At 68.7% G+C, this 97080-nt stretch carries 97 protein-coding genes, 2 pseudogenes and 1 riboswitch (1 of these 100 running past the window's edge); of the genes and pseudogenes, 50 read left to right on the forward strand and 49 right to left on the reverse strand.

The features are described from left to right. From xylB to HGG74_RS21490, 5 genes and pseudogenes are all read left to right on the forward strand, one after another. Window positions 1-174, forward strand: the final stretch of a protein-coding gene (gene xylB, locus HGG74_RS07555) for a xylulokinase (protein WP_168485743.1). The gene continues 1359 nt to the left of window position 1, outside the view; 174 of the gene's 1533 nt are visible here — the last part of the coding sequence; the start codon falls outside the window, past its left edge; it ends in the stop codon at window positions 172-174. Continuing rightward, window positions 167-808 carry an HAD family hydrolase gene (locus HGG74_RS07560; RefSeq protein ID WP_168485744.1) on the forward strand — a complete coding sequence of 214 codons (642 nt, stop codon included), beginning with the start codon at window positions 167-169 and terminating at the stop codon, window positions 806-808. Before xylB ends, HGG74_RS07560 begins: the two co-directional genes overlap by 8 nt. A 25-nt stretch (window positions 809-833) precedes the next feature. Beyond that, window positions 834-1592 carry a ribose-5-phosphate isomerase RpiA gene (rpiA, locus tag HGG74_RS07565; protein ID WP_168485745.1) on the forward strand — a complete coding sequence of 253 codons (759 nt, stop codon included), beginning with the start codon at window positions 834-836 and terminating at the stop codon, window positions 1590-1592. A 49-nt stretch (window positions 1593-1641) separates the two neighbouring features. Beyond that, window positions 1642-3114: an aldehyde dehydrogenase (NADP(+)) gene (locus HGG74_RS07570; protein WP_168485746.1), complete on the forward strand. Its 1473-nt coding sequence runs from the start codon at window positions 1642-1644 to the stop codon at window positions 3112-3114. Between the two features lie 84 nt (window positions 3115-3198). Further along, window positions 3199-3416, forward strand: a pseudogene (locus HGG74_RS21490) (DNA alkylation repair protein); the annotation flags it as partial. 61 nt (window positions 3417-3477) lie between these two features. Here the strand turns inward: HGG74_RS21490 and HGG74_RS07580 are convergent. Further along, window positions 3478-4308: an MOSC domain-containing protein gene (locus HGG74_RS07580; RefSeq protein ID WP_168485747.1), complete on the reverse strand. Its 831-nt coding sequence runs from the start codon at window positions 4306-4308 to the stop codon at window positions 3478-3480. 286 nt (window positions 4309-4594) lie between these two features. Between HGG74_RS07580 and HGG74_RS07585 the strand changes: the two genes are divergently transcribed. Beyond that, window positions 4595-5368 (forward strand): maleylpyruvate isomerase family mycothiol-dependent enzyme, encoded by a 774-nt coding sequence (locus HGG74_RS07585; RefSeq protein ID WP_205761553.1) that lies wholly within the window; start codon window positions 4595-4597, stop codon window positions 5366-5368. Between the two features lie 33 nt (window positions 5369-5401). Here the strand turns inward: HGG74_RS07585 and HGG74_RS07590 are convergent, their stop codons facing one another. After that, window positions 5402-5665, reverse strand: a complete 264-nt coding sequence (locus HGG74_RS07590; protein ID WP_168485748.1) for a hypothetical protein — start codon at window positions 5663-5665, stop codon at window positions 5402-5404. A gap of 230 nt (window positions 5666-5895) precedes the next feature. Between HGG74_RS07590 and HGG74_RS07595 the strand changes: the two genes are divergently transcribed. The 6 genes from HGG74_RS07595 to HGG74_RS07620 all read left to right on the forward strand — a co-directional run bounded on the left by HGG74_RS07595 (window position 5896) and on the right by HGG74_RS07620 (window position 13064). Next, window positions 5896-7230 (forward strand): MFS transporter, encoded by a 1335-nt coding sequence (locus tag HGG74_RS07595; protein WP_168485749.1) that lies wholly within the window; start codon window positions 5896-5898, stop codon window positions 7228-7230. A 43-nt stretch (window positions 7231-7273) separates the two neighbouring features. Continuing rightward, entirely contained in the window at window positions 7274-8413 is a 1140-nt protein-coding gene (locus tag HGG74_RS07600) for a thiolase family protein (RefSeq protein WP_168485750.1), read from the forward strand. Next, complete coding sequence (locus HGG74_RS07605) at window positions 8410-8727, forward strand: zinc ribbon domain-containing protein (protein ID WP_168485751.1); 318 nt, start codon at window positions 8410-8412, stop codon at window positions 8725-8727. The genes HGG74_RS07600 and HGG74_RS07605 overlap by 4 nt, the downstream gene beginning before the upstream one ends. Further along, on the forward strand, window positions 8724-10322 hold the full coding sequence (locus tag HGG74_RS07610; RefSeq protein ID WP_246262731.1) for an ATP-dependent acyl-CoA ligase: 1599 nt from the start codon (window positions 8724-8726) through the stop codon (window positions 10320-10322). The genes HGG74_RS07605 and HGG74_RS07610 overlap by 4 nt, the downstream gene beginning before the upstream one ends. 85 nt (window positions 10323-10407) lie before the next feature. Then, a complete protein-coding gene (locus HGG74_RS07615; protein ID WP_168485752.1) occupies window positions 10408-11382 on the forward strand; it encodes a LysR substrate-binding domain-containing protein in 975 nt (324 codons plus the stop codon). Window positions 11383-11570: 188 nt separating this feature from the next. Then, window positions 11571-13064: an APC family permease gene (locus HGG74_RS07620; protein WP_168485753.1), complete on the forward strand. Its 1494-nt coding sequence runs from the start codon at window positions 11571-11573 to the stop codon at window positions 13062-13064. Window positions 13065-13235: 171 nt separating this feature from the next. On the opposite strand, the gene HGG74_RS07625 is transcribed toward HGG74_RS07620, so the two are convergent. The 9 genes from HGG74_RS07625 to HGG74_RS07665 form a co-directional block, all read right to left on the reverse strand. Then, a complete protein-coding gene (locus tag HGG74_RS07625) occupies window positions 13236-13526 on the reverse strand; it encodes a putative antibiotic biosynthesis monooxygenase (RefSeq protein ID WP_205761593.1) in 291 nt (96 codons plus the stop codon). A gap of 114 nt (window positions 13527-13640) precedes the next feature. Continuing rightward, window positions 13641-14414 (reverse strand): carboxymuconolactone decarboxylase family protein, encoded by a 774-nt coding sequence (locus tag HGG74_RS07630; RefSeq protein WP_168485754.1) that lies wholly within the window; start codon window positions 14412-14414, stop codon window positions 13641-13643. Window positions 14415-14440: 26 nt separating this feature from the next. After that, entirely contained in the window at window positions 14441-15358 is a 918-nt protein-coding gene (locus tag HGG74_RS07635) for an NAD(P)-dependent oxidoreductase (protein WP_168485755.1), read from the reverse strand. Continuing rightward, window positions 15351-15749 (reverse strand): carboxymuconolactone decarboxylase family protein, encoded by a 399-nt coding sequence (locus HGG74_RS21495; protein WP_168485756.1) that lies wholly within the window; start codon window positions 15747-15749, stop codon window positions 15351-15353. The genes HGG74_RS07635 and HGG74_RS21495 overlap by 8 nt, the downstream gene beginning before the upstream one ends. Then, window positions 15746-16153, reverse strand: a complete 408-nt coding sequence (locus HGG74_RS07645; protein WP_168485757.1) for a cupin domain-containing protein — start codon at window positions 16151-16153, stop codon at window positions 15746-15748. Before HGG74_RS07645 ends, HGG74_RS21495 begins: the two co-directional genes overlap by 4 nt. After that, the gene (locus HGG74_RS07650) at window positions 16150-17085 is read right to left on the reverse strand and encodes an NAD(P)-dependent oxidoreductase (RefSeq protein ID WP_168485758.1); all 936 of its coding nucleotides are present in this window, start codon (window positions 17083-17085) and stop codon (window positions 16150-16152) included. The genes HGG74_RS07645 and HGG74_RS07650 overlap by 4 nt, the downstream gene beginning before the upstream one ends. Beyond that, complete coding sequence (locus HGG74_RS07655) at window positions 17078-17950, reverse strand: SDR family NAD(P)-dependent oxidoreductase (protein WP_168485759.1); 873 nt, start codon at window positions 17948-17950, stop codon at window positions 17078-17080. The genes HGG74_RS07650 and HGG74_RS07655 overlap by 8 nt, the downstream gene beginning before the upstream one ends. A 13-nt stretch (window positions 17951-17963) precedes the next feature. Next, window positions 17964-18773, reverse strand: coding sequence for an N-acyl homoserine lactonase family protein (locus tag HGG74_RS07660; protein ID WP_168485760.1), 810 nt, complete (start codon window positions 18771-18773; stop codon window positions 17964-17966). 41 nt (window positions 18774-18814) lie between these two features. Next, window positions 18815-20140 carry an MFS transporter gene (locus tag HGG74_RS07665; RefSeq protein WP_168485761.1) on the reverse strand — a complete coding sequence of 442 codons (1326 nt, stop codon included), beginning with the start codon at window positions 20138-20140 and terminating at the stop codon, window positions 18815-18817. 270 nt (window positions 20141-20410) lie between these two features. On the opposite strand from HGG74_RS07665, the gene HGG74_RS07670 reads away from it, so the two are divergent. Next, window positions 20411-21088: a GntR family transcriptional regulator gene (locus HGG74_RS07670; RefSeq protein ID WP_168485762.1), complete on the forward strand. Its 678-nt coding sequence runs from the start codon at window positions 20411-20413 to the stop codon at window positions 21086-21088. 159 nt (window positions 21089-21247) lie between these two features. Here the strand turns inward: HGG74_RS07670 and HGG74_RS22305 are convergent. Continuing rightward, window positions 21248-21319, reverse strand: a pseudogene (locus HGG74_RS22305) (hypothetical protein); the annotation flags it as partial. A 102-nt stretch (window positions 21320-21421) separates the two neighbouring features. Between HGG74_RS22305 and HGG74_RS07675 the strand changes: the two are divergent. Next, entirely contained in the window at window positions 21422-21994 is a 573-nt protein-coding gene (locus tag HGG74_RS07675; RefSeq protein WP_168485763.1) for a GNAT family N-acetyltransferase, read from the forward strand. A 466-nt stretch (window positions 21995-22460) separates the two neighbouring features. On the opposite strand, the gene HGG74_RS07680 is transcribed toward HGG74_RS07675, so the two are convergent. Then, the gene (locus HGG74_RS07680; RefSeq protein ID WP_246262733.1) at window positions 22461-23123 is read right to left on the reverse strand and encodes a maleylpyruvate isomerase family mycothiol-dependent enzyme; all 663 of its coding nucleotides are present in this window, start codon (window positions 23121-23123) and stop codon (window positions 22461-22463) included. 54 nt (window positions 23124-23177) lie between these two features. Here HGG74_RS07680 and HGG74_RS07685 point away from each other — a divergent pair, with 54 nt between their 5' ends. The 4 genes from HGG74_RS07685 to HGG74_RS07700 all read left to right on the forward strand — a co-directional run bounded on the left by HGG74_RS07685 (window position 23178) and on the right by HGG74_RS07700 (window position 25014). Continuing rightward, window positions 23178-23606 carry a MarR family winged helix-turn-helix transcriptional regulator gene (locus HGG74_RS07685; RefSeq protein ID WP_168485764.1) on the forward strand — a complete coding sequence of 143 codons (429 nt, stop codon included), beginning with the start codon at window positions 23178-23180 and terminating at the stop codon, window positions 23604-23606. A 91-nt stretch (window positions 23607-23697) separates the two neighbouring features. Then, entirely contained in the window at window positions 23698-24045 is a 348-nt protein-coding gene (locus HGG74_RS07690) for a YqfO family protein (protein ID WP_376766124.1), read from the forward strand. 227 nt (window positions 24046-24272) lie between these two features. Beyond that, window positions 24273-24722, forward strand: coding sequence for a hypothetical protein (locus HGG74_RS07695; protein ID WP_168485765.1), 450 nt, complete (start codon window positions 24273-24275; stop codon window positions 24720-24722). Window positions 24723-24777: 55 nt separating this feature from the next. Next, window positions 24778-25014: a hypothetical protein gene (locus HGG74_RS07700; protein ID WP_246262734.1), complete on the forward strand. Its 237-nt coding sequence runs from the start codon at window positions 24778-24780 to the stop codon at window positions 25012-25014. 130 nt (window positions 25015-25144) lie between these two features. On the opposite strand, the gene HGG74_RS07705 is transcribed toward HGG74_RS07700, so the two are convergent. Genes HGG74_RS07705 through HGG74_RS07720 form a run of 4 tightly spaced genes read right to left on the reverse strand, consistent with a single transcriptional unit; the run spans window position 25145 to window position 29995 of the window. Continuing rightward, window positions 25145-26581, reverse strand: coding sequence for an ABC transporter ATP-binding protein (locus HGG74_RS07705; protein WP_168485767.1), 1437 nt, complete (start codon window positions 26579-26581; stop codon window positions 25145-25147). Then, window positions 26578-27450, reverse strand: a complete 873-nt coding sequence (locus HGG74_RS07710; protein ID WP_205761557.1) for an ABC transporter permease — start codon at window positions 27448-27450, stop codon at window positions 26578-26580. The genes HGG74_RS07705 and HGG74_RS07710 overlap by 4 nt, the downstream gene beginning before the upstream one ends. Continuing rightward, window positions 27447-28457, reverse strand: a complete 1011-nt coding sequence (locus tag HGG74_RS07715; RefSeq protein ID WP_205761559.1) for an ABC transporter permease — start codon at window positions 28455-28457, stop codon at window positions 27447-27449. Before HGG74_RS07715 ends, HGG74_RS07710 begins: the two co-directional genes overlap by 4 nt. Next, window positions 28442-29995 carry an ABC transporter substrate-binding protein gene (locus HGG74_RS07720; RefSeq protein WP_168485768.1) on the reverse strand — a complete coding sequence of 518 codons (1554 nt, stop codon included), beginning with the start codon at window positions 29993-29995 and terminating at the stop codon, window positions 28442-28444. The genes HGG74_RS07715 and HGG74_RS07720 overlap by 16 nt, the downstream gene beginning before the upstream one ends. A gap of 176 nt (window positions 29996-30171) precedes the next feature. Between HGG74_RS07720 and HGG74_RS07725 the strand changes: the two genes are divergently transcribed. Genes HGG74_RS07725 through HGG74_RS07740 form a run of 4 tightly spaced genes read left to right on the forward strand, consistent with a single transcriptional unit; the run spans window position 30172 to window position 33227 of the window. Then, complete coding sequence (locus HGG74_RS07725) at window positions 30172-31137, forward strand: metal ABC transporter substrate-binding protein (protein ID WP_168485769.1); 966 nt, start codon at window positions 30172-30174, stop codon at window positions 31135-31137. A gap of 5 nt (window positions 31138-31142) precedes the next feature. Next, window positions 31143-31922, forward strand: a complete 780-nt coding sequence (locus tag HGG74_RS07730; RefSeq protein ID WP_168485770.1) for a metal ABC transporter ATP-binding protein — start codon at window positions 31143-31145, stop codon at window positions 31920-31922. Next, a complete protein-coding gene (locus tag HGG74_RS07735; protein ID WP_168485771.1) occupies window positions 31922-32836 on the forward strand; it encodes a metal ABC transporter permease in 915 nt (304 codons plus the stop codon). The genes HGG74_RS07730 and HGG74_RS07735 overlap by 1 nt, the downstream gene beginning before the upstream one ends. A gap of 10 nt (window positions 32837-32846) precedes the next feature. After that, complete coding sequence (locus HGG74_RS07740; RefSeq protein WP_281356090.1) at window positions 32847-33227, forward strand: Fur family transcriptional regulator; 381 nt, start codon at window positions 32847-32849, stop codon at window positions 33225-33227. A 54-nt stretch (window positions 33228-33281) separates the two neighbouring features. On the opposite strand, the gene ykgO is transcribed toward HGG74_RS07740, so the two are convergent. Together ykgO and HGG74_RS07750 are read right to left on the reverse strand one after the other, a co-directional pair. Further along, entirely contained in the window at window positions 33282-33404 is a 123-nt protein-coding gene (gene ykgO, locus HGG74_RS21500; protein ID WP_021810741.1) for a type B 50S ribosomal protein L36, read from the reverse strand. 53 nt (window positions 33405-33457) lie between these two features. Beyond that, on the reverse strand, window positions 33458-34567 hold the full coding sequence (locus HGG74_RS07750; protein WP_168485773.1) for a GTP-binding protein: 1110 nt from the start codon (window positions 34565-34567) through the stop codon (window positions 33458-33460). Window positions 34568-34645: 78 nt separating this feature from the next. Between HGG74_RS07750 and HGG74_RS21505 the strand changes: the two genes are divergently transcribed. After that, window positions 34646-35272 (forward strand): metalloregulator ArsR/SmtB family transcription factor, encoded by a 627-nt coding sequence (locus HGG74_RS21505; protein ID WP_312856781.1) that lies wholly within the window; start codon window positions 34646-34648, stop codon window positions 35270-35272. 162 nt (window positions 35273-35434) lie between these two features. Beyond that, window positions 35435-35794: an NIPSNAP family protein gene (locus tag HGG74_RS07760; RefSeq protein WP_168485775.1), complete on the forward strand. Its 360-nt coding sequence runs from the start codon at window positions 35435-35437 to the stop codon at window positions 35792-35794. Window positions 35795-35840: 46 nt separating this feature from the next. Here HGG74_RS07760 and HGG74_RS07765 read toward each other — a convergent pair whose 3' ends face one another. The 3 genes from HGG74_RS07765 to HGG74_RS07775 all read right to left on the reverse strand — a co-directional run bounded on the left by HGG74_RS07765 (window position 35841) and on the right by HGG74_RS07775 (window position 39490). After that, complete coding sequence (locus HGG74_RS07765; protein ID WP_168485776.1) at window positions 35841-36194, reverse strand: ArsR/SmtB family transcription factor; 354 nt, start codon at window positions 36192-36194, stop codon at window positions 35841-35843. After that, window positions 36191-37435: an MFS transporter gene (locus HGG74_RS07770; RefSeq protein WP_168485777.1), complete on the reverse strand. Its 1245-nt coding sequence runs from the start codon at window positions 37433-37435 to the stop codon at window positions 36191-36193. The genes HGG74_RS07765 and HGG74_RS07770 overlap by 4 nt, the downstream gene beginning before the upstream one ends. 591 nt (window positions 37436-38026) lie before the next feature. Then, window positions 38027-39490 (reverse strand): alanine/glycine:cation symporter family protein, encoded by a 1464-nt coding sequence (locus HGG74_RS07775; RefSeq protein ID WP_168485778.1) that lies wholly within the window; start codon window positions 39488-39490, stop codon window positions 38027-38029. 210 nt (window positions 39491-39700) lie between these two features. On the opposite strand from HGG74_RS07775, the gene HGG74_RS07780 reads away from it, so the two are divergent. Both HGG74_RS07780 and HGG74_RS07785 read left to right on the forward strand, forming a co-directional pair. Continuing rightward, on the forward strand, window positions 39701-39925 hold the full coding sequence (locus tag HGG74_RS07780; RefSeq protein WP_168485779.1) for an antitoxin HicB: 225 nt from the start codon (window positions 39701-39703) through the stop codon (window positions 39923-39925). A 96-nt stretch (window positions 39926-40021) separates the two neighbouring features. Further along, window positions 40022-41230: a polysaccharide pyruvyl transferase family protein gene (locus HGG74_RS07785; RefSeq protein ID WP_168485780.1), complete on the forward strand. Its 1209-nt coding sequence runs from the start codon at window positions 40022-40024 to the stop codon at window positions 41228-41230. Between the two features lie 109 nt (window positions 41231-41339). Here the strand turns inward: HGG74_RS07785 and HGG74_RS07790 are convergent, their stop codons facing one another. Beyond that, window positions 41340-41612 (reverse strand): hypothetical protein, encoded by a 273-nt coding sequence (locus HGG74_RS07790; protein ID WP_168485781.1) that lies wholly within the window; start codon window positions 41610-41612, stop codon window positions 41340-41342. A 241-nt stretch (window positions 41613-41853) separates the two neighbouring features. Here HGG74_RS07790 and HGG74_RS07795 point away from each other — a divergent pair, with 241 nt between their 5' ends. Further along, on the forward strand, window positions 41854-43548 hold the full coding sequence (locus tag HGG74_RS07795) for an Rv1352/Rv1906c domain-containing protein (RefSeq protein WP_168485782.1): 1695 nt from the start codon (window positions 41854-41856) through the stop codon (window positions 43546-43548). 120 nt (window positions 43549-43668) lie between these two features. On the opposite strand, the gene HGG74_RS07800 is transcribed toward HGG74_RS07795, so the two are convergent. The 3 genes from HGG74_RS07800 to HGG74_RS07810 form a co-directional block, all read right to left on the reverse strand. Next, window positions 43669-44127 carry an SRPBCC family protein gene (locus tag HGG74_RS07800; RefSeq protein ID WP_168485783.1) on the reverse strand — a complete coding sequence of 153 codons (459 nt, stop codon included), beginning with the start codon at window positions 44125-44127 and terminating at the stop codon, window positions 43669-43671. Window positions 44128-44249: 122 nt separating this feature from the next. Then, window positions 44250-44825: a HutD/Ves family protein gene (locus tag HGG74_RS07805; RefSeq protein WP_168485784.1), complete on the reverse strand. Its 576-nt coding sequence runs from the start codon at window positions 44823-44825 to the stop codon at window positions 44250-44252. 74 nt (window positions 44826-44899) lie between these two features. Then, window positions 44900-46189 (reverse strand): ammonium transporter, encoded by a 1290-nt coding sequence (locus HGG74_RS07810; protein ID WP_168485785.1) that lies wholly within the window; start codon window positions 46187-46189, stop codon window positions 44900-44902. A gap of 222 nt (window positions 46190-46411) precedes the next feature. On the opposite strand from HGG74_RS07810, the gene glnT reads away from it, so the two are divergent. From glnT to HGG74_RS07850, 8 genes are all read left to right on the forward strand, one after another. Next, window positions 46412-47788: a type III glutamate--ammonia ligase gene (glnT, locus tag HGG74_RS07815; RefSeq protein WP_168485786.1), complete on the forward strand. Its 1377-nt coding sequence runs from the start codon at window positions 46412-46414 to the stop codon at window positions 47786-47788. Window positions 47789-47845: 57 nt separating this feature from the next. Further along, a complete protein-coding gene (locus HGG74_RS07820) occupies window positions 47846-48754 on the forward strand; it encodes a class II glutamine amidotransferase domain-containing protein (RefSeq protein ID WP_168485787.1) in 909 nt (302 codons plus the stop codon). Between the two features lie 44 nt (window positions 48755-48798). Then, on the forward strand, window positions 48799-49518 hold the full coding sequence (locus HGG74_RS07825; protein ID WP_168485788.1) for a GltB/FmdC/FwdC-like GXGXG domain-containing protein: 720 nt from the start codon (window positions 48799-48801) through the stop codon (window positions 49516-49518). Window positions 49519-49527: 9 nt separating this feature from the next. Further along, entirely contained in the window at window positions 49528-50913 is a 1386-nt protein-coding gene (locus tag HGG74_RS07830; protein ID WP_205761562.1) for an FMN-binding glutamate synthase family protein, read from the forward strand. Continuing rightward, window positions 50913-52070 carry an FAD-dependent oxidoreductase gene (locus HGG74_RS07835; RefSeq protein ID WP_168485789.1) on the forward strand — a complete coding sequence of 386 codons (1158 nt, stop codon included), beginning with the start codon at window positions 50913-50915 and terminating at the stop codon, window positions 52068-52070. Before HGG74_RS07830 ends, HGG74_RS07835 begins: the two co-directional genes overlap by 1 nt. Then, entirely contained in the window at window positions 52067-53320 is a 1254-nt protein-coding gene (locus HGG74_RS07840) for an allantoate amidohydrolase (protein WP_168485790.1), read from the forward strand. The genes HGG74_RS07835 and HGG74_RS07840 overlap by 4 nt, the downstream gene beginning before the upstream one ends. Window positions 53321-53370: 50 nt before the next feature. Then, window positions 53371-53988, forward strand: a complete 618-nt coding sequence (locus HGG74_RS07845) for a helix-turn-helix domain-containing protein (RefSeq protein WP_168485791.1) — start codon at window positions 53371-53373, stop codon at window positions 53986-53988. 94 nt (window positions 53989-54082) lie between these two features. Further along, window positions 54083-55078 carry a class I mannose-6-phosphate isomerase gene (locus tag HGG74_RS07850; RefSeq protein WP_168485792.1) on the forward strand — a complete coding sequence of 332 codons (996 nt, stop codon included), beginning with the start codon at window positions 54083-54085 and terminating at the stop codon, window positions 55076-55078. A 478-nt stretch (window positions 55079-55556) separates the two neighbouring features. Here the strand turns inward: HGG74_RS07850 and HGG74_RS07855 are convergent, their stop codons facing one another. After that, window positions 55557-56204: a TMEM175 family protein gene (locus HGG74_RS07855; protein WP_168485793.1), complete on the reverse strand. Its 648-nt coding sequence runs from the start codon at window positions 56202-56204 to the stop codon at window positions 55557-55559. Window positions 56205-56636: 432 nt separating this feature from the next. On the opposite strand from HGG74_RS07855, the gene HGG74_RS07860 reads away from it, so the two are divergent. Then, entirely contained in the window at window positions 56637-57569 is a 933-nt protein-coding gene (locus HGG74_RS07860) for a glycoside hydrolase family 43 protein (protein ID WP_168485794.1), read from the forward strand. A 142-nt stretch (window positions 57570-57711) separates the two neighbouring features. Here HGG74_RS07860 and HGG74_RS07865 read toward each other — a convergent pair whose 3' ends face one another. Beyond that, window positions 57712-58836, reverse strand: a complete 1125-nt coding sequence (locus HGG74_RS07865) for an AI-2E family transporter (protein ID WP_168485795.1) — start codon at window positions 58834-58836, stop codon at window positions 57712-57714. A gap of 129 nt (window positions 58837-58965) precedes the next feature. Here HGG74_RS07865 and HGG74_RS07870 point away from each other — a divergent pair, with 129 nt between their 5' ends. After that, window positions 58966-59724: a short-chain dehydrogenase/reductase gene (locus HGG74_RS07870; RefSeq protein ID WP_168485796.1), complete on the forward strand. Its 759-nt coding sequence runs from the start codon at window positions 58966-58968 to the stop codon at window positions 59722-59724. Here the strand turns inward: HGG74_RS07870 and HGG74_RS07875 are convergent. The 14 genes from HGG74_RS07875 to HGG74_RS07940 all read right to left on the reverse strand — a co-directional run bounded on the left by HGG74_RS07875 (window position 59721) and on the right by HGG74_RS07940 (window position 76685). After that, complete coding sequence (locus HGG74_RS07875; RefSeq protein WP_168485797.1) at window positions 59721-60959, reverse strand: acyl-CoA dehydrogenase family protein; 1239 nt, start codon at window positions 60957-60959, stop codon at window positions 59721-59723. The genes HGG74_RS07870 and HGG74_RS07875 overlap by 4 nt on opposite strands. A 32-nt stretch (window positions 60960-60991) precedes the next feature. Then, the gene (locus tag HGG74_RS07880) at window positions 60992-62413 is read right to left on the reverse strand and encodes an LLM class flavin-dependent oxidoreductase (RefSeq protein ID WP_168485798.1); all 1422 of its coding nucleotides are present in this window, start codon (window positions 62411-62413) and stop codon (window positions 60992-60994) included. 4 nt (window positions 62414-62417) lie between these two features. Beyond that, entirely contained in the window at window positions 62418-63467 is a 1050-nt protein-coding gene (locus HGG74_RS07885) for an ABC transporter permease (protein WP_168485799.1), read from the reverse strand. Beyond that, window positions 63464-64471 (reverse strand): ABC transporter permease, encoded by a 1008-nt coding sequence (locus HGG74_RS07890; RefSeq protein ID WP_168485800.1) that lies wholly within the window; start codon window positions 64469-64471, stop codon window positions 63464-63466. Before HGG74_RS07890 ends, HGG74_RS07885 begins: the two co-directional genes overlap by 4 nt. Further along, entirely contained in the window at window positions 64468-66060 is a 1593-nt protein-coding gene (locus HGG74_RS07895; protein ID WP_168485801.1) for a sugar ABC transporter ATP-binding protein, read from the reverse strand. Before HGG74_RS07895 ends, HGG74_RS07890 begins: the two co-directional genes overlap by 4 nt. Beyond that, on the reverse strand, window positions 66044-67102 hold the full coding sequence (locus HGG74_RS07900; RefSeq protein ID WP_168485802.1) for a substrate-binding domain-containing protein: 1059 nt from the start codon (window positions 67100-67102) through the stop codon (window positions 66044-66046). The genes HGG74_RS07895 and HGG74_RS07900 overlap by 17 nt, the downstream gene beginning before the upstream one ends. A 106-nt stretch (window positions 67103-67208) precedes the next feature. Further along, window positions 67209-67311, reverse strand: a riboswitch (SAM riboswitch). Window positions 67312-67448: 137 nt separating this feature from the next. Next, a complete protein-coding gene (locus tag HGG74_RS07905; protein WP_168485803.1) occupies window positions 67449-68312 on the reverse strand; it encodes a hypothetical protein in 864 nt (287 codons plus the stop codon). After that, window positions 68309-69382: a hypothetical protein gene (locus HGG74_RS07910; protein ID WP_168485662.1), complete on the reverse strand. Its 1074-nt coding sequence runs from the start codon at window positions 69380-69382 to the stop codon at window positions 68309-68311. The genes HGG74_RS07905 and HGG74_RS07910 overlap by 4 nt, the downstream gene beginning before the upstream one ends. A gap of 108 nt (window positions 69383-69490) precedes the next feature. Beyond that, on the reverse strand, window positions 69491-70357 hold the full coding sequence (locus HGG74_RS07915; protein ID WP_168485804.1) for an ABC transporter ATP-binding protein: 867 nt from the start codon (window positions 70355-70357) through the stop codon (window positions 69491-69493). Further along, window positions 70354-72093, reverse strand: coding sequence for a dipeptide/oligopeptide/nickel ABC transporter permease/ATP-binding protein (locus tag HGG74_RS07920; protein WP_168485805.1), 1740 nt, complete (start codon window positions 72091-72093; stop codon window positions 70354-70356). The genes HGG74_RS07915 and HGG74_RS07920 overlap by 4 nt, the downstream gene beginning before the upstream one ends. Next, the gene (locus HGG74_RS07925; RefSeq protein ID WP_168485806.1) at window positions 72086-73111 is read right to left on the reverse strand and encodes an ABC transporter permease; all 1026 of its coding nucleotides are present in this window, start codon (window positions 73109-73111) and stop codon (window positions 72086-72088) included. Before HGG74_RS07925 ends, HGG74_RS07920 begins: the two co-directional genes overlap by 8 nt. Window positions 73112-73142: 31 nt before the next feature. Continuing rightward, window positions 73143-74513 carry an amidase gene (locus HGG74_RS07930; protein WP_246262736.1) on the reverse strand — a complete coding sequence of 457 codons (1371 nt, stop codon included), beginning with the start codon at window positions 74511-74513 and terminating at the stop codon, window positions 73143-73145. A gap of 65 nt (window positions 74514-74578) precedes the next feature. After that, the gene (locus tag HGG74_RS07935; protein ID WP_168485808.1) at window positions 74579-76159 is read right to left on the reverse strand and encodes an ABC transporter substrate-binding protein; all 1581 of its coding nucleotides are present in this window, start codon (window positions 76157-76159) and stop codon (window positions 74579-74581) included. Window positions 76160-76205: 46 nt separating this feature from the next. Further along, window positions 76206-76685: a DUF3237 domain-containing protein gene (locus HGG74_RS07940; RefSeq protein WP_168485809.1), complete on the reverse strand. Its 480-nt coding sequence runs from the start codon at window positions 76683-76685 to the stop codon at window positions 76206-76208. Window positions 76686-76980: 295 nt separating this feature from the next. Here HGG74_RS07940 and HGG74_RS07945 point away from each other — a divergent pair, with 295 nt between their 5' ends. After that, window positions 76981-77682: a TetR/AcrR family transcriptional regulator gene (locus HGG74_RS07945; protein ID WP_205761564.1), complete on the forward strand. Its 702-nt coding sequence runs from the start codon at window positions 76981-76983 to the stop codon at window positions 77680-77682. 122 nt (window positions 77683-77804) lie between these two features. On the opposite strand, the gene HGG74_RS07950 is transcribed toward HGG74_RS07945, so the two are convergent. Genes HGG74_RS07950 through HGG74_RS07960 form a run of 3 tightly spaced genes read right to left on the reverse strand, consistent with a single transcriptional unit; the run spans window position 77805 to window position 80315 of the window. Next, window positions 77805-78605 (reverse strand): amino acid ABC transporter ATP-binding protein, encoded by an 801-nt coding sequence (locus HGG74_RS07950; RefSeq protein ID WP_281356091.1) that lies wholly within the window; start codon window positions 78603-78605, stop codon window positions 77805-77807. A gap of 10 nt (window positions 78606-78615) precedes the next feature. Then, window positions 78616-79422 (reverse strand): amino acid ABC transporter permease, encoded by an 807-nt coding sequence (locus tag HGG74_RS07955; RefSeq protein ID WP_168485810.1) that lies wholly within the window; start codon window positions 79420-79422, stop codon window positions 78616-78618. 17 nt (window positions 79423-79439) lie between these two features. Then, window positions 79440-80315: an ABC transporter substrate-binding protein gene (locus tag HGG74_RS07960; protein WP_168485811.1), complete on the reverse strand. Its 876-nt coding sequence runs from the start codon at window positions 80313-80315 to the stop codon at window positions 79440-79442. Between the two features lie 135 nt (window positions 80316-80450). Between HGG74_RS07960 and HGG74_RS07965 the strand changes: the two genes are divergently transcribed. From HGG74_RS07965 to HGG74_RS07985, 5 genes are all read left to right on the forward strand, one after another. After that, window positions 80451-81197: a FadR/GntR family transcriptional regulator gene (locus HGG74_RS07965; RefSeq protein ID WP_168485812.1), complete on the forward strand. Its 747-nt coding sequence runs from the start codon at window positions 80451-80453 to the stop codon at window positions 81195-81197. After that, a complete protein-coding gene (locus HGG74_RS07970) occupies window positions 81194-82774 on the forward strand; it encodes a gamma-glutamyltransferase family protein (protein WP_168485813.1) in 1581 nt (526 codons plus the stop codon). Before HGG74_RS07965 ends, HGG74_RS07970 begins: the two co-directional genes overlap by 4 nt. Beyond that, complete coding sequence (locus tag HGG74_RS07975) at window positions 82771-83583, forward strand: sulfite exporter TauE/SafE family protein (RefSeq protein ID WP_168485814.1); 813 nt, start codon at window positions 82771-82773, stop codon at window positions 83581-83583. Before HGG74_RS07970 ends, HGG74_RS07975 begins: the two co-directional genes overlap by 4 nt. A gap of 96 nt (window positions 83584-83679) precedes the next feature. Beyond that, on the forward strand, window positions 83680-85143 hold the full coding sequence (locus tag HGG74_RS07980) for a protein adenylyltransferase SelO (protein WP_168485815.1): 1464 nt from the start codon (window positions 83680-83682) through the stop codon (window positions 85141-85143). A 38-nt stretch (window positions 85144-85181) separates the two neighbouring features. Next, complete coding sequence (locus HGG74_RS07985) at window positions 85182-85811, forward strand: hypothetical protein (RefSeq protein WP_168485816.1); 630 nt, start codon at window positions 85182-85184, stop codon at window positions 85809-85811. A gap of 236 nt (window positions 85812-86047) precedes the next feature. Here the strand turns inward: HGG74_RS07985 and ftsH are convergent, their stop codons facing one another. After that, window positions 86048-88045 carry an ATP-dependent zinc metalloprotease FtsH gene (gene ftsH, locus HGG74_RS07990; protein ID WP_168485817.1) on the reverse strand — a complete coding sequence of 666 codons (1998 nt, stop codon included), beginning with the start codon at window positions 88043-88045 and terminating at the stop codon, window positions 86048-86050. Window positions 88046-88230: 185 nt separating this feature from the next. Next, window positions 88231-88704, reverse strand: a complete 474-nt coding sequence (locus tag HGG74_RS07995; protein WP_312856782.1) for an Hsp20/alpha crystallin family protein — start codon at window positions 88702-88704, stop codon at window positions 88231-88233. A 305-nt stretch (window positions 88705-89009) separates the two neighbouring features. Between HGG74_RS07995 and HGG74_RS21160 the strand changes: the two genes are divergently transcribed. From HGG74_RS21160 to HGG74_RS08010, 3 genes are all read left to right on the forward strand, one after another. Then, window positions 89010-89384, forward strand: coding sequence for a CBU_0592 family membrane protein (locus HGG74_RS21160; RefSeq protein ID WP_205761566.1), 375 nt, complete (start codon window positions 89010-89012; stop codon window positions 89382-89384). Window positions 89385-89565: 181 nt separating this feature from the next. After that, complete coding sequence (locus HGG74_RS08005; protein ID WP_168485819.1) at window positions 89566-91266, forward strand: ribonuclease J; 1701 nt, start codon at window positions 89566-89568, stop codon at window positions 91264-91266. A gap of 74 nt (window positions 91267-91340) precedes the next feature. Continuing rightward, the gene (locus HGG74_RS08010) at window positions 91341-92012 is read left to right on the forward strand and encodes an endonuclease/exonuclease/phosphatase family protein (RefSeq protein WP_168485820.1); all 672 of its coding nucleotides are present in this window, start codon (window positions 91341-91343) and stop codon (window positions 92010-92012) included. 38 nt (window positions 92013-92050) lie between these two features. Here the strand turns inward: HGG74_RS08010 and HGG74_RS08015 are convergent, their stop codons facing one another. Then, the gene (locus tag HGG74_RS08015) at window positions 92051-93271 is read right to left on the reverse strand and encodes an MFS transporter (RefSeq protein WP_312856783.1); all 1221 of its coding nucleotides are present in this window, start codon (window positions 93269-93271) and stop codon (window positions 92051-92053) included. A gap of 154 nt (window positions 93272-93425) precedes the next feature. Between HGG74_RS08015 and HGG74_RS08020 the strand changes: the two genes are divergently transcribed. The 4 genes from HGG74_RS08020 (at window position 93426) to HGG74_RS08035 (ending at window position 96069) form a co-directional block, all read left to right on the forward strand. Then, complete coding sequence (locus tag HGG74_RS08020; protein ID WP_312856784.1) at window positions 93426-93878, forward strand: SgcJ/EcaC family oxidoreductase; 453 nt, start codon at window positions 93426-93428, stop codon at window positions 93876-93878. A gap of 52 nt (window positions 93879-93930) precedes the next feature. Further along, a complete protein-coding gene (locus tag HGG74_RS08025) occupies window positions 93931-94575 on the forward strand; it encodes a hypothetical protein (RefSeq protein WP_168485822.1) in 645 nt (214 codons plus the stop codon). Window positions 94576-94672: 97 nt separating this feature from the next. Continuing rightward, complete coding sequence (locus HGG74_RS08030) at window positions 94673-95140, forward strand: SRPBCC family protein (protein ID WP_168485823.1); 468 nt, start codon at window positions 94673-94675, stop codon at window positions 95138-95140. A gap of 11 nt (window positions 95141-95151) precedes the next feature. Further along, complete coding sequence (locus HGG74_RS08035) at window positions 95152-96069, forward strand: ketopantoate reductase family protein (protein ID WP_168485824.1); 918 nt, start codon at window positions 95152-95154, stop codon at window positions 96067-96069. Window positions 96070-96141: 72 nt separating this feature from the next. Here HGG74_RS08035 and ppgK read toward each other — a convergent pair whose 3' ends face one another. Continuing rightward, entirely contained in the window at window positions 96142-96951 is an 810-nt protein-coding gene (gene ppgK / locus HGG74_RS08040) for a polyphosphate--glucose phosphotransferase (RefSeq protein WP_168485825.1), read from the reverse strand. Between the last annotated feature and the right edge of the window lie 129 nt (window positions 96952-97080).

Raw genomic sequence — 97080 nt, forward strand, 5'->3', positions numbered from 1 at the left:
GGAAACTGGGACTCCTTCGACGAGGCCTTCGCCAACCTCCGGGTGGATGCTTCCTACCAACCCGACCCCGCGAACCACCAGTTCTATCTCGGCGTTTTCGAGGGCCACCGCCGGCTGTTCCAGGACCTGACCGAGGTGTACAAAGATGTGGAGCTGGCGAGAAAAAATGGCTGATATCACCGCTGTCATTTTCGATCTCGACGGTACGCTCGTCGACGGCTCCGCAGACATCGCCGACGCCATGAATAAGGCTCTGATGAAAGCAGGCGCCGAGCCCGTCACTACCGAACAGGTCGCTTCCTACCTCGGGGGAGGCCCCCGGATTCTCGTGGAGAAGTGCCTTGGAACCCACCGGGCCCGCCTTTCGAAGGACGCCGTCCAGGAGGTTCTCGAGGACTACTCGGCTTACTACCGCGCAAAACCGGCATCCAAAACGCTGCTGCTCGATACCGCTGCCACGGCCATCCCGAAGCTCATTGACGCCGGGGTGAGGGTGGGCATCTGCACGAACAAGCGCACCGCGATCGCCCAGGAAGTGCTCGAAGCCTTCGGCCTCGACAAATTTATCGGCGCGATCATCGGATCAGATCTGGCTGAAGCACCCAAGCCCAGCCCCCGGCACCTGCTGAACACCGTCAGCGCGCTGCAGGTCGATCCCGCCGGCACGCTGTACGTCGGAGATACCCACATCGACAGCGCTGCAGCCTCAGCCGCCGGAATTGCCTACGCCCATGTCGGCTGGGGCGAAGATAACGTTCCGGCACGACACCGGCTCAAGACGTTCGACGACCTCTTTTCCATCATCTAAAACCGGATTCCTGAACAGGAGAATAATGTACGAGGACCTCAGCCCGCAGGACGCAGCGAAATATGCGGCAGGAAAAGCAGCCGTCGAGAGGTATGCCAAGGACGGCGCCCGGCTCGGTCTGGGATCAGGCACCACCTCCGGCTGGTTCGTCCGCGCCCTGGGTGAAAGGGTCGCTGAAGGGCTCGACATCGTAGGCGTTCCCACATCGAATTCCACCCGCGACCTCGCACTGTCCCTCAACATCAAGCTCATCGATCTGAACGACCTTTCCGAGCCCCTCGACGTGACCATCGACGGACCTGACGAAGTCGACAAGGACGGCGACATGATCAAGGGCGGCGGCGCCTGCCTGCTGTGGGAACGGCTGGTCGCCGAAGCTTCCCGCAAGATGGTCTGCATCGCAGACAATAGCAAGCTTGTGGACCACTTGGGCAACTTCCCGCTGCCGATCGAAGTCATCCCCTACGGCTGGAAAGCGACCCGCCGATCGATCGCGGCCCTGCTCAAGGACCTCGGCTATGAGGACAAAGAGATCATTCAGCGGCACAAGAACGGCGAACCCGTTATCACCGACAGCGGAAACTTCATTCTCGATGTGAAGCTGGACAAGATTACGGACAAAGCACTGCTCGACACGAACCTCAACTGGCTCGCCGGCGTCGTCGAAAACGGACTCTTCACCGGCATCGCGTCCGAGATCATCATGGCTTCGCCCGACGGGTCCTTCGAGATCATCGACCTTCCCAACCGTAAGCCTGCCCGCCGTCCGGAATGGCGTAGCTAGGGCGGCGCGCAGGTCCCTGAAACCACCACGAACCGCTAGGAGAAGCGCGATGACCGCATCCACGGCTACCGTCCCCGAAACCACCACCGCCAACCAACTCGAAGCCATCCTCGCCGCCGCGCACACCGCTTCGCGTATCTGGGGCGGCTGGCTGCCCGCCGAGCGTGCCACGGCGCTGGAGGCCGTCGCCGATGCCCTGGATGCCGCGGCCGGCGAACTGGTCCCCACCGCCATGGCCGAAACCAACCTGCCCGAGGCCCGGCTGGCCGGCGAACTGAAGCGGACCACCTTCCAGCTGCGGCTCTTCGCCGAGGTCCTGCGGGAGGGCGGCTACCTGGACGCACGCATCGACCATCCGGACCCCGAATGGCCCATGGGAGCACCCCGGCCGGACCTGCGCCGCGTGCTGGAACCGGTGGGCCCGGTGCTTGTCTTCGCCGCCAGCAATTTCCCGTTCGCCTTCTCGGTGGCCGGCGGCGACACCGCCTCGGCACTGGCCGCAGGCAATGCCGTTGTGCTCAAGGCCCACTCCGGCCACCTGCGGCTGTCGGCGCAGACCGGCGAAGTGGTCGCCGCCGCCCTGGCCGGTGCCGGCGCGCCGGAGGGGATCTTCGCCGTCGTCTTCGGCACCGACGCCGGGCGCGAGGCGCTGAAGGATCCGCGGGTGAAGGCTGCCGGTTTCACCGGCTCCATCCCCGGCGGCCGGGCGCTGTTCGATATCGCCAACGCACGCCCGGAACCGATCCCGTTCTACGGCGAGCTTGGCAGCAACAACCCGGTGTTCGTCACCCCGGCCGCCGCCGCGCAAAACGGGCCGGAGATCGTCAACGGCTTCGTGGCCTCGTTCACCGCCGGCGCCGGCCAGTTCTGCACCAAGCCCGGCACGCTCTTCGTGCCGGCAGCATCCGGACTCACCGACGCACTGCGCCAGGCGGCACTGCCCGCCGCGGCCAAACTGCTGAACTCCCGCATCCAGCAGGGCTACCAGGAGGTCCTGGGCAACCTGGGGGCCAACACCCGGTTCTCCGTCCTGGTCCAGGGACCCGGCCCGCTGGCCGATCCACCCGGTCCGACACTGCTGCTCACCACCGCGGCCGACATGCTCGCCTCGCCGCACGAGCTGCAGCAGGAATGCTTCGGCCCCGCCGCCGTGGTGGTGGAGTACGACGACGCGTCGCAGCTTCCCCAGCTGGCCGAAACCTTCGAGGGCCAGCTGACCGCGACGGTCTTCGGCACCGGGACGGACGACGTCGCCGACCTGGTCGCTGTGCTGGTCCGCAAGGCCGGGCGCGTGCTCTGGAACCAGTGGCCGACGGGCGTGTCCGTCACCTACGCCCAGCAGCACGGCGGGCCGTACCCAGCCACCACTGCTGCCGGTTCCACCTCCGTGGGCACGGCGGCCATCGGTCGTTTCCTCCGGCCCGTGGCCTACCAGAACTTCCCGCAGCACCTGCTGCCGGCGGCACTGAAGGAAGACAACCCGCTGGGCATCCCGCGCCTGGTCGACGGCCGGCGCGCCTAGCGTTTCTGCCGGACCGTGGCCTGCGGACCGTTGCGGTCCGCAGGCCACGGCCGTATGCCGCCTGAGCAAATCGACTAGGCGGACATGTCCGCAGGGTTGAAGGACGCGCCGGACCGCCTGCAGCGGGCGATGAACCACACCCTGGCCCAGACCGGGATCGAGCACGCCGAGCACCGCGCCCGCGCGATCGGCATCGCGAGTGGCTGGAAGTGCTCAAGGACTACCTGGCGCCGCCGAACTGCACCTCCCCGTTCGCGCCCATCTGGACCACCAAAATGGCGGGCCGGGGAATGCGGTCTTGAGGGGCAGTGAGCAGGCCGGAAGCGCAGTCTTAAACAAAAGGGAGGACGGGGTAGCCGGCGGTCAAACCCCGCGCGCGTGGACGGCGTGGCCCGTCGCGAGCCGGCCGCCGGCGGTGACGTACGCGTAGACGCCCATGTTCGAGTGGCCCAGGTGTGCGTACAGAAGGTTCAGCATGGGCAGATCGCGCTTGGCTGTGCCAAGGTTGACCTCGGTGGCGGCGCAGCGGGCAGTTTCCTGGAAGACTTCGAGCCGCACGTCGCCGCACTCCAGCACTGAGCCCGGCAGCGCACGTTCGGCGAAGGGCTCCAGTCCCTCAAGATGGATGTTTGCCCGGAAGCGCAGTGGGTCAACAGTGACGCCGGCGCGCTCGCCGAGCTCACGCACGGAGGCAAGGTTGATGATCGACACCGCCTGCATTTCACGTTCGCCGGTGCGCAGCAGGTCCGGGAAGCGCAGCCCGTCCTCCTCCGCGAATACCGGCAGCCGATCCGCGGGCAGCTCCAACAGTTCGGCGACGTAGCCAACCAAGGCCTGGCGTCCGGCGGCGGTGGACAGATCCGCTGTCAGCACCGCAGGCGCCCCGGCCACGGTCCCCGGGGCGGGCGCCGCCGGGAACAACTGAAGGACGTCGGTGTCCGGATCATAGACGCTGCGCACCGCGGCGAGCCGTTCATCCTTCATCAGCACGTGGAACTCACGTTTTCCCAACAGCTGCCTGGCCCCGGGCACGTACCGGCCGTCGCGGCGGGCGAGGGCGTAACGGCGGTCGTGCGGAAAAGCCCGTCCGGCTTCCAGCTGTACCTCGTCCAAGCGCTGCGGACTCAGTCCCTTGACCGGGTAGTAATACAGCGAGTCGATGGTTCCGGACAGAGCGGAGGAATTCTGCGGCACAGAGCCAGTGTAGAAGGGAACGGCCCGCCCCTCGTGCAGGACCACCCCCATCTGGGCGCCAAAAGGGGGACGACGACGGTGCGTGCGCGCCGCCGTCGTCCTCTGACTAACGGTGGAGCTCTTTGCGGGGCTCGACGCAGGATCTGAAGGAACAGGCCTGCACGTGGCTGTTGCCTTGGCCGTTCCAAACCGTCGGAGGGAGACGGTAGCTTGGGCGTTGTCCGGACACCGGGTGCCGCCCGGAGCCGGACTGCAGGTTCCACAGGCCCCATCCCGGGAGGGAAGAATGAGCCAGACAAGCCAGCGTGTGGAAACCCGCGTCGAGACGGAGCGCGCCAGGCTGCTCCAGGTGTTGGAAGGGCTGGACGAACAGCAGTGGTCCGTTCCCAGCCTGTGCGCCGGCTGGTCGGTGCGGGACCTCGCGGTGCATCTGCTGATGCCCTATGAGGTGGCCGTGCCCCGGTTCATGGTCATGATGCTGCGGGCGAGGTTTGACTTCAACCGCGCCGCGGACCGCTGGGCAACCTCGGACAGGCGCTCGCCGTCGGAAGTGCTGGCCGGTCTGCAGGACACCGGCCACCGCAGGTTCTCGGTGCCGGGGGCGCCGGCCGAGGCGCCCCTGAGCCACCTGGTCATCCATGCCCAGGACGTCTACCGGCCTCTGGGCCTGCCGTCCCCGACCGACCCGGAGAACGCCGGCATCGTCCTGGGGCAGCTGACCAGCCCGCGGGCCCGAGGCCTGGTGCCGCCGGGAATCCTCGGGGGTGGCGTTTTCGGCCACGGACACGGACTGGAGCTATGGCGAGGGACCCCAGGTTTCCGGGACGGCCGTGGCGCTCCTGACAACGCTGTCCGGGCGTACCGCGGCGTTATCCGATCTGACCGGGGAAGGGGTGGCCGGCGTGCGTTCACGCCTGGAGCCGGCCAGTGCTGGGAACGCCTGATCCCGGCAGTGCCGGCGGTTCAAGACTGGGGTGAATGGTGCGTCACAGGTCTGTGTTTAACCGGGCCCTGCCGTGTAGCGGTTGACACACGCTGGATCTTCTTGCGAGCGAGGTAAACGCGTCTTGTGCCAGGTCCGGCCGGCGCCGGGCTACGCTTCTGTGCCTGCAGCGGATTCGCCCCTGAGGAACCGCGTGATGTTCTTGGGAAAGTCGTCCGCCAGGTTCTTTGACAGGCCCGCATCACTGATGCCCACTGCGATGTTGATTTCCGGCAGCAGCCCGTCCAGCGGGGTGACCAGCAGTCCGCTTGCCGACGGGGCGGGGGCGGTTCCTAAAATCCCGGCAGGTACAACGGTGATGCATTCACATCGTGCGTCACCTCTGATCCGGATGACCCCTGCCCGGAATGTCACCTGCTCCCTTGGTGCCTGGGTTACCCGGATGGGCATAGCCCTTGGCGACATAGGCATTCGACGGCGTTCAGCCCTGGGTGCAAACTGATGTGTAGTCATTCGTGACGCTCGTCACAAGCGGTCCACTTCGGTGTTCAGAGCACATGCCCGGCCTTAAGGGGCAGGGCTCCGGACCGAAACCCGCGCCAGCCCTACGACCGCCACGGTCCTTGGCACCAAGGAGCAACAAAATGTCCCATCATGAACAGCATCAGTTGGCAGGACAACGTCCAGGGCCCCGCCAATACGTTGTGGCCTCGCTCGTGGGCAACGCGCTTGAGTGGTACGACTTCTTCCTATACGCCACAGCATCGGCAGTCGTCTTCGGACGCCTGTTCTTCCCTGCGGACACCGACCCGCTGGTGGGTACGTTGGCCGCGTTCGCAGGCTTCGCCGTCGGTTTCGCCGCCCGGCCCTTGGGCGGAATCATCTTCGGACACATCGGCGACAGGATGGGGCGCAAGCGTGCGCTGGTCCTGACCTTGACGATTATGGGCATCAGTACCGCGCTGATGGGTTTGCTGCCGACCTACGCCCAGATCGGGCTGCTGGCGCCTGCGTTGCTCATCGTGCTGCGCATCGTCCAAGGCATCGCCGCGGGCGGTGAATGGGGCGGAGGCGTGCTGCTGATCAGCGAAAACTCCACCGATTCACGCAGAGGCATGCTCGCCGCCTTCAGCCAGGGCGGAATCTCACTCGGCTTCGTGCTGTCGTCCCTGGCCTTCTTCCTGGTCCAGCTGATGCCCGAGCCGCAGTTCCTGGCCTGGGGCTGGCGCCTGCCCTTCCTCCTGAGCGTGGTGTTGCTCGCCGTGGGCGCGTATATCCGCTTCCGGCTGCCCGAATCCCAGGAGTTCACGGAAACCCGCCAGAACCATTCCCATCACCGCGTCCCGGCACTGCAGGCGCTGCGCACCCATCCCCGCGAGATCCTGGTGGCCATGGGCCTGCGTGTGGCCGAGAACGGCGGCTCCTACATCTTCCTGTCCTTCTCGATTGCCTACGGAGTCCACGTGGGCGTGGATAAGGGACTGCTGCTGATGGCCGTGGCTGTCTCAATGCTGGTGTCATTCGGCACCTACATCTTCTTCGGACACCTCTCCGACAGGATCGGCCGCCGGCCTGTCTACGCCTTCGGCGCCGTGGGCATGATCGCTATGGCCTTCCCGTTCTTCGCGATGATCGACGCCAACACCCCCGGCATCGTCATCCTGGCCTTCCTCATCGGCAACGGTCTCTGCCACGGTGCCATGATCGGGGTCCAGCCGGCGTTCTTCCACGAACTGTTCTCTGCCGAAGTCCGGTACTCCGCGATGGCGATTGCACACGAGCTGGCAGCCGTTTTCGCCGGCGGTCTGGCCCCTGTCATCGCCACCGCCTTGTTGCTGCGCTTCGGTTCCTCCGTGCCGGTATCGATCTATCTGATTGGCATGGCCCTGGTGACCCTTGTGGCTTTGGCAGCTTCCCGCCGCATGGCGGGCTCAACCCAGCACAGGAACGCGGACCGGGCACCGGAAACCGTCTCCTGAGCGGCAGTAATCCTGCTCTGCCCACTTCAATGAAAGGACCCTCGTGACGGTCTCCATCATCGGGACGGGACAGTCCCCGTACACCCGCCACCCCGCTCCAGGGACGGACACAGCCCAAGTCATTGCCCGGGCCGTCCGCAATGCCCTTGCCGACGCCGGCCTTGAGCCGGCTGACGTGGACGGGTTCGCTGTCTCCAGCTTCACCCTCGGGCCCGACCATGCCATCGACCTGGCTTGGCGGATGGGCCTGCGCCTGACCTGGCTGATGCAGGACACCAACGGCGGAGCCAGTGCCGGGGGCATGCTCCAGCACGCGGTCCGGGCGATCGAGGCCGGAGATGCCAGGGTCATCGTGCTCGCGGCGGGGGACCTGATGGACGCGGCCGCGTTCTCCCGGCTCGTGGCCCGCTACAACCGGGCTACCGAGGACCATCTTGCACCCCTGCCGATGAACGGACCGAACGCTCTGTTTGCGATGCTCACCACCCGGCAGATGGAGGCACTGGGGCTCAGCCGCGAGGATTACGGGCGCATCGCGGTCACCCAGCGCCAATGGGCCGCCGACAACCCCGCGGCCGTTTACCGGAAAGCCCTCACCTTGGAGGAATACCTCGACGCTCCCACTGTCGCCACGCCCCTGGGCCGCTATGACTGCGTGCCCCCGGTGACCGGCGGCGACGCCGTCGTCCTCGTCGCCGACCGGGGCAGCGGGACTCCGCGGGCCAGGGTGTTGTCCGTGCGTGCCTCGTACAACGCCGACCAGCAGGCCGGCGACGGACTGGCCACGGGACTGCGGGGATGCGCGCGGGCCGGCTGGGAGGACGCCGGAATCGGTCCGGCAGAGGTGGGCCTTGCCTGCGTCTACGACGACTACCCCGCCATGGTGGTGGCCCAGTTGGCAGACCTGGGCGTGCAGCCGCCCGATGAGGATCCGGCAGGTTTCATTGAACGCCGCATCGCCACCCGCAGTCTCCCGGTGAATACTTCCGGGGGCCAGCTTTCGGCGGGACAGGCGGGAGCCGCCGCCGGCATGCACGGTCTCGTTGAGGCGGCCCGCCAGCTCATGGGACGTGCAGGAGCCCGGCAGATCTCCGCCCGCCACGCCGTCGTCAGTGGATACGGCATGGTCCTGTACCGGTATGGCGCCTGCGCCACCATGTCGGTGCTGGAGGCGGCGGCATGAGCGCCATCATTCAGGCCTGCCTGGGCTGCGAAACCCTCCTGTTCCCGGCCCGCCTGTTTTGTCCACGCTGCGGGCAGGAAGACTTCGCGCCGTTTTCGGCTGAGCACGGGATCGTTGAGCAGACCACACGGCTGGCCGGCGGCACCGTTCTGGCGACCCTGGCCATCGAGGGCGGCCCCAGGGTCATCGCCCGCCTGACCGGCGGTGACGCAGCACCCGGCCAACGTCTGCCACTGACCAATGACCCGAACGCCGCATCCGGCGTCCACGCCTACATACCCGTCCACCCGAACGTGAATGAGGACAAGCCATGAAGCTTACGCCCACCGACCGGCACCTGCGTCCGCTGACCATCCCGCAGATGCTGCTGGAACGAGCCCGGAATGCTCCGTCTGCTCCCCTGTTCCGCTGCGGGGAGGTCCGCCGGGACAGCCAGGCGATGGCTGATGCGGCCGCCCGCGCCGGCGGGGTGCTGCGGAATGCCGGGATCGAGGCCGGCCAAACCGTCGCCCTGATGTCCTCGAACCGCACCGAGCTGCTGGACTTCATCCTTGGCTGCGCCTGGATTGGTGCCATCGCCGTTCCCGTGAACACAGCCAGCCGAGGCGAACAGCTCCGGCACGTGCTGGAGAATTCCGGAGCCACGCTGGCCGTCGCCGAATCCGGGCTGCTGCCGCACATCGCCGCCCTAGGCCCGCTGCCGGACCTTCGGCAGGCGTGGGTGCTGGACGGCCCGGTTCCCGCCCTGGACACCGCCTTTGATGTGCTTCCGGTCCCGGAACCGGCCGCTCCGGTCGAACCAGTGGACACGGCTCCGGCGGACACCGCTGCCATCCTCTACACCTCAGGTACCACCGGCGTCTCCAAAGGCGTGCTGTGCCCCCAAGGCCAGTTCTACTGGTGGGCCGTGAACATGGCGGACCAGCTAGAGCTCAGCTCCGACGACGTGCTGTACACGTGTTTGCCGCTGTTCCACACGAACGCGCTCAATGCATTCATGCAGGCGCTCGCCTGTGGAGGGGAGTACGTTCTCGGCCCGCGGTTCTCCGCTTCACGGTTCTGGGCTGACGCCTCCGCTGCAGGCGCCACGGTGACGTATCTTCTTGGGGCCATGGTCGGGATCCTCGCGGGCCGGGACCCCGGCCCCGGTGACCGGAACCACCGGATCCGCCTGGCCCTCTCTCCGGCCACGCCGGCCCGGCTCGTTGAGCCCTTCCGTGACCGGTTCGGCGTGCAGCTGCTGGACGGCTACGGCTCTACGGAGACGAACTCGGTGATCGGGTCCACCCCGCAGCAGTGGCGCCCGGGCTACATGGGGCGGGTGCGGCCAGGGTTCTCCATCCGTGTCGTCGACGCCGGCGGCGTGCCGGTTCCGTGCGGTGTTCCCGGAGAATTGCTGATCCGCAGCGACCAGCCGCACGCCCTGGCCACCGGATACTACGCAATGCCCGAAGCAACAACCAAGGCGTGGCAGGACCTGTGGTTCCACAGCGGAGACCGGGTTGTCGTCGAAGAGGACGGGTGGGTGCGGTTCGTTGACCGGATCAAGGACGTCATCCGCCGCCGCGGGGAGAACATCTCCTCCGTGGAGGTGGAGCAGGTGCTTCGCCAGCACCCGGCCGTCGAGGACGTTGCAGTATACGCAGTCGATTCGGAGCTGGGTGAGGACGAGGTGATGGCCGCGCTCGTCGTGCGCGGACCCGTTGATTTCGGTGAAGTGTGCGAGTTCTGCCGCCCCCGGCTGGCGTCCTTCGCCATCCCGCGCTTTCTGCGCGTCGTCGATGGACTGCCCCTGACAGAGAACGGCAAGGTACGCAAGCAGGTCCTCAAGGCCGCTGGCCGGGACGCCGCCCAGTGGGACCGCGAAATTGCGTATCCGAGACGCGCCGCTCCAGTGGGGGCGCGCTGACCCTGCGGAGCCTGCGTGTTTCGGGGCCCGGGGCAGGCACGCTCCGGGCCCCAAAACGCGGAGGCAGCGTCCGTAGGATGAAGACATGGACTTGCGGGGGCTGCTGGCCACTCACCTGAAGTTGCGTCATCTTGTACTGGTGCTCGCCATCGCAGAACAGGGCAGCCTGGTCCGGGCCGCCGAGGAACTGTACCTGACCCAGCCGGCGCTGAGCCGGGCCCTGCGGGAAGCCGAGCACGCCGTCGGTGCGCCCCTGTTCGAGCGGACCGGACGCGGTATGGTGCCTACGCCTGCCGGGCAGGCCTGCCTTGAGCATGCCAGGGCCATAATTGGGCATCTGAGTACACTTCAGCGGCGGGTCGACGAGCTGACCGATCCGGAAGTGGGGCTGGTGAGGGTTGGCGCGCACGTCACCGGGGCCAACCTCCTGCTGCCGCGCGCCGTCGCCCGACTCACGGTGGAAAGGCCCCGGGTCGAGGTCCGTCTGCGCGAGGCGCCGCCCGAAACCCTTATCCAGGAATTGGGCAGCGGAGATCTCGACCTGCTGGTGGGCCGGGTTACCGACCATCCCAGTACCGCACGCCTGCGGCTTGTCCCGCTCTACCGGGAGGAATTCCGCATTGTGGCCGCATCAGGGCACCCTGCACATGCCCTTCCGGAAGTCTCGTTGCAGGATCTGGTCAAGCACCGCTGGGTGGTGCCGCTGGCGAATACCCCGCTGCGTGATCAACTCGAACAGAACTTCCGCAACGCCGGACTGGCCCCTCCCGCACAGCAGGTCGAAGCCGCCGCCCCCGCGACCTTGCGCACGCTCGTGGCCGAGGCAGGCTTTCTCGCCCTCATGCCGGAGTCCATGGCGGTCGCAGAGCCCGGGCTGCAGATGCTCGGGCTGCACCTGACCGGTCTGGCCCAGCAGGTGGGCCTGATGCTCCATCCGGACAGACCGCTGACCCCCAGTGCCTTGCTGCTGGCGGAAATACTCCGGGACGTCGGCGACGAGATCGGCCGGGAACTCGAGGACACCACACCGACAGCGCCGGCTAAACGCAATGCCGTTTAGGCTGTCTCCGGGGCGGCCCCGGAGGCAGCCTGCTGCGGTGCAGCCGATGCCCAGCTGTCCCCGGAGCTGCGCGGTTCTGCGCATTGGTTGCCAAAGTGACCGGGGAGGGCGAAGGTGAAGTGATCACATCGCCGTCGGGAGTCCGGCGCGGTTCCCGGGGCGCCGTGTACCCGCTGTGGAGGTCGACCATGAGCACCACGTCCGACAAAGTCTTCGACGCAACTCCCGAAGGCGACGAACCCACGCTCAAGCGGGTCCTGGGACCGAAGCTCCTGCTCCTCTTCATCGTCGGTGACATCCTCGGCGCCGGCGTCTACGCCGTCACCGGGACAATGGCCGGCACGGTTGGCGGCATCGTCTGGCTGCCCTTCCTGCTCGCCTTCGTCGTCGCGACCCTGACCGCCTTCTCCTACCTTGAGCTGGTCACCCGGTACCCTCAGGCAGCGGGTGCGGCCCTCTACACGCACAAGGCGTTCGGGATCCACTTCGTCACCTTCCTCGTCGCGTTCGCCGTCGTCTGCTCCGGCATCACCAGCGCCTCGACCTCCGCCAACGTCCTTGCCCAGAACTTCTTTGGCGGCCTGGAGATCAACGGCTGGATGGACATGCCCGGACGGGGCGTGATCACCGCGGTTGCGCTGGGCTTCATGCTGCTGCTGGCGGCGATCAACCTGCGCGGGGTGGGGGAGAGCGTGAAGTTCAACGTGGTGCTCACCCTGGTCGAGATGATCGCCCTGTGCATCGTGATCGGCGTCGGCTTCTTCGTGATGGCCCAGGGGACCGGGAATGCAGGCGAGATCTTTGTCTTCAACGATTACCAGGACAAGGGATTGTTCCTGGCGGTCACCGCGGCCACCTCCATCGCCTTCTTTGCGATGGTCGGCTTCGAGGACTCGGTAAACATGGTCGAGGAGACCAGGAACCCCGAGCGGATCTTCCCGCGCACCATGCTGACCGGCCTCGGCGTCGCGGTGATCCTGTACATGCTGGTGGCCGTTTCCGTAGTCAGCGTGCTCTCGCCCACCGAACTGGAGCAGGTCAGGGAGGCCGAAGGGGCCGCGCTCCTGGAGGTGGTGCACAAGGGTTCGCCCGACTTCCCGATCGACACGGTCTTCCCGTTCCTCGCCGTCTTCGCGGTGGCCAACACCGCACTGATCAACATGCTGATGGCCAGCCGCCTGCTCTACGGCATGGCCCGCGCACACGTCCTGCCGCGGCCGCTCGGAAAGGTGCTGCCGGGACGCCGCACCCCGTGGGCCGGCATCGTGTTCTCCACGCTGCTGGCGCTGGGGCTGATCTGGTACGTCAGCAGCGACCCGGACAGCAACATCGTCGCCAACCTTTCCGGCACGACGGCGTTCCTGCTGCTGTGCGTGTTCACGGTAGTGAACGTGGCGTGCCTGGTGCTTCGGCGCAAGCGGGATCCCAACCGCGAGGTATTCTTCACCTCGCCGGGGCCGCTGCCGCTGGTGGCGGCCCTGCTGTGTGCCTTCCTCGCCGGCCCGTGGGTGGGCCGGAACCCGATCCAGTACCAGGTGGCCGGGGGCCTGATGGCCATCGGCGTGGTGCTGTGGTTCATTACCTGGCTGATCACCCGGAAGACCGGCACCGGACGGGGCGAACCGGCCGGCATGCAGAACATCGGGGACGACCAGGTCCCGCCGCAGCCACCGGGCCGCTGACCTCGTGCCGTAAGGCTGGCGGCATCTTCCCAAGGGTCCTGGTAGCCGTGGGCTGAATCCGGCACACGAGGTCCGAAGATGCGTGAAGTGAACGAAAGCGCGGCGACGACCACGGCGTGAACCTGGGCAAGCTGCGGGCGCCGGCGAAGCAGCCGGCGGGGCTGAGCGCATTCAGCTCGACCGGGACTTGGTCCAGCGGGTGTAGAGCTTGAGCAGGTTGGGCACCACCAGGTACACCGCCAGGGGGACGACGACCGCCGTGAGCACGAGCGAACGCAGTACCGGATGCCAGCCTTCGGCGAAGACGGACATGATGCTCATGCCAACCGCTACGATCGGGAAAATCGCCAGCCAGGTCACGAAGGCGCGCACATGCACCGAGGGAGCTGCCGAAGACGTATCCGGTGCGGCCCCGGAGACAATAGACGAGGTCCCGGGGGCGTCGGAAGTTTCGGCAATCATGTTGTTCCTGTCTTTGTGGAATTGGATCTCGGCTCCGTCGCGCCGGCCGCCAGCATTGCGCCGGCTGTGGCAGGCAGGGGCGGGACCTGCCGAACAGATCCCGCCGCCGTGCCGTCAGAGTGATGAGCCCTGCCGGGCGAACGCCTCGATTTCCTCGGCGATGATGGGGGCGCCGAGCATGGCACCGTGGATGCCGAGCGTGCTGGCGATCTCCATGACCTCGATGATCTCCTCCTTGGTGGCCCCGTAGCCGAGGGCGTTGCGGATGTGGAGCTTGAGGCCGGGGACGTACAGGTGCGTGGCTGCGACGTCGAAGGCGATGTAGATCATCTCCTTGATCTTCGGCTCCAGGACGCCCGTCTTCCAGGACACCGACGAGAAGTCGGTGTAGGCCTCGAACATCTCCGGATCCATTTCCAGGATTTCGTCCCAGAAGGAGTGCCAGTATCCCCGGTTGGCAGTGAACTCGGCCTTCAGCCGCTGCTGGTGCTCGTTGAGCTCGGCCGGTCCGTTCCTGAGGCCTTCTTCTTCGAGCACTTCGGCCAGGACAGGGATGCCGATGTTCATGGCATGGATGCCGAGGGTGCTGATTAGCTCCATGACCTCCATCAGCTCGCGGGGGGTGGCGCCGTATTCGAGGGCCTTCCGCACGTGCGGCCGGATGCCCGGCCCGAACATGTGGGTGGCATTGGCGTCGATGGCGATGAAGATGAATTCCTGCACCTTGGGTTCCAGGTGGCGCTTCTTCAGCGCCACGGAGGAGAACCGGCCATACTGCCGCAGAAACTCCGGGTTCAGTTTCAGCATGCTTTCCCACGTGTCATTCCACGTGCCGCGCGCCCGGATGAATTCATCCTTGATTTCCTGCTGGCTGGCTGTCAGTTCCATGTTCTTGTCCCCTCTTCAAGGTCTGTTTAAAGTTCTGCGGGCCGGGACGGCTGCTTTTCCCTGAGCCACCGGGCGATTTCGGTGTGGTCCGCCGTCGGCGGCAGGTCCTCGGCCGCCTGCTGCCAGCGTTCCACCGCGGCTTCGCTGAGCAGGCTGGGCACGCCCATTTCCGCGGCCAGCCCGGTGGCGATTTTCATGTCCTTGAGCATCAGGCGCAGTCCGAAGCCGGAATCGTAGGTGCCGGGGACGATGAAGTTCGGCCACTTGTTCTCGGTGGAGCCGCTCCGGCCGCTGGATCCGTTGACCGCCTCGAGCATGGCCGTGGCGTCGAGCCCGAAGGCTTCGCCAATCAGCATGGCCTCGGAAGTGACCCACAGATGGGCCGCGGACATGAGGTTGTTCAGGGCCTTCAGGGCATGGCCGGCACCGACGACGCTGCTGATATGCCGTGGCTTCCCGAGCACTTCCAGCAGCGGACGCACCTGCTCGAACTCCTCGTCCGGGCCGCCGGCCATGATGGTCAGGGTCCCGTTCTCGGCGCCCTTGACCCCGCCGGAGACCGGGGCATCGATCATGTTCAGGCCCTGCGCCTTCAGCTGTCCGGCCAGCTGCGCGGTCCGCATGGGTTCGGAGGAACTCATGTCCACCACGATGGTGCCGGGAGCCAGGGCCTCTTTCATCGCCGGGTCCGCCAGGACGGATTCGACGACGGCGGAGCTGGGCAGCATCAGGATCACGACGGCGGCGCCGCGGGCGGCGTCGGCGGCGCTTTCGACGGCGGTCCCGCCGGCATCGGTCAGCCTGGCCCGCGCACCGGGGTCCAGGTCGAACCCGGTGACCGGGTAGCCGGCGGCGGCCAGCCGGGCGGACATGGGCAAGCCCATGTTGCCCAGGCCGATGAACCCGACGGACGGCAGTGGTGCGCCGGGAGCTGGGTTACTCATTGCCCTTGAACTCCTTGATGACCTGCTCGGCAATGCGGAACGATTCGAGCGCAGCCGGCACGCCGACGTAGATGGCGGTCTGCAGCAGCACTTCCTGGATTTCCTCTTCCGTGACCCCGTTGGTCAGGGCGCCGCGGACGTGCACGCCGAGCTCGTGGCCGCGGTTCAGGGCGGTGAGCATGGCCAGGTTCAGCATGCTGCGGGTGGCCCGGGGCAGGCCCGGGCGGGTCCAGACTTCGCCCCAGCAGTATTCGGTGACCAGTTCCTGCACCGGGCGGGCGAACTCGCTGACCTGGCTCAGGGACTTGTCCACGTGGGCGTGGCCGAGCACCTCCCGGCGGGCGGTGAGCCCTTCCTCATAGCTCTGGCGGTGAGTCTTGTCGCTGGTCACTGGTTTTGGCCTTCCTGCGCGGGGGCGGTGCCGTACTGTTCGTCGCTGACTTCCTCGGCCCACTCGGTGGTGCCCAGGGAGATGGCGGTGTGGGTCATGAAGGCCCCGGGGGCGGCCCCGTGCCAGTGCCGCTCGCCCGGCGGGCACCAGACGGTGTCCCCGGCGTGCAGCACGCGCACGCCGTCGGCCTCGGTGCAGACCAGGCCTTCGCCGGCCAGGACCTGCAGGATCTGGCCGCGCTCGTGCCGGTGCCAGTAGGTCCTGGCACCGGGGGAGAAGTTGACGGTATTGATGGTCACCCCGTCGGTGGCGGGCAGGGTCAGGTAGTTGTTGACCGTGCCGGTGAACTGCGAGCCGGTCTTGCCGGCGGTGCCGGCCTGGTCGGTGCCGTGGATGAGTTTCATGCCTGTTCCCTTCCTGCTCTGTATGCGGCTGTGTCTGCGGCGCCGTCGTAAAGCCGGACCCCGCCGGAGATGTCGCCGATGGCGTCCACCACCGTGTTGCTGATTTCGTCCGAATAGCCCAGCTGCTGGGCCAGCCCGAAGGAGGCCAGCGGGGCGGAGGAGTTCGGGCTGGCCACGCCGAGTGAGGCGGCCAGGTCCACGTAGGCCAGCACGTCCTTCATCATCAGCGAGTTGGTCAGCCCACCCTTGAGGTAGTCGCCGTGGATGATCTTGGGGAACCGGTTCAAGGTGGCGAAGTTGACGCCGGAGCTGTTGTTGAGCACCTCCAGCAGCACCTCCAGGTCCAGGCCCGCCTTGCGCCCGGCGACCATGACCTCGGCCGTGGCGGAGAGGGAAATGGCGTTCAGGAAGTTGTTCAGCAGCTTCGCGGTGTGCCCGGCACCGACCTGGCCGCAGTGGAAGATGTGCTCGGCGAAGGCATCCAGGACCGGGCGCACCTGTTCCAGCGCCGCCGGGTCCCCGCCGGTCATCAGCGTCAGCGCGCCCTTCTCCGCCGCGGCCGCGCCGCCGGAGATGCCGGCGTCGATCAGGGTCATGCCCTTTTCCTGCAGCAGCGAGTGCAGCCGGATGGTCGAGGCCGGGGCGGAGGTGGACAGGTCCACCAGGACCTGGCCTTCCCGGGCATGGGCCAGGATGCCGTCCTCACCGAGCACCACTGCCTCGACGATTTTGCTTTCGGGCAGGGACAGCAGGACGGTATCGCAGGCATCCACCACCTCGGCCACCGAGGCGGCCGGGGCGGCGCCGGCCGCCTCGATGCTTTCGGCGCGGGTGTCGAACCCGAGCACCGGCCAGCCGGCATCCACCAGGCACCGGGCCATCCGCCCGCCCATGTTCCCCAGACCGATAAAGCCGACCTGTTGTTCACTCATGTGAAATTCCTGCCTTCTCTGCGGGGAAGTCCTTGCCGTACAGTGCGCGGTCGACGGATGCGGTGTCCCAGGCGCCGGCGCCGCCGGAGGGCCGGACGGTGTTGACGATGCTGGCTCCGCCGTCAGCCGGCAGGACCTGGCCGGTGATGTAGGAGGAATCATTGCTGAGCAGGAAGGCGACGCTGGCGGCGATTTCCTCGGCGCGCCCGGCCCTGCGCAGCGGAGTGGTGCTGGCCCGCTGTTCCATGTCGTTGGCCCCGCCGGGGGTGGTCGCCGCGGCGGCGAACAGATCGGTGGGGACGATCCCCGGAGCCAGCCCGTTGACCCGGATGCCCAGCGGGCCTCCGTACATGGCGGCGGCATGGACCAGCCCGACCACCGCGTGCTTGCTGGTGACGTACGGCAGCAGATCTGCGCTGCCGGTGAGGCTGGCGATGGAGGCAGTCAGGGCGATGTTCCCCCCTGATTCCTGCGCATGGAACTGGCGGAAGGCTGCCCGCAGTCCGAGGAACTGGCCGGTCACGTTGACGTTCATGACCCGCTCGAAGTCTGCCCGGGAAATGTCCGGAAGCGTGGCGAAGGTGCCGAAAATTCCTGCATTCAGGTGGTACAGGTCCACCCGGCCGAACTCTGCCACCGCCCGGTCCATGTACCGGGCAACGTGTTCCTCGTCGCTGACGTCAGCCTGCACCGCCAGCGCCGGCCCGGGAAGCGCGGCAGCTACGGCTTCAGCTGCCGTCCCGTCGATGTCGACTACGACCACCGAGGCGCCCTCGGAGGACAGCCGCTCGGCCGAGGCCTTGCCCAGGCCATTTCCGGCTCCTGTCACGATGGCGGTTTTGCCGGTGAATCTACCGTCAGTCACTGATTTCCTTTCCTTAGTCGTCTGCCAGGGAGCCGATGGTCGCAACCAGGCCCGCCAGCTCGCCGTCGTCCTGCCGCTTGAAGCGGTTCAGGGTATCCGGATCATGGCCCGGCACCAGGTGGCTTGCGCCATCGCTGAGCAGGCGGCGGATCAGGTCGAATCCCTGGTACATGCCCGGCAGGTCGCTGACGAAAAGGAACGGGAGGTCCTTCTCGTACTCTTCGTAGTAGTGGACGGCGTCCGAAGCCAGGATGGCCTTTCCTTCGTCCGTATCGACCACGACGATCAGCTGGCCCGGGGTATGGCCGCCGACCTCGATCAGTTCAATGCCCGGGGCCAGGGACATCCTGCCGGTGAAGGTGTGGATGTGCCCCTGGCCGTGGACCTCTTTCAGGTACTCGATCTCCGGAACCTCGGTGGAGTGGGCGAACTGTTTCCGCTCGGCCATCCTGCTGGTCCAGAAGTCGAATTCGGCCTGGCTGATGAAGACGTTGGAATCGGGAAAGAGGTCCAGGTTGCCAATGTGGTCATAGTGCGCGTGCGTGACGACCACGTCCGGATTGTCCTCGGCGCGGACCCCCAGGGTCGCGAATGCCTTGGCCGGCTCGATCAGGAAGGTGCGGTTGCGCACCTGCCCGCCCTGCTGCGAGAACCCGGTGTCGACCACCACCGTCCGCTCGGGATTGCGGATGACCCAGAAGAAATAGTCCATGTCGACCGGGTCATCCGGGTAGTCGTAGATGTGGTAGTTCAGGTACACGTCCGACTTGGTGGTGGACCGGGTGCCGAACTTGACGATACTGACCTGGTACTTATCGCTCATTGTTCTCCTCGCTGGCGCGGGCCGCTCCGGGCGTCTCCCGGCTACTTCCCGGAAGGGACAGGCTCGGAATTCTTGGCGTGCCAGTCCATGCTGTCGCTGTAGATGTTCTGCTTGCTGGACTCCGGCAGCCACTTGGCGAGCACGATCAGCGCCAGGGCGGCAACGAACACCTGGTAGAACGCCGGGGCAACCGCGCTGCCGGTCGACGCCGCCAGGAACGCACCCGCGTACGGTCCCGGGCCGGCAATGAAGGCCAGGGCGATGTTGAACCCGATGGCGCTGCTGGTGGCGCGGGTGCTGGCCGGGAAGAGCTCCACCAGCATCACCACGGTGGTCACGCTGACCAGGCACTGGGCCATGCCCAGCAGGATCAGCCCGAGGATGATCAGGGCGGGGTTTCCGGTGGCCATGATCATGAACACCGGGATGGGCAGGACGACGTAGCCGATGGTGCCGATGATGTTCAGCTTGCGGCGGCCGAACCGGTCCGAGAGCAGGCCGGCAACCGGGCACAGGCACATGTAGATGAACAGTCCGATGCCGCTGAGCAGCAGGGCATTGGCGCGGTCGAGCTCGAGGGTGACCTGCAGGTAGTTCACCACGTACGTGGCCAGGTAGTAGTAGCCCAGGCCCTGCACGGCAGCGAAGGCGATGCTGAGCAGAATCGGCTTGAGGTTCTTCTTGGCGCCGTGCTTCAGCGGGGCGGCATCGACGTGGTGCGTGGCCTGGAGCTGGTTGAAGACGGGGGTGTCGTCGAGCTTCATCCGGACGTAGAGCCCGATGGCGGCCAGCGGCAGGGCGGCCAGGAACGGGATGCGCCAGCCGTAATCCAAGATCTGCTGCTCGGTCATGATGGTGCTCAGCCACAGGGCGAAGCCGCTGCCGGCCATGCTGGCCAGCGCAGCAGTTGCCGAGATGACGCTGCCGAAGAGCGCGCGGCGGCGCTTGGGAGCCCCTTCAATGAGGAAGGCTGCCGAGCCGGTCCACTCACCGCCGGCAGACAGGCCCTGGACGCAGCGCATCAGGACCAGCAGCAGCGGGGCGGCAATGCCGATCGTCTCATAGGTGGGCAGGATGCCGATGATGGTGGTGGCCAGGCCCATGGCGAGCACCGAAATGGACAGCGCGGCCCGGCGGCCGTACCTGTCACCGATCGGGCCGAGGATGAGCCCGCCCAGGGGGCGCATGAAGAAGCCGACGGCGAACACTGCCAGCGCGGACAGGATGCCGACCGCCGGCGAATCGCCGGCGAAGAACAGTTGGCCGATGATCACGGCAAAGAAGCCGTAGACGGCAAAGTCATACCACTCCATGAAATTGCCGACGCCGACGGCAAATGTTGCCTGGCCCAATTTCTGGTGGTGCATGTCCGTTTCCTGACGAGACAAAGGACTACCTCCCGGTATACGCCCTGCGGCGTAAGACTGTATTACGGTAACAATGACCCTAGGTGCCAGTGTGATGTACGTCAACAAGATGTTGTCTATGAGTGCCATGAATAAAGCTGATGTGCGGGCCGTGGCAGGAGTAAGGGCCACTTCGGGCGTAATACGCTAATATCTTTGTTGGGCCGTCAGCGGCAGGCTCTGCACTGCGGCCACAAGCTGTAACATCGCGCTGGCAACAGAGGAGGCACCATGGATGCGACGCCGGTGAAGAGGATGGCTGCGCCGCTGCGCCAGGAAGTGACGGAAGCGCTCCGCCGTGCCATCGTAACCTCTGAGTTCAGTCCCGGGGAGCGGCTTGTTGAATCGACGCTCTGCGACAAGTTCGACGTCAGCAGGACCGTCATCAGGGAAGCGCTGAGGCAGCTGGAAACGGAAGGGCTGATCAGCATCGTCCCCAACCGGGGTCCGGAAGTGGCCACCCTGTCGATGAAGCAGGCCGAAGACCTCTATGAAGCCCGCCAGGCTCTGGAGTCGAAGGCGGGCGCCCTCTTTGCCGAACGAGCCACGGATGCGCAATGTACTGAGCTGCTTTCCGCGCTCAACGAGGTGAAGGCAGCGGTTGCCGACGGTGATCCGAACAGGAACCTTGCAGTCAAAGACCGCTTCTATGAAGTCCTCCTCGCAGGGTCCGGCAATGCCGAAATCCAGCGCATGCTGAAAATCGTGAACGCCCGCATCCAGATGCTGAGAATGTACTCCCTGGCCTCGCCCGACCGCGGCGCGCACACCGTCGCCGAACTGACGCGCATTACGGCTGCGGCGGCAGTTAACAGGGATCCTGACGAGGCAGCCCGGGCGTGTAATGACCACGTACGCAACGCGGCCGCGGCAGGCTTGGCGGAACTGCGCCGCATATTGGAAGGCTGACCGCCACTCGTTCCGGAGGTAGGACGGCATTAATTCTGCCGGGGATCGGTCAGTCCCGGCTGTGCAGATATTCGCGCAGTCCGGGCATGGCGAAGTCGACCTGCCGTACCCGGCCGGCTCGATGAGCCCGGCGTCGATGAGCCGGCTGCGGTAGTTGCTGGCCGCGCTGGGTCTGGAGCCCATGCGCTTGCCGATCCCACCGGAGGTGGATGGTCCGTCGCTGGCGGACATCGCCCTGAGGAATACCAGGTCCCGGGGCGAGGCCGTCGACAGGGCGGCCTCGATGACCACCTGGGCATTGCGGGGACCGGCCGTTGGTGCCAGTGTGGGCTCATGGCGCTCGAGGTACGTGCAGCTACCGAATTCGACGACGTGAAGACGATGCTGGGGCCGAAGCACCCCGATGCAAACGTGTGCTGGTGCCTTAGCTACCGCCTTTCGTCTAAGGAGAACGTCGAGTTGCGGGGGCCGGACCGCGGGGAGCGTGTGCGGCAATTGTGCCGGGAGGACCCGCCGCCGGGGGTGCTCGCCTACGACGGTGGCGAGGTGGTCGGCTGGGCAGCCGTGCACCCGCGCGCCGACACGAGCTTCGCGCGCAACCGCAAGATTCCGAAGGTGGACGACGCCGACGTTTGGTCGGTGTGGTGCATCCGGGTGCGCCCGGGGCACCGCGGCAAGGGCATCTCGCACCATCTGCTGGCAGGCGCCGTCAAATTCGCGCGTCGGTATGGGGCTCCCGCCATCGAGGGATACCCGGTCGACAACCATGGCCGGAAGGTCGATCCCACCATGGCGTACGTGGGCACCCGGAGACTCTTCGAACGGGCTGGATTTACCAAAGCGGCCGACACCGACTCAGTGGTGAACGGGTTCCCCCGCGTCCTGATGCGGCTCGACCTGCACTGACGGCCGGCCCCAACAGCAGGAGGACGACGGCGGCACGTGCGTGCCGCCGATCAGCGCGCCCGGAGTGTGGGTCGCCTGCGAACGAGCCGTGGGCATCATCGTCATCCCGGTCCTGGGATTGGCCGATGAATCCCGCAGGCCGCTGGGCTTACCGCCTCCTGAGGATGTTGCGGATTCTCCCGCCGATGCCTCCGTACCCAAGCCTGCCGGTCCCGCTCCCGCCGGCAGTGTTCAGCCCGCCGGTTCCCGTCCGGCCTCCGGTGGTGCCGGTGGTCCTGCCCGTGAATCGTTCAGCGGCATTCCTGAGGATGTTGCTAAGGCCCATGGTGATCTCCTTCAGTCGTCGATTCACCTGGTCATGTACGCCAGGCCACTTCAGACTCTACGCGCGTGACCGGGACGCGGCTACGGCGGGAAACCGTTTCTCCCGGCGAAGGGAATCGGACGCTCCTGTTCCTGTGCCGCGCTACGCCCGCGCCTGCAGGTCCGCGACGCCGGTCCCGGAGAGGCGGGGGAGGGCGGCGGCGGTGCGCCCGGTCATCAGCAGCAGGAGGGTGGCAAGGGTGCCGTGCACTTCGCGGCCGGTGCCGACTGCGACGTCCGCGTCCGTGGCCACCAGCCGCAGCCCGGCCAAGCGCCTGCGTGCGCGGAAGGGCCAGCCCATGTCCCACACCCGGTGGAAGGCCGCCTCGGCGGCGGCCGGCGGCATCGGCCGATCGATTCCCAGCGGTACGGCGATGTCCTGCCCGTGCACCAGGATGTCCATGTGCAAGTTCGCCACGTTGGTCAGCGGCGGAATGCCGCGGCTGGCCGCGTCCCGGCGCAACTGACCGACGATTTCGCCGGTGGGCCGCCGGGCGTAGTCGATGGCCAGGTCCCGCCCGTAGGCCCAGAGGTCGCCGCGGGCGCGCAGGACTCCTACGAGCACACTGCCGATGCCCGGGGTATGCGGGGCCATGGCCACGTGGGCCGCGACGTCGCGCACCCGCCACGCGCTGCACAGCGACTGCGCCTCCCACTGTTCCGGGCTCAGCCGTGCGAGCAGGTCGGCCAGGCTGAGCCGCTCGGATTCGATGACCGCCCACAGTGCCTCGTCGTCCACCGCTCCCGCCTCCTCTATAGTAGTCAAATGCATTGACTATTTTCCGCCGGTCCAGCCTGCGGGGCAAGGGGGTATTCGCCGATGGCCGATCCGAACCTGGGTGTGTTGCTGTTCATCCCGTACCGGCACATGGAGCAGCGCATCATTGCCGCCCTGAACCGGGCCGGCTACCCGGTGACCGCCGCGCAGGCGCACATCTTCCAGCGCATCAACGACGAAGGCTCCCGCCTGGTGGAGCTGGCCGAGGCCGCCTCCACCACCAAGCAGAACGCCGGGTTCCTGGTGGACCAGCTCGAGAAGCAGGGCTACGTGGAGCGGGTGCCGGACCCGCGGGACGCCCGGGCCCGGCTGGTCCGGATCACCGCGCGCGGCCGGGAGGCGGTCGCCGTCGCCGCCGGCGTCGAGGCCGCAATCGAGCGCGAGTGGCGCGAGCACCTGGGCGCGGACGAGACGGAACAGCTGCGCGCGGCGCTGCTGCGGCTGCGGCAGATCACTGACCCGTACGCGTAGCCGGCGGCCTGTTCCATATGGAGCGGGCATCGTCCGCCTTTGGCCCCGCCGTCACCGATGCTTCATGATGCTCCATGGCAGACTGTCTGCCATGGAGCCCATGGACTGCCTGGTCATCTACGTCCCCACCGAAGCAGCACCCGCTGTCCGCCAGGCCATCGGCGACGCCGGGGCGGGCCGGCTGGGCAATTACTCGCACTGCTCCTTCAGCCTCGAAGGCACCGGCCGCTTCACCCCGCTGCCCGGCGCGGCGCCCGCCATCGGCGCCGTCGGCACTCCCGAGGAAGTGGCGGAAACCCGGATCGAGGCGGTTTATCCGCGCTCGCGGCGCGACGCCGTCGTCGAGGCCGCACTGTCCGCGCACCCGTACGAGACGCCGGCGTTCATGACCTTCCCGGTCGACGCCAGCCGGCCGGGCACAGCAGGCTCCGTGGAGTAGCGCGGCCAGCTGGAAGTCCGGATCTATGTGACTCTGCCACTCCGGAACTTTGTGGGAGTTGCGGTCGCGTGATGAATGCTTCCTGGCGGGCTGGCGGCGTGCGGGCCTTCGGGGGAGCGCTGGTTGTGGCCAACACCGCGGGGAGGAAAAGCGGGACAAGACCTTGCGCGGCCGTCGTAGTTCAGCCGGTACGCAAAGCGGGGAGGCAGGGCGGCGTACCCTGAGGTATGGCGACTAATTACGTCCGGGGTGCTTCCATCACCTGTGCCGCATCCCGTGCCGAAATCCAGGACATGCTCACCAAATACGGGGCCACCGAGTTCCGCTCCGGAGGGGACGGCGGCAGGGCGGCCATCGCCTTCACCGCCGGTAACCGCCGGTACCGTCTGGTCCTGGCCCTCCCCGGTTCGGCGGGTGGTCCGCAGCAGCACGGGGGGACGGGCCCGGGCGCAAAGTCCAATGAGGACACTTCCCGCCGGTCCTGGCACAAGTTGTCGCTGCTGATCCGGGCCAAGCTGGAGGCCGTGGACTCGGGCATTGTCACCTTCGATGAGGAGTTCCTGGCCTACATGGTCCTACCCGGCGGGCGCACCGTTTTCCAGGACGTGGCGCCTGCCATTTCCGCTGCGTACGCCACCGGCGTCCGGACGGCACTTCTTGGCGGGACCGGCAGGTAGCCAGGCTCAAGGCCCACATTTCCGCAACGTCAACCAACCAGGCAGGGGCATGGGCATGAACGAGTCCGAGGCGTCACTGATCATCAAGGCCGGAGCAGAGCTGCTCTTGGCGGCATCCGCCGATCCCCGGTCGAATGAAGGCTACGTTGCGGTGAAAGCCAATATCGCGATGGCCCTGGACAACATAGCGCAGGCGCTTCACAACTTTGAGGCCGCCGTTGCCACAGCTGACCGCTCAACCGGCTGGGTCCAGGACCTGAACCGCGTGGCGGATGACTTAAGGGAGAGATAAAAAAGCATCCTGCGAGCTGCCCGCAGCCTGGCAAATCCCGGCGGCCCCGGAAACCCGGGACCGCCGCCTGTCCCGGCCCGGAGCACGTACGGGCATGCCTTCAATCCGCCCGGGACGTTCCCGACGCGGTTCAGGCCGGTGTCTTCGCCAGCCGGGAGGTGCTGGTGTCCTGTCCGAGCTGAAGCCGCCGGCCGGCGACCGCGTGGGCGAGGGACTCGTCGTGGGTGACCAGCACCAGGGCGCAGTCCTGGCGGTCCACCTGCTCCATCAGGGCGCAGATGGTTTCCTCCTGGGTGATGAGGTCCAGGCGCGAGGTGGGCTCATCGGCGAAGAGCAGGGCGGGCTCGAGCAGCATGGCGCGTATGACGGCGAGGCGCTGCAGTTCCCCTCCGGAGACCTGCCCGGGCAGCCGGCCGAGGAGTTCGGGCTGGAGGCGGAGGGCTGGGAGCAGCTCGTCGAGTCGGGCCGGGTCGAGCCGGTGGCGGCGCAGGAGGTCCCGGAAGCCGTCGCCGAGCGTTGCCCGGGGCGGGAAGGCAAGTGCCGGGTCCTGGTAGAGCTTTTGCAGCCGCCCTACGCCCAGCTCCGCGGCGTGGCTGACCTGGCCAACGTCCGGCGCGGTGAGGCGGAGCAGGATATTGCCCAGCGTCGTCTTCCCGCAGCCGCTGGGTCCGCTGATCGCGAGCCGCTCCCCGGCGCGGACGGCGACGGAGAGGTCGGAGAAGAGGGTGCGGCCGCCGAACGACTTGGCCAAGCCCCTTCCCGAGACGAGGCGGGGCGCCTCCGCAGCCGGTGCCGTCCTGTCCATCCACGGGTAGGTCCAGTGGGACGGCTCGGCGGCAATGAGCCGCTGGGTGTAGGAGTGGGACGGTTCGGCGAGGACCTGTCCGGCCGGGCCGTGTTCGACGACAGTGGCGTCTCTCATGACCAGGACCTCGCCGCCGAGCTGGCGCGCGAGCTCGAGGTCGTGCGTGATGGTCAGGAGGATCCCTCCGACCTCCACGTGCCGGCCCAGAAGGGCAGCCAGCTCGTCCCGCGCCCCCACATCGAGGCCCTTGGACGGTTCGTCGGCGATGAGCACCGAGGCCTGGCCGATGGTGGCTGCCGCGAATGCGGCCCGCTGCGCCATCCCGCCGGAGAGGGTGTGGGGGTACGCCTGGGCGGAGGCGCCGAGCCCGAGCGCCTTCAGCAGGGTGCCCGCGGCGGAGCGCGCCTCCCGGCGGCGGGCGGGGAAGCCGGGGAACCCTTCGGCCACCTGGCCTCCGACCCTCATGGTGGGATCGAGGGCGAGGACCGGCTCCTGCGGCAGCAGGGCCAGGGTCCTGCCCCACAGGCGGCGGCGGTTCGCCATGTCCGCGATGTCGAGGACCTGCCCGTCGATCAGCAGGCTTCCCCGGGCCGTGAGCTCCGGCGGCAAGGTGCCCATGATCGTGTGGGCGAGCAGGGACTTCCCCGAGCCGCTCTCGCCGACGATCGTGACGGGGCGCCGGGGTTGCAGTTCCAGCTCCGGGACGTCGACGAGGGTCCGGCCCCGGTGGGTGACGGTAAGGTCCTTCACGTGCAGGTTCACGGGGTCTCCTTGCTGCGCAGGCCCAGGAGCCCGGCGAGGGTGGCTGCGAGGACCAGGACGGGAGCCAGGGACATCCAAGGTGCCTCGGAGTAGAAGGGGAAGGCCTCGGTGATCATCAGGCCCAGCTCCGGGGTGGGCGGCTTGAGCCCCACCCCGACGAAGCCGAGAGTGGACAGGGCCAGGACCGACGATCCGATGCCGAAGGCGGCCATGGTCGCGAGCAGGGGCCGCAGCTCGGGCCAGAGGTGGCGCCGGACGATGTGGACGGTGCCGAGCCCGAGCAGGCCTGCGGCCTCGACTGCGGGCCCGGCGAGCACCAGGGCACTGCGGGCATGCACGAGGCGGAAGTACTCCACCCACTGGGCCAGCGCCAGTCCGAGGTAGAGCGTCCACAGGGCCCCGTCGGCCAGGGCCGAGAAAATCAGGACGATCAGGAGCGCCGGGATGGCGATGAGCGCCTCCGAGAGGCCGCGCAGCGCCACGTCGAGCCAGCCGCCGCGCCAGGCAGCGGCGATGCCCGCGACGGCTCCCGCCGTCAGCGCGGTGGCCACGCACAGGAGGGCCAGCAGCAGCGACAGTTGCGTGGCGTGGGCCAGCCGCGCGATGACACTGCGGCCGAGGTGGTCCCGGCCAAGCGGCTCGGCCAGGCTCGGGGTCTCGAGGAAGCGGGAGAGGTCCTGGACCGCGTGATCCGGCCAGACCAGGGGCCCGGCCAGAGCGAAGGCAGCGAGCAGGGCCAGGAGCGCCAGTGCCAGGCGCTGGCCGAGGCTCCGGGTGCTGTGCCAGGTGCGCCAGCGCCGGCCGGGTGCTGGGCTGGGGTGCGCAGTCGCCGGCCCCGTGGCGGTCGGGATTGCAGACAGCGAGGTCACTGGAAGGCCTTCCGGTTGCGGGGTCGGGGGTCGGCGGCGAGGCCGGCCAGATCGGCAGCGGTGTTGATGGCCACCACGAGGAGTGCCAGGGCCAGGGCGGAGGCCTGGATCATGGGCAGGTCCCGCCAGAAGACCGCGTGGACGAGCGCGTGCCCGAGCCCGGGCCAGCCGAAGAGGCTTTCGATGACGACGACCCCCTCGATGAGGATCAGCGCCTGCACGCCCAGGTACGCGATGAGCGTGACGCCGGCGTTCCTGAGGACGTGGCGGAGGTACACCAGCCGTGCTGACAGCCCTTTGGTGCGGGCGAAGCCGACGTAGTCGGAGGCCAGGATGCCGGCGATGGTGTCGCGGGAGACGCGGGCGAACAGGGCCGCGAGGCCGATCGCCAGAGTCAGCGCTGGCAGGATGATGCTGCCGCCATCGCCGTGCCCGGCGGCGGGCAGGACCCCGAGATGGACGGAGAAGACCAGGATCAAGGCCAGGCCCAGCAGGAACGGGGGGAAGGCCCTGGCTAGGGTGACGCCCGCGTCGGTGGCCCTGTCCACCAGCCCGCCGGGGTGGCGGGCGGCGAAGGCGCCGGCAGCGGTGCCGAAGGCGCAAGCCAGCAGCAGTGCGGCTGCGGCCAGCTGGAGGCTGGCAGCGAGGGAGAGCCCGAGCTCGTCGCCGACGTCGGCGTTCGTCACCAGGGACTTCCCCAGGTCCAGGCGGGCGACGTCGGCCCACCAGCCGAACAGCTGCTGCCAGGCCGGCTGGTCCAGGCCCAGATCGGCGCGGACGGCTGCCGCGGAGGAGGCCGTCACCGCGTCATAGCCGTACCGGCCGGCCGCGATGCGGAACGCGATGTCCCCGGGCAGGCTTTGCACGATGGCGAAGCATGCAGTGGAGACGAGCAGGACGACGCCCACGGCCTGCAGCGCGCGGCGGCGCAGCACGGCCGCCAGCGGAGCCAGACGAGCCTTCACCGGGGGAGCTGCGTCGAGTTGGGCGCTCACTTCTGTGCCCACGAGAGTTCCGAGATACGCCAGGAGCGCTCCAGCGGGTCCAGCTCGAGGCCCTCGACCCGGTCGTTGACGATGGCGCTCTGCCGGTACCAGGCCACGGGGATGACGGGCAGTTCCGTGTGCAGGATGCGGGCGGCGGTCTCGCGCCCGTCCTCGGCGGCCTGCCCGTCCGCGCCCCGGGCCAGGTCATTCAGGGCAGCGGTGAGTTCGGGGTTGTTCCAGCCCATGGCACCCCAGTCGGATCCCTCCGGAGCGAAGTCGCCGGCCAGGGTCACGAGCGGGTCCGGGACCAGGGCGAAGTTGCGCGTGAAGAGGGCGAGCTCGAGGGTGCCGTCCTGGTGTGCGGCCGGGATCTCACTGGAGTTGCCGATCCTGACGTCCACCACAATGCCCACCTCCCGCAGCGCCGCCTGCACGGCGGTGGCAAGCACGGGGAGCTCGGGCCGGTCCGGGAAGGTGCGGAGACTGACCTCGAAGCGCCGGCCGTCCCTGACCAGCACCCCGTCCGCACCCGGGGTCCATCCGGCTTCCGCCAGCAGGGCCTTGGCTGCTTCGGCGTCATGCGCCAGCGGATCGAGCGACTCCTGGTGCCAGTCCTGGAGCGAGGGCGGGAACAGCTGGGTGGCGGCCATCTCGGGATCGCGCAGGAGCGCCTCGGCCATCGACTTCCGGTCCAGGGCCGTGCTCAGCGCCTGGCGGACGTGGAGGTCGCCGAGGATCTCGTGCCCGGCGTTGGCCTTCAGCAGGATTGAGCGGGGGAGCGTGACGGCCTCGATCTCCACGCCCTCGTTCTGCTGGAGGCGCTGCAGGCTTACCGGGTCCATGCCGAAGGTCACATCGGCCTGTCCGCTCTCGGCCATCAGCGCCCGGCTTTCCGCACGCCCCACGGCCTGGTAGGTCACTTCCCGGATCACCGGCTTCTCTCCCTGCCATTGCTCGAAGGCGGTCAGTTCGATGCCGGAGGGCTGCTGGAGCCGCTCCACGCGGTACGGGCCGGAGCCGATGACCTCGGTGACAGCCCGGTCCGGTCCATACGAGGCCGGCGCCAGGATCTGGGTGCTCGTGTGCGCGAGCACTGCCGCCAGCGGGGCGAAAGGCTTGGTCAGTTCGACCGTGACCGTGCCGCCGTCGGCGGTGACTGCCTTCACCGGAACATCCGCCAGCGGGCTCTCCTTGCTCCGGGCGGTCTCCAGGGCGGCCTTGACCGCTTCGGCCGTCACGGCCGTGCCGTCGTGGAAGAGCGCATCGGGGCGGATTGTGAAGCGCCAGGTGAGCCGGTCCTCCGACGTCTCCCACCCGGTGGCCAGCCCCGGCTGCAGGGCGCCGTCCGTGCTGGCTTCGACCAGGGTTTCGGCGACCTGGAGCCGGGTGAAGAACCCTCCGCTGGTGGCCGGGTCGATGCTGTGCACCTCGAACGGCCCGACGACCTTCAACGGGCCGTCCGCGGCCTGCCCGCCCGTCCCGCCGTCGCCTGCGCATCCGGCCAGCAATCCCGCCACGAGCACGGACGCTCCCGCCGCCCTGAGCCGCTTCCACACCATTTCCAGTCCTTTCGGTAAATGAACCTGCGCCACACTAATGAAAATAAGTCTCATTAGCAATCTGGGTGCCGACAGCGGCGGTGCAGCATCCTGCAGGGCGGCCCTGTCCGGACGTGCCGGCGGCGGCCTGCCGACCCAAATTGACAACGGTTCTCACTTTATTGAGAATCGTTGTCATGACCATTCCCCTTCGCCTTGCCTCTGTCCTGCCCTTGCTTGGTGCCCTCGCGCTCTCCGGCTGTGCCTCCGGAGGCGCCGCGCAACCCTCCGGTTCCGCGGCGGAAGGGACCGGGGACGGGCTGAAGGTGATGGCCTCGTTTTATCCGCTGCAGTATGTGGCCGAGCGGGTGGGTGGGCCCCTGGTGGAGGTCGAGTCGCTGACCCCGCCGGGTGCCGAGCCCCATGACCTTGAGCTTTCGCCGGCCGCCGTTGCGGAGCTGGAACAGGCTGCGGCCGTGGTGTACCTGTCCGGCTTCCAGCCCGCCGTCGACGACGCCGTGGCCCAGGCCTCCCCGGAGCATGTCGTGGACGTGTCCGCGGAAGCCGACCTGGAGGCCGGCCACTCGGAGGAGGAGCATGCCGGGGAAAGCGCCGAGGAGCATGCAGAGCATGAGGGCGGGCAGGGCGGTAAGGACCTGCACTTCTGGCTGGACCCGGAGCGACTGGCCCATGCCGGCCAAGCGGTTGCCCGGGAATTTGGCGAGGCGGATCCGGCGAACGCGGCCGTTTACGAGGAGAACGCCGCCGCGCTGGCCAGGGAGCTGACGGCCCTGGATGCGGAATTCGCCAAGGGCCTGGCCACCTGCGAGCTCCGCACCGTCGTCGTCTCCCACGAGGCCTACGGCTACCTGACGGAAAAGTACGGCCTGGAGCAGGTGGGCATTGCCGGGCTGGAACCTGATACCGAGCCGTCGCCGGCGCGTCTGGCCGAAATCGGCAAGGTGGTCCGGGACGAGGGCGTCACGACGGTGTTTACCGAGACCCTGGTCAATCCCAAGGTCGCCGAAACCCTGGCCTCCGACCTGGACATCCGCACCGCCGTCCTGGACCCGCTGGAAGGCCTGGCCGACGACAGCTCGGACTACCAGCAGGTCATGCGGGCGAACCTGGAAGCACTGCGCAGCGCCCTGCGCTGCGGGTGATCCCAATGGCGCAGCCGGCCATCCGCACGCAGGGCCTCAGGGTTGACCTGGGGGCCGGACCCATTCTGCACGGCATTGACCTGACCGTCCCCGGCGGGGAGGCGGTGGCGCTGCTGGGCGCGAACGGCTCCGGCAAGTCAACCCTGGTCAAGGCCCTGATGGGCATTGTGCCCATCGCCTCGGGCCGGGCGGAAATCTACGGCGCCGACGTCGCGGCCTCCCGGCGCCTGGTGCCCTGGTCCAGGGTGGGCTATGTGCCCCAGCGGGTGGGCTCCACCGCGGGCGTGCCCGCCACGGCACTGGAGGTCGTGGCCTCGGGGCTGCTGGCGAACCGGCGGCTGCGCCCCGGCCGCGCGGCCCGGCAAAGATCGCTGGCGGCGCTCGAGCAGGTCGGGCTGCTGGAGCGCGCCCGGGAGAGCGTCCAGGTGTTTTCCGGGGGCCAGCAGCAGCGCGTGCTGATCGCCCGCGCCCTGGTCCGCCGGCCGGACCTGCTCATTCTGGACGAGCCGCTGGCCGGCATTGACAAGGCCTCCAAGGAAGCGCTGGCCGGCATCCTGGCCACGCTGCGCGCCCAGGGAACAACCCTGCTGGTGGTCCTGCACGAGCTCGGTGAACTGGCCGGTCTCATCGAGCGCGCCGTCGTGCTCCGCCACGGAAGCGTCCTGCATGACGGGCCGCCGCCGCCGGCGGCACCCGGACACGACCACCCCGGACACGACCACCTGCATGCCCATGAGGACAGGCCCCCCGGGCATACCGTCCCTGACCTGAGTTCGGAGTGGTAATGGGCTTTTTCGATACCCTGGCGGCGATGCTCGCCAGCCCGCTCATGCAGCGTGCCCTGATGATCGCCGTGCTGGTCGGTGTGTCCGCGCCCGTCATGGGCACCTACCTCGTGCAGCGGCGCCTGGCCCTGCTCGGGGACGGGATCGGGCACGTGGCCCTGACCGGGGTGGCCATGGGCTGGCTTGCCGGCGCCGCCGCCGGCCTGACCCCGCACGACGTGCTGGCCGTGCCCGGCGCCGTCGTCGCCGCCATCGCCGGGGCGGTACTGATCGAGATCGTGCGCGAGCAGGGCAAGACCAGCGGCGATGTGGCCCTGGCGCTGCTGTTCTACGGCGGGATCGCCGGCGGCGTGCTGCTGATCGGCGCGGCCGGGGGCACCTCGGCCAACCTCACCGGCTACCTCTTCGGCTCCATCTCCACCGTCACCGTGCTGGACGTGTGGCTGAGCGCGGGCCTGGCCGCGGTGATCCTGGGGATCGGGCTGGGCCTGAGGCCCGCGCTGTTTGCCCTGTGCCACGACGAGGAGTTCGCCCGGGCCGCCGGCCTGCCCGTGCGGGCGCTGAACATCCTGGTCGCCGTGCTGGCGGCGCTGACGGTGTCCGTGTCCATGCGCGTGGTCGGCGTCCTGCTCGTCTCGGCGCTGATGATCGTCCCGGTGGCCATTGCCCAGCTGACCGCGCGCTCGTTCGGCGCCACGATGGGCACCGCGATGGTCATCGGTGCGGTGGTCTGCGTGACCGGGCTGTCCGTGACCTACTTCCACCCGCTGTCCCCGGGGGCGACGATCGTCGTGCTGGCGGTCGGCCTCTACGCAGTGCTTGCGGTCCTCCGGCCGCTGCTGTCCCGGCCGAAGCCCGGCGGCGACCCGCATCCGGATACCGAGGACGATGTCCGCGTGGGGGAGGCGGCCTGAGGTGCTGCGGATGACCCGCCAGCGGTCCGCGCTGACCGCGCTGCTGGAGCAGACCCCGGATTTCCGCAGTGCGCAGCAGCTCCACGAGATGCTGCGCGGCCAGGGCGAAGCGATCTCCCTGGCCACCGTGTACCGCGCCCTGCAGGCCATGGCCGAGGAGGGGGAGGTGGACGTGCTGCGCGGGTCCGACAGCGAGCTGCGCTACCGCCGGTGCCGGCGCGGGGAACACCACCACCACCTGGTGTGCCGCAGCTGCGGACACACGGTGGAAGTCACCGAGACCGTGGTGGAACGCTGGGCCGCCCGGACCGCCCGGGAACACGGGTTCGCCGCAGTCTCCCACGCCGTCGAACTCTCCGGGCTGTGCGCATCCTGCCTGGACAAGACCTAGGACCCCGGACGCGGATCATCCCGGCCGCCCGGGCTGGCCGGCTGCCCGAAGGGTTCAGCCCTGGCGGGCCTTCATCCGCGGGTTCTTCTTGTTGATGACGAAGGTGCGGCCGCGGCGTCGGACAATCTGGGCTCCCGGTATTTTCTTCAGGGCCTTCAGGGAGTTGCGTACTTTCACAGGTATTCCTTCTTCCTCGCAGTTGGCTTTCCGGTGCATTCCCGAACCAAGCATCAGTGGGTGCTGCTTGGTTCGAACGGGCCGCTCATGGCCTCGGGGTCGGTTGCCATTTCCGCATCGGTCACTTCGCATCCGGCCAGCAGCGCCGCCGTGCCGGCGCCGTCGACATCCTCGCCGGTGATGGCCACTACGGTGCCGCGGTCCCCGAAGACCGGGTGCCAGTCCAGCGCGGCATCAACACTGTGGGGATTTCCGGCAGCCGGACCGCTGTCCCGGTCGGCCAGCCACGGTCCGGTGTTTTCCAGCCAGACCCGCGGCCCTACTCCGGAGACGGCAATCCGGCAGCGCGGGGCCGAGGCGATCCAGAGCCGCCCGCGCACCCAGCAGCAGCCTTCCGCCAGCTTGGGCAGGGCGTGCCGGAAACGCTCCGGGTGCAGCGGGCGCTCAAGGCGGTGGACGACGGTGGTGAAGGCCGAGTCCGACTCTGCCGCGGGGATGCGCACCGAGCCCGGCACTGCCCGTGCCGCGGCCTCGGCAGGATCATGCCCCGCCGGCCGGTAGCCGTCGGTTCCGCAGACGGCGGCGTGCGGGGCCAGTTCCCGGACCAGCTGCCCGCCGCGGGCCTGCCGGTCCTGGTCGACCGGAACCAGTTCGGGGTCGGCCAGCAGGACGGTGTCCGCGAAGGCGAACTCCCCGATGAGGAATTCGCCCGGGGTGCGGTTATCTTCGGGTTTGGCCGTAAACCCCGATTCGAAAAGGGTGTGCCGGTCCCAGATCTGATCCTCCACGGACCCCGGGTCGCAGGCGAGCACCACGGACTCAACGGACAAGGTACTGCCGATACCCTTCCGCAAGGCGTTCACGGCAGCGGAGGAGGGCACGGCAGGGGGCAGGCCGACAATGACATTCCCGGCGCCGTCCGCGAGCAGTGCCCGCACCGTCGGGACGACATCCAGGCGGACGGTGCATGCCAGGCAGCCGTGTTCGAGCGGCGTTTCCGTGCGCTCGGCCAAGGATCCGTCCCGGTAGATGCGGCGGATCACCACCCCGTTTCCCTGAAGATCATGAAGGACCACCACCGCACCGCTGCGGTCCGCCGCGACGGCCCGGCAGACCTGGCCCCGCGTCAGGGAATCGATGGAACTGACAACAGTAAGGCGCATGCCCCGAGTCTATATGAGAATGAGTCTCAGTATCCAATGAGGCTTGAACAATACCTAGACGGGTGCTTATGTGTTGATGTGGCTGATGAGCGGGACCTGCTGGAGGCGGCCGAACTGTTCAAGGCGCTTTCCGCGGCGTCGCGCCTGCGCATTCTGCGCGCCCTCTCGGCAGGACCCTCCACAGTCACTGCACTTGCCGGGGCAGCAGGCCTGTCCCAACCGCTGGTTTCCCAGCATCTGAAACTGCTGCGGGGAAACAACCTGGTCAGCGTCACCCGCCTGGGCAAGGAGGCACTCTATGCCCTAGCCGACGGCCACGTGTCGCACATGGTCGCTGACGCCCTCGCCCACATCCAGGAAACACGCCGCGGCAACCACATGGTTGGAGCATCAGGAAGAGCCATCATGACCGAGGAAAACAAAGCCGAACACACACTCGCAGAACACCGCCACGGCGCTGCGGACTGCACCCATGAGTCCGTCCAGCACGGGGACCATGTGGATTACCTGCATGATGGACACCGCCACGCAGAGCACGAGGACCACTACGACGAACACGATGACCCAGCGGAGCACACCCCCGGGGAGCACCGCCACGGCGGTGCGGACTGCACGCACGAGTCCGTTCAGCACGGGGACCATGTGGACTACGTGCATGCCGGGCACCGCCACGCAGAGCACGGGGACCACTACGACGAACACTGACAGACCGGGCACGGGCAGGGGCTTGCCGGTCCTTGCCCGTACCCCACACCCATCCCATCCAGGAGGGGGGACCGGCGTCGTTGGTTACTCTGTCCCATGTGCCGCAGCTTTCCTGCCGGCGGTGCCTAAGGCAGTCCGCGGGGCATCTAGGACTTTAACCTTGTGCCGCCGGAACTGGCACCTGAGGTCGACGTCGTGGTCCTGGCCCCGGTGCCGGTGACGACGGCGGACCTGGGCCAGCTGTGCATCTACCGGATCCGCAAGGGGCTGATGGAGATGTGGCTGGAGTACTTCCACCGCGTCATCGTGCCGCTGCATGAGGCGGTCGGCATTTCGGTATCCGGGCCGTGGCGGAACACCGCAGACGGGCACGAGTTCGTCTGGATCAGGTCCTTCAGCGCCGACCAGCCGGTGGCAGGGCAGGAGAACAGGTTCTTCACCTCCCCCGCCCGGGCGGCCCTGGGGGACGTGCGCGAGCGCTACGTCGAGGACCTGGCCGTGCGGGTGCTCCGCCCAGCCTGAGGCTGCGGGGACAAGGCGCGGCGCCGGCGCGGGGAGGCCCGTCGGTTCAGTCGTGGACCGGCTCGCCCGTGATCCGGTGGTCGGCGTGGTTCAGGGCTTCCAGGATCAGCCGGTTCAGGTGCCCGTCGTGGATGGAATAGACCACGTTGCGGCCCTCCTTGCGTCCGTCCACCAGGCCGCTGAGGCGCAGTTTGGCCAGGTGCTGGCTGACCACGGTCCGCGCAGCCCCGGTGGCCTCGACCAGTTGGCCCACATTGGCCGGCCCGGCGGTCAGTGTCCACAGCAGGTGCAGCCGGGTCGGTTCGGCGAGCATGCGCAGCGTGTCTGCGGCCGCATCGAGCCGTTTGCGGTCCGGCGCGGCCGGATGCCGGTAGCTCGGGGCCCGCACGGGTTCGGTCATGGGCCTGCTTTCGTTGACGGGACGACGACGGCGGCCTCCCGCGGGACCGGCCAGGCGGCCCGGGCTGCTGCCGAGGCCATTATCGCAAGCACGGCCAGCGCCGCGCACGCCCCCGCCAGCCCAACCCCGGCACCGGCCCAGCCGGCGAGGGGGTAGGTGAGGATGAAGCAGGCATGGGAAAGGGCGAACTGGGCGGTGAAGACATACGAACGGGTGGCGTCCGTGGACGCACGGCGCAGCAGCCGCGCCGATGGGGTCAGGATTGCCGAGTTGCCGGCACCCATGGCCAGCCACAGCCCCAGCAGCATCCACCAGGAGCCCGCGGCCGGCCCGAGGGCCGTCAGCCCGGCGCTCGCCGCCAGTCCCAGCGGCAGCACGGTGGCACCGGCCAGCATGACGCGGCGGTCGCCCACCCGGTCCAGCAGGCGCGGGGCCAGCAGCGCCACCAGCATGGAGCCGGCTCCGTAGGCGGCCAGTGCCAGGGCCAGGTCGGTCTCCGGGCGCTCGTACAGGTCCCGCACGTAGACCACCGAATTGACCAGCACCAGCGCGGTGGCGCACGCGACGACCAGGTTCAAAGCCAGCAGGCTGCGCAGTTCCGGGGTCCGCCAAAAGATCCTCGTTCCAAGCGTGGTGCGGTGCCAGAGCGTTCCTTGGGCCGGGACCGGGGCCGGGACCGGCAGGCTGCAGCCGGCGACCATCAGCGCCGAAAACGCGAACCCGGCCGCTGTTCCCAGGAAGAGGGAATGGTACGAAATGACGGTCAGCAGCAGGGCTGCCAGCGCCGGGCTGAGCAGGGACTCCAGGTCGTAGGCAAGCCGGGACAGCGACAGCGCCCGGGTATAGTCCTGCTCTCGCGGCAGCACCGACGGGATCAGGGACTGGAATGCCGGCGTGAAGGTCGCCGAGGCCGCCTGCAGCAGGAAGATCAGCACGTAGATCTGCCAGGTTTCGGTGATGAACGGCAGGCACAGCGCCATCGCACCCCGGACCGCATCCGCTCCCACAAGCACCGCTTTCTTCGGCAGCCGTTCGACCAGTGCAGCCACGACCGGGGCGACGCCCACATAGGCGAGCATCTTGATGGTCAGCGCGGTGCCGAGCACGGCTCCGGCCATATCCCCGGCCAGGTCGAATGCCAGCAGGCCCAGCGCCACGGTCAGCAGCCCTGTACCGGCCAGCGCCACAACCTGGGCGGCGAACAGCCGCCGGTACACCTGGTTACCCAGCACGGTCAACATGGCAGCCCCTTTCGAAAGGACAAAGAGATCATATGTGCGCTTATGTGCACCTAATGAATATATACCGGCCCATCCGGTGCCTCAAAGGGTGGTTCCCTGGTTATGGTTCCCGCGCCGCCGATCACGGCGCAGCCGGCCGGGTCAATCCTCGCTTGAGTTTTTGCCGAAACTTCCGGACTTCCTGACTCTGTTACTCAGGTGCTGCTGGATGGGAGAAGCGCAATATGGGTAGGCAGGGGTCAGCCAGATCGGCTGGAACGTCATCCTGCTGATCGCCGGCATCGGCACCCCATCTTGGCTGCCCCACTGCTGCCAGCAAAGCGGTAAGGGTCATGGGCTCCGTCATTGCCCCGTGCGTTGCCGCTTCCGCCATCGATTCCAGCCCGTTCTCCACCGGCTGAGCGTTGGTTGTGGCCAACACCGAGGAGGAAAAGCGGGACAAGACCTTCCGCGGCATGCTGAGCTGGGGGCTGTCCATGGTGATCGCCGCCCCGCCGCCGTTACCGCCGGAGGTCAGGGCCAGCCGAATCTGCGCGGACGAAGCGGAACAGGTGCCGGGCCGGTCGGTCCTCGGCCAGGTGTTCGGTCTGCTTAGTGCTTCTGCACCACCGGGACCCTGCGCGTATTCACATCTTCGGCGGTCCAGCACTCGATGCCGTGCAGTTCAGGCATCTGGTCGGCGGTGAACACCGGGTCCCGGCCCTGCCGGGCCTGCGCGGTGTAGTGCCTGAGCAGCCGGAACGCGACGCCGGAGAGCAGCGCGATGGCAATAAGATTGGTCAGCGCCATCAGGCCCATGATCCCGTCCGCGAAGTTCCAGATCACGCCGGCGGAGGCAATCGACCCGAGGAAGACCGCCGCCGTCGCCAGCGTCCGGTACATCATCAGCACCGTCTCGCGCTGGCTAATGAATTCGATATTCGATTCACCGTAATAGTAGTTGCCGATGATCGAGCTGAAGGCGAGCAGGAAGATGATGACCGCCAGCAGGATGCTCGCCCAGGAACCCAGCTGGGAGGTAATGGCGGTCTGGGTCAGCGCGATGCCCTGCGAGGCTCCCACCGGGTTGTCGACCGAACAGAGGATGATGAAGGCGGTAATGGAGCAGACCAGGAAGGTGTCGAAGTAGACGCCCAGGGTCTGGACCAGACCCTGCTTGACCGGATGGGTCACCGAAGCGGTCGCGCCTGCGTTTGGAGCCGAGCCGAGGCCGGCTTCATTGGAGAACATGCCGCGCTTGACGCCCTGCATGATGACGGCTCCCAAGCCGCCGCCGATCGCTGACTGGAAGTTGAAAGCCTCGGTGAAGATGGAGCCAAAGACTTCCGGAAGACGGTCCAGGTTCATGCCGACGATGACCAGGCCGAGGATGACGTACAGCAGGGCCATGGACGGGACCAGGGATTCGGTCACATGCGCGATGCGCCGGATCCCGCCGAAGACCACCAGCGCCGTCAGCACGGAGAGCACCAGGCCCACGGTCCAGCCGAAGATCGGCGTCACCGCATCGGCCCCAAAGGCGCCGGCCACCGACTGGGAGATGGTGTTGGCCTGCAGGGAGCTGAACGCGAAGGGAAAACAGACGATCAGGATGATGGCGAAGGTAACGCCCATCCAGCGTTTCCTCAGGCCGCGCTCCATGTAGTACGCCGGTCCGCCGCGGTAACCGTCCTTGGACCGCACCTTGTACAGCTGGGCCAGCGTGGACTCCACAAAACTGGACGCGCCGCCAATGAAAGCCATGGCCCACATCCAGAACACCGCCCCGGGGCCGCCGACGGCGATCGCCGTCGCCACACCGGCCACGTTGCCCACCCCGACACGCGAGGCAGCCGAGACGGTGAAGGCCTGGAACGAGGAGATGGATTTCTTGCTGCCGTCCTCGTTGACCAGCGCCTTGTCCGTGAGCGTCTTGAACATGGCAGGCAGCATCCGCAGCTGCACCGCGCCGGAGCGGGCGGTGAAATAAATGCCCAGCACGGCCAGCACCGGCAGCACCACCCACGTCCAGAGTTCATTGCCCCACGCGCCGAAAAGCTCTTCCAGTGTCTCCATGCGCTCAACCCTAGACTCAAGCCATGGCCTCCGAAACCCTCGTGGCTGCTCACAGCGCCGTCCCGGCACGGCCAGCCGACGTCGTCCAGATGACGGGTGATTGTGAGGATTGCCGTTACTGCCACGGCGGGTTCACCTCTGAAGTGTCAGTCCGGGTTCCTATCATGGGCCAGGGGGACCGTGATGAGCAGGACGAGCGGGAGGCAGACAATGTCCGATCCCTGTGGCCGGGAGGACCTGGCCGGCTTCAGATTCCATGTGGCCTGGTGTCCGGAGGACGAAACCTATGTCGCCACGGTGGCCGAATTGCCGTCCCTGTCGTGGGCGGACGGTGACCGCCGGGGAGCCTTGTGCGGGCTCGAACGCCTGGTGGAAAGGGAACTCGACAACATGCGGCAGAACGGCGAAGCGGTGCCCGGCCGGGCGGCTGACTGAGCGCAGCACAAAAGTTAGCGGCATTTTGGGCTACTTAAACGTCTAATTTGCCCGCGGGCCCGCAGGCTTTTGAGGTGCCGGGATTAGCCTGTGTGAATGAGGGAACTGGTCTATCTGGTTTCGGCAGCTGGCGTCCCCAATTTCGGTGACGAAGCGATCGCCGCCGGCTGGCTGCGGTTCCTGGCCGGTGCCCGTCCGGAAGCCGAGGTCCTGCTGGACTGCCCCAACCCCGGCCTTGCCCGGGACCTCTTCCGGAACCTGCACCCGCATCTGCTGGTTACCGACACCCTCTGGCAGGCCTGCAGGGACAGTCAGCGCAGGGATCCTGCCGGCGTCTGGGACCAGGTCGAAACGCTGGTCCTTGCCGGCGGCCGGCCGGGGAGCAGTGCCGCACCTGAGCGGCTGGCCGGTGCCACGTCCATCCACCTGCTCGGCGGCGGGTACGTCAACGCCGTCTGGCCACGGCGGGTCGGCCTGGTGGCCGGGATGGCAGCGGCGCGGCAAATTTCCGGGGCGCGGCTGTACGGCACCGGCCTGGGGCTGCTGCCGGCCTGCGACAACGTTCCACGGTTGGCGCAGGCTTTCCGGACCTTTGACCATGTGTCCTGCCGGGACCTGCCCAGCGCGCAGACCTTCGGCCTGCCGGAGGGACTGGACGACCTGTTCCTGGGTATCGGGACGGACCTGCCGCCGTTCCGCCCCGCCTCGGACAGGGCCTGGGACGTCATGGTCTGCTTCCAGAAGGACCTGACCGGTCCGGCAACCTTTTCGCGGGCAGTGCACCTGCTGGGAACGCGGCTCAGGGAATGCCTCGACGACGGAAAGTCGGTCGGGTACGTGGAAGCACTGCCGGGAGCGGACCGCCAGATGTTCGAGGCCCTCGACGGACTCATTCCCGAAGCCGGCTTGGTCCCTTTCCAGGACCTCTGGGCCGCCGGGCTGCCGGTCCGCGCCGGACAGGAATGGTACACCTCGCGCTTCCACCTGCACCTTGCCGCTGCTGCGGCGGGAGCGGCCGGCACCGCCATCGGGGTTGTGCCCGGATACTACGACATCAAACACCGGTCCCTGCAGGACCTGGGCACCGGCTGGCAGTACACGAAGCCGGAGGGCCTGGACTCGCTGCCTGAACCCGCTGCCAGCGGGTCATTTCCCGACCGGTGCCGGGAGTACGCTGCGGCAAAGCAGGCAGAAGCCGGATGCCTTTACCCGGCACCTCCCACGGGCCGGTATGCCGGTGACGCAGGAGGACAGACCGCCACGGATCCGGCCGCAGCACAGGGGGTCGTTCCGAAACCGGCGTGAGGGCCGCATCCGACAGGTGCGGGAACAGAAGCACTGTCATCGGCATCGCAGCAAGGTCTGGCACGGAATGTGGTGAACGGGCCATACCCCGTCCCCGGCGACGGTGCGTTCAGGCGATATTCACGTCCAGATTCAGGTAGATCCCCTCCCTGGAAACGAGCTGGTCCTCCAGGTAGGTCGCCAGGGCCTCGGGGCACTCCGGGCACTCTGCCAGCGGCATTTCGCCGCGCAGGGCCGCACTGACCGGGGTGACCTCGAGGATCGAGAACCGGACCCCGTCAACAGTCTCCCGGTCCGCCAGCTGACGAATGCACTTTTCGAAGACGTCCTCGGTGCCCGTCCGTGGAGTGGCAGCAGCGTAAAAAGTAGCCAAGGTTTCCATGACTATTCCTGTCTCCGAAAGCGGTGGAAGCTTTCTTCTAAAGGGTAGCCTCGGCGCCTGGCCGGTCAAGCCCGGAGGCCGCCTCAGCCCTTCGCGGGAGGGAATCTGCTGCCGGACGAATCCATCCCACTGCGGCATGGTGAAACGTTTATCATTGCATCTATAACTGCAGGTTCCTGTCCGCGCTGCGGCAGGCCTGGCTGAATAATACGAGCCGGAGACGGCAGAAATGTTGGGGGACATGAAAGAACATCCGGGCTGGCGAAAAGCCTGCCTGTCCGTAATCACTGCCTCGGTCCTGCTGGCGGGACTCGTCACCGCCCCGGCAGCCAGTGCCACAGTGCCGGTAGCCCCGGTCACCGTTACTGCACTTGAAGCCGCCGGCGATCCGGCGATCACGGGAACCATCGCGGCGGAGTCGACAGTAGCCATCGGCCTTGGACGCTTCGGCGGGGAATCCCGGATCACTGTCGACTGGCTCCTGGACGGTGTCCTGCAGGCAGACGGCATGCTCGTCGATGGCATGAGCCACGAGTACCAAATTCCGGCCAGCGCTGTGGGCAAGACACTCAGCGCCTACGTCGTGGTCGTCACGGCTGAGGATGAGGTCCTGGAATTCAACCTCTCCGGAGGCACCGTTGCACACGGAACGTTCACCGCAACGCCTGTGCCGACTATTTCCGGCACCGCCGTCGTGGACGGCAAACTGACCGCCAGGCCCGGCACCTGGTCCCCAGACGGCGCCACGTTCAGCTACCGGTGGCTGCGGGACGGCGTCAGCATTGCCGGGGCGACCAAGTCCACCTACTCGCCCGTTTCGGCCGACCGTGGCCAACCCATCTCGGTCACGGTGACGGCCTCCAGGACCGGGTATACCCCGGTCACCCAGACTTCGGCTGCCACGAAGATTGCTGCAGGCACCATCAGGCCGTCCCGGTCCATGAAGGTCACCGGGAGTGCCCGGTACGGCTCCACGCTCAAGGTCAGCACCGGATGGCCCTCCGGGGCCAAGGCCACCTACCAGTGGTACCGCGGCTCCAGCAGGATCAAGGGCGCGACCAAGTCCAGCTACAAGCTGGCCTCCCAGGACGTCGGCAACTACCTCACCGTCAAGGCCACGGTCACCAAGCCCGGCTATGCCGCCTACCGGGACAGCGCCAAGTCCGCGAAGGTGGGCAAGGCGGTCCTCTCCGTGAAATCGGCTCCGAGCATCTCCGGCACGAAGAAGGCCGGTTCCACCCTGACGGTGAGCAGGGGCAGCTACTCGGTGAGGCCCTCCTCCTACAGCTACAGCTGGTACCGCGGCACCAAGAGGATCGCCGGAGCCACCCGGTCCAGCTACCGGCTGACCTCCGCCGACGTCGGCAAGAAGATTACTGCCAAGGTGACCGTCAAGCGTGCCAACTACGGCACCAGGACTGTTGCCAGCGCCGCCGTCTCGATCCCGCGGCCCCCGCGCACCGTCATCAGCCGCGACGGCACCTACCGGGTCGGCTCCGACATCAAGCCCGGCCTCTACAAGTCCACCGGCGGAGACCTCTGCTACTGGGCCCGGCTGAGCGGCTTCTCCGGTTCGTTCGAGGATATCAACAGCAACCACCTGGCCTCCGGGAGTACCTACGTGCGCATCCTCCCCGGGGACAGGGGCTTCGAGACCAATCGGTGCGGCTCCTGGAAGACCGTTTCCAGTTCCGGCGCGAACGCGTCCCGGATCACCAGGGACGGCACCTACCGCGTCGGGGTCGACATCCAGCCCGGCACGTACATCGGCAGGGGCTCGGGCGATTCCTGCTACTGGGCGATCCTCAACGACTTCACCGGTGACCTAGGGGACCTCGAGGAGAACTACTTCGGGTCCGCCCGGACCGTGGTGGAAATTCCCCCAGGCGCCGCAGGGTTCGAAGTCAGCCGCTGCGGAACCTTGGTGCGCGACTAGCCGGACTGCCTGACGGCGTGAACCGAGGCGGCGGCCACCGGATCCTGCGTCCGGTGGCCGCCGCTTCGTCATCCAGCACCGGCCTGTCCAGGGGGCGGACATCGAGCGCGAAGCCGCGCCCTAAGCCCCGCCGTCCGCGCCCCGGGAGGCGAGCAGCTTCTCCATGGTGTCGAAAAAGCCCTGGTAGCTGGCCCGCATCTCCTCCATTTCCTCGTCGCTGAAGTCTCCGCGGGGCTGGGTCAGCCTCATTTCGGTGCCGCCGTCCATCTCCCTGAACTCGACGACGACGGGCTCGGGGTACGGCGGCGCTGCGGGGTCGTCGTTCATGGTGAAGGCCAGCCGGTGCGGCGGGTCGACCTCGGTGTACTCGCCGAACCAGTGGACGGTATCGCCGTCCGGCAGGTGCATCTCCGCGCTCCACGCACCGCCGGTCCGCACATCCAGCGAGACCGTGGCCGGCGGCACCTCGACCGCCTCGGTCCCAAACCAGGCAGCGAAGTCCTCCGGCCGGGTCCAGGCCGCCCAGACACGTTCACGGGGTGCCTTGAACCTCCGGGTGACGATCAACGGATCGGCCACGGTCCTTCTCCTCCCTGCAGCTGCCAGCTCTTGGGCGCACCCTACTCCGGGACCGCCCGGACCGTAAGGGGGAACAGGCGCGGCGGCCAGCCCAGCATGCGGGCGCGGCCGCCGGCCGGGCGCTAAGCGACGTCGATCAGTGCCAGCTGCCCGCGCCCGGTGACGGTTTCGACGCCCGGGCCGCCGATGACGGTGTCGAACTGCGCCAGCTGGTGGCCGGCCGCGGCGGCGCCGCCGTCGAGAAGCACGGCCAGCTGGAATCCGCGCAGCCCAACGGGCCGGGATTCCGTGAGCGGGATGATGGCCACCGAGCCTTGGGCCGAGGCCGGCCTGAGCATCAGGTTGAGGTTCCTGACCGGGCCGGCGGGAAGGCCCGGCACGGTCCGGGCTCCGCCGTCGAACGCGAACGGCCGGTGCCGTTCAACGCGGTGCCGCACGCCGCCAACGGTGAGGTCCAGCGGACCGCCGTCGACGACGGTCAGGATGCGGCGGATGCCGGGAAGGTGGGAGAACGGCGCTGGCCGGTCGACGTCGGCCAGGCTGAGCCGCCAGTCCCAGCCGCCGTCCCCGGGCGCCTGGCCGGCTGCGGCTCCACTGGCGCCGGAAGCGAGTTCGACCGTCCGTCCCCCGCCGTTGAGCCAGGGGGAGGGGCTGAGGTCGGCGAAGCGGATGATCGGGCCGGCGGGTAGGGCTGTCATGGGCCTCAAGAATAGTGAATGCGCAGGGGGGCGGGCCCGCCGGCGGCAGGCTCGCCCCCTGGTCCGGGCGTGGTCTAGGTGCGCGACGGCGAGCCCAGCTGCACCGGTGCTTCATCAGTCAGATAGGCCTCCTCGGCATGGGCCGCGATGTCGATGCCGCGCAGCTCGTCTTCGGGGTTGATGCGCAGGCCGACCGTGAGCTGGACGATCTTCGCGGTGATCCAGGTGACGGCGAAGGAGTACACCAGGACGGCCGCGGTGGCCAGGGCCTGGGTGCCGAGCAGCGCCGGGCCGCCGCCGTAGAAGAGCCCGTTGGCCGCGTTCGGTGCCGCATCCGTGGCGAAGAGTCCGATCAGCACGGTGCCGATGATGCCCCCGACGAGGTGGACGCCGACGACGTCGAGCGAGTCGTCGAAGCCGAGCCGGTACTTCCACTCGATGGCCAGCGAGCAGACCGCGCCGGCGATGGCGCCGATGGCGATGGCGCCCAGCGGGCTGACTGCGCCGCACGCCGGGGTGATGGCGACCAGGCCGGCGACGAGGCCGGAGGCGGCGCCGATGCTGCTGGCACGGCCGAGGCGGAGGCGTTCGACGGCGATCCAGCCCAGCAGGGCTGCGGCGCCGGCGACGGCGGTGTTGAGGAAGACGACGGCGGCGGAGTTGCCGGCGGCCAGCGCCGAGCCGGCGTTGAAGCCGAACCAGCCGGTCCACAGCAGGCCCGCCCCGACGAGGACCAGGGGGCGGGAATGGGGGCGGACGTGCTCGCTCTTCGGCCAGCCGGCACTGCGGCCCAGGACCAGGGAGAGGGCGAGGGCCGCGACTCCGGCGTTGATGTGGACGGCGGTGCCGCCGGCGAAATCGATGGCCTTGAGGCCATTGAGGATCCAGCCCCCGGTCACGCTGCCGTCCGCGGAGGACAGGGCGAAGACCCAGTGCGCCACCGGGAGGTACACGAGCGTCGACCAGAGGCCGGCGAAGAGCATCCACGCGCCGAACTTCATCCGGCCCGCGGCGGCGCCGGCGATGATCGCCGTGGTGATGCCGGCGAAGAAGAGTTGGAAGGCGGCGAAGAGGGCCGGCGGCAGTGCGGCGTCCGGGTCTTCGGCCAGCAGTTCGCCCAGGCCGAGGTACTGCGTCACGTCACCGACCAGGCCGAGTCCGCCGACGGAGTTGCCGAAGACCGCGGAGTAGCCAAACACAGCCCAGAGGACCGCGACGACGCTGACGCCGCCAAAACACATCATCATCATGTTCAGGATCCGGCGCGAGCCGACCATGCCTCCGTAGAAGAGGGCCAGGGCCGGGATCATGATGCAGACCAAGGCGGCAGCAGTCAGGATCCACGCGGTATGTCCAGTGTCCATGGAAGCTCCAATCGCAGGTGGCGGTAGGTAAGTCTCAAGAAACAAGAATCACTGCTAGTCAACAAAAACGGGTTTCGGCCCGGTTAAATGCAGGTTGCTCGTGCCGGGTGGCGGCGAAACATGGCTTTTACGTGGACGGCGCGGTCCGGAAACACATCATCGGTAACTTCGATTCAACATAGTTTCCTGACAGGGAACTCAGCTGGAAAGATTGGACGAACGATGACAGCACTCGTTTCAGAGCCTTCGGCAGGCCTCACCGGCTTCCCGGACGCGTCCCCGTCCCCGTTGGCGGAGCTGGCTGCCGCCCACGGCACCAAGTTCATCCTGGCCACCTTCGTGGACATGAACGGCAAGCCCTGCGCGAAGCTGGTGCCGGTCTCCGCACTGGCGGAACTCGAGGCAGGGAAGCTGGGCTTTGCCGGCTACGCGGCAGGCCTGATGGGGCAGAAGCCGCAGGACGGGGACCTGTGCGCCGTCCCCGATGCGGCCAGCTTCACCCCGCTCGATGCCGTCCGCCCGGGCCTTGCCCTGGTCCACTGCGACCCCTACGTGGACGGCAAGCCCTGGCCCTTTGCCCCGCGGGTGATCCTGAAGAACGCTCTGGCCCGGCTGGCCGGGAAGGGCATGACGGCGAAGGCCGGCGCCGAGGTGGAGTACTACCTCGTCACCATGGGCGAGGACGGGTCCCTCAGCACCGCGGATGCGAAGGACGACGGCCCGCACCCCTGCTACGACGCACGGGGCGTGACCCGCATGTACGAGCACCTGACCGAGGTCTCCGAGGCGATGAACGCCCTGGGCTGGGGCAACTATGCGAACGACCACGAGGACGGGGCGGGCCAGTTCGAGCAGAACTTCGACTACGACGACGCCCTGGTGACCGCGGACCGCGTGGTCACGCTCCGCTACCTGCTCAACGTCCTGGCCGGGCAGCGCGGCATGGTCGCCACGTTCATGCCCAAGCCGTTCACCAACCGCACCGGCAACGGCCTGCACTTCCATCTCTCGCTCTGGAACGACGGCGGGCAGGAGCTGTTCCCCGAAGCCGGGGACGACCGGCACGGACTCGGCTTCTCCGGCACGGCCTACGGCTTCGTGGCCGGGTTGCTCGCGCACGCCCCGGCCCTGCAGGCCTTCCTGGCTCCGACGGTGAACTCGTACAAGCGCACCGGGGCCACCACCACCGAGTCCGGCGCCACCTGGTCCACGAACAAGGCCTCCTACGGCGGGAACGACCGGACCCACATGATCCGCGTGCCGGACACCCACCGCATCGAGCTGCGCTCCGGCGACGGCTCGGCCAACCCGTACCTTGCCCTTGCCGCAGCGATCGCCGCCGGACTCGACGGGATCGAGCGGAAGCTGGACCCGGGGGCCCCGTGCGGGCCCGGCGAGCGCCGGCCCGAGGCCCACACGCTGCCGGCCACCCTGCTGCATGCCGTGCAGGCCCTCCGCGAGGACCCGGTCATGCTCTCCGCGCTGAGCGGCTCCGAGGAGGTGGGCCGCTACTACGCGGCCGCCAAGGAGGAGGAATTCCTTCAATGGCACAACCAGGTCAGCGACTGGGAAGTGCACCGCTACCTCACCGCCGTCTGACCCGCCGGCAAAAACCGTCCCGCCAGAACCACAGAACCACAGAAGAGGAACCACGCCATGTGCGGAATCGCCGCCCTGCAGCTGCGCAATCCGGAACTGCGCCCGAAGATGGGCTCCCTGCTCTCCACCATGCTCTGCGAGATCGTCGACCGCGGGCCGGACTCCGCCGGCCTGGCCGTCTACGACAACCCGGCCCTGGTCACCGAGGGCCAATCCACCCTCAGCCTGCTCGGCGGGGACCTGGGCCTCCGTCCGGCGGACATCGACGCGTTCCTGGCCGGACTGCTGCCGGAGGGGGTGGAGTCCCAGGTCAAGGTCGTCGGCGACACCACGCTGGTCTCCGCCGAGGTGCCCGCGGGGGAGTTGGCCGGCGCCGTGGCCCGGGCCTGCCCGGGCGCCGTCATCGCCGGCCGGGGCGGGCGCGTCACCGTAATGAAGAGCGTGGGCCATCCGATGGAGGTCGCCGAGCGGCACGGCCTGGGCGGGATGTACGGCACGCAGGCGGTGAGCCACACCCGCATGGCCACCGAATCGGCCGTGACCGCCGGCGGCTCCCACCCCTTCTCCGTGGCCGACGACCTCTGCCTGGTGCACAACGGCTCCTTCTCCAACCACGCCTCGGTCCGCCGCGAGCTGAAGCGGCTGGGCGTCGAGTTCGACTCCGAGAACGACACCGAGGTAGGGGCCCGGTACATCGCCCACCGGCTGGAACAGGGCGACGACCTCGAGACCGCCCTGGTGAACCTGGGCCAGGTCCTGGACGGCTTCTACACGCTCGTGGTCACCACCGCGGACAGCATGGCGGTGGTGCGCGACCCGATCGCCTGCAAGCCGGCCATCATCGCCGAGACGGAGGACTGGGTGGCCATGGCTTCCGAGTTCCGTGCCCTGGCCGAACTGCCCGGGATTGGGAACGCCCGCATTTTCGAGCCCGAGCCGGGCAGGGTCTATAGCTGGTCACTTTGACCATTGCTTGCTGGCGCTACTCCCTACTTTCCGAAGGATTTGAGATGACTACGACTGTTGACAGCATTCCCGTTTCTGCCGGGGCGGAGACAGAGGTCTTCGACCTCAAGATCGACGACGTCCGCACCCTGAACAGGGCAATCCACCAGGCCTCCGACGGCCAGTCCTTTACGGTCGACAACCCCGGAGGCAAGCACAGCCTCGCCGTTGGCATCAACGCCGGGATCGACGTCGAAATCAACGGGCATGCCGGTTACTACGCCGCCGGCATGAACCAGGGCGGCCGCGTCACCATCCTCGGCAACGCCGGCGTCGGCGTCGCCGAGAACATGATGTCCGGCACCGTGCACGTGACCGGGGACGCCTCCCAGTCGGCCGGTGCCACCGCGCACGGAGGGCTGCTGGTTATCGACGGCAATGCCTCCGCCCGCTGCGGCATCTCCATGAAGGGGGTGGACATTGTGGTCGGCGGCAGCATCGGCCACATGTCCGCGTTCATGGCCCAGGCCGGGCGGCTGGTGGTCTGCGGTGACGCCGGTGAGGCTCTGGGCGACTCGATCTATGAGGCCCGCATCTATGTCAAGGGCACGGTGGCCTCGCTCGGCGCGGACTGCATCGCCAAGGAGATGCGGCCCGAGCACCTGCTCGAGCTCCGCGGGCTCCTCCACGCCGCCGGCCGCGACGACGACCCGGCCGGCTTCACCCGCTACGGCTCCGCCCGCACCCTCTACAACTTCCACGTCGACAACTCCAGCGCCTACTAGGAGGCCGCCATGACCCTGACCGTCCCCGACCAGTCCCCGGCAGCCTCCGCGTGCTCCCTCGCAGCCCCTTCCCTCGCTGCGCTTGGACTGCGCGAATCCGCCACCTTCGACCGGGCCACCATCGCCGACATCCAGCGCGCCGCCGAAACCGGCATTTACGACATCCGCGGCTGGGGTGCCAAGCGGCACGTCCCGCACTTCGACGACCTGCTCTTCCTCGGGGCCTCGATGTCGCGCTACCCGCTGGAGGGCTACCGCGAGAAGTGCGGCACCGACGTCGTGCTCGGGGACCGCTACGCCTCCAGGCCGCTGCACCTGGATACGGTCGTGACCATCGCCGGCATGAGCTTCGGCGCGCTGTCCGCCAACGCCAAGGAGGCCCTGGGCCGCGGCGCCAGCGAGGTGGGCACCTCCACCACCACCGGCGACGGCGGCATGACGCCGGAGGAGCGCGGCCAGTCCAGGCACCTGGTCTACCAGTACCTGCCCTCGCGCTACGGGATGAACCCGGACGACCTGCGCAAGGCCGACGCCATCGAGGTGGTGCTCGGCCAGGGCGCCAAGCCCGGCGGCGGCGGGATGCTGCTGGGCCAGAAGATCACCGAGCGGGTGGCCGGCATGCGCACCCTGCCGGTGGGCATTGACCAGCGTTCGGCCTGCCGCCACCCGGACTGGACCGGCCCGGACGACCTGGAAATCAAGATTGCCGAACTGCGCGAGATCACCGACTGGGAAAAGCCGATTTACGTCAAGATCGGTGCCTCCCGCCCGTACTACGACACCGCGCTGGCGGTGAAGGCCGGCGCCGACGTCGTGGTGGTCGACGGCATGCAGGGCGGCACCGCCGCCACCCAGCAGGTGTTCATCGAAAACGTCGGCATCCCCACGCTGGCCGCCATCCCGCAGGCCGTGCAGGCCCTGCAGGAGCTGGGCATGCACCGCAAGGTGCAGCTGATCGTCTCCGGCGGCATCCGTACCGGTGCCGACGTCGCCAAGGCCATGGCCCTGGGGGCCGACGCCGTGGCCATCGGCACCGCGGCGCTGATCGCCCTGGGCGACAACAGCCCGCGCTATGCGGACGAGTATGCCCGGCTCGGTTCCGCCGCCGGCTTCTACGACGACTTCCAGGACGGCCGGGACCCGGCCGGCATCTCCACCCAGGACCCGGAACTGGCCAAGCGGCTGGACCCGGTGGCGGGCGGACGCCGGATCGCCAACTACCTGCGCGTGCTCACGATGGAGGCCCAGACCATCGCCCGGGCCTGCGGCAAGGCCCACCTGCGCAACCTGGAGCCGGAGGACCTGGTGGCGCTGACCGTCGAGTCCGCGGCCATGGCCCGCGTGCCGCTGGCCGGCACCTCCTGGATCCCCGGCACCGGCGGGGCCGGCTGCTGATGCCTGCGGACGCCTTCGACTATGTGGTGGTCGGCGCCGGCCTGGCCGGCGCCGCCACCGCCTGGCAGCTGGCCACGCGCGGCCATCAGGTCGCCGTCGTCGAGCGGTCCGTGCCGGCCAACGACGCCGGCAGCTCCCATGGCTCGGCCCGCATCTTCCGCTACGCCTACGCGGAGGCCGGGTACTCGGCACTGGTCAAGGAGTCGCTGGCCGGGTGGGAGGAGCTGGCCCGGCTCGCCGGGCAGCCCCTCATCACCCCCACCGGCTGCGTGGACTACGGCCAGGACCGCAGGCCGCGCGAGCTCGCCGGCGGACTGGAACGCCTTGGCATCGGGCACCAGCTGCTGTCCGCGGAGGAAGCCCGCGGCCGCTGGCCCCAGTTCGCGTTCGACACGGAGGTGCTCTGGCACCAGGGCGCAGGGGTCCTCGACGCCCGCGAAACGGTGCACACTATGCTGCGGGCCGCCGCCGGACACGGGGCACGCCTCTACGAGGACTGGGAGCTCGCCGGTGCCCGGCGCACCGGCACCGGCTACCTGCTCACCAACCGGCGCGGGGAGCAGCTCGAAGCCGGGCGCCTCGTGGTGGCCGCCGGCGGCTGGCTGCCCCGGCTCCTGGGCGGCCTCGACCTGCCCCCGGCGTTCCTGGCCGCGCTGCCGGCCTTCACGGTAATGCAGGAGACGGCCTTCCATTTCCCCTACCGCGAGCAGCCCGGGCCCGGAAAGTTCTGGCCCACGTTCATCCACAAACGGCCGGGCATCCAGACCTACGGGCTGCCGGGCGGCCGGGACGCGGACTTCAGGGGGCAGAAACTGGCCGAATTCAACGGCGGCAAGGCCATTCCCGACGCTTCCGCCCAGGACGGACTCATCGATCCCGCTCACCGCGCCCGGATTGTCGAGTACGTCAAACGGTACATTCCCGGCCTCGTCCCGGAACCCTACGCGGAAACCACCTGCCTGTTCACCAACACTCCCAACGAGGATTTTGTCATCGATACCGCCGACGGCGTCACCGTCCTCTCACCCTGCAGCGGCCACGGCGCCAAGTTCGCACCGCTGCTCGGCAGCCTCGCCGCCGACCTCGCCACGGGATCCGCGGGCGTGCCGGACCGGTTCCGCCCCTCGCTGGTGGCAGCGGGCGGGAAGCCGGCATGACCACTGACGCGCAAACACGGACGACGGCGGCGTCCGGTACCGTTGCCGGACTGATGGCCCAAATAGCGGACACCGGCCGGGACGCTGCCCGCGGCGGTTACAGCCGCCCGGTGTATTCGACGGCCGAGCAGGAGCTGCGTGAGTGGTTCCTTGACCAGGCCCGGCAACGCAGCCTGGACACGGAAACCGACCGCAACGGCGTGCTGTGGGCCTGGTGGGACGCAGGCCACGGAGCCCGGCAGGATGCCGTCGTCACCGGCAGCCACCTGGATTCGGTGCCAGGAGGCGGGGCCTTCGACGGGCCGCTCGGGGTTGCTTCGGCGCTCGCTGCCGTCGACCACCTCCGGCACCGCGGCCGTACCCCGCGCCGGCCGATCGCCCTGGCGGTCTTTCCCGAGGAGGAAGGGTCCCGCTTCGGCGTCGCGTGCCTGGGCTCGCGCCTGCTTACCGGTGCCATCGACCCGGACAGGGCCAGGAGCCTGCGCGACCCGGACGGCAACACCTTCGCCGATGTCGCCGCCGCCGCGGGTCTGGACCCGCGCTTCGTGGGCCCGGACCCGGAGGCCCTGGCCCGCATCGGTGCGTTCGTCGAGCTCCATGTGGAACAGGGCCGGGGGTTGATTGACCTGGACCGGCCCGTCGCCGCCGGTTCGTCCATCCTCGGCCACGGCCGCTGGCGGCTGACGGTGACCGGCCAGGGGAACCACGCCGGCACCACGCTCATGGAGGACCGGCGGGACCCGGTTCTCGCCGCGGCGTCCATTGTCCATGTGGTCCGGGACGCAGCCCTCCGGCATCCCGGGGCCCGGGCAACGGTGGGACGGATGGTGCCGGTACCGGGCGGAACCAACGTGATCGCGTCCTCGGTCAACCTGTGGCTCGACGTCCGCCACCCCGACGACGCGGTGACCGCCGCCGTCGTCGAACGCATCCATGCGGAGGCCATCCGCGCCGCCGCAGCCGAAGGCTGCACGGTGCGGCTGTGCGAGGAATCGCTGAGCCCCACCGTCCACTTCGATCCGGCGCTGCGGTCCCGGATCGGGGAGCTGCTGCCGGCGGCCCCGGTGCTCGACACCGGTGCGGGCCACGACGCCGGCGTGCTGGCGGCGGGCCTGCCGACGGCGATGCTGTTCGTGCGCAATCCCACCGGGGTGTCCCACTCGCCCGAAGAGCACGTGGAGGACGACGACGCCGAGGCCGGCGCGCTCGCCCTGGCTGACGTGCTGGAGGGGCTCGCCGGGTGGGAATGAGGCCGGGGATACTCCAGGGCGGCCCTTTGGTCCCTGCCTATACTCGAACCATGACAAGCGAGGAAGCCGGGGGTCTGCCGCGCGCCGAGGAGGGCCCGGCGGAAGCCCCCGGCTCGCTCGAAGCGGTCATCGCCGCGCAGGTGAAGCGCTACCGGGGCGAGGCCGGAATCCCGGCCGCCGAACTCGCCTCCCGCACGGGGCTGTCCAAGGCCATGATCTCCAAGATCGAATCGGCCAGCACGTCCTGCTCGCTCACTACGCTGCAGCGCCTTGCCCAGGGACTCAACGTGCCCGTCACCTCCCTCTTCCAGGGCGCCGACACCGAGCGCGAGGCCACGCTCACCAAAGCAGGTGAGGGCAGCGTCACCGTCCGGACCGGAACCCGCCACGGCCACGAGTACCGGTCGCTCGGCTCGCTCAAACGGCGGGAAAACGCCATCGAGCCCAGCCTGGTCACCCTGACCAGCGCCTCCGACGTTTTTCCGCTGTTCCAGCACCCCGGCACCGAATTCATCTACATGCTCGAGGGCCGCATGGTGTACGGGCACGGCTCCTACGAGTACGAACTCTCACCAGGCGACTCCCTGGTCTTCGAAGCGGAGGGCCCGCACGGCCCGCTGCGGCTGATCAAGCTGCCGATCCGCTTCCTGGCGGTCGCCGCGCGCTAGTTTCCTACGGGAGCGGGCAGCGGCCGTCGTGCAACCCGTGCTTTTCCGGGTTGGGCACGGCAGAATCGCTATGTCAGGAACCAGGAGGAATGCCATGGCCGAGCCCGTCTACCTGCGCAGCAACCAGCCGCCGGACCGTTTCTACCAAGGCGGCGCCAAGATCCGCGAGTTGCGGGGCGAGGCTGCGCCCGGAGACCGGGTGCCGGAGGACTGGATCGCCTCCACGACGACGCTGTTCGGCGAAGCGGAAACGGGCTTGAGCCGCCTGCCGGACGGCCGGCGGTTCGTTGACGTGGTCAACGCGGACCCGGAGGCATGGCTGGGCCCGGACCACGTCGCCGCCTACGGGCCGGACACCAAGCTGCTGGTCAAGCTGCTGGACGCCGGCCAGCGGCTGCCGGTCCACCTCCATCCCGGCCAGCCGTTCGCGCACGCGCATCTGGACCGCCGCCACGGCAAGGCCGAGGCCTGGTACATCCTGGACGGGGGACCGGTCCACCTCGGCTTCAACCGGGACGTGGACCGCGCCGAACTGGACGCATGGGTGGCCGGCCAGGACGTCGACGCCATGCTCGAGGCGATGCACACGGTCGACGTCGTCCCGGGGGACAGCGTCTATGTGCCGCCCGGGCTGCCGCATGCCATCGGGGCCGGGGTGTTCATCGTCGAGGTGCAGGAGCCGGAGGACCTCTCGATCCTCCTCGAATGGAAGGGCTTCGCCATCGACGGCGCGGCACAGGGCCACCTAGGACTGGGGTTCGCCACCGCGCTGGAGGCCACCGACCTGCGCGGCTGGCCGGCGGACGAAATCGGGCAGCTGGTGATCAGGCAGGGTCTCGGTGCCGGAACGCTGGCGGACCTGAGCAAAGAGTACTTCCGGGCCGAACGCCTGGACATTTCCGCAGCCGCTGAGCTGGACGCCGGATTCAGCATCCTTGTGGTCATTGACGGTGCCGGAACGCTCACACCGGCAAACTCTGCGGCCTCACCCCTGGCCAAGGGCGACACGGTAGCGGTGCCGTTTGCGGCCGGGAATCTAAAGGTGGGCGGCAGCCTGTCGCTGGTCCGCTGCCGGCCGCCGCAGCCCTGACGGTCCCCTCGTTCGGTTTGACGGCGGTTTGAGGCAGCCCGGACCCTGCCGAAGACGGCGCGGGGCCGGGTGCCGGCGCGGGCAGCGCGGAACGCGGGCTTCGGCACAAACGCGCAGGTTCGTGGGCAAGGCCGCCGCCTACCGTGCCTTTACCCCGGGGGAGGGGGCGTGGCAGGCGTTGGAGATGTCCGGGCCGGCACCATTGTCCGGAGCGCCCATACGCGGATTGGGTCCTTGGATAGGGGGAGCTCTTCGATCATCCCGGCGCACCCGTCGTGACGCAGGACGTCGGCCGGCACGGCTGGCAGCAGGCCTGGCCCGGGGGAGGAGGCCGTATGGTCGATGCCTGTCTGGGGCAGCCCAGTCAGCCTGGAATCCGACGCCTAAGCCTGGCCGCCGTCGTCGGCTAACGGCCGGGGTTGGGTTCGTCCAACTGCTTGTTGGCGATCCGGGTTATTCATTCCGACGCGATTGCAGCCTACCGAGCGGTGGGTGTTCCGGCGGTGGTGAGGAATTTGCCGGTGATGGGGTTGATGATGAACAGGGTTGCCCATACGAGCCGGCCGGGGACCGCGCCGGCGAGGAGCGTGACGGGAATGGAAGCCAGGAAGACGGCGGGCACAGGCAGGAAGAGGAGGAGCTGGCCGAGGCCGCGTTTTCCCTTATCCACTTCGGCCCGGGTGAGGCCGTGTTTCCTGGCGCTCAGGTAGATCGCGGTTTGTGACAGAGACGCCAGGGCGATGTTCAGTGCGTAGAGGGCGGTCGGGAGCCGGAGGTCGGCGGTGCTGGGGTCGCTGGTTCCCTGGGTGGTGAACGGGATCAGGATGATGAAGAAAGCTGCGACGAGGTTCCAGGTGATGAGCCGCTGGCTCATCAGCGCCATCGATCCGATAAGTCGGAAGTTCACGCGCCAGAAGATTGCGATGACCACGAAGCTGAGCAGGAATCCAAAAAGCTGGCCAGGGAAGTGGGAGTTCCACAACGCGGCGAGGCTTGTCCACGAACCCGCGGGCGGGAGGTCGATGTTGGTCACGAGCAGGGTGATGGCGAACCCGTAGATGACGTCGAAGAACGATATGCTTCGCCCGAACTCGATCGTGCTGCGATCAAAAGGCAGATTGCTCATCGGCTACCGAGGTCCCCAGTTTGTGCGGCACGGACCATTCCACGACTCGCCGGGCTTCCGTGCGCCTTGATCGACGAGACTTCTCCCGGAATACCGTGGCGAACCGTCCCAACCCACCTTTTGGGCCATACGGTTCCCGGCATAACCGGAAATTCCTTCAAGGCCAGCACGGTGGGTGTGGATCCGTCAAACTTCAGCCATCAGGAGATGGCCCGGCCCACAACGCATACCTGCCCGGGCCGGCTGCCGGTCAAGTAGCGGGCTTCGGCCCCGGCGGGGCGCCGGTAAAGGGGTGGCCAAAACATGCCTAGGTGCCCGCCGGTGTGCTGCAGCCGGCAGGCCCGGACCCGGTGAACGGCATAATATTGGCGGTAGGCGTACTGGTTTTCCTGACGCCACAGCCTGATCGCACATGAATGACGGTGAGCACCGGTGACATTCCTGCTGGATCGCGGGGAAGATCCATGGGTCATTTACTGGCAGGGGAACTTTTACTACTGCCACGAGCACAACGATTCAATAATCCTGGTCAACAGGTCCAGGACGCTGCACGGGATCAAAGACAACCCGGTCATCGTCTGGATGAACGGCGATGCCGCGCGTGAACTATGGGCACCGGAGCTGCACCGGATAGACGGGTGCTGGTACATCTACTACGCCGAAGGCCCGGGAGAGGACCACCGGATCCACGTCCTGCAGGGTCAAGGGCCGGACCCGCAAGACGCCTACCTCTATCGGGGCCGGATGAACACGGGGGACAGTTTTGCCATTGACGGCACCCCGTTTGAATGGCGGGGCCGGTGGTATTTTGTCTGGTCCGGCAGCGACAAGGGACATGCCACCCAGAAGCTGTTCATCGACCGCATGGAGAGCCCCTGGCTGCTTGCGGGCAGCCCGGTATGCATCTCCGCGCCGACGTTTGACTGGGAAAAGCAGGGCATGCCGGCATGGCCGGACATCAACGAAGCCCCGCAGGCGCTGCGGCACCCCACGGAGGAGAGGATGTTCATCGTCTACTCCGCCAGCCACAGCGCCACCGATGACTACTGCCTGGGCAGGCTGGACCTGACGGGGCCGGACCCGATGGATCCCGGCGCCTGGCGGAAGCACCCGTACCCGGTCTTCAGCAAGTACGTTGACGACCGCATCTACGGGCCCGGCCATGCCTCGTTCATCGACACCCCGGACGGCGTCAGCTGGATTATCTACCACTGTTCCCCGGTCAGCGGCGGCGGCTGGGACAGCAGGCAGCTGCGCGCGCAGCCGTTCTGCTGGCGCAGCGACGGCACCCCGGACTTCGGACATCCCGGACAGGGCAGGACGCAGATAACCCCTGATGCTGCCCCCACCGCCCCGGCGCCCTGACGGCTGCAGATCCTGCCGGTGGAGGAAGCGGGAGCGAACCCCTCGATGTGTATTGAGGGCGGGAATGCCGAACCCGTGCGGGCGTCGCAACGGCCCAAGGTGACTTAAGCTCCTGGCTTGGTTGCCCGTCACCCGTCCGCGGTCACGGGACGGGCTCGAGCTCCCCGGCGGGCTCCTCCGGGGCGGCCTCGTCCTCCGGCTCGGGCTGCGGCTCGCCCGCGTCCTCGCCGGTCCAGACCTTGATGATGGCCCAGGCGACGGCGGCCAGCGGCACGGCCAGGACGGCGCCGACGATGCCGGCCAGGATGGTGCCGGCGGTCAGGGCCAGCAGGATGACCAGGCCGTGGACCTTCAGGGCATTGCCCATCAGCACCGGCTGCAGGAAGTTGCCTTCGAGCTGGTTCACGCCGACGACGACGGCGAGGACGATCAGGGCCGCGGCCGGCCCGTTGGAGACCAGGGCGACCAGCACGGCCAGGGCGCCGGCGGCCGTGGCGCCGACCATGGGGATGAACCCGCCGATGAAGGTCACGACCGCCAGCGGCAGGGCCAGCGGCACCTGCATCACCAGCAGTGCCCCGCCGATGACCACAGCGTCGATGCCGGCGACGGCGGCGGTGCCGCGGACGTACCCGCCAAGCACCTGCAGGCTCCGGATGCCGGCCAGGTCCGCCTGGGCCCGGCGTCCGCGGGGAAAGACGCGCAGGAGGAACGCCCAGATCCTGCCGCCGTCCTTGAGGAAATAGAACAGCACCACGGCCATGAGCACGAAGCCGGTGGCGAATTCGGTGGCCGCGCCGAGGCCGGTGAGCGCTCCGGAGGTGAACGCACTGCTGCCGAGGAACTCCAGGGCCTTGTCGCGCGCGTCCTGGATGGCCGCATCGTTGACCGGGAACGGGCCGTTCTTCACGAAGGCGTACAGCTGGTCGAAGCCGGCGCCGGCCTTCTCCACCAGCGTGGGCCATTCGCTGCGCACGGCGAAGACGATCCCGGTGATGACCCCGCCGAACACGGCCAGCATGCCGAAGAAGGACACTCCGGTGGCAGCGGCTGCCGGCCAGCCGCGGCGCTTGAGCCGGGTTACCAGCGGGGCGATGGCGGCGGCCAGGATGAGCGCGATGAGCACCGGGATCACAATGAGTGTGACCCGGGTCAGGGCGTACACCAGTACATAGGCCAGGGCCAGGACCAGCAGCGTCTGGGCCGAGCGGACCGAGGCGAGGCCGAGGCCGTCGGACCAGGGGCTGCGCGGGGCAGGATCGGGCATTCGGGTTCCTTCGGGTCGACAGGTCAGTGCGTTCACCTCGACCGTAGCCGACTCCTTGCGGGCGCGTAGGATCGCGGTGACCGGTCGGGACGGTTTTGGACGAGATTTTCGATGAAAGGAAAGCACCGGATGGACCTGCAGCTGCGCGGCAAAAAGGCCCTGGTGACCGGGGCCTCGCAGGGGATCGGGCGGGAGACCGCCGTCGTCCTCGCCGAGGAAGGCTGCAGCCTGCTGCTGGCCAGCCGCAATGCCGAACGGCTGGAGGAAGCGGCCCACGCCATCCGCGCCGCGCACGGCGTGCCGGTGGAGACCGTGGCGGCGGATCTGTCCGTGGAGGCCGGACGGCAGCGGGTGGTCGCGGCGGCCGGGCAGCTCGACCTGCTGGTCAACAACGCCGGCGCCATTCCGTCCGGCAGCCTGCAGGAGATCGACAACGAAACGTGGCAGCGGGCCTGGGAGCTGAAGGTGTTCGGCTACATTAGCCTGTCCCGTTCGCTGTATGCGGGGCTGAAGGCGCGCTCCGGGGTGATCGTGAACGTGATCGGCTCGGCCGGGGAGGCCTTCCCGCCGGACTACATTGCCGGCACCACCGGCAACGCGGCCCTGATGGCCTTCACCCGGGCCCTGGGCAAGGAGGCGGCCCGCGACGGAATGCGCGTCGTCGGGATCAACCCGGGACCGGTGTCCACGCCGCGGCGCGAGCACAAGTCCCGCGCCCGGGCCGAGCGTGAGTTCGGCGACGCCGGACGGTGGCGGGAGTACGACGCCGCCCTGCCCTACGGCAGGGCGGCGTTGGCGCGGGAGATTGCCGGCGCGGTGGCGTTCCTGGCCTCGCCGCGCTCGGGCTACACCAACGGCACCATCCTGACCATCAACGGCGGTGCCTAGGTGTACAGGGTGATCGGCTGGACTTCGCCGAGCAGGTAGCTGGCGCCGACCTCGATCTTCTTGTAGTCCACCGGATCGTGCAGCGAGTGCGTCCGGATATTGCGCCAGAACAGGTCCAGGCCCACCTGGTTGCTGGTGGAGCTGGAACCGGTGACCTCGAAGATCCGGTTGGCGACCTCCACGCCGACTTCGGTGGAGACCACCTTCAGTTCGGCGATGCGCACGGCCAGTTCGGCACGGTCTTCGAGGGTGAAGTCCGCGCCCTTGGCGATGGCCTCGTCGTACCGGCGGTTGAGCACATCCGCCAGGGCCTCGACGGCGGCAATCCGGGAGGCGAACTCGCCGACGGTCCGCTGGAAGACCGGGTCCTGGGCGTAGGTCTCGGCGCTGCTGAGGATCCAGGCGTTGCGGCGGCCGAGCAGGATCTCGCGGCCCTTGGCCAGGGCGCCCTGGGCGACGCCGAGGTAGAAGTTGCCGAAGGCCAGCTGGATGCCCGGGGTGACCAGCGTGGAGAAGGGCTCCTCGCCGACCTCGCCCAGGATGTCCGTGGGATCGACCCGGACGTTGGTGTACCTGACCGAGCCGGACGCGGACAGGCGCTGGCCCAGGTGGTCCCAGTCGCCGAGCAGTTCCAGCCCCTCGCGGCCGCGGTCGAGCACGAAGGCCAGGATCTTGCCCTCGTCCGGCCCGCCGGTGATGGCGGCGTTGATGATGATGACGTCGCCCACGGAGGACCCGGTGGAGAAGCGCTTGAGGCCGTTCAGCCGGTACCCGTCCCCGTCCGGGGTCAGTTCCAGGGTCGGGTCCACGGGGTTGACCGAGTCGCCCCAGAGCCACTGGCCCTCGGCGGTGCGGCGGAACCAGTCCGCCTGCTGCTCCGGCGCCGCGTAGAACGCGATGGTGCCCTGGTTGATGTAGTGGTAGGCCGCCAGCTGGGCGATGGAGCCGTCCGCGGCGGCGAGGATGCGCACCACGTGCAGGGCGGACGCCCAGTGGGCGCCTTCGCCGCCGAACTCCCGGGGCACCAGCAGGTTGACCAGGCCGTGGCGGCGCAGCAGGTCCACCTCGCGGAACGGGTCCTGGTTGGCCCGGTCGCGCTCCAGGGCATCGGCGGCCAGTTCGTCCGCCGCCGCCTGCGCGGCGGCCTTCCAGCGGGCGAGTTCGTCGGGGCCGGCGCTGCCGGTCCAGGGGGAGCGGGGCGCCCGGGTGGTGGTGCCGGTGGTTGTCAGGCTCATGGCGTTTCCTTGATCGTTTCGGTGGTGGAGGTTCAGAGTGCGGCAGCGGCAGCCGCGGGGGTGTCCGCAGCGCTGGGCAGGCCGGCGTAGGCGCCGCGGTACCGGGCCGCCGGATGGGCGTCGTCGACCCGGCGGTTGCCCGGCCCGTCGAGGTATTCGCGCAGGGTGGAGCCTTCGTAGTCCTGCCAGACGCGGCCGCGCCGCTGCAGTTCGGGCACCACCAGTTCGACGAAGTCCTCGAAGGAGCCCGGGGTCACCGCATAGGCGAGGTTGATCCCGTCCAGGCCGGCCTCGTCCACCCAGCGCTCGATTTCGTCCGCCACGGTGGCCGGGCTGCCCACCAGCACCGGGCCGATGCCGCCGATGCCCAGGTAGTGTGCGATGTCGGCCGGCGTCCACTCCCGGGTGGGGTCCGCCGTCGTGAAGATCGACAGGGCCGAGCGCACGGCGTTCGTGTCGATGTACTTCAGCGGCGCGTCCGGGGCGTAGCCGGACAGGTCCAGCCCGGACCAGCCGCCGTAGAAGGTGAAGGCGCCCTCGGCGCTGGCGTAGGAGAGGTAGTCGCGGTGCTTGCGCTCGGCGGCGGCATCCGAATCCGCGACGACGACGGTCATCAGCGAGTAGATCTTCACGGCGTCCCGGGACCGGCCCGCCCGCTCGGCGCGGTCGCGGATATCGTCGGTCACCTTCCGGGTCAGGTCCGGGCGGATGCCGTTGATGAACACGCCCTCGCCGTGCCGGGCCGAGAACTCGCGGCCCCGGGGCGACGCACCGGCCTGGAAGATCACCGGCGTGCGCTGCGGGGACGGCTCGGACAGGTGGATCCCGGGGACCTGGAAGTGCTGTCCGTAATGGTTGATCGGGTGCACCTTGGCCGGGTCCGTGTAGATGCCGCGCTCGCGGTCCTTGATGACCGCGCCGTCTTCCCACGAGCCTTCCCACAGCTTGTAGGTGACGTCGAGGAACTCGTCCGCGATGTCGTAGCGCGTATCGTGGCTGATCTGTTCCTTCAGGCCCAGGTTCCGGGCGGCGCTGTCCAGGTAGGAGGTCACCACGTTCCAGCCGATGCGGCCGCGGGTCAGGTGGTCCAGCGTGGAGAACTTCCGGGCCAGGGCATAGGGCTGTTCGTAGGTCAGGGCGGCGGTGACCGCGAAGCCCAGGTGCTTGGTGACGGCGGCCATGGCCGGTATCTGGAAGAACGGGTCGTTCAGCGGCACCTGGTCCCCGTCCACCAGCGCCGGTGCCGAGGAGTTCCGGTAGACGTCGTAGATGCCCAGGACATCGGCCAGGAACAGCGCGTCGAACTTGCCGCGCTCCAGGGTCTGCGCCAGGTCCGTCCAGTACTCCAGCGTGTTGTAGGTATCCGCCCGGTTCTCCGGGTGCCGCCACAGGCCGGGGCTCTGGTGCGTGGGGCAGGTCATGTCGAAGGCGTTCAGGCTGATCCGTTTGGACATGGGCTTATCCTTTCCGTGCCGGGACGGCGGTGGTGGCGGTGGCGGGCGGGCGGACCCGGGAGGTGCGCTGGCGGGCCAGCACGACGCCGAGCAGGAGCACCAGCAGCAGGGCCAGGCCGCGGGCCAGTCCCTGCCAGAAGAAGGACAGGCCGGCCAGGTTCATGCCGTTGGCCAGCAGGGCGAAGATCAGCACGCCGACCATGGTGCCGGGCACCGAAACCCGCCCGTACTTGCTCAGCGTGGCGCCGATGAAGACCGCCCCGATCGCGTCCATGACGTACAGCTGCCCGCTGGCGGGAATGAACGCGTAGGTCCGGGAGGCCAGGACCACGCCGGCCAGGGCGGCCACCCCGGCGGCCAGCACGTAGGCGGAGGCGCCCAGGGCGCCCACGCGCTTGCCGGAGATCCGGCTGGCGCCGGGCTGCTCGCCGGTCACCGTGAGCTCGCGGCCCCAGCGGGTGCCGTCCAGCGCCAGGTACACCACGCCGGCCACCAGCACGGCGGCCACCACCGGGAAGGGCACGCCGAGCAGGTAGCCGTTGCCCCAGAGGGCGAAGCCCTCCGGAACCTGGGAACGCACCAGGTAGATGGGCGCCCCGCCGCCGGTGAGCAGTTGCTGGACGCTGGTGCCGATGAACCACACGCTCAGCGTGGCCAGGAACGGCGGGATGCGCAGCACCACAATCAGGAAGGCGTTGACCAGCCCGACGGCCAGGCCGAAGGCCAGGCCCACCACGACGGCCACCCAGGGCACGTAGCGCTCGGCGATCGCGGCGGCGGCGGCCAGGGCGGCCAGGTCCAAGGCGACCCCGACGGAGAGGTCGATGCCGCCGCTGCGGACGACCACTGTCATGCCCGCGGCCACCAGGGCCAGGATGGCCGTCTGGTTCAGGACCGCCAGCAGGTTATCGCCCGTCAGGAACGTGGGCGTGAGCACGGAGAAGGCCAGCATGATCGCGGCGAGCACCAGCGGGGCGATCAGCCGCGGCAGGATATCGGCCGCGCGCGGCGCCGGCCGGAGGCCCGGGCGGTTCCGGGTAGCTGTTGCGGTCATTTGGCATCACTCCGTCCTCGGATGGCCACTACGGCCAGCACCACCAGAATCAGCACGCCCTTGGCGGCTCCCACCCACTGGCTGGCCACACCCAGGAGGGTGAAGCCGTTGGTCAGGGCCGCAATGAAGAGCGCCGCCACCAGGGTGCCGGTGATGGTCACCACCAGGCGGCGGGAGAAGACCACCGACATGAAGGCCACCAGGATGATGTCCAGCAGGATCTGGTTGCCGACGCCGGGAACGGCCGCGGAGAGCCTGGCCGAGAGCAGCAGGCCGGCGATGCCGGCCAGCAGCGCCGAGATCAGGTAGCTGTTGAAGATGTACTTGCGCGGGTTGATCCCGGCGACCTTGGCCGCCGTCGGGTTCTGCCCGACGGCGTAGCTGCGCACGCCCCAGCTGGTGCTGCCCAGGCCCAGGCCGACGACGGCGAACAGCACGAGCATCACCACCACGGCCACGGGCAGCCCGGCGAGGGAGCCGTCGCGCAGCCATTCGAAGGCCGCGCCGGTGAAGGGGACCTTGACGTTGTTGCTGATCACCAGGGTCAGGCTGCCGGCGATGCCCATGGTGGCCAGCGTGGTCAGCAGCGGGCGCAGGCCCAGCACCACGGCCGCGCCGTTGACGGTACCGGCGGCGGCGGCCACGGCCAGCGCCCCGGCGATCGAGGCCACCGGCGGCAGGCCGGCCTGGGAGGCGACGGCGGCGACGGTGCCGGCCAGGCCGGCCACGGCACCCACGGACAGGTCGATGCCGCCGTCGACGACGTCATCCCCGCCGGTCACGATGACCACGGCCAGGCCGAAGCCGGCGATGGCGTAGACGGCTGCCTGGTTGAGCACCGCCGCCAGGTTCGCCGGCACCAGGAAGTTCGGCGACGACGCGGCCAGGGCCAGGACCACCGCCAGCACGGTGGCGTAGCCGGCCCAGGACAGCCAGGCGGGCGCGCCGCGGCGCGGCGCGCGCTGCGCGGCTCCGGTCTGCGGCGTTGCTGCTGCGGTACTCATGCGAACTCCAGTTCGGTGTCGGCGCCGGCGCTGCCGGACGCGTCGGCATAACCTGCCTGGCCCGCGCCCGAGGCGAGGGCCAGGATCCGGTCAGTGGTCGCTTCGCCCCGGCGCAGTTCGGCCACGATTTCGCCGCGGAAGAAGACCAGGATCCGGTCCGCCAGCCCCACCAGCTCCTCCAGGTCCACGGTGACCAGCAGGGCCGCGGCGCCGGCGTCCACCAGGTCGTTGATCCGGGCGTAGATCTGGGCGCGGCTGCCCACGTCCACGCCGGAGGTCGGCTGGTCCAGCACCAGGAATTTCGACTCCGCGGCCAGCCAGCGGGCCAGGACGGTCTTCTGCTGGTTGCCGCCGGAGAGCTGGCCGACCACGGCCTGGGGCCGGGCCGGGCGGATGTCCAGCCGGGAAATCTGGGCCTGGGCCAGGGCCTTCTCGGCCCGGCGGCGGATCAGCCCGCCCCAGGCCGTGACCTTGTCCAGGGCCACCAGGCTGATGTTTTCCTGGATGGTGTTGCGCACCAGCGCCCCGTCCCTGCGGCGGTCCGCGGGCACGTACGCGCCCGAGGCCTTCACGAAGGCCCGGGGGGAGCGGACCGGCCGGCCGCCGAGGCTGACCCGGCCGCCGTGCCGGCGGTTGCCGGTGACCGCGTCGGCCAGTTCGTCGACGCCGGACCCGACCAGGCCGGTCACCCCGACCACTTCGCCCGGCCGCACCGTGAAGCTGACATCCCGCAGTGCCCCGGGCACGGTCAGGGACATGACGGACAGGGCCTCGCCGGCAGGATCCGGGGTGCGGGCGGCCGTGCGGGTGCGGTCGAATTCCTCGACCTCGCGGCCGACCATCAGCTCCACCACCTGCTCGAGGGCGTCGTCCCGGCCGGCCAGGTCCACCTCGCCGGCGTTGGCCCCGTTGCGCAGCACCGTCACCGTGCCGCTGATCTGCCGCAGCTCCTGCAGGTAGTGCGAGATGTACACCACGGGCACGCCCGCTGCCTGCAGGGTCCTGATGGTGGCGAAGAGCTGGGCCACCTCGGCCGAGGCCAGCGGTGCCGTGGGTTCGTCCAGCACGAGCAGCTTCGGCCCGGCCAGCACCGCACGGGCGATCTGCACCAGCTGCTGCTCGGCCACGGTCAGCTCGTCCACCAGCAGGTCCGGCGCGACGCGCAGCCCCACCGTGCGCTCCAGGTCCGCGGCGGCCCGGCGGTTCAGCTGCCGGCGCGAGACCCAGCCGTAGCGGCCCTCGCTGCGGCCCAGGTACAGCTGCTCCGCCACCGTCAGCCGGCCGGCCAGGTGCCGGTCCTGGTGGATCACGTGGATGCCCAGCCGCTCGGCGTCGGCCGGCGAGGTAATGGACACCTTGGCGCCGCCGAACTCGATGGTTCCGGAGTCCGCCTGGTAGAGGCCGGTCAGGATCTTGATCAGCGTGGATTTGCCGGCGCCGTTTTCCCCGACCAAGCCGCGCACTTCCCCGGCATGGACTTCGAAGTGGACGTCGGTGAGCACCTGCGCGGCGCCGAAGGCCTTGTTGATGCCGCGCATGGACAGCAGCGGGGCGGATGCGGCCCCCGGGGTATCAGAGGCCGAGCTCACTGCGCACCTCGGTGACGTTCTCCTTGTTGATGAACACCGGATCCAGGTAGCTGGTGGTGGGCACCTTGTCCTGCTGGCCGCCGAGGAACAGGGCCACGTTGTCGGCCGACTGCGCGCCCATCGCCTTGGTCTGCTGGGCCACGGTGCCGGTGTAGGAGGATTCCGGATCCGCGATCAAATCCAGCGCGCCGGGCTCGGCGTCCACGCCGTAGACCTTGATTTCGTCCCGTCCGGCGGCGTCGATGGCCTGGGCGGCGCCGATCTGGGGGATGTCCCAGCAGGACCAGACCGCGTCGATCTGCCCCTTGGGCAGGCGGCGGAGCGCGTCGTTGACCTGCTGCTTGGCATCCTCGACGGTGCCCTCGTACTTGTCCTGCAGCTCGGGCTGGATCAGCTTGATGCTGGGGTAGTCCTCCAGCACCAGCTTGAGCTCGTTGTAGCGGATGCGGCAGGGAGCCACGCCCGGGAAGCCGTTGAACACCAGGACCTGGCCCTTGCCGCCGATGTCCTCGGCCAGCGTGCGGGCGACGGTGGAACCGATGGCCCAGTTGTCGCTGGTGACGTTGTTGGCGGAGAACTCGGACTGGAAGTCGATGGTGAACAGCGGGATGCCGGCGGCGTCCACCTTCTTCAGGGCCGGCGTCAGCGTGGTCTTGTCCCCGAGGATCACCACGATGGCGTCCGGCTTCTGCGAAATCAGGTTCTCGACATCGGAGACATGCTTATCGTCCTTGGCCTCGGCCTGGGTGGCGATGACCTTGCCGCCGAGCTCCTTCACGCGCGCCTGGACGGCGTCGTACACCACCCGGCTGAAGTCGTGGACGATGTCCTTGGCGGCAATGCCCACGGTCTTGCCCTCGAGCGAGGGGATGTCCTGGGCCGCGGCCGGGGCCGCCGCGGCACCGGAGGCCGGGGCGGCGTTGGAGGCGGCCTGCGGTTCCTTGAGCGAGCAGCCGGTCAGCACCAGGGCTGCTGCGGCCGACAGCGCCAGGGACTTGGCGGCGAGGGATCCGGCGGGGCGGACAAGGGGGGACTTCTTCACGTGCTGCTCCTTGGTCGTCGGCCCGAGGGAGCCGCGCGGCAGCTGCGGGTCGCCCCGCGGGCATGCACGCGGGCATGCCAAGGGCGGACCACGGTCAGCACATGCTTCTCCATCGGTCCTGGCAGTAGCACCGTTCCAGACGGAAGGCTCCGTCCGGAGGGTTGCTGCGGCGTCGTCGATCCAGGTCTCTCGGCCGCTCGGGATGGTTACGTGACCATACAAGCGGCTGGCGCCGTCGCATTCCAAGAGACGCAGTCACAAACGTCAACAGCGTTCATATTTGGACTCGAAATTGGCGGACCGATCCGGAAGCCCTATGGTTTCCCGTCCATGGGGGGCGCGGTGCTTAGTTTCCGAACTCGACGCGGATGGAGTTGTCATCGGGCAGGACCACCACGGTTCCCTCCTCGGTGGTCCAGCCGTCATGGAGGAAGAAGAACCGTCCGCCGCTGAGCACCAGCAGGCGCAGGCCGCCGTACCGGTACAGGGGCTGCTCGCTGGTGCCGACGTTCGTGACGCTGACAGCCTCCACCCCGATGCCCAGCGGTTTCTCGCTGTAGACCTCGGCACGGGGCAGGGACTCCACGCGCCGTTCGAAGCTGGCGGCGAGCCCGCGTCCGACCGCCTGGGCATAGTCGGCGGTTCCCCAGAACAGCAGCAGCGTCACAATACTCAACACCAAGGTGGCTTCCACCGCGCGCTCTTCCACGCTCAGGACCGGGGCGTGTCCGGCGCGGGCGTGGCGCCGCAGCCGCAGGCCCCACGCCGCCAGGAGCACCCCGACCGCCATCACATACGGGGCGAAGATGGCCGCCCGGGTCGGCTGGCCGATGGCGAGCAGCAGGCCGGTTCCGGCCACGGCGACGGCGGCCAGGGCGGCAATGCCGGCAACCCGGGCGATCAGTTCCTGGTGGCGGCCCTCGTCGATCCGGCGGCGCAGCCACCGGTCCAGGGCCAGCCAGACGACGCCGGCGACCAGGATGCAGACCAGCGGCAGGTAGAGGGCGTTGATGCTGATGAGGATGTAGTCCTGCGTGGCGTAGCCGAACAGGCTCTCATCCAGGCCCATGTCTTCGGCCTGGGCATTCGCCCGGGCCCAGCCGAAATAGACCAGCAGGGCGGTGGCCACCGTGATCGGCGGGCCGATGGCCGAGATGACGCCGAGGGAGCGGGACCAGAGCGAGCGCGCGTCCCCGCCGGCCTCCGTCACGGCGCGCTGCCTGCGGCAGGCGACGACGGCGGCAGGCTGGGGCCGGGGTCCGGTTCACCCGGATCTGGCTCGCCGGGGTCCGGTTCACCCGGATCCGGCTCGCCGGGGTCCGGTTCGCCGGGATCCACGGACGGGCTCGGGTCCGGTGACTCGAATCCCGGGCAGGTGCTCGGGTCGCCAAGGTACTGCAGGTCCACCGATTCGGTCACCAGCCAGTCGCCGTCGGCCACGCTGACCGACACCACCCCTTCCTCCGCCGTTGGCGGAGCCAGGAAGACGAAGTCGGGCCCGACCTGCTCGACCGGCACCGTGGCGGGCTCCGGCTTGGTGTCGACGGTGACGCTGCGGATGCTGCCGGCGGGCAGGCCGCCCAAGGTTCCGACCATGTGCATGGTCGTGCCGCCGCACACGGACGCGGCCGCATTGCGGCCGTTGTTGTCGCTGCCGTCATCGTCCAGGTCGTAGAACGTCGGCTCGCAGGCCAGTCCGCTGCCCTCGGCCAGCTGGAACGGCGTCCCCGGGTTCTGCTGGTGGAAATCCACCACCGACTGCAGCACCGGGTAGGCGGCCCGGGACCAGCAGTCCGAATCCTCCGTCACGGAGAGCCCGGCCAGCTGCTCGGCCGCGGGCGCCCAGGCGGACTCGTCCCCCGTCACGGCCGCGCAGAACAGCTTCGCCACGTCCTCCACGGTGTCGGGCGGCTCGTTCGGCTCCGGGACCTGCTCGCAGTTCCCGCTCTTCAGGTACAGGTACCAGGTCGGATCGTCCCGGCCCACCGGCCCGACCGGCAGCCATCCCAGCACGGGGGCGCCTTCCGGCGCCGGCGGACCCGCGGGCGCCGGCGGCCCCGGGGGCACGTAGGTGCCGTCGTCCGGGCCGCCGACCGTTTCCACCGGGGCGGATTCCCCGGAGCCCCGGTTGTTGCTGGAGTCCTGGTTGCTGTCCGAGCCGGCATTCTCTTCGGAACCCTGGCCGCCGCCGTCCTCCGCTACCAGCCCGCAGGCCGCGGCCAGCGACAGCAGCCCCGCCGCAATGGCGGCGGATGCAGGCAGGCGGCTATTCAAGCGCATCTCGCACCTGGGCTATCTGCGGCCGCGGCCGCTGGGCACGTGAGGGTCGGCTTCGTTCCAGCGTACGCCCGGCCTTGGAAGGCTGTACAGGAAAACGGGGGCCGGTCCCTACCCGGCGGCCCTGTCCGCAGGTTCCAGATCAGCGTCGATGTTGAAGCCGGGCCCGCCCGGCACGGAGTCCAGCAGGCGCCGGGTGTAGGGGTGTTCCGGGGCCGCATACACCCGATCCACGTTCCCGGATTCGACCACGTCGCCGCGGTAGAGCACCACCACCTCGTCGCTGACATGGCGCACCACGGCCAGGTTGTGCGAGATGAACAGCATGGTCAGGCCCAGCTCCCGGCGCAGGTCGGCCAGCAGGTTCAGGATCTCCGCCTGGGTGGTCAGGTCAAGGGCGGAGGTGATCTCGTCGGCGATGACCAGCTCGGGCTCCACGGCCAGGGCCCGGGCGATCGCGATCCGCTGCCGCTGGCCGCCGGAGAACTCGTGCGGGTACCTGCCGGCCGCCTCCGGGTCCAGCGAAACCTTGGCCAGCCAGTGCGAGATCCGGAACCTTTCGCGTACCGGGTCGGCACGGAGTGGGTCGATGGCTTCGGCCAGGGCTTGGCCGATGGTCCGGCGCGGATTCAGGGACGAGTACGGGTCCTGGGGGATGAGCTGGACCTGGCGGCGCAGCTTCCTGGTGTGCGCGCGGGTCATGCGGCCGACCTCGGCACCGTTGAACACAATGCGCCCGGAGCTTGGTGGCAGGGCGCCAACCAAGGTCCTGGCCAGAGTGGATTTGCCCGAGCCGGACTCGCCGACCAGGCCCACGGTACGGCCACGCCGGACGTCGAGGCTGACCTTCTTGAGGATGGTGGCTGAGCGGGCCCCGGAGCCGAGGACGACCGTAAGGTCCTGCACGGAGAGCATTGGGCAGTCGGTGGAGCCGGCCGGGGCCTGCGGTGCTGCCGGGGTGGCTGTCTGATGGGTCATCGGGTGGTTTCCAGTTCGTCCTCGGGCTGCCATTTGGCGGTGGCCAGCCGGTCAGTGGTTTCGGTCATGCTGGGGGTGGCGGCCAGCAGGGCCTGGGTGTAGGGGTGGCGCACGTTGCCGGCCTTCAGGTCCGCGGCGCTGAGCCGTTCCAGGATCTGCCCGCGGTACATGACCAGCACCTGGTCGCACAGCTCCTGCACCACGCCGATGTCGTGGGAGATGAACAGGATGGCGGTGCCGTGTTCCTTGTTGATCTTGCGGAACTTGCGCAGCACCTCGGCCTGCACCGTCACGTCCAGGGCGGTGGTGGGCTCGTCCGCGATCAGCAGCTTGGGCTGGGACACCGTGGAGGCGGCGATCATGGAGCGCTGCAGCATGCCGCCGGAGAGCTCGTGCGGATGCTGGCCCATGCGCAGCCGGGGGTTCTGGATGCTCATGTCGTCCAGCGCCTCCACCATGTCCGTATCCGCCCGGCGCCGCGGCTTCTTCAGATGGACGCGGGAGACCTCGGTCAGCTGCGGGCCCATGCGCAGGGCCGGGTTGAAGGTGGTGCCCGGGTCCTGGTAGACGAGGCCGATGCCGGTGGCCAGGGCCTTGGCGTCCCTGGTGGTGAGCAGGTCCAGGCCGTCCAGGCGCAGGGTCCGTGCCCGGACGGAGAGTTCGTCCGCCAGCAGTCCGGCCACGGACATGGCGGTCATGGACTTGCCGGAGCCGGATTCGCCCACCAGGCCCAGGACCTCGCCGGGCCGGATGCTGAAGGAGATGCCCTTGACGATCTGGTTGCCTGCGGGTGAGGTGACGGTGAGGTTGTCCACCTCCAGCAGGGCCTGCGGGGCCGGGTCCAGCGAGGCGGGGCGGGAGAGGGCCTTCCGGCCGGCGAAGTGTCTGCGGCCCCCGCGGGGGTCCGCCGCTGCCGCCAGACCGTCGCCGATCAGCATGGCGCCCAGGCCGGTGACGACCAGCATCAGCGAGGGGGCCACCACCTGCAGCGGCTGGGCGTAGATGGAGTTCAGGCCCTCGTTGAGCAGCCGGCCGAAATCGTACTCGGGGCTTTGTACGCCCAGGCCCACGAAGGAGAGGCTGGAGATCTCCAGCAGGGACAGGGCAAAGCTGGAGGTGGCCATGACGAACAGCGGCTCGGCCATGTTCGGCAGCAGGTGCCGGGTGATGATCTTGTGCCCGGGCACGCCCAGCAGCCGGGCCGTGGAGACGTAGTTCCGGTGCGAGACCGAGGCGGCCAGGTTGGCCGTCAGCCGGGCGAAGCCCGGGATGCCGGCGACGCCAATGGCGACCACCGCCGTCGTGCTGCCCGGGCCGAGGATGGCGGCAATCAGCAGGGCGAAAATCAGCGACGGGTAGGCCACCGCGGCCTCGATCAGCCGCAGGGCCGGCTCGCGGATCCATCGCGGGGCCAGCCAGACGGCGGAACCGATGACGACGCCGCAGAGCACCGAGATGGCGGTGGCGCCCAGGGACATCAGCAGGGTCAGCCGCGCCGCCACCAGCGACCGGGCCAGGATGTCCCGGCCGAAGTCGTCGGTGCCCATCCAGTGTGCGGCGCTGGTGCCCTGGCGGGCGTCCGGGGTCAGGGTTTCGGCCGGCCCGGCGAGGGCCAGGGGTGCGACGACGGCGGTGAGCGCGACCAGGGACATCAGGACGATGCCCAGGATCAGTCCGGGGCTCCAGCGGAAGGAGCGCTTCAGGCCGGGTGCGGAAACGGTGGCGGTATCAGCCATGGGACTTGGCCCCCAGGGTTCGCGGGTCGATGATGCCGAGGACCAGGTCCACCAGCAGGTTCAGGACGGTCGCGATCAGCCCGACCACCAGGATGATGCCCTGGATGAGCGGGTAGTCGCGGTAGATGATGGCCTGGACGATCTCGTTGCCCAGCCCGGGGTAGTTGAACACGGTCTCGATGATGATGGCGCCGCCGAGCAGGCTGGCCAGGATCAGCCCGGTCAGGGTCAGTGTGCTGGTGAGCAGGTTGGGCAGGGCATGCCGCAGGTACAGCCGCAGCGGCGGCAGCCGGCGGCCGCGGGCGGTGCGCATGAAGTCCTGCTCCAGCACGGTGGCCGTTTCCTGCCGCACCACGCGGGCGACGGCGCAGGCCGGCCCGATGCCCAGGGCCACCGTGGGCAGGATCAGCGCCTGCAGGCTGTCTGCGCCGCCGGCCGGCAGCACCCGCCAGAGGATGGAGAACAGCACGATCAGCAGGGTGCCCGTGACATAGCCCGGCAGCGAGGCCAGGAAACCTGCGACGTTCCCGAAGGCCAGGTCCAGCCAGCGGCGCCGTCCGCCGCGGGTGAGGATGCCCACGGCCATGCCGACCGGGACGGCGATGGCCAGCACCAGGATGATGGCCATCGCCGCCAGCTGGGCGGTATAGGGCAGCTTGGTGGCGATGATCCCGCCCACCGCGTCATTGAACCGGAACGAGTTGCCCAGGTCCAGCTGCGCCAGCCCGGCCACGTAGTCGGCGAAGCGGACCGGGAGCGGGTCGTCGAGCCCCATCTGCCCGCGCAGCTGCGCCACGGTCTCCGGCGAGGCGTCGGTGCCGGCGATGGCCTGGGCCGGATCGCCCGGGATCAGCGGGACGATCATGAAGGTCAGCACGATGAGCATGACCAGCGAGAGCAGCAGGCCGCCGGCGCGCCGGAGGGCAAAGCCGGCCCAGTGGGAACCGGGCCTGCGGGACACGCCCGCCTGCGGTGCCTGCGGTCCGGGTCCGGCAGCGGTGTTTGCAGTGACAGTCATTTTGGTGTCTTTCCCTATGCCGCCGCGCCGGTTACGCGTACTGCGGGGCGATGGTCCGGGTCCAGTCCATGACGGCTTCGACGGCGCTGGCCAGCCGGACCAGGGTGGCTTCCTGGTAGGGACCGGCCACCAGCTGGGCGCCGACCGGCAGGCCGGTGGCGGAGGTGTGCACGGGCAGGCTGATCGCCGGCAGGCCGCTGATGTTGCAGAACGAGGTGAAGGAGATCATCCGCATCTCGGTCAGCCGCGGCCCGGACGGGTCGGTGTTGGCCTCGTGGTAGACGGTGCCGGTCCGCGGGGTTTCGCAGGCCATCGTGGGGGTGAGCAGGACGTCGAAGTCCCGGCCCCACTGGGCAACCAGCGGGCGGGATTCGAGCTGCAGCCGCGCGGCTGCCTGGGCGTACTGGCCGGCGTGGAACTGCCGGGCCTGGTCCAGCCGGTGCCTGATGAACGGGTCCACCAGGTCCACGTTTTCGTACTCGATGGCATGCAGCGATGCGCCGATGATCATCTGGAAGGCCTCGCCGGCTTCGCGGGAGTACAGCACCGGGCTGGCCGGGCAGACCTCGTGGCCCAGGCCCTCGAGCACCCCGGCCAGCTTCTCCGCGGCCGCGGCGCATTCGGCGTCCACCGGCAGGCCGGTGGGCGCCTCGAGCAGCAGCCCGATGCGCAGCCTGCCGGCGTCCCGGCCCACTTCCTCGGCGAACGGGCGCTCCGGGGCGGGTGCCGAGTACCAGCTGTGCAGGTCCGGTCCGGACAGCGCGTCCAGTACGGCCGCGGCGTCCTCGACGTGGCGGGCCACCGCGCCTTCGGTGGTGGAATGCTCCCAGCCGAACACTTCCTGCGGGATCCGGCCGCGGCTGGGCTTGAGGCCCACAATGCCGCAGGCGGAGGAGGGGACGCGGATGGAGCCGCCGCCGTCGGACGCATGGGCCACCGGCGCCAGGCCAGCGGCCACCGCCGCGGCGGCGCCGCCGCTGGAACCGCCGGGGGTGTAGTCATGGTTCCACGGGTTGGCCGTGGTGCCGTGGCGGGCGTTCTCGGAGACGGTCAGCGGGCCGAGTTCGGGGCTGTTGGTCCGGCCCATGAAGATGAACCCGGCCTGCTCGAGCTTCTGCGCACACAGGTCGCTCGTCTCCTGCGGGGCATCGGACATGGCCAGCGACGAGCAGGTGTTCGGCTGGCCCTTGACGCTGGTCAGGTCCTTGATGGGGATCGGCACGCCGTGGAACGGGGCCAGGTCCGCCCCGTCCATGACCTCCTGCTCGGCGCGCCGGGCGGCGGCGCGCACTTCCTGGTCATTGCGCCAGACGACGGCGTTCAGCTCGGGGTTGTATTTGTCGATCCGGGCCAGGTAGGCCTCGGCGGCTTCGACCGGGCTGATCTCGCGCGTCCTGATCATCCGGGCAAGGGATACTGCGGAACCAAAGGGGTCCATGGTCGTCCAATCGTGAAGAGGGGCAGGTGCTACTTCGTGATGCGCATGATCTGGTCGTCCAGCGCGCCGCCGAGGGAGGTGACGGTGAAGCCGTCGGCCGCGACCATCAGGCGCGGATCGTTGGACAGCGGAATGGCGTCCGCGTTCTCGATCAGGGCGTTCATGCTCTCCTCCAGCGCGGCGCACTGCGCTTCCTGGTCCTTGGCGGTCAGGAACTTGCCGAACGCGGCCTGGGCCGCCTCGTTCCTAGCGCCGCCGATGTTGCCGCCGCCTTCCTGGATGGTCGGGCCCATGAAGGAGGCCAGCGGATTGGCCATGGTGCCCATGAAGTTCAGGTCCGCGTAGACGGTCATGTCCCAGTCGCCGGGCTTGCCGAACACCGTGCTGATCCAGCCTCCGACGTCGAGGTTGTCCAGCTTCACGGTGGCGCCGGCGGCCCGCAGCTGCTCCTGCACGTAGACATTGCCGGAGCCCTGGGGGCCGAGGATCTGGGCGCCGACCATGCGGATGGCGACGCCGTCGAGCACCTTCTTCGCAGCCGCGGTATCGACCGGAATGACCGGGGACTGGGCCGGATCGGAGCACACGGTGCCTTCGGCCACCAGCTGCGTGGTCACCTGGCCGAAACCGCTGGACGTGATGTTCTCGAACATCTTGCGGTCCAGGACCTGGGCCACGGCCCGGCGGACGGCCGGGTCGGTGAACGGGCTACCCTCGCGCTGGTTGAACATGACAAAGAAGTCGGAGAAGGGCTCGTTGGTGACGGTGAATTTGTCATTGCCGTCGAACCGGCTGAGGCTGGTGGCGTTGACGAAGCCCATGTCCAGCTGCCCGCTGATCAGCTGGTTGGCGGTGGCGTTCTTGTCCGTGATCACGTTGTAGACGATCTTCTTCGCCGGCTGCCCGTCGATCTGCTGGGAGTATTCCGGCCAGGCGTTGTAGTCCCCGCGCAGTTCGTAGGTGTAGCGCACGCCGTGTTCCTTCGAGGCCAGGGTGTACGGCCCGGATTCGGAGCCGGCAGCCTCGCCGGCGGCCAGCGCCTTAGTGTCCTTCAGGCCGGCCGGGCAGATCACCCCGGTGGGGGACATGGACAGGCCGGTGAGCATGTCCGGCCAGGGCTGGGCCAGGGTGATGCTGAGGGTGTTCGCCTCGTCGTCGGCGGTGAAGACCGGCTTGCCGGCCGGGCCGAAGACCTGCGGCGCGGCAGCGGCGGCGGTCTTCGGGTTGGTTAAGTACTCGAAGGATTCCTTCACCACCGTGGGGGTGATCGGGGTGCCGTCGGAGCACGTCGCCCCCTTGCGCAGGGTGAAGACGGCCCCGTCGGCGGTCCTCTCCCAGCTCGCGGCCAGGCCCGGTGCCAGCTTGTTGTCCGCGTCCTTGCGGACCAGGGTGTCGTAGCTCATGCGGGCGGCCAGGAAGTCCGGCAGCGACAGGCCCTTGGTCGGGTCGAAGCTGGCGGGAAGGTCGATGGTGGTGCGGATGATGTCAGGGGACGGCGCGCCGTCGCCCGCCTGCGCGTTGCTGCTGGCGGAGCCGCCGGTGGTGCAGCCGGCAAGCAGCAAGCCGGTGACGGAAACCAAGGCGAGCGGCAGAGTGGCCCTGCGGTGCATGGTGGTCCTTTCGAAAGGAAGGGGAAATGAGGGTCCGGGAATGTGCCTAGGCGGCCAGGACTTCGTAGATGTCGATGGTGGTTGCGGTCAGCTGCGTGCGGGCCTTGCCCACAAAGACCGAGCGGGTCAGCCACTGCAGGGCGGGCGCGGCGGTGCGGAAGACCGGCGTCGTCAGGAAGTAGCCCATGTCTTCCGGGCCGCCGGTCTCGCCGTCGACATGCCGCAGCACTCCGGTGTTGACGATGTCCACGAACTCGCCGGCGGCAGTTCGGATGGCATAGCGCGCCTGCACCTCGAAGCCGCCGTCGGCCCGGGTCATGCACCAGTCACCACCGCCGGGAAACACCTCACCCTCGATTTCGCCGTGGACGCTGCCGCCGGTGATCGGAATGAAGTCGAGCCGCTCGGTGCCGCGCTCGTTGAGCGGAATATGGGGATCCACCTCGGCCACGATGGTGAAGGCGTAGCGCAGGGCAGGGGCGGTTTCGGCGGCGCGGGCGGGTGCTTCGGTGCGGGTTTCCGTCATTGCTGAGGTCCTTTGGCTGAAGTAATTGGGCACCGGGCATCCCGGTGCAGGACAGTTCAGGATTCGCCGCCCTCGGCGGCATGGAAGCAGGGGACGGGGAGGCTGTGGTTCGGTCCCCGGAAGCGGATTCCCGGGTTATGTGATCCGCCTCATAGGGATATAGTGAACAATAGTGAATGACTTAGTCAATAGCGTTCACTAACTTGTGACGAGTTGTTCTCAGGCGGGGATGGTCCGCAAAAGCTGGCGCACTGCATAGCCTTGAAGAACAACACCAGCCGGATGAGGACCTGCCATGACCATGACCAACGAAGCCGAGCCGGCCCCGTCGAAGGGGCGGCGGCTGCAGCGCGGCGCTTTGAGCCGGGACGCCATTGTGTCCGCGGCCGTGCAGATCCTCGATGAGCACGGGCTGAACGGCTTGACGTTCGCACGCCTGGGCAAGCAGCTTGGTGCCTCGCCCACGGCGATGTACCGGCATTTTTCCAGCCGGGAGGAGATCCTCATTGCCGTAGCGGACGAGCTGGTCCGGCAGTCGATCGACGGATATGTGCCGGCTGTGTCCTGGCTGGATTCGCTGCGCGACCTGGCCTACCGGGCGTGGCGCACCTTCGAGCGGCATCCGGCCGCAGCGGCCCAGACCTACCATTTGCTCACCGGCGGCCCCAACGAACTGCGGGTGGTGGACGCGATCCTGGCGGCCCTCCACCAGGCCGGCTGGCGGGGCGAAGCGGCGGTGAAGCAGTACCACATGTACAGCCAGTTCGTCCTGGCGGTCAGCGGCAGCCACGCTGCGCAGGTAGCCCAGGACGACACCGGGTCCTCGGTGGCCTCCACCTGGGTCCAGGAGTACCGGCCGGCCCGGCCCGAGGACTATCCGTACGTCTCGGCGGTGCGCGAAGAGCTGCGGTCCATCGATTTCTTCGAGGTCTACGTGGGCCTGGTGGACGCGCTGCTGTCGGCCATGGCGGCGCAGGCCCCGGCTGCGAAGGAATAGCTGGCCGCATCAACCACATGGAGTCCGAACTGCCGGTATGGCAGCCCGGACGGCAGCAAAAGGCCTTGGCTTCCCGTCTGAGGGGGCCAAGGCCTTTTGCTGCCGGAGGCAGCCGCGCTGGATTACGCGAGCACGTTGGAGAGGAACTGCCGGGTCCGCTCGTGCTGCGGCGTCGCGAAGACCTGGGCGGGCGGGCCGCTTTCGATGATGCGCCCTGCATCCATGACGACGACCCGGTCAGCCACTTCGCGCGTGAAGCCCATCTCGTGGCTGACGATGATCATGGTCATGCCGGCGTTCGCGAGGTCCCGCATGACGGCAAGGACCTCGCCGACCATCTCGGGGTCCAGGGCGCTGGTCGGTTCGTCGAACAGCATGAGGGCCGGCCGCATGGCGAGTGCCCTGGCGATGGCCACGCGCTGCTGCTGGCCGCCGGAGAGGGAGCGTGTCCTGGCATCCGCCTTGTCGGCGAGCCCGACGCGCCCGAGCAGTTCCCGGGCGTAGGCCACGGCCTCGGACTTGCTCTCGTGCTTCACCTCGACGACGGCGTGCCAGATGTTCTCGAGCACGCTCATGTGCGGGAACAGGTTGAAGTGCTGGAACACGAAGCCGATGTTGGCCCGCTGCCGGGCCAGGTCCCGTGCCGACCGCTCGACGAGCTTGCCCTGCTTGTTCACGCGCTGGCCGAGGAGCTCGCCGTTCACCCGGATCTCGCCGGAGTCGATGGCTTCGAGGCCGTTGAGCGTGCGGAGCATGGTGGTCTTGCCGGCTCCCGAGGGCCCGACCATGACCACCACCTCTCCGCGTGCGACCTCCAGGTTCACGTCGGTGAGGATTCGTTTGTCCCCGAACGACTTGCAGACGTTAACCGCCTGCACGATGGGGCCGCGCTCCGTGGGAGCCGGTTCGGTGTACATCGTCATTTCCACTCCCTCAGGCGATGTCGGCGGGCTGCAGGGCGGGGGTGCTCGTCGTCTGCTGCTTGCGGCTTCTGACCCCGAAGAGGCGCTTGAAGACAGACTCGGCGGGCGGCAGGCCGGCACGGACGTTCAGTGTGTTCTCGATGGCGGTTTGGATAAAGGTCCACACCGTGGTGAGGAGCAGGTAGTAGAGGGCGACCACGATGTAGATCTCGAACACCTTGAACGTCGAAGCGCTCATCGTGCTGCCGACCTGGAACATCTCGCTGACGCCGATGATCGACAGGATCGACGTGCTCTTCATTAGGCCGTTGAACGAGTTGCCCAGCGGCGGGACCATGGTCCGGATGGCCTGCGGAACGATGATCTTGCGCATCGCATGCATCGGGGTCATGCCCAGGGACAGGGCTGCTTCGTTCTGGCCCCGGTCCACGGACTCGAGGCCGGAACGGACGATTTCCGAAATGTATGCGCTTTCGTTGAGCATGAGGCCGACGATCGCCGCCTGGACCGCTCCCTTGATGATCGCGCCGAAGAGGTCAACGTCCTCGAAGCGGAACAGGCCTGCCGCGGCGAAGCCGGTATAGATGATCACCAGTTGGACCAGCAGCGGCGTCCCGCGGATCACCCAGATGTACAGGCTCGCGAAGAGCTTGAACGGGAGGAACCGGCTCCGGCCCATGAGCGCGATGACCAGGCCGAGCAGGAAGGCCAGCGCCATGGCAACCACCGAGATGATGATGGTCAGCGCGAGGCCGTTGAGGAACTGCGGGCTCGGGGCGAGCAGGCTTTGCCAGAAGTAGGACCAGTCGAATTTCATGTCGTTCCTCCAGCTGCTTAGGAGGCGTTCGCGATGTTCTGCGCCTCAAGTCCCCATTCCTTGAGGATCTCGGCGTAGCGGCCGCTGTCGACAACCTTGTTGAAGGCTTCCTGCAGGGCTTCGTGCAGTTCGGCGTTCTCCTTCAGCGTCGCCGCCCCGATCTTGATCTGGCCGACAGGCTCGCCCACCACCACGAACTCGCCGTTGGACTGCTTCTCGTAGTAGCCCATCAGCTCGGCCGTGTCCAGGAACGCATCGGACTGTCCGGCCATCACCTGCTGGAGGGCATCCGCGCTCCGGTCCAGGAGCGTGACCTGGACCGGCTCGAGACCCTTGCTCTTGCACTCCGCGGCCTTCTCCTCGAGCAGGCTCGCGCCGGTGGCTCCGGTGATGCCAACGGCGCGGACCCCGCAGAGCGAGTCGTCGTAGCCGGTGACATTCTTCGGGTTCTCCTTCGAAACCGCGACGCCGGACCCGGACAGCAGGTACGGCACGAAGTCGGCGATCTCCTCGCGTTCAGGCTTGATGTACAGCGAGGAAATGATCACGTCGCACTGCTTGGCCTGCAGGGCCGGAATCAGCCCGGAAAACGCGTATTCGGGGAAGGCCGTTTCAAGCCCCATCTCCTCGGCCATGCTCTTCGCAATATCCACTTCCGCGCCGACCGGAGTGCCGTCCTCCTTGGCGAAAATGTTGGGCGGAGTGCCGAAATTCGCGCAGGACGTCAGCACGCCGTCCTTGACGAGCGGCAGATCTGCGGCGGCACCCTGCGCCGCCGGCTGGGTGTCCTGGGCGGCCGACTGGCCGGACTGGCCGCCGCAGCCGGCGAGAGCGAGCGCGATCACTGCGGCCCCTGCATAGGCCGCCCGGCGAAGCGAAATGGTAGTGCTCATGGTGCCCTCCATCTGGATTCTGGGTGTTGGCGAAACTTTGACAGTTGGTAGGACAAACTGTCAAGCTATTTATCAGAGTTGACCCAACGGCCGCGGCCGGGGCCACTGGGAAACCGGGTCAAGGAGGAGTCGGAAATGGAATGGTCATCGTTGCGTCGGTCGCCGGCATTGTCGGTTCCGGACCGCCTGGCCGTCGATCTCGAACGGCTGATTCTTGAAGGCGAGCTCAAGCCGGGGGACCGTCTGCCCACCGAGCAGGAGCTGGGCGAGCTCTTCGGGGTCTCACGCGTTTCGATCCGCCAGGCCCTGCGCGAACTGGAGGCGCGCGGCCTGATCGACCGGAAGCCGGGACGCGGCACGACGGTGCGTTCAACCGCCGCACGCAGCGGCCAGGCCGGCAGTGCGATTTCCGCACTGCTCCACCCGGCCAACGGTACGGTCGAGCTGGCCCGGATCATGGAGCTCCGGGCCATCATCGAACCTCCGATCGCCGCCCTCGCGGCGCAGCGCCTGACGCTCCGGGACACCGAGCAGCTTCGCGCGCTCGTTGAGGAAATGGAGCAGGAGACGGATCTCGAAAGATATGCCGAACTCGACAGGGTGTTCCATCAGGCGATCTCCCAGTACACGCACAATCCGCTGCTGGCACAGCTGACCGAACTGATCGCCACTGAGATCGCGCCAAGCAGGCGGCACAGCGTGCAAAGCCCGGAACGGCGGCTGGCCTCAAGCCAGGCCCACCGCAAAATCTTCGAAGCCCTGGCCCGGAACGATGCCGAGCAGGCCGAGGCCGAAGCCCGCGCCCATGTCGAAACAGTGCTGCGCGAGGCGCTCAAGGCCGCCTCGTCCGCGGAGACCCCCCAGATTAAGGAGCAGGCATGAGCCCTACGTCCGCATCGCCGTCCGGAGCAACCGGCGGGGCTGTGTCCACCTCCCACTATCTGGCCACCGAGGCGGGTGCCCAAGCGCTCCGCATGGGCGGCAACGCCATCGACGCGGCCGTCGCCGCGGCCGCGGTCCTCTGCGTGGTGTACCCGAACAATGTCGCCCTGGGCGGTGACCTCGTGGCCATCGTGCGCGATCCTTCGGGCGAGGTCAGGTTCGTGAACGCCACCGGACGGGCCGCAGGAGGCGAGCGTCTGGAGGCCCTCCGGCTCCGGCACGGCGATGCGCTTCCCGACCGCGGGATCGACACCGTCACCGTGCCCGGCGGTGTCCGCGGATGGGCCGCCCTTGCCGGTCTGGGCGCGCGGCTCGGCTGGCAGGAGCTGCTGTCGCCGGCCCTGCGGTTCGCCCGCGACGGCGCCCCGCTGGCCAGGTCGATGGCACGGGCGATCCACCTTGAGCGTGCGGCACTGTCCGCCGATCCTGGCTGCCGTGATGTCTTCTTGCCCGGCGGCACCCCCCTGGCCGAGGGGGAGCTGCTGCGCCAGCCCGCGCTTGCCGGCACCTTCGAACGCCTCATCGCCCACGGCCCGGACGAGTTCTACACGGGCGAGGTCGCCGGCCGGTGGATCGCCGGCCTCCAGGCGCTCGGAAGCCGCATTTCCGCCGAGGACGTTGCCGGGTATGCCCCGACCGTCGAAAGGCCGATCGCCGGGAAGGCGTTTGGCCTGGAGGTCCTGACGAGCCCGCCCAACACGCAAGGCTTCTCGCTGCTGCGCACCCTCCGGGCCCTCGAAACCGAGCACCTCGCCGACCCGCTCGGTGCGGACGCAGGCAGGCTCGCCGGGATCTTCGCGGAAAACAACCGCGTCCGTGCCCGGTGGCTCGCCGACCCCGACACCGCTCCGATCGATGTCGAAGGCCTGGTCTCACTGTCTGCGGCAGCGGAGGCCGAGAACGATGCCCGGGTTGCCAGCGGCGACACGGTCGGGCTGGTCGCCGCCAGCGAGGACGGCTGGTCGGTCTCGCTGGTGCAGTCGGTCTACTGGGCCTTCGGTGCTGCCGTACTCGAGCCCTCAACGGGCATCCTCTTCCAGAACCGCGGCACCTCGTTCTCCCTGGACCCTGCGCACCCGGCGGCCTTTGCCCCCGGGCGGCGGCCGCCGCACACGCTCATGCCGGTGCTCGTCCTTCGCGACGGGCAGCTCGCCTATGCGCTTGCAACGATGGGCGGCCAGGCGCAGCCACAGATCCACGCGCACCTGCTGCTGAGACTGCTCGGCGGCGCTTCGGCGATCGAAGCGACAAGTGCGGCACGCTGGGCGGTCGGCGCCCAGGACGACGGTGACACCCCCGCCACGCTGACCGTCGAAGCGGACGTCTCCGCCGCGGCGCTCCGGTCGCTCGAAAACCACTCCCGCGAGCTCAAGGTCGTACCGCCGCGCGATGAACGCCTCGGCCACTCCAATGTCATTCGGGTGCTGGAGTCAGGTTTCGATGCCGCAAGCGACCCGCGATCCGACGGCTCGGCGATCGTCGTCGAAGCTGAACAGAACGAAGTGCGAACCTCATGACGAGACAGACCGAAACATCCTCGGCCACCTTTGCCCGCCCTGCGGTCCCTGCGCTGGTCCTCATCCTTCTCGGGCTCGCCACCGGCTACCTCTCGGGACTCTTCGGCGTGGGGGGCGGGGTGGTCATCGTGCCGGCGCTGCTCCTGCTCGGCGTCGACCAGCGCCTCGCCTCGGGCAGTTCCGTGGCAGCAGTCCTGCCTGCGTCGGTGGTCGGAGCGGCCGGCTACGCCCTTACCGGCAGCGTCGACTGGCTGGCCGGCCTTTTGCTCGCCGCCGGGATTGTCGTGGGGGCCCAGCTTGGCACCTACCTGCTGGCCAGGCTGCCAAGGAACGTGCTGTTCTGGCTGTTCCTGGGGTTCCTCGCCGCCGTGATCGTCAGCCTCTGGATCGTGATCCCGCAGCGCGACGACGTCATCCCGCTCACGCCGCTGGTCGGGGTGGCGCTCGTGCTCGCCGGGGCAGTCACCGGCATCCTCTCGGGACTGCTCGGCGTCGGCGGCGGCATCATCATTGTGCCTGTCCTGATGTTCTTCTTCGGTGCCAGCGACCTCATCGCCAAGGGAACGTCCCTGCTGATGATGGTGCCGGGGTCGATCTCGGCCACTATCGGCAACGCCCGCCGCCGCAACCTGGACCTGCGCATCGCCGCGTATGTCGGCATCAGCGCCTGCGTCGCGTCCCCGCTCGGGCTGCTGACCGCGCACGCCATCTCGCCGTTCTGGTCCAACGCCGCCTTCTCCGTGCTGATGTCCGCGATCGCGATCCAGCTCGTCATCAAGCATCTGCGCGCACGGCGCCGGAAGGGGTAGCCGGAGGGATCATCATGTCGGCAATAAGCCGGCCAGGGGCGGTCCCGAGGGACCGGGCAGTGACACCGATCACCGTGCCGCAGGTATCCTTGATGAATGAGTGCCGCAGCCGAATCCACGGTCATCTTTGACGGCCGCTTCGCCCGGGAGTTTGCGGAGCTGGCCCTTCCCTGGCAGGCGGAGGAGGCCCCCGACCCGCGGCTGCTCGTGCTCAACGAGCCGCTGGCCGCCGGGCTGGGCCTTGATCCCGCCTGGCTGCGCAGCCCCGAGGGGCTGCTGCTGCTGACCGGCAACCTGGTCCCCAACGGTGCCACCCCGGTGGCCCAGGCCTACGCCGGCCACCAGTTCGGCTGGTACGCTCCCCGCCTTGGCGACGGGCGGGCCCTCCTGCTGGGGGAGCTCACCGACGCCGAAGGCCGGCTTCGCGACGTCCACCTCAAGGGCTCCGGGGCCACGCCGTTCGCGCGCGGGGGTGACGGCCAGGCCGCGGTGGGCCCGATGCTGCGCGAGTACATCGTCAGCGAGGCGATGCACGCCCTGGGCATCCCCACCACCCGTTCCCTGGCCGTGGTGGCGACGGGGCGTCCGGTCTTCCGCGAGACCCAGGTGCCGGGAGCCGTCCTCGCCCGAGTGGCGAGCAGCCATCTGCGCGTGGGCAGCTTCCAGTATGCCCGGGCCACGGGCGATGTCGACCTCCTGCGCCGCCTCGCCGACCATGCGGTCAGCCGCCACCACCCCGGCGCCGCGGAGGCCGGGCAGCCTTACTTGGCATTGTTCCAGGCCGTGGCAGCCGCCCAGGCGTCGCTGGTGGCACGGTGGATGCTCGTCGGTTTCATCCACGGCGTGATGAATACCGACAACATGACGATCTCGGGCGAGACCATCGACTACGGGCCGTGTGCGTTCATGGAGGCCTTCGACCCGGCCACCGTCTACAGCTCGATCGACCAGGGCGGACGCTACGCCTACGGCAACCAGCCGGTGGTGGCCGAGTGGAACCTCGCCCGGCTCGCCGAGGCCCTCCTGCCCCTCCTCCACGAGGACCAGGAGCAGGCAGTGGCTCTCGCGGTGGAATCGCTCGGCGCGTTCCGCCACCAGTACAGCACCGCCTGGCTGGCCGGAATGACGGCCAAGATCGGCCTGCACGACGGCGTCGGCGACGACGTGGCCTCGCCGCTGGTGGACGAACTGCTCGGCCTGCTTCAGCAGGGCCGGGTGGACTACACCTCGTTCTTCCGCAGTCTCGGTGCGGCTGCCCGCGGCAATGCCGGACCCGCGCGGGCCCTGTTCCCCGATCCGGCGGCGTTCGATGCCTGGGTGGAGCGGTGGCGGGCCCTGGGGCCGGACGCCGAGGCGATGGACCGGACCAATCCCGCCTACATCCCCCGCAACCACCTGGTCGAGGAGGCCCTCGCCTCCGCCACCGGAGGCGACCTGGAGCCGCTCCACCGGCTCCTGGAGGCGGTGACTTCGCCCTACGACGAGCGCCCTGGTCTGGAGCGCTACGCCGCGGGCGCCCCGGAGGACTTCGGCCCGTACCGGACCTTCTGCGGAACCTGAGCCTCCGGAAGCACGCAGGTGCGGGCTAGGCTCAGGACGTGAACAGATGGCAGCAGCTGGGCCCGCTGCAGCAGGACGTGCTGATCGGAGCGGGCCTGGGAGCTGCCCTATCCCTGGCTACCTGGTCGTGGCTCTGGCTGGCCATCGGGGCCTGGCTCGGACTGTGCGCCGGCTGGACCCATGACCTGGCCCGGAAGCGCCGGGTCAGGCGGGAGCATGCCCGAAAGACCGGCGCCCCGGTGACGTGGCAGGAACGCCGGGCCGCGGAGGCCGGGCAGCGGGAGTTCAGGTTGCGCAGTGCCTCCCACTACCACGTCCGGGACCATGCCGTGCAGCGGCGGGCCCGGAACATCGCCGAGGCCCAGGGGATGGACGTGCTGAACGCGGTGTTCTTCCTGCACTACGCCAACCGCCGCTTCGCCCGCCCCCACCGCGACGACGGGCTGGGCCCGGTCAACCTCCACGAGGTGCTCGGCGACCTGTGGTCCGCAGAGCAGATCGGCGAGGCCATCTGCCGCTCCAACGTCCTGATCGAGGACGGGTGGAGCTACGCCTGGGAACCGGACAAGGCGGACCGCCACCTCGACGAGCTTGCCGCCGCCCACCCCGGCTTCAGCCGCCGGCACCTGGGGAGGGCCCTGGACTGGGGGTACGAGCTCAACCGCTGAGCCGGCCCGGCGCGTACGCACCCGCCGGCCTGCACGGGCCGGCCGGACCGTTGACAGGGCCGGATGACAGCAGCACACTATTTTTTGAGGAGCCCCTGGCGGGATTCCGGAGGTCAAGCGTGATGCGCTTTCGCACCTGCCGCCCATTCGTGGCGGACTGTGTTCCTCCCGCATCCCTGCCGGGGGCTCCTCCTGCCATAAGTCCACGTGCTGCTGCCGGCACAGGCAGACCGGATTCAGCCAGCCAGGGTCCGCCCGGCGTCAGGGCTGCCTGCGGCCTCTTCGGGACGCGGTTCCAGGCCCGCGGCGGCGTAGATCTCCGGTTCGTCCAGCGTTTCCTTCTCCAGCAGCTGCCCGGCCAGTGATTCCAGCCGCCAGCGGTTCTCGCTCAGCAGCATCCGGGCCCGCTCATAGCACTGGTCCACCAGGGCCCGGACTTCCTCGGCGACCGCATCCAGCATGCCTTCGGAAACCCCGAACGCCCGCGGATCCCCTTCCTCGGGCAGCACCTGCACCGGGCCGATACGTTCGGACATGCCCCAGCGGCCGACCATCATGCGTGCCAGATGGGTGCTGGTCTGCAGGTCGCTCTCCGCGCCGGTGGTGACCACGCCGAAGACGAGCTCTTCGGCGGCCATCCCGCCCAGGGCGCCGACAATGCGGCCGCGCAGGTAGTTTTCGTCGTAGCCGTAGCGGTCGGTGTCCGGCGTCGAGAGCGTCACGCCGAGGGCACGGCCGCGCGGAATGATGGAAATCTTGCGGACCGGGTCCGCGCCCGGCTCCAGCATGCCCAGGAGGGCGTGGCCGGATTCGTGGTAGGCGGTCCGCTTCCGCTCCTCGGCCGGCATGACCACGTTGCGCACGGTGCCCAGCTGTACCTTCTCCAGCGCATCCAGCAGATCGCGCTGGGTGACCTCGGCCCGGGACCGTTTGACCGCCAGCAGGGCGGCCTCGTTGACCAGGTTCGCCAGCTCGGCCCCGGTCATGCCGGGGGTAACCCTGCTCACCGCATCCAGATCGACGTCGGGCCCGAGTTTGACGCCGCGCGTGTGGACGCGGAGGATCTGGGCCCGGCCGGCACGGTCGGGGGCATGGACCGTGATGGTGCGGTCGAAGCGGCCCGGGCGCAGCAGCGCCGGATCCAGCACGTCGGGCCGGTTCGTGGCGGCCAGGACGACCACGCCTTCGGATGAGGAAAACCCGTCCATCTCCGTCAGGATCTGGTTCAGCGTCTGTTCGCGCTCGTCGTGGCCGCCCACTGCCACTGAACCGCCGCGTTTGCGGCCAATGGCGTCGATTTCGTCAATGAAGATGATCGACGGTGCCGCGTTTCGGGCAGCCTGGAAGAGCTCGCGGACCCGGCTGGCCCCCACACCGACAATCATTTCGATGAATTCGGAGGCGCTTGCATGGAAGAACGCCACCCCGGCCTCCCCGGCCGTGGCCCGGGCCAGCAGGGTCTTGCCGGTCCCCGGCGGGCCGCTGAGCAGCACGCCCTTGGGCGGCTTCGCCCCGATCAGCTGGTATTTCTGCGGGTCCCTGAGGAAATCCACCACTTCGGAGATTTCGGCTTCGACCTCGTCGATCCCGGCAACGTCCTTGAAGGTGACGCGGATTTTTCCTGGATCCACCGGCTCGAATTTTTTGTTGGCTCCCAGTCCGCCCATCCCGAACATGCCTGCCTGCCGCTTGAACAGCCACAGATAGAACAGCACCAGCAGCGCTATCGGTGCTACCGAAATCAGCAGGTTGGCCAGGATGCCCCGTTCCTGCACCACGGGTGTGGCCCGGACGGTGACGTTGTTTTCCTCCAGCGCAGCCAGCAGATCGTCATTGGCAAAGGCGGGGCGCTCGGTCACGAACTGCCGGTAGGTCACTCCCGGAACACCAGGCAGCGGCTTTTCCTGCCGCAGCGTGCCCTCGATGGTTTCGCCGCGGGAAAACACCTCCGCGACGTTGTTCTGCTGGACCTGCGTCTTGAATTCCGTATAGGAAACCATCTGGGGACCGCTCAGCCGGTCCTGGACGGACAGCAGCGCGAAGATCCCCAGATACAGCATGAGCGTCCACAGCACCGGCCTCAGCCATCTGCGCGGGCCCTCGGGACCGGGCGCGCCGCCGGCCTGCTGCTCCGGGACGCCCTCGGTGCGCCACGGAACCCCGCCCCTGCCATTTCCCGCCGCTGCGGAGCCGCGGTCCCCATTGTCGGAACCGTACGGCGAACGATCAACCATTGTGCCACCCCCGGATTACCATGTCCGGAACGTCAACTTCCACTGCCGCAACTCCCTGCCGCCAGCCATGGGCGGACCATCCGGTTCCGGGCTCCGGCACACGGCGGATGCCTTCCGGGCGGGAAGGCCGCTGGCCGCTGCCTCCCCACCCGGATCCAGGCCCGGCCCGGATGCTGGCCGCCCGGCTAGCGCACGTACCTGTTCTCTTCTTCGGGTCCGCCGGGTGCGGCAGGCCCCGATGCTGCAGAGCCGCGGGAGACCGGGATCTTCCGGGAAGCGGTCGCCGTCTCCTCGGGTACCGGCACGCGGACTTCGAGCACGCCGTCGTCGTAGCTGGCCCGCACCTCGTTCTGGTCCACCGGGACCGGCAGGGTCACGGTGCGGGAGAAGCTGCCGTAGCGGAATTCGGAGCGGTACCCTTCCTTGTCCTTGTGCTCGGACTTCTCCTCGCGCCGTACCGCGATCCGCAGCTGGTCCCCGACCAAGGTGATGTCCACGTCCTTCTCCGGGTCCACGCCCGGCACCTCGGCCTTGACCACCAGGTTTCCGCCTTCACGGTATTCCTCGATCCGCAGCCAGGACTCCAGATCACCTTCGAGGAACCGGCGGAAAGGTTCCGGAACGTCAATGCCGGTGCGGCGGAGAATACTGCCTGCCACTGCTGCCACCTCCACTCGGTTGCCCGGCCCGCCGTGCAGCCGATGCGGCAGGGCCGGTGATCGGTTATTTGACACCACCAAAATACGCCCGCGAAACGCCGTTGTTAAGCTCGATTCCGCACCTGTCCGGCAAGCGGCAGGCGCGCCGGAAATCCATAATCCACGGCGCGCTGCCCGGCCCGCGGCGCCTATGGTCCTGACACCGGGCAGCAACCGGTATGATCGGCGAACCAGACCCGCCGGAGCCGCCGGTTCTCCACGCCGCGGCCCCGGCTCTCCCGACAATCCGACAGGACAACACCCTGATGGCCTTCCTGGCTGAAGTCTCCGGCTGGCTTGGCGCCGTGGCCGTGCTGGCCGGTTACCTGCTTTTCTCCATGGGCCGGATCCAGAACGGCAGGCTCTTCCAGACGGCGAATCTGGCCGGTTCCGTTGCCATGATTGTCAACGGCGCCTACCACGGGGCCTGGCCTTCGGTGGCCACCAACGTCGCCTGGTGCGCCATCGCGGCCACTGCCTTGGTGCGCCTGCGGCAGCTGCGGCGTACGGACCCGGCACGCGGAGAAGCGCCTGGACTTGACGGGGACGAACTGCTGCCGGTGCCCGGGCCTGCCCAGCTGGAGCCGGCCGTCATTGCGGACGATGACCAGGCCCAGGAGCCACGGCGCCGCGACGCCTAACAGCAGCCGGCAGGGACGGGCCGGAAATGCGGTGGTAAAGTCAGACGTCAGCATGCCGTCCTGTGATGCCGCGGGACAGGCCGCCGGTTCGTCGCAGGACCTCCCGGCATCAGGACAAAACACCGCCGGTAATCCGGCTCCGGGCATTGCCGCCCGCCGTACGCCGTAGAGAATGGATTGCATGACCAGGACCGGACACCACCACGCCAAGACCGCCTCCACGAAGGCCGGGCCGCCCGCGCTCGCCAAGGGGGCGATGCGCATTGTGCCGCTGGGCGGCCTCGGCGAGATCGGCCGGAACATGACGGTGTTCGAATACGGCGGCAAGCTGCTGATCGTCGACTGCGGCGTGCTCTTCCCCGAGGAGCACCACCCGGGCGTGGATGTGATCCTGCCGGACTTCTCCTACCTGCGCGAGAGGCTCGACGACGTCGTCGGCCTGGTCCTCACCCACGGCCACGAGGACCACATCGGCGCAGTCCCGTACCTGCTCAAGGAACGCCGGGACATCCCGCTGATCTCCGCCAAGCTGACGCTGGCCTTCGTCAAGACCAAGCTGCAGGAACACCGGATCACCGCCAAGATGATCCAGGTCAAGGAGGGCGACCGGAAGAAGTTCGGGCCCTTCGACCTGGAGTTCCTGGCCGTCAACCATTCGATTCCGGACAGCCTGGCGGTGGCCATCCGCACCGGCGCCGGGCTGGTGCTGGCCACCGGCGACTTCAAGATGGACCAGTTCCCGCTGGACGGCCGGATCACCGACCTGGCCGGGTTCGCCCGGCTGGGCGAGGAAGGCGTGGACCTGTTCCTGCCGGACTCCACCAACGCGGAGGTCCCCGGCTTCATGGCATCCGAGCAGGAGCTGCTGCCGGCGATCGACACGGTGATGCGCACGGCGCCGCGCCGGGTGATCGTCTCCAGCTTTGCCAGCCATGTGCACCGCATTCAGCAGGTGATCGACGCCGCGCACAAGTACGGGCGCAAGGTGGCCTTTGTCGGCCGCTCGATGGTGCGCAATATGACGACGGCGCGCGAGCTGGGCTACCTGAAGGTGCCGCGCGGCATCCTGATCGACTTCAAGGAGCTCGAGAAGATGCCGCCGACCAAGGCCGTGATCATCTGCACCGGCTCCCAGGGCGAACCGATGGCTGCGCTGGCACGCATGGCCGGTGGCGACCACGTGATCGACCTGACCGAGGGCGACACCGTGCTGCTGGCCAGCTCCCTGGTGCCCGGCAACGAGTCGGCCATCTACCGCCTGATCAACGACCTGACCAAGCGCGGTGCCAACGTGGTGCACAAGGGCAACGCCAAGGTCCACGTCTCCGGGCACGCCAGCGCCGGCGAGCTGGTCTACTGCTACAACTTGGTCCGGCCGCGCAACGTGATGCCCGTGCACGGCGAGCACCGGCACCTGAAGGCCAACGCCGAACTGGCGGTCCGCACCGGCGTCGACCCCGAACGCGCGCTGATCGTCGAGGACGGCACCGTCGTTGACCTCAAGGACGGCGTGGCCCAGGTCAGCGGCAGCGTTCCGGCCAACTACGTGTACGTCGAGGACATGGTTCCCGGCGCCGCCACGGAGGAATCCCTGCAGGACCGGCTGCGCCTGGCCGAGGACGGGGCCGTCACCGTGCTGGCGATCGTCAACCCGGACAGCGGGAAGCTGGAGGAGGATCCGGAGTTCTTCCCCGTCGGGTTCACTCTCGCGGACAAGGACCTGGACAAGGCCGGAGAGATCGTGGAGAAGACCCTGGCCGGGCTCAGGCGGGACAAGACCGGCCCGGAGGCCGAACGCGCCATTGCCGACGCCCTGGTGCGCTGGTCCGACCGGTCGCTGCGCCGCAAGCCGGTGGTCACGACCATCATCGTCGAGGCCTGACTGCCGCACGCACGGTAAAACGGATAAGCTCGGGACGCACGCTACTGCTCGCACCGCAAGGAGTGACCGCTTTGTTGAGAGCCATCAGCTACAACCTCCGCAAGCACAGTGCGAGCGCAGAGCTTGTCGACCTGACCGAACGTTACGGGGTCGACGTGCTGTGCCTCCAGGAGGCCGACACCGGGAAGCTGCCGCATACCCTCGGCCACCTGGAGCTGGCCGATTCGACCAAGGGCAACAGGCTCGGGCTGGCCATCTACTACCATGATGAGCGCTTCGCCGCGAAGGAGACCAAGGCCTTCGAACTGAAGAAGTCCATGCATGATTATGTGCTGGCCCCGGCCCATGAGCGGCTGATCGGGGTGCGGCTGGTCGACCACGAAAGCAAGCACGAGATCGCCGTCGGCTCCTTCCACGCCGCGCCGCTGACGGCGTCGAATTCGCTGCGCCGCAACCAGATCCGGGCCGGCCACGAGGCCCTGCTCAGCCTGGGCGGGGAGAACATGACGCTGATGATGGGGGATTTCAACTACCCGTTCTTCACCAGGAGCCTGATGCGGCACCTGAAGGAAACCGGCTACGAACTCACCCTCAGCAACCGCCGGACGTACAGCCGCTACAAGCTGTTCAAGGGGCACTTCGATTTCGCCACGTCCCTGGGACTGGACATCCAGAGCGTGGAGACGCTGCCCCAGGGCGAGTCCGACCACCTGCCCATCCTCGTGACCGCCGAATACATGTATTAGGGCTGCCCTGTCCGGGCCCGCGTGCCGCCCGGGGCCGGTCAGGCGGGAACGGGCGCCTGGCGCTTCCTGCCGTGCACGGCGTAGTACAGGCCGATGCAGGCCAGCATCAGCACGCCCAGCCAGACGTACATGCCTTCGAACCCGGTGAACGGCACCAGCAGGCCCAGCAGCACCGGGCCGAAGCCGGTGCCGACGTCGAGCATCAGGTAGAAGGTGGCGACGGCGGTGCCCAGCCGCCGTTCGGGCACCTGGTTCACCGCGATGGCCTGGGTGCACGGCATCAGGGTGCCGAAGCCGAGGCCGGTCAGCACGCCTGAGCCAACCACATTCCACATCGACACCCCGGGAGCCAGCAGCGCGAGCCCGGCAGCGAAGACTACCAGCGCCGGATACATCACGATGTTGGCACCCCGGCGGTCCTGGATCCGCCCGGCGAAAAGGCGCGACGTGAGCACGGCCGCGGCGAAGACCAGGAAGAACAGCGCGGCGGCCGGGGCGGCGCCGCGCTGCTCGGCATACGAGGTCAGGAACGAGAGCACCCCGGAATAGGCCAGGCAGCCGACCAGCATCACGCTGGCGATCGGCAGGACCGCCGGCTCGACAATCCTGTCCAGCACCGTCCGCGGTGTCCACGCCCGCTGCTTGCCGCCCGGGCCGCCGGCGACTGCGGTGGCGGCCGGCTGGCCGGCCGGCTGCCGTGCGGGCAGGCGCAGGAAGAGCGAGACGGCGAACGCGGCCGCCGAGCAGGCTGCGCAGAAGAGGAACACGCCGTCGTAATCGCCGCCGGCCGAAAGCAGCACCGCCAGCAGCGGCCCCAGGGCCGTGGCCACCGAGGTGGAAATCGTGAAGTAGCCGGTGCCTTCACCGCGCCGGGCCGCCGGGATCAACGCCTGCGCGCCGGCGGTGACAGCGGTGTGGCCTATCCCGAAGGCGACCCCGTGGACCAGGCGCAGCACCAGCAGCAGGGCCAGCGAGCTGGCCGGAATGTAGAGCAGGGACACTGCCGTGAACACGGCCAGGCTCACCACCAGGACCCGGCGCCGGCCGGCGGTGTCCAGCAGCGGCCCGGCGAAGAAGCGCGAGAGAAGGGCCCCGATGATGAAGGCGCTGGAGGCGAAGCCGGCGACGCTGTCGGCGGCCTGGAACCGCTGCGCCGCATAGAGCGCCATGGAGGTCATCAGCAGGTAGAACACCATGTAGATGAACAGGTTCGCGCCGATCGCCAGCACGAAGTTCCTGCTCCACAGCTTCTCCTGCACCGGCTGCCTCCTGCATGGCTTGGTCTGCGCGCACCGTTTGGGCCGCAGTTTCGATTATGCCGTTCCGGGTGGGCGCAGATGCAGGCCGGCGGTAAAGCTGCTCGCTTCCGGTGCCGCGATACTTGAACCGGAAGCATGGACGGAGGAACGCTGCGTGGTCGAGGAGCCGGAGGATATCGCGCGCGGATTCGCGCAGGCGTGGAACCAGGGCGACGCGGACGGGATTGCCGCTTTGTTCGCCGACGATGCGGACTTCGTCAACGTCGTCGGACTGTGGTGGCGAAGCCGCGAACGCATCCGCCGCGCGCACGCCGAGGGTTTCCGCCGGATCTTCGCCGGCGCGAGGATGACGCTTGGCCGGGTCCGGGTACGCCGCTTGGGCGACCGGGCCGCCGTCGTCCACGCCACGTGGACGCTCACCGGACAAACCGCCCACCGCGGCCGCGAGGCCGGAGCCCGCAGCGGGGTGCTCATCTTCGTGGCCGAAAAGCGCGACGGCGGCTGGGTCGCCGTCGCGGCGCAGAATACAGACCGGGTACCCGGTGCGGAGACGCACATCGCCGTCGGCGGCCGGCTGGAGGCTGCCGATTACCGGGACGGGAGGTAGCACCCGCCGCCGGCCGGCGCTGACTGTCGGTACCGGTCCCTAAGCTTGCCCGGTGAAGCGTCCGCGAAAGATCACCGCCGGCCTCGCCGTCGGGGCGGGCGTGGGCGTCGCCGCCTCCGTCGCCAACGCGGCGGCGGCTCCCTCCGGGCTGCTCGCCGGGATGGTGGCGGAGGCGGGACGGCCGCTGCTCCAGGTCGCGTCGGCTGCCGCCGTGGTGGCTGACGCCGGCTGGGTCTGGGCCGGTGCGGCGGTGGCGGCAGGCTGGCTGGTCGGCACACGGGCGGCAGGGGCTGCGGCCGGGGTGCTGGCGCTGGTGGCGGCCACGGCGGCCTACTACGGGATGGATTCGCTGCTGTACCGGGTGCCGCTTGGTGCGTTGTGGCGCGAGCTGCGCCTTGGCTGGGCCCCCATGGTCTTCTTCGGGGTGGTCCTTGGCACCGTGGGCAGCCGGATCGGCCGCCCGGGACTGGCGGGCCTGCTGGCCGGGCTCATGGTTCCGGTCGGCGCGGCCGTGGAGGCGGCCCTGCTGCCCCGGTACCCGGACGGCTCCGACGCCGGCGCCGCCCTGGAGTGGGTACGGCTGCTCATCTGGGCCGCCGCCGGGCTTGCATCCTATGTTGTCCTGGTGGCGGCCGCCGTCTTTCGGTGGCGGCGCAAACCGGGGCGGCCCAAGCTGCCTCCCGACAGCTGCATCTGAGACGGCAGCGCTCCAGCCGCGCCGGCCTCTAGCGTCGTCGGCGTCTCCCAACACTCGCTCCGCTCGTGTCGGGGCCCTCGGCGCCTAGACTGGCCCCATGTCATCCTTCACGGTCACCCGCAATGCCCTGATCCCGGCCCCGCCGGCCGAGGTCTATCCGTTTGTTGCCGACTTCCGCAAGTGGACCGCATGGTCGCCATGGGAGGCCATCGACCCGGGCATGTCCCGCAGCTATTCCGGCAGCGAATCCGGCGTCGGCGCCCGGTACGGCTGGGCCGGCAGGAAAGCCGGCTCGGGCACCATGGAGATCCAGGAAGCCGACGAGCCAAGCTCCATCAGCATCCGGCTCGAGTTCACCAAGCCCATGAAGGCAGTTAATCCCGCCGTCTTCACCTTCACTCCCGAAGGCGGGGGAACTCGCGTCACCTGGACCATGACCGGGGAAAGCAAGGGCATTGGCAGACTCTTCGCGCTCTTCATGAACATGGACAAGATGGTTGGCAAGGACTTCGAAAAGGGCCTGTCCAGCCTGGCCTCGGCCGTCACTGCCAAGGGCCGTGTGTAGCGGCGCGGACGATGAGGATACTGATCGCAGGGGCAGGAGCGACGGGCGGCTACTTCGGCGCCCGGCTCGTACAGGCCGGCCGGGACGTGACCTTCCTGGTCCGGCCTCGCCGGGCCAAGGAACTGCGCGGAGGCTTGAGGATCATCGGCCCCGGGACCGAGGACGAAACGATCCCGGTCAAAACCGTCACGGCCCAGGAACTGGACACCCCCTACGACCTGGTGATTGTGGCCGTCAAGGCCGGAGCGCTGGAGAACGTGGTGGAGCAGATCGCCCCCGCCGTCGGGCCGGGCACGATGATCCTGCCGTTCCTGAACGGCATGGCGCACCTTGACCTGCTCACCGAGCGGTACGGGGCGGAGCACGTGCTCGGCGGGCTGGTAAAGGTCGTGACCACGGTGACCGAAGAGGGCCACATCCGGCAGCTGAAGCCGATGGCCATGATGGCCATCGGGGAGCAGTCGGGGGAGCGCACCCGGCGCATCGAGGAACTGTACCGGGAGCTGTCCGTGCCCGGCTTCGAGCTTTCCCTGGCACCGGACATCATCGCGTCGATGTGGCATAAATGGGCGTTCATCACCGCCGCGGGCGTGGTCACCTGCCTGATGCGCGGCCCGGTCGGGGACATCGTTGCCTGTCCCGGCGGCGAGGAGTTCGCGCTGGCCGTGATCGCCGAGGCGGAGGCTGTGGCTGCCGCGGCCGGCTACCCCGTGCCCGGCGGCGAACATGCGATGAGCGTGCGCCTGCTGACCGAGCCCGGCTCGGTGTTTACCTCGTCGCTGTACCGCGACGTCGCCGCCGGCCTGCCGCACGAGGGCGAGCACATCCTGGGCCGGTTCGCAGCACGGGCGGAGGCGCTGCGGGTTGACGCGCCGCTGACCGGGCTGGCCCTGCTGCAGCTGCGCGTCCACGACCGGCAGGGCCGGTAGCGGGCGTCCCGGGCGGCTGCGACGGGCGAGGGCAAGGAGGACCTGGAGGACGAGCCCGCCGCGGATCCTGCGTCAACACTGCAGTCCGTGCACGGCGGCCCCCACCACTCCGGCCGCATTACGCAGTTCCGCGGGAATGATCCTGGTGCGCAGGTCCAGGTGCGGCAGGAAGTCCCGGCACCGGGCCGAGATTCCGCCGCCGACGATAATCAAATCGGGGGAGAACAGGAACTCCACATGGGACAGATACTGCTGGAGGCGTCCGGCGTAGTCCTTCCAGTCGAGCCCTTCCAGTTCGCGGGCCACGGCCGAGGCCCGGGTTTCGGCCGGGAAACCGCCAATTTCCAAATGGCCGAGTTCCGTATTGGGCAGCAGCCGGCCCTCCACGAACAATGCCGAACCGATACCGGTGCCGAGGGTGATGACCAGTACGACGCCGGTGCTGCCACGGCCGGCGCCGTACCGGACTTCTGCCAGGCCTGCGGCATCGGCGTCGTTGATGACCTGCGTCCGGCGGCGCAACCTGCGGGCGAAGAGGGCGTTGGCGTCGAGGCCTATCCAGCCGCGGTCGATATTGGCGGCGGAACGGGCGACGCCGTGCCGGATGATGGCCGGCAGTGCCACCCCGACCGGTAGAGCCGGTTGCGGATCGGCGGCCTCGGCCGTCAATTCCACCACCAGCTGCGCGAGGAGGTCCGCGACGGCGCCGGGGGTGGCAGGTTGCGGCGTGGGAATCTGGCGGAGCGGACCGGCAAGGGTGCCGTCGGTAGTATCCACCACCGCGTACTTGATCCCGGTGCCTCCGACGTCGATGCCGATGCGGTGTCCGTGCGGTGCCTGGGCGCCGGGCAGCCCCTGGCTGAGCGGTGCGAGCGTGGTCATCCGATCTCCCTGTCAGGCCGAAGGGCGGGTGGCCGGCCAGGGGCCGACCTTTTCGCGCGGGGGCCGGTGTCCGGCGTCGGCCAGGTCACCGACGCGGTGGACCTTGACCATGTTGGTGGACCCGGTGGT

This window comes from Arthrobacter mobilis, assembly GCF_012395835.1.
In the GTDB taxonomy this organism is placed as follows: Bacteria; Actinomycetota; Actinomycetes; order Actinomycetales; family Micrococcaceae; genus Crystallibacter; species Crystallibacter mobilis.

Bases quoted from the DNA above. Each gene is read 5' to 3' on its own strand.
- HGG74_RS07725 (WP_168485769.1), top strand. From the start codon at position 30,172: ATGACCATTCCCCTTCGCCTTGCCTCTGTCCTGCCCTTGCTTGGTGCC.
- HGG74_RS07785 (WP_168485780.1), top strand. From the start codon at position 40,022: ATGAGGGAACTGGTCTATCTGGTTTCGGCAGCTGGCGTCCCCAATTTC.
- HGG74_RS07660 (WP_168485760.1), bottom strand. From the start codon at position 18,773: ATGAGCGATAAGTACCAGGTCAGTATCGTCAAGTTCGGCACCCGGTCC.
- HGG74_RS07685 (WP_168485764.1), top strand. From the start codon at position 23,178: ATGGCCGATCCGAACCTGGGTGTGTTGCTGTTCATCCCGTACCGGCAC.
- HGG74_RS07835 (WP_168485789.1), top strand. From the start codon at position 50,913: ATGCCTGCGGACGCCTTCGACTATGTGGTGGTCGGCGCCGGCCTGGCC.
- HGG74_RS07765 (WP_168485776.1), bottom strand. From the start codon at position 36,194: ATGACCGAACCCGTGCGGGCCCCGAGCTACCGGCATCCGGCCGCGCCG.
- HGG74_RS07625 (WP_205761593.1), bottom strand. From the start codon at position 13,526: ATGATTGCCGAAACTTCCGACGCCCCCGGGACCTCGTCTATTGTCTCC.
- HGG74_RS07700 (WP_246262734.1), top strand. From the start codon at position 24,778: ATGAACGAGTCCGAGGCGTCACTGATCATCAAGGCCGGAGCAGAGCTG.
- HGG74_RS07780 (WP_168485779.1), top strand. From the start codon at position 39,701: ATGTCCGATCCCTGTGGCCGGGAGGACCTGGCCGGCTTCAGATTCCAT.
- ftsH (WP_168485817.1), bottom strand. From the start codon at position 88,045: ATGGTTGATCGTTCGCCGTACGGTTCCGACAATGGGGACCGCGGCTCC.
- HGG74_RS07790 (WP_168485781.1), bottom strand. From the start codon at position 41,612: ATGGAAACCTTGGCTACTTTTTACGCTGCTGCCACTCCACGGACGGGC.
- HGG74_RS07825 (WP_168485788.1), top strand. From the start codon at position 48,799: ATGACTACGACTGTTGACAGCATTCCCGTTTCTGCCGGGGCGGAGACA.
- HGG74_RS07810 (WP_168485785.1), bottom strand. From the start codon at position 46,189: ATGGACACTGGACATACCGCGTGGATCCTGACTGCTGCCGCCTTGGTC.
- HGG74_RS07585 (WP_205761553.1), top strand. From the start codon at position 4,595: ATGAGCCAGACAAGCCAGCGTGTGGAAACCCGCGTCGAGACGGAGCGC.
- HGG74_RS07960 (WP_168485811.1), bottom strand. From the start codon at position 80,315: ATGAGCACTACCATTTCGCTTCGCCGGGCGGCCTATGCAGGGGCCGCA.
- HGG74_RS07805 (WP_168485784.1), bottom strand. From the start codon at position 44,825: ATGACAGCCCTACCCGCCGGCCCGATCATCCGCTTCGCCGACCTCAGC.
- HGG74_RS07890 (WP_168485800.1), bottom strand. From the start codon at position 64,471: ATGAGTACCGCAGCAGCAACGCCGCAGACCGGAGCCGCGCAGCGCGCG.
- HGG74_RS07665 (WP_168485761.1), bottom strand. From the start codon at position 20,140: ATGCACCACCAGAAATTGGGCCAGGCAACATTTGCCGTCGGCGTCGGC.
- HGG74_RS07955 (WP_168485810.1), bottom strand. From the start codon at position 79,422: ATGAAATTCGACTGGTCCTACTTCTGGCAAAGCCTGCTCGCCCCGAGC.
- HGG74_RS07965 (WP_168485812.1), top strand. From the start codon at position 80,451: ATGGAATGGTCATCGTTGCGTCGGTCGCCGGCATTGTCGGTTCCGGAC.
- HGG74_RS07650 (WP_168485758.1), bottom strand. From the start codon at position 17,085: ATGAGTGAACAACAGGTCGGCTTTATCGGTCTGGGGAACATGGGCGGG.
- rpiA (WP_168485745.1), top strand. From the start codon at position 834: ATGTACGAGGACCTCAGCCCGCAGGACGCAGCGAAATATGCGGCAGGA.
- HGG74_RS07735 (WP_168485771.1), top strand. From the start codon at position 31,922: ATGGGCTTTTTCGATACCCTGGCGGCGATGCTCGCCAGCCCGCTCATG.
- HGG74_RS07850 (WP_168485792.1), top strand. From the start codon at position 54,083: ATGGCCGAGCCCGTCTACCTGCGCAGCAACCAGCCGCCGGACCGTTTC.
- HGG74_RS07605 (WP_168485751.1), top strand. From the start codon at position 8,410: ATGAGCGCCATCATTCAGGCCTGCCTGGGCTGCGAAACCCTCCTGTTC.
- HGG74_RS07630 (WP_168485754.1), bottom strand. From the start codon at position 14,414: ATGGAACTGACAGCCAGCCAGCAGGAAATCAAGGATGAATTCATCCGG.
- HGG74_RS07750 (WP_168485773.1), bottom strand. From the start codon at position 34,567: ATGCGCCTTACTGTTGTCAGTTCCATCGATTCCCTGACGCGGGGCCAG.
- HGG74_RS07830 (WP_205761562.1), top strand. From the start codon at position 49,528: ATGACCCTGACCGTCCCCGACCAGTCCCCGGCAGCCTCCGCGTGCTCC.
- HGG74_RS07695 (WP_168485765.1), top strand. From the start codon at position 24,273: ATGGCGACTAATTACGTCCGGGGTGCTTCCATCACCTGTGCCGCATCC.
- HGG74_RS07645 (WP_168485757.1), bottom strand. From the start codon at position 16,153: ATGAAACTCATCCACGGCACCGACCAGGCCGGCACCGCCGGCAAGACC.
- HGG74_RS07840 (WP_168485790.1), top strand. From the start codon at position 52,067: ATGACCACTGACGCGCAAACACGGACGACGGCGGCGTCCGGTACCGTT.
- HGG74_RS07690 (WP_376766124.1), top strand. From the start codon at position 23,698: ATGGAGCCCATGGACTGCCTGGTCATCTACGTCCCCACCGAAGCAGCA.
- glnT (WP_168485786.1), top strand. From the start codon at position 46,412: ATGACAGCACTCGTTTCAGAGCCTTCGGCAGGCCTCACCGGCTTCCCG.
- HGG74_RS08035 (WP_168485824.1), top strand. From the start codon at position 95,152: ATGAGGATACTGATCGCAGGGGCAGGAGCGACGGGCGGCTACTTCGGC.
- HGG74_RS07820 (WP_168485787.1), top strand. From the start codon at position 47,846: ATGTGCGGAATCGCCGCCCTGCAGCTGCGCAATCCGGAACTGCGCCCG.
- HGG74_RS21160 (WP_205761566.1), top strand. From the start codon at position 89,010: ATGGCCTTCCTGGCTGAAGTCTCCGGCTGGCTTGGCGCCGTGGCCGTG.
- HGG74_RS08005 (WP_168485819.1), top strand. From the start codon at position 89,566: ATGACCAGGACCGGACACCACCACGCCAAGACCGCCTCCACGAAGGCC.
- HGG74_RS07610 (WP_246262731.1), top strand. From the start codon at position 8,724: ATGAAGCTTACGCCCACCGACCGGCACCTGCGTCCGCTGACCATCCCG.
- HGG74_RS07845 (WP_168485791.1), top strand. From the start codon at position 53,371: ATGACAAGCGAGGAAGCCGGGGGTCTGCCGCGCGCCGAGGAGGGCCCG.
- HGG74_RS07970 (WP_168485813.1), top strand. From the start codon at position 81,194: ATGAGCCCTACGTCCGCATCGCCGTCCGGAGCAACCGGCGGGGCTGTG.
- HGG74_RS07795 (WP_168485782.1), top strand. From the start codon at position 41,854: ATGAAAGAACATCCGGGCTGGCGAAAAGCCTGCCTGTCCGTAATCACT.
- HGG74_RS07880 (WP_168485798.1), bottom strand. From the start codon at position 62,413: ATGTCCAAACGGATCAGCCTGAACGCCTTCGACATGACCTGCCCCACG.
- HGG74_RS07855 (WP_168485793.1), bottom strand. From the start codon at position 56,204: ATGAGCAATCTGCCTTTTGATCGCAGCACGATCGAGTTCGGGCGAAGC.
- HGG74_RS07915 (WP_168485804.1), bottom strand. From the start codon at position 70,357: ATGACCCATCAGACAGCCACCCCGGCAGCACCGCAGGCCCCGGCCGGC.
- HGG74_RS07720 (WP_168485768.1), bottom strand. From the start codon at position 29,995: ATGGTGTGGAAGCGGCTCAGGGCGGCGGGAGCGTCCGTGCTCGTGGCG.
- HGG74_RS07615 (WP_168485752.1), top strand. From the start codon at position 10,408: ATGGACTTGCGGGGGCTGCTGGCCACTCACCTGAAGTTGCGTCATCTT.
- HGG74_RS07980 (WP_168485815.1), top strand. From the start codon at position 83,680: ATGAGTGCCGCAGCCGAATCCACGGTCATCTTTGACGGCCGCTTCGCC.
- HGG74_RS07730 (WP_168485770.1), top strand. From the start codon at position 31,143: ATGGCGCAGCCGGCCATCCGCACGCAGGGCCTCAGGGTTGACCTGGGG.
- HGG74_RS07935 (WP_168485808.1), bottom strand. From the start codon at position 76,159: ATGCACCGCAGGGCCACTCTGCCGCTCGCCTTGGTTTCCGTCACCGGC.
- HGG74_RS07740 (WP_281356090.1), top strand. From the start codon at position 32,847: ATGACCCGCCAGCGGTCCGCGCTGACCGCGCTGCTGGAGCAGACCCCG.
- HGG74_RS07920 (WP_168485805.1), bottom strand. From the start codon at position 72,093: ATGGCTGATACCGCCACCGTTTCCGCACCCGGCCTGAAGCGCTCCTTC.
- HGG74_RS07910 (WP_168485662.1), bottom strand. From the start codon at position 69,382: ATGCGCTTGAATAGCCGCCTGCCTGCATCCGCCGCCATTGCGGCGGGG.
- HGG74_RS07865 (WP_168485795.1), bottom strand. From the start codon at position 58,836: ATGCCCGATCCTGCCCCGCGCAGCCCCTGGTCCGACGGCCTCGGCCTC.
- HGG74_RS07875 (WP_168485797.1), bottom strand. From the start codon at position 60,959: ATGAGCCTGACAACCACCGGCACCACCACCCGGGCGCCCCGCTCCCCC.
- HGG74_RS07945 (WP_205761564.1), top strand. From the start codon at position 76,981: ATGACCATGACCAACGAAGCCGAGCCGGCCCCGTCGAAGGGGCGGCGG.
- HGG74_RS07940 (WP_168485809.1), bottom strand. From the start codon at position 76,685: ATGACGGAAACCCGCACCGAAGCACCCGCCCGCGCCGCCGAAACCGCC.
- HGG74_RS07675 (WP_168485763.1), top strand. From the start codon at position 21,422: ATGGCGCTCGAGGTACGTGCAGCTACCGAATTCGACGACGTGAAGACG.
- HGG74_RS07975 (WP_168485814.1), top strand. From the start codon at position 82,771: ATGACGAGACAGACCGAAACATCCTCGGCCACCTTTGCCCGCCCTGCG.
- HGG74_RS07570 (WP_168485746.1), top strand. From the start codon at position 1,642: ATGACCGCATCCACGGCTACCGTCCCCGAAACCACCACCGCCAACCAA.
- HGG74_RS07930 (WP_246262736.1), bottom strand. From the start codon at position 74,513: ATGATCAGGACGCGCGAGATCAGCCCGGTCGAAGCCGCCGAGGCCTAC.
- HGG74_RS07925 (WP_168485806.1), bottom strand. From the start codon at position 73,111: ATGACTGTCACTGCAAACACCGCTGCCGGACCCGGACCGCAGGCACCG.
- HGG74_RS07775 (WP_168485778.1), bottom strand. From the start codon at position 39,490: ATGGAGACACTGGAAGAGCTTTTCGGCGCGTGGGGCAATGAACTCTGG.
- HGG74_RS07670 (WP_168485762.1), top strand. From the start codon at position 20,411: ATGGATGCGACGCCGGTGAAGAGGATGGCTGCGCCGCTGCGCCAGGAA.
- HGG74_RS07770 (WP_168485777.1), bottom strand. From the start codon at position 37,435: ATGTTGACCGTGCTGGGTAACCAGGTGTACCGGCGGCTGTTCGCCGCC.
- HGG74_RS07560 (WP_168485744.1), top strand. From the start codon at position 167: ATGGCTGATATCACCGCTGTCATTTTCGATCTCGACGGTACGCTCGTC.
- ppgK (WP_168485825.1), bottom strand. From the start codon at position 96,951: ATGACCACGCTCGCACCGCTCAGCCAGGGGCTGCCCGGCGCCCAGGCA.
- HGG74_RS07595 (WP_168485749.1), top strand. From the start codon at position 5,896: ATGTCCCATCATGAACAGCATCAGTTGGCAGGACAACGTCCAGGGCCC.
- HGG74_RS07635 (WP_168485755.1), bottom strand. From the start codon at position 15,358: ATGAGTAACCCAGCTCCCGGCGCACCACTGCCGTCCGTCGGGTTCATC.
- HGG74_RS07870 (WP_168485796.1), top strand. From the start codon at position 58,966: ATGGACCTGCAGCTGCGCGGCAAAAAGGCCCTGGTGACCGGGGCCTCG.
- HGG74_RS07620 (WP_168485753.1), top strand. From the start codon at position 11,571: ATGAGCACCACGTCCGACAAAGTCTTCGACGCAACTCCCGAAGGCGAC.
- HGG74_RS07950 (WP_281356091.1), bottom strand. From the start codon at position 78,605: ATGACGATGTACACCGAACCGGCTCCCACGGAGCGCGGCCCCATCGTG.
- HGG74_RS07885 (WP_168485799.1), bottom strand. From the start codon at position 63,467: ATGACCGCAACAGCTACCCGGAACCGCCCGGGCCTCCGGCCGGCGCCG.
- HGG74_RS08030 (WP_168485823.1), top strand. From the start codon at position 94,673: ATGTCATCCTTCACGGTCACCCGCAATGCCCTGATCCCGGCCCCGCCG.